General features: G+C 72.1%; 98 protein-coding genes (2 of these 98 only partly in view). 30 read left to right on the forward strand and 68 right to left on the reverse strand.

What is annotated here, in order from left to right; translation table 11 throughout:
- Positions 1–257, forward strand: the final stretch of a protein-coding gene (dapD, locus tag ACBJ32_RS11075; protein WP_375126628.1) for a 2,3,4,5-tetrahydropyridine-2,6-dicarboxylate N-succinyltransferase. It extends 709 nt beyond the left edge of the window; the window shows 257 of its 966 coding nt (coding positions 710–966); its start codon lies off the left edge, out of view; the stop codon is at positions 255–257.
- Between the two features lie 200 nt (positions 258–457).
- On the opposite strand, the gene pyk is transcribed toward dapD, so the two are convergent.
- The 4 genes from pyk to ACBJ32_RS11095 form a co-directional block, all read right to left on the reverse strand.
- Positions 458–1888: a pyruvate kinase gene (pyk, locus tag ACBJ32_RS11080; protein ID WP_253746823.1), complete on the reverse strand. Its 1431-nt coding sequence runs from the start codon at positions 1886–1888 to the stop codon at positions 458–460.
- A gap of 35 nt (positions 1889–1923) precedes the next feature.
- Positions 1924–2274 (reverse strand): DUF2784 domain-containing protein, encoded by a 351-nt coding sequence (locus ACBJ32_RS11085; protein WP_357866119.1) that lies wholly within the window; start codon positions 2272–2274, stop codon positions 1924–1926.
- Positions 2271–3932, reverse strand: a complete 1662-nt coding sequence (locus ACBJ32_RS11090; protein ID WP_375126629.1) for a S8 family serine peptidase — start codon at positions 3930–3932, stop codon at positions 2271–2273. The genes ACBJ32_RS11085 and ACBJ32_RS11090 overlap by 4 nt, the downstream gene beginning before the upstream one ends.
- A gap of 213 nt (positions 3933–4145) precedes the next feature.
- On the reverse strand, positions 4146–5207 hold the full coding sequence (locus tag ACBJ32_RS11095) for an aldo/keto reductase (RefSeq protein ID WP_375126630.1): 1062 nt from the start codon (positions 5205–5207) through the stop codon (positions 4146–4148).
- 151 nt (positions 5208–5358) lie between these two features.
- On the opposite strand from ACBJ32_RS11095, the gene ACBJ32_RS11100 reads away from it, so the two are divergent.
- On the forward strand, positions 5359–6198 hold the full coding sequence (locus tag ACBJ32_RS11100; protein WP_375126631.1) for a helix-turn-helix transcriptional regulator: 840 nt from the start codon (positions 5359–5361) through the stop codon (positions 6196–6198).
- A 196-nt stretch (positions 6199–6394) separates the two neighbouring features.
- Here the strand turns inward: ACBJ32_RS11100 and ACBJ32_RS11105 are convergent, their stop codons facing one another.
- Both ACBJ32_RS11105 and gltB read right to left on the reverse strand, forming a co-directional pair.
- Entirely contained in the window at positions 6395–7873 is a 1479-nt protein-coding gene (locus ACBJ32_RS11105) for a glutamate synthase subunit beta (RefSeq protein WP_375126632.1), read from the reverse strand.
- A 14-nt stretch (positions 7874–7887) separates the two neighbouring features.
- Complete coding sequence (gene gltB / locus ACBJ32_RS11110; RefSeq protein WP_375126633.1) at positions 7888–12393, reverse strand: glutamate synthase large subunit; 4506 nt, start codon at positions 12391–12393, stop codon at positions 7888–7890.
- A gap of 259 nt (positions 12394–12652) precedes the next feature.
- Between gltB and ACBJ32_RS11115 the strand changes: the two genes are divergently transcribed.
- On the forward strand, positions 12653–14323 hold the full coding sequence (locus tag ACBJ32_RS11115) for a bis-aminopropyl spermidine synthase family protein (RefSeq protein ID WP_375126634.1): 1671 nt from the start codon (positions 12653–12655) through the stop codon (positions 14321–14323).
- A 232-nt stretch (positions 14324–14555) separates the two neighbouring features.
- Here ACBJ32_RS11115 and ACBJ32_RS11120 read toward each other — a convergent pair whose 3' ends face one another.
- From ACBJ32_RS11120 to ACBJ32_RS11145, 6 genes are all read right to left on the reverse strand, one after another.
- A complete protein-coding gene (locus ACBJ32_RS11120; protein ID WP_375126635.1) occupies positions 14556–15269 on the reverse strand; it encodes a hypothetical protein in 714 nt (237 codons plus the stop codon).
- A complete protein-coding gene (locus tag ACBJ32_RS11125) occupies positions 15269–16075 on the reverse strand; it encodes a hypothetical protein (protein WP_375126636.1) in 807 nt (268 codons plus the stop codon). The genes ACBJ32_RS11120 and ACBJ32_RS11125 overlap by 1 nt, the downstream gene beginning before the upstream one ends.
- Before the next feature lie 1229 nt (positions 16076–17304).
- Positions 17305–18009: a VIT1/CCC1 transporter family protein gene (locus tag ACBJ32_RS11130; protein WP_357866104.1), complete on the reverse strand. Its 705-nt coding sequence runs from the start codon at positions 18007–18009 to the stop codon at positions 17305–17307.
- A complete protein-coding gene (lgt, locus tag ACBJ32_RS11135; RefSeq protein ID WP_375126637.1) occupies positions 18006–19247 on the reverse strand; it encodes a prolipoprotein diacylglyceryl transferase in 1242 nt (413 codons plus the stop codon). Before lgt ends, ACBJ32_RS11130 begins: the two co-directional genes overlap by 4 nt.
- 26 nt (positions 19248–19273) lie before the next feature.
- Entirely contained in the window at positions 19274–20038 is a 765-nt protein-coding gene (locus ACBJ32_RS11140) for a DsbA family protein (RefSeq protein ID WP_375126638.1), read from the reverse strand.
- Positions 20038–20514, reverse strand: a complete 477-nt coding sequence (locus ACBJ32_RS11145) for a MauE/DoxX family redox-associated membrane protein (RefSeq protein WP_357866100.1) — start codon at positions 20512–20514, stop codon at positions 20038–20040. Before ACBJ32_RS11145 ends, ACBJ32_RS11140 begins: the two co-directional genes overlap by 1 nt.
- A 194-nt stretch (positions 20515–20708) precedes the next feature.
- Here ACBJ32_RS11145 and ACBJ32_RS11150 point away from each other — a divergent pair, with 194 nt between their 5' ends.
- On the forward strand, positions 20709–21314 hold the full coding sequence (locus ACBJ32_RS11150) for a TetR/AcrR family transcriptional regulator (protein WP_357866099.1): 606 nt from the start codon (positions 20709–20711) through the stop codon (positions 21312–21314).
- Positions 21311–21958: a VC0807 family protein gene (locus tag ACBJ32_RS11155; RefSeq protein ID WP_375126639.1), complete on the forward strand. Its 648-nt coding sequence runs from the start codon at positions 21311–21313 to the stop codon at positions 21956–21958. The genes ACBJ32_RS11150 and ACBJ32_RS11155 overlap by 4 nt, the downstream gene beginning before the upstream one ends.
- Here the strand turns inward: ACBJ32_RS11155 and ACBJ32_RS11160 are convergent.
- The 10 genes from ACBJ32_RS11160 to ACBJ32_RS11205 all read right to left on the reverse strand — a co-directional run bounded on the left by ACBJ32_RS11160 (position 21945) and on the right by ACBJ32_RS11205 (position 32372).
- Complete coding sequence (locus tag ACBJ32_RS11160) at positions 21945–25844, reverse strand: endo-alpha-N-acetylgalactosaminidase family protein (RefSeq protein ID WP_375126640.1); 3900 nt, start codon at positions 25842–25844, stop codon at positions 21945–21947. The two genes, ACBJ32_RS11155 and ACBJ32_RS11160, sit on opposite strands and share 14 nt — an antisense overlap.
- Positions 25845–25937: 93 nt before the next feature.
- The gene (trpA, locus tag ACBJ32_RS11165; protein ID WP_375126641.1) at positions 25938–26732 is read right to left on the reverse strand and encodes a tryptophan synthase subunit alpha; all 795 of its coding nucleotides are present in this window, start codon (positions 26730–26732) and stop codon (positions 25938–25940) included.
- 125 nt (positions 26733–26857) lie between these two features.
- Positions 26858–28063, reverse strand: a complete 1206-nt coding sequence (gene trpB, locus ACBJ32_RS11170; RefSeq protein ID WP_357867047.1) for a tryptophan synthase subunit beta — start codon at positions 28061–28063, stop codon at positions 26858–26860.
- A gap of 38 nt (positions 28064–28101) precedes the next feature.
- Positions 28102–28941 carry an indole-3-glycerol phosphate synthase TrpC gene (gene trpC / locus ACBJ32_RS11175; protein WP_357866092.1) on the reverse strand — a complete coding sequence of 280 codons (840 nt, stop codon included), beginning with the start codon at positions 28939–28941 and terminating at the stop codon, positions 28102–28104.
- A gap of 131 nt (positions 28942–29072) precedes the next feature.
- Positions 29073–29504, reverse strand: coding sequence for a DUF2752 domain-containing protein (locus tag ACBJ32_RS11180; protein ID WP_375126642.1), 432 nt, complete (start codon positions 29502–29504; stop codon positions 29073–29075).
- 47 nt (positions 29505–29551) lie between these two features.
- The gene (locus ACBJ32_RS11185; RefSeq protein ID WP_375126643.1) at positions 29552–30127 is read right to left on the reverse strand and encodes a CD225/dispanin family protein; all 576 of its coding nucleotides are present in this window, start codon (positions 30125–30127) and stop codon (positions 29552–29554) included.
- Between the two features lie 152 nt (positions 30128–30279).
- Entirely contained in the window at positions 30280–30933 is a 654-nt protein-coding gene (locus tag ACBJ32_RS11190) for a DUF4190 domain-containing protein (protein WP_375126644.1), read from the reverse strand.
- Between the two features lie 110 nt (positions 30934–31043).
- A complete protein-coding gene (locus tag ACBJ32_RS11195; RefSeq protein ID WP_375126645.1) occupies positions 31044–31631 on the reverse strand; it encodes a Trp biosynthesis-associated membrane protein in 588 nt (195 codons plus the stop codon).
- A gap of 7 nt (positions 31632–31638) precedes the next feature.
- Positions 31639–31986: a phosphoribosyl-AMP cyclohydrolase gene (gene hisI, locus ACBJ32_RS11200; protein ID WP_357866084.1), complete on the reverse strand. Its 348-nt coding sequence runs from the start codon at positions 31984–31986 to the stop codon at positions 31639–31641.
- A gap of 50 nt (positions 31987–32036) precedes the next feature.
- Positions 32037–32372 carry an STAS domain-containing protein gene (locus tag ACBJ32_RS11205; protein WP_357866083.1) on the reverse strand — a complete coding sequence of 112 codons (336 nt, stop codon included), beginning with the start codon at positions 32370–32372 and terminating at the stop codon, positions 32037–32039.
- Positions 32373–32523: 151 nt separating this feature from the next.
- Here ACBJ32_RS11205 and ACBJ32_RS11210 point away from each other — a divergent pair, with 151 nt between their 5' ends.
- Positions 32524–33360 carry an MEDS domain-containing protein gene (locus tag ACBJ32_RS11210; RefSeq protein ID WP_375126646.1) on the forward strand — a complete coding sequence of 279 codons (837 nt, stop codon included), beginning with the start codon at positions 32524–32526 and terminating at the stop codon, positions 33358–33360.
- Positions 33353–33742: an ATP-binding protein gene (locus ACBJ32_RS11215; RefSeq protein ID WP_375126647.1), complete on the forward strand. Its 390-nt coding sequence runs from the start codon at positions 33353–33355 to the stop codon at positions 33740–33742. The genes ACBJ32_RS11210 and ACBJ32_RS11215 overlap by 8 nt, the downstream gene beginning before the upstream one ends.
- 18 nt (positions 33743–33760) lie before the next feature.
- Here ACBJ32_RS11215 and ACBJ32_RS11220 read toward each other — a convergent pair whose 3' ends face one another.
- Together ACBJ32_RS11220 and ACBJ32_RS11225 are read right to left on the reverse strand one after the other, a co-directional pair.
- Positions 33761–35554 (reverse strand): ABC transporter ATP-binding protein, encoded by a 1794-nt coding sequence (locus ACBJ32_RS11220; RefSeq protein ID WP_375126648.1) that lies wholly within the window; start codon positions 35552–35554, stop codon positions 33761–33763.
- Entirely contained in the window at positions 35551–37335 is a 1785-nt protein-coding gene (locus tag ACBJ32_RS11225; RefSeq protein WP_375126952.1) for an ABC transporter ATP-binding protein, read from the reverse strand. Before ACBJ32_RS11225 ends, ACBJ32_RS11220 begins: the two co-directional genes overlap by 4 nt.
- Before the next feature lie 116 nt (positions 37336–37451).
- Here ACBJ32_RS11225 and ACBJ32_RS11230 point away from each other — a divergent pair, with 116 nt between their 5' ends.
- The 3 genes from ACBJ32_RS11230 (at position 37452) to ACBJ32_RS11240 (ending at position 39857) form a co-directional block, all read left to right on the forward strand.
- Positions 37452–38081, forward strand: a complete 630-nt coding sequence (locus ACBJ32_RS11230) for a TIGR03085 family metal-binding protein (protein WP_357866078.1) — start codon at positions 37452–37454, stop codon at positions 38079–38081.
- 191 nt (positions 38082–38272) lie between these two features.
- Positions 38273–38434, forward strand: a complete 162-nt coding sequence (locus tag ACBJ32_RS11235) for a hypothetical protein (protein ID WP_169789240.1) — start codon at positions 38273–38275, stop codon at positions 38432–38434.
- A 61-nt stretch (positions 38435–38495) separates the two neighbouring features.
- On the forward strand, positions 38496–39857 hold the full coding sequence (locus ACBJ32_RS11240) for a glutamine synthetase family protein (protein ID WP_375126649.1): 1362 nt from the start codon (positions 38496–38498) through the stop codon (positions 39855–39857).
- Positions 39858–39896: 39 nt separating this feature from the next.
- Here ACBJ32_RS11240 and hisF read toward each other — a convergent pair whose 3' ends face one another.
- From hisF to hisD, 9 genes are read right to left on the reverse strand one after another with little or no spacing between them, the layout of a single operon-like run.
- The gene (gene hisF, locus ACBJ32_RS11245; protein ID WP_357866074.1) at positions 39897–40658 is read right to left on the reverse strand and encodes an imidazole glycerol phosphate synthase subunit HisF; all 762 of its coding nucleotides are present in this window, start codon (positions 40656–40658) and stop codon (positions 39897–39899) included.
- Entirely contained in the window at positions 40655–41065 is a 411-nt protein-coding gene (locus ACBJ32_RS11250; protein WP_357866072.1) for a Rid family hydrolase, read from the reverse strand. Before ACBJ32_RS11250 ends, hisF begins: the two co-directional genes overlap by 4 nt.
- Before the next feature lie 21 nt (positions 41066–41086).
- Entirely contained in the window at positions 41087–41809 is a 723-nt protein-coding gene (priA, locus tag ACBJ32_RS11255; protein ID WP_357866070.1) for a bifunctional 1-(5-phosphoribosyl)-5-((5-phosphoribosylamino)methylideneamino)imidazole-4-carboxamide isomerase/phosphoribosylanthranilate isomerase PriA, read from the reverse strand.
- The gene (locus ACBJ32_RS11260; RefSeq protein ID WP_357866069.1) at positions 41810–42139 is read right to left on the reverse strand and encodes a hypothetical protein; all 330 of its coding nucleotides are present in this window, start codon (positions 42137–42139) and stop codon (positions 41810–41812) included.
- A gap of 7 nt (positions 42140–42146) precedes the next feature.
- Positions 42147–42785, reverse strand: a complete 639-nt coding sequence (gene hisH, locus ACBJ32_RS11265; RefSeq protein WP_375126650.1) for an imidazole glycerol phosphate synthase subunit HisH — start codon at positions 42783–42785, stop codon at positions 42147–42149.
- Positions 42779–42934 (reverse strand): hypothetical protein, encoded by a 156-nt coding sequence (locus ACBJ32_RS11270; protein ID WP_185106672.1) that lies wholly within the window; start codon positions 42932–42934, stop codon positions 42779–42781. The genes hisH and ACBJ32_RS11270 overlap by 7 nt, the downstream gene beginning before the upstream one ends.
- The gene (gene hisB / locus ACBJ32_RS11275) at positions 42931–43524 is read right to left on the reverse strand and encodes an imidazoleglycerol-phosphate dehydratase HisB (RefSeq protein WP_357866064.1); all 594 of its coding nucleotides are present in this window, start codon (positions 43522–43524) and stop codon (positions 42931–42933) included. Before hisB ends, ACBJ32_RS11270 begins: the two co-directional genes overlap by 4 nt.
- Positions 43521–44591: a histidinol-phosphate transaminase gene (locus tag ACBJ32_RS11280; RefSeq protein ID WP_357866062.1), complete on the reverse strand. Its 1071-nt coding sequence runs from the start codon at positions 44589–44591 to the stop codon at positions 43521–43523. The genes hisB and ACBJ32_RS11280 overlap by 4 nt, the downstream gene beginning before the upstream one ends.
- Positions 44588–45895 (reverse strand): histidinol dehydrogenase, encoded by a 1308-nt coding sequence (gene hisD / locus ACBJ32_RS11285; RefSeq protein WP_375126651.1) that lies wholly within the window; start codon positions 45893–45895, stop codon positions 44588–44590. The genes ACBJ32_RS11280 and hisD overlap by 4 nt, the downstream gene beginning before the upstream one ends.
- A 503-nt stretch (positions 45896–46398) precedes the next feature.
- Here hisD and ACBJ32_RS11290 point away from each other — a divergent pair.
- The 3 genes from ACBJ32_RS11290 (at position 46399) to ACBJ32_RS11300 (ending at position 49425) form a co-directional block, all read left to right on the forward strand.
- The gene (locus tag ACBJ32_RS11290; RefSeq protein ID WP_357866058.1) at positions 46399–46593 is read left to right on the forward strand and encodes a hypothetical protein; all 195 of its coding nucleotides are present in this window, start codon (positions 46399–46401) and stop codon (positions 46591–46593) included.
- Between the two features lie 48 nt (positions 46594–46641).
- The gene (gene ligD, locus ACBJ32_RS11295) at positions 46642–47646 is read left to right on the forward strand and encodes a non-homologous end-joining DNA ligase (protein ID WP_375126652.1); all 1005 of its coding nucleotides are present in this window, start codon (positions 46642–46644) and stop codon (positions 47644–47646) included.
- A 90-nt stretch (positions 47647–47736) separates the two neighbouring features.
- The gene (locus ACBJ32_RS11300; RefSeq protein WP_375126653.1) at positions 47737–49425 is read left to right on the forward strand and encodes a trypsin-like serine peptidase; all 1689 of its coding nucleotides are present in this window, start codon (positions 47737–47739) and stop codon (positions 49423–49425) included.
- A 32-nt stretch (positions 49426–49457) separates the two neighbouring features.
- Here the strand turns inward: ACBJ32_RS11300 and ACBJ32_RS11305 are convergent, their stop codons facing one another.
- Complete coding sequence (locus tag ACBJ32_RS11305; protein WP_375126654.1) at positions 49458–50579, reverse strand: MFS transporter; 1122 nt, start codon at positions 50577–50579, stop codon at positions 49458–49460.
- A 55-nt stretch (positions 50580–50634) separates the two neighbouring features.
- Here ACBJ32_RS11305 and ACBJ32_RS11310 point away from each other — a divergent pair, with 55 nt between their 5' ends.
- The gene (locus ACBJ32_RS11310) at positions 50635–51429 is read left to right on the forward strand and encodes a helix-turn-helix transcriptional regulator (protein WP_375126655.1); all 795 of its coding nucleotides are present in this window, start codon (positions 50635–50637) and stop codon (positions 51427–51429) included.
- 188 nt (positions 51430–51617) lie between these two features.
- Positions 51618–52112: a Cys-tRNA(Pro) deacylase gene (gene ybaK / locus ACBJ32_RS11315; protein WP_375126656.1), complete on the forward strand. Its 495-nt coding sequence runs from the start codon at positions 51618–51620 to the stop codon at positions 52110–52112.
- Between the two features lie 157 nt (positions 52113–52269).
- Here the strand turns inward: ybaK and ACBJ32_RS11320 are convergent, their stop codons facing one another.
- Entirely contained in the window at positions 52270–54567 is a 2298-nt protein-coding gene (locus ACBJ32_RS11320; protein WP_375126657.1) for a transglycosylase domain-containing protein, read from the reverse strand.
- 53 nt (positions 54568–54620) lie between these two features.
- Positions 54621–55931: a UDP-N-acetylglucosamine 1-carboxyvinyltransferase gene (gene murA / locus ACBJ32_RS11325; RefSeq protein WP_357866047.1), complete on the reverse strand. Its 1311-nt coding sequence runs from the start codon at positions 55929–55931 to the stop codon at positions 54621–54623.
- Between the two features lie 63 nt (positions 55932–55994).
- Here murA and ACBJ32_RS11330 point away from each other — a divergent pair, with 63 nt between their 5' ends.
- Positions 55995–56516, forward strand: a complete 522-nt coding sequence (locus ACBJ32_RS11330) for a hypothetical protein (protein WP_375126658.1) — start codon at positions 55995–55997, stop codon at positions 56514–56516.
- Here ACBJ32_RS11330 and ACBJ32_RS11335 read toward each other — a convergent pair.
- A complete protein-coding gene (locus ACBJ32_RS11335) occupies positions 56513–57895 on the reverse strand; it encodes an amidase (RefSeq protein ID WP_375126659.1) in 1383 nt (460 codons plus the stop codon). The two genes, ACBJ32_RS11330 and ACBJ32_RS11335, sit on opposite strands and share 4 nt — an antisense overlap.
- A gap of 43 nt (positions 57896–57938) precedes the next feature.
- Positions 57939–61466 (reverse strand): DNA polymerase III subunit alpha, encoded by a 3528-nt coding sequence (gene dnaE, locus ACBJ32_RS11340; RefSeq protein ID WP_375126660.1) that lies wholly within the window; start codon positions 61464–61466, stop codon positions 57939–57941.
- 167 nt (positions 61467–61633) lie between these two features.
- Here dnaE and ACBJ32_RS11345 point away from each other — a divergent pair, with 167 nt between their 5' ends.
- Together ACBJ32_RS11345 and ACBJ32_RS11350 are read left to right on the forward strand one after the other, a co-directional pair.
- On the forward strand, positions 61634–62974 hold the full coding sequence (locus tag ACBJ32_RS11345; RefSeq protein ID WP_375126661.1) for an amino acid permease: 1341 nt from the start codon (positions 61634–61636) through the stop codon (positions 62972–62974).
- A complete protein-coding gene (locus tag ACBJ32_RS11350) occupies positions 62944–64137 on the forward strand; it encodes an SGNH/GDSL hydrolase family protein (RefSeq protein WP_375126662.1) in 1194 nt (397 codons plus the stop codon). Before ACBJ32_RS11345 ends, ACBJ32_RS11350 begins: the two co-directional genes overlap by 31 nt.
- On the opposite strand, the gene ACBJ32_RS11355 is transcribed toward ACBJ32_RS11350, so the two are convergent.
- Entirely contained in the window at positions 64091–64942 is an 852-nt protein-coding gene (locus tag ACBJ32_RS11355) for a chorismate mutase (protein WP_375126663.1), read from the reverse strand. The genes ACBJ32_RS11350 and ACBJ32_RS11355 overlap by 47 nt on opposite strands.
- Before the next feature lie 285 nt (positions 64943–65227).
- Here ACBJ32_RS11355 and ACBJ32_RS11360 point away from each other — a divergent pair, with 285 nt between their 5' ends.
- The 6 genes from ACBJ32_RS11360 to ACBJ32_RS11385 are packed head-to-tail and all read left to right on the forward strand — an operon-like array spanning position 65228 to position 72164.
- The gene (locus tag ACBJ32_RS11360; RefSeq protein WP_375126664.1) at positions 65228–67120 is read left to right on the forward strand and encodes a protein kinase; all 1893 of its coding nucleotides are present in this window, start codon (positions 65228–65230) and stop codon (positions 67118–67120) included.
- Between the two features lie 13 nt (positions 67121–67133).
- Positions 67134–68993 (forward strand): serine/threonine-protein kinase, encoded by a 1860-nt coding sequence (locus ACBJ32_RS11365; RefSeq protein WP_375126665.1) that lies wholly within the window; start codon positions 67134–67136, stop codon positions 68991–68993.
- Positions 68990–69832 (forward strand): AraC family ligand binding domain-containing protein, encoded by an 843-nt coding sequence (locus tag ACBJ32_RS11370; protein WP_375126666.1) that lies wholly within the window; start codon positions 68990–68992, stop codon positions 69830–69832. The genes ACBJ32_RS11365 and ACBJ32_RS11370 overlap by 4 nt, the downstream gene beginning before the upstream one ends.
- An 11-nt stretch (positions 69833–69843) precedes the next feature.
- Positions 69844–70506, forward strand: coding sequence for an AzlC family ABC transporter permease (locus ACBJ32_RS11375; protein ID WP_357866033.1), 663 nt, complete (start codon positions 69844–69846; stop codon positions 70504–70506).
- A complete protein-coding gene (locus tag ACBJ32_RS11380) occupies positions 70503–70814 on the forward strand; it encodes an AzlD domain-containing protein (RefSeq protein WP_185106693.1) in 312 nt (103 codons plus the stop codon). The genes ACBJ32_RS11375 and ACBJ32_RS11380 overlap by 4 nt, the downstream gene beginning before the upstream one ends.
- A gap of 9 nt (positions 70815–70823) precedes the next feature.
- Positions 70824–72164 carry a serine/threonine-protein kinase gene (locus ACBJ32_RS11385; protein WP_375126667.1) on the forward strand — a complete coding sequence of 447 codons (1341 nt, stop codon included), beginning with the start codon at positions 70824–70826 and terminating at the stop codon, positions 72162–72164.
- A 9-nt stretch (positions 72165–72173) separates the two neighbouring features.
- On the opposite strand, the gene ACBJ32_RS11390 is transcribed toward ACBJ32_RS11385, so the two are convergent.
- From ACBJ32_RS11390 to ACBJ32_RS11400, 3 genes are all read right to left on the reverse strand, one after another.
- Entirely contained in the window at positions 72174–73103 is a 930-nt protein-coding gene (locus ACBJ32_RS11390; RefSeq protein ID WP_357866030.1) for an RluA family pseudouridine synthase, read from the reverse strand.
- Positions 73096–73608, reverse strand: a complete 513-nt coding sequence (lspA, locus tag ACBJ32_RS11395) for a signal peptidase II (protein ID WP_375126668.1) — start codon at positions 73606–73608, stop codon at positions 73096–73098. The genes ACBJ32_RS11390 and lspA overlap by 8 nt, the downstream gene beginning before the upstream one ends.
- A 65-nt stretch (positions 73609–73673) precedes the next feature.
- Positions 73674–74063, reverse strand: coding sequence for a TraR/DksA C4-type zinc finger protein (locus ACBJ32_RS11400; RefSeq protein WP_357866027.1), 390 nt, complete (start codon positions 74061–74063; stop codon positions 73674–73676).
- 459 nt (positions 74064–74522) lie between these two features.
- On the opposite strand from ACBJ32_RS11400, the gene ileS reads away from it, so the two are divergent.
- The gene (gene ileS, locus ACBJ32_RS11405) at positions 74523–77669 is read left to right on the forward strand and encodes an isoleucine--tRNA ligase (protein ID WP_375126669.1); all 3147 of its coding nucleotides are present in this window, start codon (positions 74523–74525) and stop codon (positions 77667–77669) included.
- Positions 77670–77716: 47 nt separating this feature from the next.
- Here ileS and ACBJ32_RS11410 read toward each other — a convergent pair whose 3' ends face one another.
- From ACBJ32_RS11410 to mraZ, 19 genes are all read right to left on the reverse strand, one after another.
- Positions 77717–78964: an MFS transporter gene (locus ACBJ32_RS11410; RefSeq protein WP_375126670.1), complete on the reverse strand. Its 1248-nt coding sequence runs from the start codon at positions 78962–78964 to the stop codon at positions 77717–77719.
- 322 nt (positions 78965–79286) lie between these two features.
- Positions 79287–81554, reverse strand: a complete 2268-nt coding sequence (locus ACBJ32_RS11415) for a hypothetical protein (RefSeq protein ID WP_375126671.1) — start codon at positions 81552–81554, stop codon at positions 79287–79289.
- A gap of 77 nt (positions 81555–81631) precedes the next feature.
- Positions 81632–82510 (reverse strand): DivIVA domain-containing protein, encoded by an 879-nt coding sequence (locus ACBJ32_RS11420; RefSeq protein ID WP_148434854.1) that lies wholly within the window; start codon positions 82508–82510, stop codon positions 81632–81634.
- A gap of 104 nt (positions 82511–82614) precedes the next feature.
- Positions 82615–82902: a YggT family protein gene (locus ACBJ32_RS11425; RefSeq protein WP_080041054.1), complete on the reverse strand. Its 288-nt coding sequence runs from the start codon at positions 82900–82902 to the stop codon at positions 82615–82617.
- Between the two features lie 80 nt (positions 82903–82982).
- The gene (locus ACBJ32_RS11430) at positions 82983–83483 is read right to left on the reverse strand and encodes a cell division protein SepF (protein WP_253746886.1); all 501 of its coding nucleotides are present in this window, start codon (positions 83481–83483) and stop codon (positions 82983–82985) included.
- Positions 83484–83621: 138 nt separating this feature from the next.
- On the reverse strand, positions 83622–84314 hold the full coding sequence (locus ACBJ32_RS11435) for a YggS family pyridoxal phosphate-dependent enzyme (protein WP_375126672.1): 693 nt from the start codon (positions 84312–84314) through the stop codon (positions 83622–83624).
- A gap of 111 nt (positions 84315–84425) precedes the next feature.
- Positions 84426–85931: a cell division protein FtsZ gene (ftsZ, locus tag ACBJ32_RS11440; RefSeq protein WP_375126673.1), complete on the reverse strand. Its 1506-nt coding sequence runs from the start codon at positions 85929–85931 to the stop codon at positions 84426–84428.
- Positions 85932–86267: 336 nt separating this feature from the next.
- Positions 86268–86936, reverse strand: a complete 669-nt coding sequence (locus ACBJ32_RS11445; RefSeq protein WP_375126674.1) for a cell division protein FtsQ/DivIB — start codon at positions 86934–86936, stop codon at positions 86268–86270.
- 178 nt (positions 86937–87114) lie between these two features.
- Positions 87115–88512, reverse strand: a complete 1398-nt coding sequence (murC, locus tag ACBJ32_RS11450; RefSeq protein WP_375126675.1) for a UDP-N-acetylmuramate--L-alanine ligase — start codon at positions 88510–88512, stop codon at positions 87115–87117.
- A complete protein-coding gene (gene murG / locus ACBJ32_RS11455; RefSeq protein WP_375126676.1) occupies positions 88509–89585 on the reverse strand; it encodes an undecaprenyldiphospho-muramoylpentapeptide beta-N-acetylglucosaminyltransferase in 1077 nt (358 codons plus the stop codon). Before murG ends, murC begins: the two co-directional genes overlap by 4 nt.
- 12 nt (positions 89586–89597) lie before the next feature.
- A complete protein-coding gene (gene ftsW / locus ACBJ32_RS11460; protein ID WP_357866015.1) occupies positions 89598–90887 on the reverse strand; it encodes a putative lipid II flippase FtsW in 1290 nt (429 codons plus the stop codon).
- Positions 90871–92247: a UDP-N-acetylmuramoyl-L-alanine--D-glutamate ligase gene (murD, locus tag ACBJ32_RS11465; protein ID WP_375126677.1), complete on the reverse strand. Its 1377-nt coding sequence runs from the start codon at positions 92245–92247 to the stop codon at positions 90871–90873. The genes ftsW and murD overlap by 17 nt, the downstream gene beginning before the upstream one ends.
- A complete protein-coding gene (mraY, locus tag ACBJ32_RS11470; RefSeq protein ID WP_253746894.1) occupies positions 92247–93302 on the reverse strand; it encodes a phospho-N-acetylmuramoyl-pentapeptide-transferase in 1056 nt (351 codons plus the stop codon). Before mraY ends, murD begins: the two co-directional genes overlap by 1 nt.
- Positions 93299–94834, reverse strand: a complete 1536-nt coding sequence (murF, locus tag ACBJ32_RS11475; protein ID WP_375126678.1) for a UDP-N-acetylmuramoyl-tripeptide--D-alanyl-D-alanine ligase — start codon at positions 94832–94834, stop codon at positions 93299–93301. The genes mraY and murF overlap by 4 nt, the downstream gene beginning before the upstream one ends.
- Positions 94834–96363: a UDP-N-acetylmuramoyl-L-alanyl-D-glutamate--2,6-diaminopimelate ligase gene (locus tag ACBJ32_RS11480; RefSeq protein WP_375126679.1), complete on the reverse strand. Its 1530-nt coding sequence runs from the start codon at positions 96361–96363 to the stop codon at positions 94834–94836. The genes murF and ACBJ32_RS11480 overlap by 1 nt, the downstream gene beginning before the upstream one ends.
- A gap of 40 nt (positions 96364–96403) precedes the next feature.
- Complete coding sequence (locus ACBJ32_RS11485) at positions 96404–99010, reverse strand: penicillin-binding transpeptidase domain-containing protein (protein ID WP_375126680.1); 2607 nt, start codon at positions 99008–99010, stop codon at positions 96404–96406.
- The gene (locus tag ACBJ32_RS11490) at positions 99007–99852 is read right to left on the reverse strand and encodes a hypothetical protein (protein WP_375126681.1); all 846 of its coding nucleotides are present in this window, start codon (positions 99850–99852) and stop codon (positions 99007–99009) included. The genes ACBJ32_RS11485 and ACBJ32_RS11490 overlap by 4 nt, the downstream gene beginning before the upstream one ends.
- The gene (rsmH, locus tag ACBJ32_RS11495; RefSeq protein WP_375126682.1) at positions 99842–100807 is read right to left on the reverse strand and encodes a 16S rRNA (cytosine(1402)-N(4))-methyltransferase RsmH; all 966 of its coding nucleotides are present in this window, start codon (positions 100805–100807) and stop codon (positions 99842–99844) included. The genes ACBJ32_RS11490 and rsmH overlap by 11 nt, the downstream gene beginning before the upstream one ends.
- Positions 100808–101029: 222 nt before the next feature.
- A complete protein-coding gene (gene mraZ / locus ACBJ32_RS11500; RefSeq protein ID WP_185106715.1) occupies positions 101030–101461 on the reverse strand; it encodes a division/cell wall cluster transcriptional repressor MraZ in 432 nt (143 codons plus the stop codon).
- 415 nt (positions 101462–101876) lie between these two features.
- On the opposite strand from mraZ, the gene ACBJ32_RS11505 reads away from it, so the two are divergent.
- The 3 genes from ACBJ32_RS11505 to ACBJ32_RS11515 all read left to right on the forward strand — a co-directional run bounded on the left by ACBJ32_RS11505 (position 101877) and on the right by ACBJ32_RS11515 (position 106658).
- Entirely contained in the window at positions 101877–102905 is a 1029-nt protein-coding gene (locus ACBJ32_RS11505; protein WP_375126683.1) for an AAA family ATPase, read from the forward strand.
- Between the two features lie 61 nt (positions 102906–102966).
- Complete coding sequence (locus tag ACBJ32_RS11510) at positions 102967–104229, forward strand: DUF58 domain-containing protein (RefSeq protein WP_357866001.1); 1263 nt, start codon at positions 102967–102969, stop codon at positions 104227–104229.
- A complete protein-coding gene (locus ACBJ32_RS11515; RefSeq protein ID WP_375126684.1) occupies positions 104226–106658 on the forward strand; it encodes a transglutaminaseTgpA domain-containing protein in 2433 nt (810 codons plus the stop codon). Before ACBJ32_RS11510 ends, ACBJ32_RS11515 begins: the two co-directional genes overlap by 4 nt.
- A 346-nt stretch (positions 106659–107004) precedes the next feature.
- Here ACBJ32_RS11515 and ACBJ32_RS11520 read toward each other — a convergent pair whose 3' ends face one another.
- The 7 genes from ACBJ32_RS11520 to ACBJ32_RS11550 form a co-directional block, all read right to left on the reverse strand.
- Positions 107005–107412, reverse strand: coding sequence for a DUF3040 domain-containing protein (locus tag ACBJ32_RS11520; protein ID WP_357865998.1), 408 nt, complete (start codon positions 107410–107412; stop codon positions 107005–107007).
- A gap of 230 nt (positions 107413–107642) precedes the next feature.
- Positions 107643–108884, reverse strand: a complete 1242-nt coding sequence (locus ACBJ32_RS11525) for a DNA polymerase IV (protein WP_375126685.1) — start codon at positions 108882–108884, stop codon at positions 107643–107645.
- A 60-nt stretch (positions 108885–108944) separates the two neighbouring features.
- Positions 108945–109628 carry a methyltransferase domain-containing protein gene (locus ACBJ32_RS11530; RefSeq protein ID WP_375126953.1) on the reverse strand — a complete coding sequence of 228 codons (684 nt, stop codon included), beginning with the start codon at positions 109626–109628 and terminating at the stop codon, positions 108945–108947.
- 710 nt (positions 109629–110338) lie between these two features.
- Positions 110339–110749: a transcription antitermination factor NusB gene (gene nusB, locus ACBJ32_RS11535; RefSeq protein ID WP_357865991.1), complete on the reverse strand. Its 411-nt coding sequence runs from the start codon at positions 110747–110749 to the stop codon at positions 110339–110341.
- Between the two features lies 1 nt (position 110750).
- Complete coding sequence (efp, locus tag ACBJ32_RS11540; protein WP_225273946.1) at positions 110751–111311, reverse strand: elongation factor P; 561 nt, start codon at positions 111309–111311, stop codon at positions 110751–110753.
- A gap of 25 nt (positions 111312–111336) precedes the next feature.
- Positions 111337–112374: a M24 family metallopeptidase gene (locus tag ACBJ32_RS11545; protein WP_375126686.1), complete on the reverse strand. Its 1038-nt coding sequence runs from the start codon at positions 112372–112374 to the stop codon at positions 111337–111339.
- A 65-nt stretch (positions 112375–112439) separates the two neighbouring features.
- Positions 112440–114092, reverse strand: coding sequence for a serine/threonine-protein kinase (locus ACBJ32_RS11550; RefSeq protein WP_375126687.1), 1653 nt, complete (start codon positions 114090–114092; stop codon positions 112440–112442).
- A gap of 154 nt (positions 114093–114246) precedes the next feature.
- On the opposite strand from ACBJ32_RS11550, the gene ACBJ32_RS11555 reads away from it, so the two are divergent.
- Both ACBJ32_RS11555 and ACBJ32_RS11560 read left to right on the forward strand, forming a co-directional pair.
- Positions 114247–114852, forward strand: a complete 606-nt coding sequence (locus ACBJ32_RS11555; protein ID WP_375126688.1) for a DUF2975 domain-containing protein — start codon at positions 114247–114249, stop codon at positions 114850–114852.
- Positions 114852–115032, forward strand: the 5' portion of a protein-coding gene (locus ACBJ32_RS11560; protein WP_357865984.1) for a helix-turn-helix transcriptional regulator. The gene runs 29 nt beyond the window's last position; 181 of the gene's 210 nt are visible here — the first part of the coding sequence; it begins with the start codon at positions 114852–114854; the stop codon falls past the right edge of the window. Before ACBJ32_RS11555 ends, ACBJ32_RS11560 begins: the two co-directional genes overlap by 1 nt.

Consider the following 115032-nt stretch of genomic DNA (forward strand, 5'->3'; position numbering starts at 1 on the left):
TCGGCGAGCGCTGCCTGCTGGGCGCCAACTCGGGCCTGGGCATCTCGCTGGGCGACGACTGCGTGGTGGAGGCTGGCCTGTACGTCACGGCGGGCACGCGGGTCACGCTGCCGGACGGCACGGTCGTCAAGGCGGCCGAGCTGTCGGGCTCCAGCGGCGTCCTGCTCCGGCGCAACTCCCAGTCGGGCGCGGTGGAGGCCCTGCCCCGCAAGGGCGGCGGCATCGAGCTCAACGCCGCCCTCCACGCCAACGACTGACCACCCTGGCAGAACGCCGATGGGGCAGCGCCCGAACGCTGCCCCATCGCTGTTTCCGGCCGCGCCGCGCAGGGCCTCGTCGAGCCACCGCGCCTCAGCGGGCAAGCCTGGAGCCCGGTGAAGGGCCGCAGGCCGTTACCTGGAAGGCCACCCGCCGGCGTACGGCGGGTGGCAGGCCACGGCGTTGCCGTGACACCCGATCAGTGTGCGTGGGACACCGCGGAGCCGATCGTGTGGACGCGCAGGGCGTTGGTGGAGCCGGGGGTGCCGGGAGGCGAGCCGGCCACGATGACGACCTTGTCGCCCTTCTCCAGCCGCCCCAGCGACAGCAGCGAGGCCTCCACCTGCCGCACCATGTCATCGGTGTGGTGCACGAACGGCACGTGGAACGTCTCCACCCCCCACGTCAGCGAGAGCTGCCCGCGCACGTGCGGCGCGGAGGTGAAGGCGAGCAGCGGGATCGGCGAGCGGTAGCGGGCCAGCCGGCGCGCCGTCTCCCCCGACATCGTGAAGGCCACCAGCGCCTTGGCCCCCACGATCGCCCCCACCTCGGCCGCGGCGCGGGCGATGGCGCCGCCGGTGGTCTCCGGCATGCGCTCCAGCGTGTGGGTGGCGTGCAGCGAGGACTTCTCCGCGGCGCAGGCGATGCGGTCCATCGTGGAGACGGCCTCGATCGGGTAGTTGCCGACCGAGGTCTCGCCCGACAGCATGACCGCGTCGGCGCCGTCCATGACCGCGTAGGCCACGTCGGAGGCCTCGGCGCGGGTGGGGCGCGGGGCGTTCATCATCGAGTCGAGCATCTGGGTGGCGACGATGACCGGGCGGGCCTTCTCGCGGCAGAGCTCGATGATCCGCCGCTGCACGATCGGGACCTGCTCCAGCGGCAGCTCGACGCCGAGGTCGCCGCGGGCGACCATGATGCCGTCGAAGGCCTCGACGATGTCGGGGAGGCGGTCGACGGCCTGCGGCTTCTCGATCTTGGCGAGCAGCGGGAGGCGGACGGCCTCCTGCTCCATGATGTTGCGCACCACGTCGGCGTCGGACGGGCGGCGGACGAAGGACAGGGCGATCATGTCGAAGCCGGTGCGCAGCGCCCAGCGCAGGTCGGCCTCGTCCTTGTCGGTGAGGGCCGGGGCGCTGACGTTGACGCCCGGCAGGTTGAGGCCCTTGTTGTCGGAGATCATGCCGCCGATGACGACGCGGGTGATGATGCGCTCGCCGTCGACGCGGGTGGCCTCGAGCACGAGGCGGCCGTCGTCGACGAGGATCGTGTCACCGGGGCGGACGTCCTTGGGCAGCCCCTTGTAGGTGGTGGAGACCTGCTCGCGGTCGCCCGGCACGTCTTCGGTGGTGATGGTGAAGACGTCGCCGAAGCCCAGCCTGACGGGGCCTTCCTCGAACGTGCCGACACGGATCTTGGGGCCCTGCAGGTCGGCGAGCACGCCTACACCGCGGCCGAGGTCGGCCGCCACCTCCTTGACCCGGTCGTAAACCTCTCTGTGCAGGTCATGATTGCCATGGCTGAGGTTGAACCGTGCCACGTCCATGCCCGCGGCGATCAGCTCGCGGAGGCGTTCTTTGGAGGATGTGGCGGGGCCTAGGGTGCAGACGATTTTCGCGCGACGAGTCACGAGTCCTACCTTAATTGGTACAGACCACTTGGCAGTCACTGACGACGGAGAACGTACCCGACGTAGGAGAACAGAACGAGAACGGCGACCCCAAGTCGCGCCAAGTTCGTGTACTCCTCCGGGTAGATCACGCCCTCGATGTAGTGGTCGATGAAGCCGCTGGTGGGTAACCCCTCCTGACCCGCGCTGTGGCGCGCCCAGTCCTCGGCGAGGGTGAGAGGGCACTCGACGCCGGTCACGACCGAGAGCACGCCCCAGGCGGCGACGGCGAGGTGCGCCCAGATCGTACGCCGCCAGCGCCACGCGAGGAACCCGCCCACGGCCATGTAGACGAGAAAGGCGAAGTGCACCACCATCGCGGCGTCCGCGAGGAGGCGATACATCATGGTTCGACGGTAGCCGCCTTCCAGGCGTCCACGATGCCGTGACCGTAGAATCCGTTGTCGGCCTGGGTGCCCTCGCACTCTTGCGTCTCGGTCTGCCCGAAGACCTTGTACACGTACTTGCGGGGCGTGGGGCAGGCCTTCTGCGCGGCGGTCTTGTACAGGAGCTGCTCGACCGTGGCCGGGTCCAGGTCGAGCCCGCCCTTGCCGGGCTTGCCGAAGCGGCTGACGAGGATCGCCGCGACGCCGGCGGCGTGCGGCGAGGCCATGGAGGTGCCTTCCAGGTACTGGTAGTAGGAGCAGGTGCCGCCGGTGCAGTCCTTGACGACGTCGGCGCCCTTGGGCTCGCCCTTGGCGTCGATGCGGCCGGCGGCGCGCAGCACGCGCTCGGGCGCGGCGGCCAGGATCGACCGGGTGGCCTGGGTGCCCTGCCCGTCGAGCACGTCGCCGCCGGGCGCCGACAGGTCCGTCTGCTCGTTGCCGTAGTCGCTGTAGACGGCCTTGCGGCCGGACGGGCCGAGGGCGGAGACGGAGATGACGCCGTTGGACTCGGCGGGCACGTTGATGCAGGAGTTGTCGACCTGCCGCTCCTTCTCGTCGCCCTTCGGGTAGCCGGGGCTCTGCTTGTCGACCTGGGGGCGGCCGAGGTCGGTGGAGCCGTTGCCGAGGGCGGAGACCAGCGTGACGCCGCGCTGGCGGGCGTAGTCGAGGGCGCGCTGCATGCCGGTGATGATGCCCTGCTGTTCGAGCTGCTGCTTCCTGGTGTCGGACTTGTTGCTCGCGCAGTTGAACAGCCAGGGGTCGACGAAGTAGCTCATGTTCACGACGTCCACGCCGATGTCGCCGGCGTAGGTGAGGGCGTCGAGGCTGGGCTTGAGGAAGAAGAAGCCGGAGTCCTGGCCGGCCCTGAGGTTCACGATCTGCACGCCAGGGGCGACGCCGGCGATGCCCAGGCCGTTCAGCGGGGAGGCGATGGTGCTGGCGACGTGGGTGCCGTGGCCGTCGTCGTCCACGTCCACGGCGTCCTTGCAGCCGGACGCCTCGCACGGGCCGTCGAGCGTCTCGCCGTACTCGTCCTTGGGCTTGTCGGTGACGAAGTTGCGGCTGAGCTCGCGGTTGAAGTTGGGGGCGATGTCGGGGTGCTTGCCGTCCACGCCGGTGTCGATGACGCCGACGAGGACCTGCCGGGTGCCGGGCGCCTTGGCGTGGGCGCGGTCGGCGCCGATCATGCGCATGTCCCACTGGCGGCCGGCGAGCGGCTCGCCCTTGGTCTTGGTGAACGCCTTCTCGTCGGGGAACGCGGCCCTGCGGGCGGCGGCGTCCGTGGCGGGGCGGGCGGCGGCCTCCGCGGCTGGGCGGGAGGTGGCGTAGCCGATGCGGCGGTCCGGGGAGACGCCGGCGATGGCCGGGTCCGCGCCCACGGCCTCCTCGAACCCGGAGCCCGAGCCGGCGGCCATGAGGTAGCCGAGCCTGGTGTCGGCGGAGATCGTGGTGCCGCCGGCGCGTTCGACGGCGGCCTCGGCCTGGCGTTGCTTGCCGAAGTCGTAGAAGACGAGGAATTCGGCCTGCGGGGTGGCGGCCTCGCGGGACGCGGCCGGCGTGCAGGCGCCGAGCGCGACCACGGCGGCCAGCGCCGTCAAGCCCGAGGCGACCCGCCGCATTCTTCCCCCATCCGCCGACTTGCCGCAGAACCTGAATCTTCCCGACAGTAATCCCCTGATGCAACTTAGTGGTGAAATTTCGGTCGAATAACGACGAAGCGGACCTCCATCGGAGGTCCGCTCCGTCCCTGGCCAGGGCCGCCGCGCCGGGCCTGCGCCGCTCCTGGCCCGCATCCCGGTCAGGCCCTCGCAGTGGTGCGCCGGCCGCGCCGTTCAGCGGGCCGGATCGAGAGTGACGCCGCCCGAGATGACCCCGCGCGACATCGGCCGCCGCAGGAACTCGTGCGGGAAGCCCAGGTCCACCTCACTGGCCTCGGCGAGCGTGGCGATCTGCGCGCCGGTGAAGCGCACGTCGAGCGCGCCCAGGTTGTCCTCGAGCTGGGCGAGCGTGCGTGCGCCGACGATGGGCGCCGTCACGCCGGGCTCCAGCAGCGTCCAGGCCAGCGCCACCTGCGACGGCGTCGCGCCCAGCTCGTCCGCCACCCGCTTGACCACCTCGGCGATGCCGAGCGAGCGCTCGGTGAGGGAGCCGTTGGCCGCCGCCACGTTCTTGCGGGTGCCCGACGGGTCTGCGGAGATCTCGTGGGACAGATCGGCCCGGGTGTACTTGCCGGTGAGCACGCCGCTGCCCAGCGGCGACCAGGGGATGACCCCGAGGCCCAGCTCGCGGCCCATGGGGATCAGGTCGCGCTCCCCCGTCCGCTCGATCAGGCTGTACTCGATCTGCAGGGCGATCAGCGGCGACCAGCCGCGCAGGTCGGCGATGGCCTGCATGCGCGACACCTGCCAGGCGGGCGTGTCGGAGATGCCGACGTAGAGCACCTTGCCCATCCTGACGAGGTCGTCCATGGCGCGCAGGATCTCCTCCACAGGGGTGGTGAAGTCCCAGGCGTGCAGGTAGAGCAGGTCGAGGTGGTCGGTGCCGAGGCGGCGCAGGCTGGCCTCGACGGACCGGACCATGCTCTTGCGGTGGTTGCCGCCCGAGTTCGGGTCACCCTGGCGCCTGGCCATGCTGTACTTCGTGGCCAGCACGAGCTGCTCGCGCCGCCCGGCCGCGAACTCGCCGACCAGGGTCTCGGCGGTGCCGTCGGTGTACTGGCTGGCGGTGTCGATGAAGTTGCCGCCGCGCTCCACGTAGGCGTCGAAGATGCGGCGGGACTCCTCCTTGTCCGAGCCCCAGCCCCAGTCGGTCCCGAACGTCATCGTGCCCAGCGACAGCGGCGAGACCCGCAGGCCGGAACGGCCCAGCAAGCGGTAGGTGTCAAGAGTCGTCATGCGTCCAAGCGTGCTCGGGGCGCGAGCCATGGGTAAGGGAAGGCTCTTCCTGGGATCGGCCGTCCCAGGCAGCGCCCGCGACGGACGCGCCGGGCACACGGCTCCGGGCAGTGCGCGGCCTGGGCGGGCCCGCGGCCGTAAGATCGAGGCGATGAGCACCGTCGACCAGACCCGCGAGCTCGCGGCCTTCCTGCGGACGCGCCGCGAGCGGCTGAGCCCCGGCGACGTCGAGCTGCCGGCGCGCCGCGCCCACCGCCGCACGCCGGGGCTGCGCAGGGAAGAGGTCGCGGAGCTGGCCGGCGTCAGCGTCGACTACGTGATCCGGCTGGAGCAGGGGCGCGGGTTGCGGCCCTCACCCGAGGTGCTGGAGGCGCTGGCCGCGGCGCTGCGGCTGAGCGAGGACGAGCGGCTCTACCTGTTCGACCTGGCCCGGCAGCGGCCGACCAGCAGGCCCGAGCGCGAGGGCCCGGCCGGCGACGAGGCCGGGCCGCTGTCCCGCCTGGTCCTGGACCTGTCGCCGCTGCCGGCCATGGTGGTCAACCACCGCTTCGACATCATCGCGTGGAACCCGGAGATGGCCGGCCTGATGCTCGACTTCGGCAGCCTGCCGCCGAGGCAGCGCAACAGCCTGTGGTTGTGCATGCTGCACCCGGGCCTGGACCACTTCTTCCGCGACCGGGAGCGCGCGGTGCGCGAGGGCATCGCCGACCTGCGGGCCTCCTGGGCGGCCCATCCCGACGACAAGCGCCTGGCGGACCTGGTCGAGGAGCTGACCTCGGGCAACGAGGAGTTCGCCCGGCTGTGGGCGATGCGCGACGTGCGGGTCAACGCCAGGGGGCAGAAGCGGCTGCGGCACGCCACGGAGGGGCCGCTGACGGTCGAGTACGAGGTGCTGGCCCCGCTGCAGGCGCCCGGGCAGCGGCTGATCATCTACCGGGCCGCCGACCCGGACTCGCAGCGCGTGCTCGACGCCGTCGCGCGGGCCTGCTGACCCCCTCGGCCGGGCCGTGACCACGCGGACGGCCAAGGACGCGCACGTGACGGCGCCCGGCCCCGTGCGGGTTCAGCGGGCGTTTCCCTGGAGGCCCTCGGCCACGTGCGGCGGGTGGGGTGACGTCGGCTTGCCGTAAAGGACGGTGGCCGTGAAACGACAACGGCCCGGCTGTGGAAGCCGGGCCGTGCGGCCGTCAGACGAGCGGACGAGCAGTGGGCAGGATCGGGTACGGGAGGGCCGTGTCGCCGGTCAGGAAGCGGTCGACGCCGGAGGCGGCGGCGCGCCCCTCCGCGATCGCCCACACGATGAGCGACTGACCGCGCCCCATGTCGCCCGCCACGAAGACGCCGTCCACCTTGGACATGTACGTCTTGTCGCGCGCCACGTTCCCCCTGGCGTCGTAGAAGCCGTCGCCGGCGGCCTCGGCCAGGTCCTGCAGCAGCGCGCCCTTCTCCGGCCCGACGAAGCCCATGGACAGCGTGACCAGCTCGGCCGGGATCTCCCGCTCGGTGCCCGGGATCGGCTTGAAGCCGTTCTGCGGCCCCTCGACCTCGACCAGCCGCAGCGCCCGCACGTTGCCGTCGGCGTCGCCGACGAACTCGGTGGTGGAGACGGCGTACACGCGCTGCCCGCCGCCGTCCTCCAGCTCCTCATGGGCGCTCTCCATCTTGAACAGGATGGGGAACGTCGGCCACGGCTGGCTGCCGGGGCGGCTGCGCGGCGGCTGCGGCATGATCTCGAGCTGGGTGACGGACGCGGCCCCCTGCCGGATCGCGGTGCCGATGCAGTCGGCACCGGTGTCGCCGCCGCCGATGACGACGACGTGCTTGCCCTCGGCCGAGATGGGCGAGACCGCGAAGTCGCCCTCCTGGACCTTGTTGGACAGCGGCAGGTACTCCATCGCCTGGTAGATGCCCTTGAGCTCGCGCCCGGCCACCGGCAGGTCGCGCCACTGGGTGGCGCCGCCGGACAGCACCACGGCGTCGAACTGCTCGCGCAGCTCGGCGGCCGTGATGTCGACGCCGACGTTCACGCCGGTGCGGAACTCGGTGCCCTCGGCCCGCATCTGCTCCAGGCGGCGCTCGATGTGCCGCTTCTCCATCTTGAACTCGGGGATGCCGTAGCGCAGCAGCCCGCCGGCGCGGTCGGCCCGCTCGAACACGACCACGTCGTGGCCGGCCCGGGTGAGCTGCTGGGCGGCGGCGAGCCCGGCGGGGCCCGAGCCGACGACCGCGACCTTCTTGCCGGTCTTGACGGCCGGCGGCTGCGGGGTCACCCAGCCCTCGGCGAACGCCCGGTCGATGATCTCGACCTCGACCCGCTTGATCGCCACGGGGTCGGAGTTGATGCCGAGCACGCACGCCGCCTCACACGGAGCCGGGCAGAGCCTGCCGGTGAACTCCGGGAAGTTGTTGGTGGCGTGCAGCCGCTCGATCGCCTCGCGCCAGTCGGTGCGGTAGACCAGGTCGTTCCACTCGGGGATGAGGTTCCCGAGCGGGCAGCCGTTGTGGCAGAACGGGATGCCGCAGTCCATGCAGCGGGCCGCCTGCTTGGTCAGCTTCTCCTGCGAGAAGTCCTGGTAGACCTCGCGCCAGTCGCTGATGCGGACGTCCACGGGGCGGCGCGCCGGCAGCTCCCGGTCGTGCGTGAGAAAACCCTTCGGGTCAGCCATTCGGTACGCCTCCCTTATCCCTTAACCGCGGCCGCCATGACGGCCTCGTCGATGTCCCTGCCTTCGATGCGGGCGGCCTCGGCGGCCTCCAGCACCCTCTTGTAGTCGGTCGGCATGATCTTGCCGAACCTGGCGAGCGCCTCGTCCCAGTCGGCCAGCAGCGCCTTGGCGACCGGCGAGCCGGTCTCCGCGAAGTGCTTCTCGACCGTCTCCTTGAGGAACTCGGTGTCCTGCTCGGTGAGCGCCTCGATGGCGACCATCTCGCGGTTGACCCGCTCGGGCTTGAGGTCCAGCAGGTACGCGATGCCGCCCGACATGCCGGCCGCGAAGTTGCGCCCGGTCTGGCCGAGCACCACGACCTTGCCGCCGGTCATGTACTCGCAGCCGTGGTCGCCCACGCCCTCCACGACCGCCGTGGCGCCGGAGTTGCGCACGCAGAACCGCTCGCCCACGACGCCGCGGACGAACACCTCGCCGGACGTGGCGCCGTACAGGGCGACGTTGCCGGCGATGATGTGGCCGTCGAGCGGGGCCTCGTCGTGCGGCCGGAGGGTGATCCGCCCGCCGGACAGGCCCTTGCCGAGGTAGTCGTTGGCGTCGCCGGCCAGCCGGAGCGTGACCCCGCGCGGCACGAACGCGCCGAACGAGTTGCCCGCCGAGCCGGTGAACGAGATGTCGATCGTGTTGTCGGGCAGCCCCTTGCCGCCGTGCCGCTTGGTGACCTGGTAGCCGAGCATGGTGCCGACCGTGCGGTTCACGTTGCGGATGGGCAGCTCCAGCGTGACCGGGGTGCCGTCGTCGATGGCGCCCTCGGCGAGCTGGATGAGCGTGTTGTCCAGCGCGTGCTGCAGCCCGTGGTCCTGCTCGACCGTGCGGCGCAGCGGGGTGCCCGCGGGCAGCTCCGGCTGGTGCAGGATCGGCGACAGGTCCAGGCCGCTGGCCTTCCAGTGGTCCTCGGCCGCCGTCATGTCGAGCATCTCGGCGTGCCCGATCGCCTCGTCGAGCGAGCGGAAGCCCAGCTCGGCGAGGTACTCGCGGATCTCCTCGGCGATGAACTCGAAGAAGTTCACCACGAACTCGGGCTTGCCGGTGAAGCGCTTGCGCAGCTCGGGGTTCTGCGTGGCCACGCCCACCGGGCAGGTGTCGAGGTGGCAGACGCGCATCATGACGCAGCCGGAGACGACCAGCGGAGCGGTGGCGAAGCCGTACTCCTCGGCGCCCAGCAGCGCGGCGATGACGACGTCGCGGCCGGTCTTGAGCTGGCCGTCCACCTGGACGACGATGCGGTCGCGCAGGTCGTTCAGCAGCAGCGTCTGCTGGGTCTCGGCCAGGCCGAGCTCCCACGGGGCGCCCGCGTGCTTGAGCGACGTCAGCGGCGAGGCGCCGGTGCCGCCGTCGTGCCCGGAGATGAGCACCACGTCGGCGTGCGCCTTCGACACGCCGGCGGCGACCGTGCCGACGCCGACCTCGGCGACCAGCTTCACGTGGACCCTGGCCTCCGGGTTGGAGTTCTTCAGGTCGTGGATGAGCTGTGCCAGGTCCTCGATCGAGTAGATGTCGTGGTGCGGCGGCGGCGAGATGAGGCCGACGCCGGGCGTGGAGTGCCTGGTCTTGGCGATCCACGGGTAGACCTTGTGGCCGGGGAGCTGGCCGCCCTCGCCGGGCTTGGCGCCCTGGGCCATCTTGATCTGCAGGTCGTCGGCGTTGACCAGGTACTCGGAGGTGACGCCGAACCGGCCGGAGGCCACCTGCTTGATCGCCGACCTGCGGGCCGGGTCGTACAGGCGCTCGGGGTCCTCGCCGCCCTCACCGGTGTTGGACTTGCCGCCGAGCTGGTTCATCGCGATGGCGAGCGTCTCGTGCGCCTCCATCGAGATGGAGCCGTACGACATCGCGCCCGTGGAGAACCGCTTGACGATCTCCGAGACGGGCTCGACCTCCTCGATGGGGATCGGGTTGCCCTTGCGCAGCTTGAACAGGCCACGCAGGGTCATCAGCCGCTCCGCCTGGGAGTCGACGAGGTTCGTGTACTCCTTGAAGATCTCGTAGCGGCGGGTCCGGGTGGCGTGCTGCAGCTTGAAGACGGTCTCGGGGTTGAACAGGTGCGGCTCGCCCTCGCGCCGCCACTGGTACTCGCCGCCGACCTGGAGCCTGCGGTGGGCGTTCTCCACGCGCGGGTAGGCGTGGCGGTGGCGCTGCGCGACCTCCTCGGCCAGCACGTCGAAGCCGACGCCGCCGAGGCGGGAGGTGGTGCCGGTGAAGCAGGAGTCGATGACCTCCTGGCTCAGGCCGAGCGCCTCGAAGATCTGCGCGCCGGTGTAGGAGGCGACCGTGGACACGCCCATCTTGGACATGACCTTGATGACGCCCTTGCCATACGCCTTGATCAGGTTGCGGACGGCCTTGTGCTTGTCCATCTGCAGCGCGCCGGCGTCGACCAGGTCCTCGATCGTCTCGATCGCGAGGTACGGGTTGATCGCCGCGGCGCCGTAGCCGATCAGCAGCGCCATGTGGTGGCACTCGCGCGCCTCGCCGGTCTCGATGACCAGGCCGATCTTGGTGCGCGTCTTCTCCTGGATCAGGTGGTGGTGCACCGCGCCCGTCAGCAGCAGCGACGGGATCGGCGCGAGCGCGTCGGAGGAGCCGCGGTCGGACAGCACGATGATGCGCGCGCCGTCGGCGATCGCCTGGGACGCCTCGGCCCTGATCTCCTCCAGCCGCCGCAGCAGCGCCTGGCCGCCGCCGGCGACCTCGTACAGGCCGCTGATGACGTACGGGTGGAAGCCCGGCAGGTCGTGCTCGTCGTTGATGTGGATGATCTTGGCGAGCTCGTCGTTGTCGATCACCGGGTACGGCAGCACGAGCTGGCGGCAGGAGCTCGGCCCCGGGTCCAGCAGGTTGCCCTCGGGCCCGAGGGTGCTGGCCAGGGAGGTGACCAGCTCCTCGCGGATGGCGTCCAGCGGCGGGTTCGTGACCTGCGCGAACAGCTGCGTGAAGTAGTCGAACAGCAGGCGAGGCTTCTCGCTCAGCACGGCGACGGGCGTGTCGGTGCCCATGGAGCCGATCGGCTCGATGCCGGTCTTGGCCATCGGCGACAGGATGATGCGCAGCTCTTCCTCGGTGTAGCCGAAGGTCTGCTGCCGCTTGACGAGCGCCTCGTGGGTGGGGATCTCGCGCTGCCGCGCGGGCAGCTCCTCGAAGCGGACGAGACCGGCGTGCAGCCAGTCGGAGTACGGGAGCTCGGCGGCGAGCTCGGCCTTGATCTCGTCGTCCTCGATGATCTTGCCGCGGGCGGTGTCGATGAGGAACATGCGGCCCGGCTGCAGGCGGCCCTTGCGGACCACGTCCTCGGGCTTGATGTCCAGCACGCCGGCCTCGGAGGCCAGCACGACCAGGCCGTCGGCGGTCACCCAGAAGCGCCCGGGGCGCAGGCCGTTGCGGTCGAGCACGGCGCCGGCCAGGGTGCCGTCGGTGAACGTGATCGAGGCGGGGCCGTCCCAGGCCTCCATCATCGTGGAGTGGAACTCGTAGAAGGCCCGGCGCGCCGGGTCCATCTCGGTGTGGTTCTCCCACGCCTCGGGGATCATCATCAGGACGGCGTGCGGCAGGCTCCGGCCGCCGATGTGCAGCAGCTCCAGGGCCTCGTCGAAGCTGGCGGTGTCGCTGCCATCCGGGTCACAGATGGGGAAAAGTCGCGAAATATCGCCCGGAATGTGGGCGGAGGCCAGCATCGCCTCGCGGGCCCGCATCCAGTTGCGGTTGCCCTTGACCGTGTTGATCTCGCCGTTGTGGGCGATGTACCGGTACGGGTGGGCCAGCGGCCAGCTCGGGAACGTGTTGGTGGAGAAGCGCGAGTGCACCAGCGCGATCGCGGTCTCGTAACGCTCGTCGCTCAGGTCGGGGAAGAACGGCTCGACCTGGTCGGGCGTGAGCATGCCCTTGTAGACGACCGTCCGGGACGACAGCGAGGGGAAGTACACGTCGGCCTCGTGCTCGGCCCGCTTGCGCAGGCAGAACGCGAGCCGGTCCAGCTCCAGCCCCGTGCGCCCCTCGGGGTCGGACACGAAGAGCTGGGCGAAGTGCGGCATGACCGCCCGGGCGCTCGGCCCCGGTAGGTCCCGGTCGACCGGCGTCTCGCGCCAGCCGAGCACGGTCAGGCCCTCCTCGGCGGCGATCTCCTCGATCAGGCGCACGGCCGTGGCCCTGGCCTCGCCGTCGAACGGCAGGAAGGCGATGCCGGTGGCGTACGCACCGGCCTCGGGCAGCGTGAACGGCACGACCGCCCGGTAGAACCCATCGGGGATCTGCGTCAGGATCCCGGCTCCGTCGCCGGTGTCCGGCTCGCTACCCTTGGCCCCCCGATGATCAAGATTGCACAGCGCCGTCAGCGCCTTGACCACGATGCCGTGATCACGGCGCCCGGCGACGTCGGCAACCATGGCGACACCGCAGGCATCGTGCTCGTTGGCGGGGTGGTACAGGCCCTGGGGCTCGGGGAACCCGAGGTGGGCAGCAGGCATTGAATCCCTCCCGTCGTCTTCGTCTGTCTAGAACTGCTTCACAGGCGAGGGACGACGTTGGCCCTGCTGCATATCGTGGGTAGAGGTTACCTCACCCTGCCGGAATGGTGCCCGCCGCGTCCGCATTACGAACTTTCGCGCCCATCTCGACATCCGAACTCCCTATCCCAAACCCTGAGTCTGGCCGCCGAAATTCCCGGCCGATGCGGCGATTTCCGCCAGGGGGAGCGAGTGTCCGCGAGCCGATAGGGTTTGGGTCATGGAGCGTGACGGGGTCGAGCGCCTGCTCACCGAGGCCGGAGCCGACAGCAGGCGGCTGAGGCACGCCCTCGCCCTGGTGTGCGACGGCCGGTGGTGGACCCTGGCCGATCTGGTCAGGGATACGGCCACGTCCCGGCGCACGGTCGAGGCCCTGCTGCGCGAGCTGGTGCTGGAGCGCGACGGCGACCGCTTCCGCGTCCCGCTCGCCGACACACCCGCCTACCAGGATCTCGTCGCCGTCGCCCCGCCCCCCGAGGACCCGGTGGCCCACCTGCTGCCGCACTACGCCCCCGCCCTCGACCGGCTCACCACCCTCATCGCCAAGGCCCCGCGCGCCCGCCACGTGCTCGACCACGTCTCGGCCACGCCGGAGACGGTGCTGCGCCGGGCGCTGCTGCTGGGGGCTCGCTTCTGGCTGCCGGGGGCGCGCCTGCTCTGCGTGGGCGACCACGACCTGACCTCGCTGGCGGTCAAGCTCGTGCATCCCCAGACGGACGTGACCGTGGTCGACGTCGACGAGCGCATCCTGGCCTACATCGACGAGCAGCGGCTGGGCGTCCGCACCCGCTGGGCCGACCTGCGCCTCGGCCTGCCCCCGTCGGCCAGGGACCACGACCTGGCCCTCACCGACCCGCCGTACACGCCGGAGGGCACGGGCCTGTTCGTGGCGCGCGCCGTCGAAGGGCTGAAGGACGGGGGGCGGGTGCTGCTGGCGTACGGGGCCAGCGAGCGCACGCCGCTGCTGGCCTTCAAGGTGCAGCAGGAACTGTCGGAGCTCAACCTCACGTACGAAGCGATCTACCCCGACTTCAACCGATATTTCGGGGCAGAAGCCATCGGCTCCGCCGCCGACCTGTACATCCTCCGCCCCACCACCAAGACCCGCCCGGCCGTCCAGTCCCGCCTGAGCCGCCAGGCCACCGCCATCTACACCCAGGGCCCGCAGGCCGTGGAGAGCGCCGCGAAGCCCCAGCCGGGGGATTCCCGGGGTGAGGCCGCCACGGCGCCGCCTGAGACCGCGAAGGCCCAGGTCAAGGGGGCGGAGGCGGTGTCAGCGTCCTCGGCGGCCCAGGCGCGCGTCACGGACGCAGACGCGGCCCTCTCCGCGCTGGCCGGGTTCGAGGCCGAGCTTCTGGTGGGCGACTGGCCCAAGTCCCTGAACCAGCCTCGGGTCAAGCTCTTGACCTGGCTCGCCAAACCGTACGCCGCCGCGCCCGCCCGGGTGGCCGTGGCCGTCCCGGCCGGCCTGGAGTCCGCACTCCCCCGCCTCCTGCTGGCCTGCCGCGCGGCTCAGGTCCGTGTCGTGGGCCCGGGGCTCGCGCCGCGCCTGCCCGCGGCGCTGTCGCCCGTGTACGCGCTCGACGCGGCCGGCGAGGGCGTACTGGACGTCGTACGCCTGCCGCAGCCCGAGGGCGACGCCGACACGGTGCTGCGCCGGATCATGGACAACGCCCACGCCAAACTGGCCAACACGTGGCGCGAGGCCCTCATCGCGCTGGCCAGGGCGCAGGGCACGACGCTCACCAAGAACGAGGCCCGCGCCCTGATCCGGGAGGCGGCCGACTGGTCCGACGACCTGACCCCGCTGGAGGCCCCCCTCCACCGCCTGTCCGCCCTCCGGGACGCGGTCGCCACCACGGTCAATGCCTTGACCGGCACCACCTCCTGAGGCAGCGCTCCACACCGGCCACCGACGTCACATCACCCCGCCCAGGGATCACCGTGGGCCCAAGAGCATCACGCACCGATGAGGCTCCGTGGCCCTGGAAGGCACAAGAGCACCGCTGAGTCGCGCCACGCAACGCTCCGGTGCGAGAAGTGCACGGCCGGATCACGCCGCACGTACCGCCGGGCCGGGGGCGGGGTCAGACGGCGGCTCAGACGGCGGCTCAGACGGCGGCTCAGACGGCGGCGATGATGCGGCCCTGGACCACGCGGCCGAGGCCGTCGAGGGCGACGAGAGCCGTGACCAGCTCCTGCGCGGGGGCCGTGACCAGGTCCTGTGCGGAAGCCGTGCCGCCGACCCAGCTCACCGTCACGTAGTGCCCCATCGCGCGAGCCTGCGCCCGGCTGCCGGTGGCCTCGAACGCGATGTCCTGCCGTACGAACCCGTCCTTGCGCAGCGCCGCCACCAGCGCGTCGGCGGCGCGCCCGTCGCCGAGGTTGAAGATGACGAACTGGCCCGCCATGGACCCGCCCTGGTACGTGGCCTGGAGCGCCTGCGTGCACCCGGGGGCCGTGGCACCCCAGAGGGCCTCGTCGCAGTCGGTGAACTCGCGGGTGGCGACCAGGCTCATCTTGCCCAGGGTCTTGCCGTCCTGGGTGAAGACCTCCTGGAGGGTCAGCGGGGCGGCGTCGTTCTGGCGGGTGTCGATGGCGGTGTAGAAGGCGGAGGTGGGCTCGGCGTGGAAGGTGGCGGGGCGGGGCTGCTCGCGCCCCAGCCACAACCATCCGCCGACGCCGACGGCCGCTGCGACGACGATGACGGCGGCGATGACGAGGAGCCGGGGCTTGGAGCGGTGGCTGCGCTCCTCTTCCCACGGGTCGCCTGGAGGCGGCTCCGGTACCGAGGCCGGGTCGTCGGAGGGGGTTGGCCCGGTGCTGGTCCGTGCCATCAGGAGGCCGATCCCGTGATCGCGACGACGCGGCGGTAGACGGCCTTCTCCGCCCCGCGCAGGGCCAGGGTGAGGGAGACGAAGTCGTCCTTGGTGGTGGGATCCGCGCCGTCCACCTTGCCGATCCACACCAGCCCGACGTAGTGGCCCAGCGCGTAGCCGCCCGCCTCGGAGTAGCCGCCTGCGGGGAAGGACGCCTTGGAGGAGGTCAGGGGAAGTGCCCAGCCGCCCCGGTAAAGGGTCTTCAACGATTCGACCAGCTCGGCGGCCGACGTGCCGTCCTTGAGGTTGAGTAGCGTGTACTGGCCGACGTACCGGCCGTCGGAGCTGGCGTACAGGCCGCGGGCGGCCTGGGTGCATCCTGCGTCCGAGACCCGTTCGAGGAGGGTGGCGCCCCACAGCGCGGCCGAGCAGTCGGCGTCGAGCTGCTTGGCGACGAGCTTGAGCTTGAGCTTCTTGGTGACGGCGAGCTCGCCCTCGCTGAACACCTCCTTCTCGGTCAGCGCCTTCCCGTCCTTGGCCCGTTCACCGAGGGGTTCGAACAGCTTCGGCGAGCCCCACCCGTGGAAGACCTGGGGCACGGCCGTGTCGGGGCCGAGCACGGTGGCGCTGGCCTGCTGTTCGGGCGAGTACGTGCCCAGGCTGGTGATGGCCACCACCAGGCCCGTCCCGCCTGCCAGCACGGCGACGACCGTGGCGATGATGACCATCAGCCGCTGCTGCTCCGGGCGGAAACCCCAGTCGGTGAGCAGCGGGAACTGCCAGTCCGAGCGAGGGGTACGGCGCCGCTTCCGGGACGTCACCACGGTCGGCTCGGCTCCATCTCCCCTCCCGGCTCCATCGCCCTCTCCGGCCTCATGGCCCCGTCCGGTCTCGTGACCCCGTCCGGTCTCCAGACCCCGCCCAGTCTCCTGGCCGCGTCCGGTCTTCTCACGGCCTCGCCGGGACGCACGGCCCCGTTCGGTCTCATGGCCTTGTGCGGCCTCATCGCCCCACATGGCCGCGTCGGCACCTGCGGCCCCGTCGGCGTCAGCACCTCCGTCGGTGGTCCGGCGACGATCGTTCCCCGAGCGTCCGCCGGTCGGGGCCTTCCTCGCCGGCCGCACGTGGGGCAGGTCTCTCGGCGGCCAGGTGCCGTCAGCCTGGGACCAGGTGCCGTCGGCCTCCCCTGCCGGGGAGACGCCGCCGCCGTTCGTGCCCGTGGCCGGCCAACCGCTGCTGTCCGCGTCAGTGGCCTGCCGGTCGCCGCTGGCCGGCTCCGCGGATCGCGAGCCGCGTGAGCGGGCCGCCCTCCGGCCGCTGCGGGTCCCCGCCGACCGCCTGCCACCCTCCGCGTCGGCTCCGGACCGTCCGCCGTCGGTCGCGTGCCAGCCACCGCCGTCCGTGCCACCCGCGGCATGGCCGCCACTAGGGGCACCCGCCACGGGCCAACCGCCACCATCCGCGCCACCCGCAGCGTGACCGCCGCTGGGAGCACCCGCCACGGGCCAACCGCCACCATCCGCGCCACCCGCAGCGTGACCGCCGCTGGGAGCACCCGCCACGGGCCAACCGCCACCATCCGCGCCACCCGCGGCATGGCCGCCGCTGGGGGCACCGGCCATGGGCCAACCGGTGGCATCGGTGCCGCCCGCTCCCCTGTTACCAGGAGCCACGGGCCAGCCCCCGGCGTCAGTGCCGGACGAACGCCGGCCGTGGCCGTCCGTCTCCGGCGCTGCCCGGCCGCCGCCTGTGGTCTGCCGACCGGATTCCCCGCCTGTGCCCTGCCAGCCGCCGCCGGCCCAACTTCCGCCGGTCCAGCCGCCGCTGTCCGCGCCACCAGCCGCCCAGCCGCCACCGTCCGTGCCGGGGGCTCGCCGGTCGCCGCCGTCGGCGGCAGGCCAGCCGTCGGCAGGCGAGGGCTGGAAGCCATAGCCGTCAGCGCCCGGGGCGTGGGCGTCGGGGGCCGGGGTGGCGCGGGTGCCTCGGGCGCGGCCCGAGCGGTCGCCGTTCGACCGCCCGCCGCCGGAGCCGGACGGGCCTCTGCGACGAGCCATCACAGCCCCGCCGCGCCTATCAGGTTGCCGAGGGCGAACGTGACGCCCGCCGCCACGCCGCCCACCACGAGCTGGCGTAGCCCTGAGTACCACCAGCTCCGCGCCGTCACGGCGGAGACCAGCGCCCCCGCCGCGAACAGCGCCACGCACGAGAGCACCGCCGAGACCTCCAGCCCCTGGACCCCGAACAGGTACGGCATCAGCGGCAGCACCGCCCCCACCGCGAACGACAGGAACGACGAGACCGCGGCCACCATCGGCGACGGCAACTCCCCTGGGACGACGCCCAGCTCGTTGCGCGAGTGGACCTCCAGGGCCCGCTCGGGGTGCGCGGAGATCTGCCTGGCCACCTCGGCGGCCAGGTCGGGGGTCACGCCCTTGTCGACGAAGGTCTGGGCCAGCTCCGCCCGCTCCTCGTCGGGGTGGCGGGCCAGCTCGCGCCGCTCGACGGCGATCTCGGCCTGGGCCAGCTCGCGCTGGCTGGCCACCGAGACGTACTCCCCGCCCGCCATGGACAGCGCCCCGGCGGCCAGCCCGGCGACGCCGCCGAGCGCGATCACTCTGGTGTTGGCGGTGCCACCCGCGACTCCCGCGATGAGCGCGAAGTTCGACACCAGGCCGTCCATCGCGCCGAACACCGAGGGCCGCAACCAGCCTCCGGTGACGTCGCGATGTTGGTGGTGGATCTCCGCGCGACCGTTCATCGCGAGTTCTTCTCCTTCGTCACGGGCTCGGCGTCGGGAAGCTTCGCCCGGTCCTCGTCGTCATCGTCGGTGTCGCCGGCGGCCGCCGAAGGCGTGTCGCCCGCGGTTCCCGCCTTCGCCGGAGTCTCCTCGGCGGTCGCCTCCGCCTTCGGAGCCTCGTCAGCGGACACGCCGGCCTCCGGGGTCGCCGGGGCCTCGTCGGCCCGGGCCTCGTCGGCAGGCGCGGAAGCCTGGCTCTTCGGCTCCTCGGCCTCCCCCTTCTCCGGCGTGCCGGCCGTGGAGGACTCACCCGCCGAGGACTCACCCGCCGAGGACTCACCCGTGGAGGACTCGCCCGTGCCGGGATCCGCCTGGCCGGAGGCGTGGGCCGGGTCGGCGGACTCCGCGCCGGGCTCGTAGTGCGCCGACGGCGGGACGACGATCTCCTCGCCCGTCTTGTTCCTGGTCGCCCAGAAGTACACCACCGCGCCGATGAACAGCACGATCGAGGTCCACTGGTTGATCCGCAGCCCGAGGAACTCCACCGCGTGGTCCACACCGCCGACCGGGTCGATGCGCAGCCCCTCGATCCAGAAGCGGCCGAGCGTGTAACCGGCGACGTACAGGGCGAACAGCCGCCCGTGGTGCAGCGCGAGGCGGCGGCCCAGGTAGATGAGCACGAAGCCGAGCGCGACGTCCCACAGCGACTCGTACAGGAACGTCGGGTGGTAGAGGACGCCGGGCTCGCCGCCGTGGTCGACGTCGATCTCCAGGCCCCACGGCAGCGTGGTCGGCGAGCCGTACAGCTCCTGGTTGAACCAGTTGCCCCAGCGGCCGATGGCCTGCGCGAAGGCGATGCCGGGGGCGATCGTGTCGGCCAGAGCCGTCATGGACAGGCCGCGCCTGCGCGCGGCCCACCAGACTCCGACGCCGCCGAGCGCGATCGCACCCCAGATGCCGAGGCCGCCCTCCCAGATGAACAGGGCCTGGATCGGCTCCTTGATCGCGCGGCTGCCGAAGTAGGTCTGCCAGTCGGTGATGACGTGGTAGAGGCGGCCGCCGATCAGGCCGAAGATGACCGCGGGGACCGCGATGTCGATGATCGTCCCCGCCTGGCCGCCGCGGGCGCGCCAGCGGCGCTCGCTCAGCCAGACGGCGACGATGACGCCGAGCACGATGCATAGCGCATAAGCCCGGATCGGGATGATTCCGAGATACCAGACCCCTTGGGAAGGGCTGGGAATCGAGGCAAGGGGCATGTCAGGTGAGGGTAGCGGAAGCGAGCCTACTTAGCCGCCCCCGTAATCTCATCGCGCAGTTGCGCCGGGCTGAACAGTACCTGATTGTCTATTTCTGTGCCGTTCAATTTCACTGTCGGCGTGTGATCGAGCTTCTGCTCCGTGCTGACCTTCTTGCTGTACGCGAGGTGCGCGTCGGCGTTCTTGTTGGACGTGACGCACTGGTCGAAGTCGGGCGAGGTGACCCCGGCCTCCTTGCCCCACTGCTTGAGCTGGTCGACCTTGAAGCCCTCCTCGCTCTCCGAGGGCTGGTTCTTGAAGAGCAGGTCGTGGAAGGCCAGCCACTGCTTGCCGTCGGCGACGCACCGGGCGGCGTTGGACGCGCGCACGGAGTTGGACTTCATCGGGTCCTGGGAGAAGATCGTGATCGGGTGGAAGACGACCTTGGCCTTGCCCTCGGCGGCGAGGTTCTTGAAGGTCTGGCCGCTGACGCGCTCCAGCTCCTTGCAGGCCGGGCACTGGAAGTCCTCGTAGATGTCGACCACCGGCGCGGTGACGCCGGCCTTCGCCATCACGGCGGTGCCGTCGGCCTGCACGGTGATCGGGGCGAGGGCGCCGGTGGCCTCCTCCGAGCGCGAGATGCTGGCGGCGTACCACCAGCCGAGCCCGACCGCGGCCACCGCGACGACGCCCGCGGTCACGTACGTCACCGTCTTGCGGCGCTTCTCGCGTGCCCGTTGCGCGGCCTGCTGCGCCTTGATCTTGTCGCGCGCCGACTGCGACTTCGTCTTCGTACGCTCGCCCTTGCTCATCAGTCGTCCCCCTCGTCGTCATCATGAGTGTCGCCCCCGAGACCGAGGGCCCCGTCGAGCGCGAAGCGGCCCGGCGGGAAACGCGCGGCCCACGCGCCGAGCAGCACGAGGCCGAAATCGCGCAGGATGTCGAGCAGGTAGGTCGGCTCCTGCCCGGCTCCGAGCTGGCCGCCGCCGCCGAAGCAGCCGCAGTCGATCCGCAGGCCCTTCGCCCACGCCCAGCCGATGCCGAACACGAAAGCGAACATGAGCAGCGCGGCGATCACCGCGGCCACCCTGGTCAGCAGACCGACGACCAGCAGCACGCCGACGACGATCTCCAGGATCGGCAGGGCGTAGCCCACCGCGACGGCGATCGACTCCGGCAGCAACTGGTAGGCCTTGACCGCCACGACGGAGTCGGCCGGATTGCCGATCTTGAGCGCACCCGCCGCGATCAGCACCCCGCCCAGAATCAAACGGGCGACGGTCGTCACCCAGGGTATCGCCCATCTCGCCCAAGGTGACGGTAGTGACGCGGCCACAAGCGTTCTCCTCTGTCTCTGCGCCGGGATGCGCACAGTACCCGGCTTCCATCGCATCACGTCGCGGATAAGCGTCAGCTAAGCGAGTTTTCCGCCGCCGAGCTGGGAGAGTTGCCGTATTTACTCATCTAAGTTAAAAATTACTCATGCAAGTAAAACGGGACGAGTCAGTCACGAGCTCCGCCAGACGGGCGCAGATCGTGGCCGCGACCATCGCCACCATCGCCGAGCTCGGCTACCACCAGGCGTCCTTCGCCCGGATCGCCGAGCGGGCCGGGCTCAGCAGCACGCGGCTGATCTCGTACCACTTCGACGGCAAGGACGAGCTGATCGGCCAGGCCATCGCCACCATCTACGGGGATCTGAGCAGGTTCATGCACGAGCGCGTCAGCGCCCAGCGGACGGCGTCCGGCGCGCTGGAGGCGTACATCCGCTCGCTGGTGGAGTACCTCGGGGGCCACCGCGCCGAGATGCGCGCGGCCACGGAGATCTTCCTCAACTTCCGCCCGGAGGGCGGCACGGCGGCGCAGGACGCTGCCACGGACCTGTCGCAGCTCGCCCACCTGGAGCGCCTGCTGGCGTGGGGGCAGGAGAGCGGCGAGTTCGGGCCGTTCAGCACGCGGGTGATGGCGATGACGGTCCAGCGGTCGCTGGACGGGCTGCCGTTCCTGCTGGAGGCCGACCCCGAGGCCGACCTGGCCGAGTACGCCGACGAGCTGGCCGCGCTGTTCGCCAGGGCGACCCGCGCATGAGCGCCCGGTCGAAGGGGCTCCTCACGCTGGCCGTGGACGTCGGCCTGACCGTGGTGCTCTACTACGTCCTGCGCGCGAGCGGCGTCGAGGCCCACACCGCGTTCGTGATCAGCTCGTTCGTGCCGGGCATCAGCGTCGTCTCCGACCTGGTACGCCGCCGCAGGCCCGACCGGCTGGGCCTCTACATGACGGTCATGATGCTGGCCAGCGCCGCCGTGTCCGTCCTCGTCCAGGACCCCCGGCTCCTGCTGGCCAAGGACGGCTGGTTCACGGCGGCCGGGGGCCTGTGGTTCCTGGTCAGCGCGCGCGGGGAGCGTCCGCTGGCGTTCGTGTTCACCCGGTTCGTCCTGGAGGGCCGGATCGGGCCCAACCGCGAGTCGTGGGACGTGTTGTGGGAGCGGCTGCCCGCCTTCCGCCGCATCTGGCGGGTGGCGAGCGTCCTGTGGGGCGTCGGCCTGCTGCTGGACGCGGTGGTGCGGGTCGTCATCGCCTACGCCCTGCCGGTGGACGCGGTACCGGGGGTCAACACCGCGCAGTACATCGCCTTCCTGCTGCTCATGCAGGTCGCCATGAACGTCTACCTGGTGCCCACCGGCATCTACAACCGCTGGTCCCCGCTGTACGCCGAGCTCAGGAACACCTGAACCGGGCCTCGCCCCAGTCGGCGTGGTCGTTGCCGACGCCGTCTCCCGCGTCGCCGGCCACGAGGTCCACGTACCGGGCGCCGGCCAGGCCGGCACTCAGCTCGTACGCCGGGTCGGCGGCCCGCAGCACCGGGCTGCGCGCCTTGTCCACCCCGTCGGCCACCACGGCGAACTCCACCGACCCCCGCATGGCCTGCACGTCGTCAACACCGACGAAGGCCGTGAAAGCCGTACACCGGCCACCCAGGTAGAAACGCACTTTGGCGGGCGCATGCGTGCCCAGCCCCTTGCCGAACGCCCGCCCGCCGATGACGATCGGCCCGCCGTCGGCCGCGCCGGTGTCGCCGTTGGACCGGTCGCGCTCCACCGGGCCCCAGCCGTTGTCCGCGCTGACCCACTCCAGGTCACTGGCGTACGCGTCGGCCGCGGGCGGCGGCGGCAGGGTGCGCACGGACGCGGAGGCGGTCAGCGTCCGTGCCTGGCCACCGACCGTGTACGAGGCGGTGGCCGCCAGCTCGTACGTGCCGTACGGCGCGCCGGCGGGCGGCGTGACGCGCCAGGTCGTGGCCAGCTTCCCGCCGGGCTCCACCGAGCCGGCGCCGTCGCCCTCCACCGTCCACCCCTCGGGCGCCTCCAGCCGCACGGCCACGTCCTGGACCGCCACCTGTTCGAGGTTCGTGAACGTGGTGGTGACCTCGTTGACGGCTCCCTGCTCGAACGCCGGCGACGCGGGCGTCACCTCCAGCGTCCCGCACGCCTGCGCGTCCGGCGCGGGCCCGAGGTCGGTGACGGCGAAGTCGTCGAGGATGAAGTCGGCCCCCGCCGGCTCCGGCTGCAGCGAGCGCAGCCCCACCCACACGTCGCCGCACCCGGCCACGACCCGCTCGCTGAACCGGGCGGTGGTGCGTCGCTCGGGGATCGGCGTGCGGCGCGTCTCCACGCCGGCGCCGCCCTTGTCGTAGCCGGTGACCCACTGGTAGGTGCCGGCCAGCGCGTTCTGGTAGGCGAAGGACACCTCGTAGGCGCGCCCCGGCTCGAACCGCGCGGTCTGCGGCACCGTACGGTAGATCAGGCCCTGCCGCTCCTCGTGCGCCTTCAGCGACCAGTCGCCGTTCAGCACGTCGTCCACCGTCTTGCCGTTCCAGCCGGCCTGCGTGTACGGCTCGTGCCGCTCCGACAGGTGGGTGCGCGCGTCGAACGACCCGCCCGCGTCCCCCTTCACGAACGGCCCCCATCCGGGCTCCACCGACTCGAACGTCTCCACCGCGCCGGCCGGCTCCCGCTCGAAGACGCGCACGTCGTCCACCCGCACCTGCCCCTCGGCCCCGGCGGCCGTGATCCGCAGCACGGTGGACGGGGCGGACGCGGTGAACGTCACCTTCACCCGCTGGAAGTAGGTGTCGTGCTTCTCGTCGGAGGCGATGTAGTTCCTGGCCGTGGACCGCAGCACGGTCACCGTCTCCCCGCCCGCCTCCAGCGTGGTGGCGCGCGTCCGGCCCGGCTCCACCTCGACGAACGCGGATGCGGTGTAGGTCCGGCCCGGCCGCAGCCCTCTCAGCGGCTGCTCAAGGCGCGCCTGCGCGCCCCCGCCGAGCAGCGCCACCCGGTGGCCCAGCGCGTTGCGCTCCACGCTCACAGGCCCGCTGACGGTCCAGCCGCCGAGCCGGTCGCCGTTGAAGCCCGGATCGCGCAGGCCGCTCCCCTGCCCCCACCGGGGATCGGCCTGCCTGGGCGCCTTTCCCGGGTGGAGCACGTACGGCACGCCCGCCTTCGCCCGCAGCGTGATCTTCCCGCCCGACGGGGTGACGGTGCCGGCGGGGACGCGGCCCTGGTCGGTGAGCTCGTACACGCTCATCGCCCGGTCGGCCTCCCACGTGCTCTCGCCGCCCGCCGGGTTGTAGTGGTAGAGCCTGCCGTGCCAGGGCAGCAGGTACGTGCCGCCGTCGAGCACCTTGCGCCCGCCGGCGAACAGCTCCCGCCTGCCGTCCCGGTACGTGCCGCGCACGCCGCCGGTGAACACGATCTCGTCGGCGTTCCAGTCCATGATCTGCTGCTGCTGGAGGAACTTGACCGGCAGGTTGTGCTCCCAGATGTTGCGGAGGAAGGCGGTGAAGTCGTTCTCCGCCGTCCAGCCCTCGAACTCGACGATGCGGGCGTTGCCCAGGATCGGGTGGGCGTTCCAGACGTCCTTCTCGTGGTTGCGCGCGAACCGGATGATCTGCGAGTTCAGCCCCTTGTTGGTGACGCCGCCGTAGTTGAGGTCGGTGGCCCAGTGCGCCCACAGCGACGCGCGTTCCAGCTTGTCCGACCACTCCGTGGTCACCTGCCACCCCTGCGCGCGCAGCTCGGCCAGCGTGCGGTCGGCGACCCAGCCGAAGGGCCGGAACACGTCCACGTACAGCACCGCCAGGTTCCTGTCCGTCTCCTCCCGTAACCGGGACAGGCGCGCGGCCAGCGTGCCTCTGGTCAGGTCGCCGCGCTGGTCGATCAGGTACGCCTGGTCGAGCCAGTTCCAGCCCTTGGCGTCCTTGTCCACCAGCCGCTCGTCGAAGCTCTTCGCCTCGGGGTAGGCCTCGGTGGCGTTGACGTGCACGCCGAACGTGGCGTTCCACGCCTTGCCCACCCTGGCCAGCGTGTTCAGGTCTGCCAGGCCGCCCGCGCGGCGGTTGTGGTTGCCGCCGTAGTCCGGGTGCGCGGAGTCGTGGCCCTCGGACTGGTAGCCCTTGAGCAGGGCGAGCTGCCCGAGCCCGTCGGTGGCCAGCGAGATGCGCTTGACGTCGTCCAGCGTGCGCAGGAACGGGTGCGTGGCCTGGCTGGAGAAGTTGAACGGGATGTGCGTGACCACCCGGTCCCTGGTCTCCTCCGCGCCGAGCGCCTTGATCGCGATGCTCCTGAACGCGATCGCGCCGTCCTGCCAGTCGAGCGTGCCGTCGCCGTTGGCGTCGGGGGTGAGCACGACCTTGGCCCACGGGCGGGCCTCGGTGAACGGCGAGCCGCTCGCGCGGTGGGTCCACTGGCCGCTCCAGACGCCCACCCGCACCGTGCCGTCCGGGTCCTTCCTGGCCTGGTGCCAGAGCCGGGCCGCGTCCCGGTCGGTCGCGCCGGACGGGCGGTCGTAGGTGGAGTTCGTCTCGACGGCGGCGGCCAGCCGGTCGGTGTGCACGATCGCGTACGTCGCCCCGACCGGCGTCTCCTCGGCCGCCGTGTCCGCGGTGACCCGGGCGAAGACGTCGGCGGTGCGGGTGGAGTTCGGGTCCAGGCGGGTGAACGCGGTGGCCGCGCCCGGCTGCGTGCTCGACACGGACACCAGGTCGTGGCCGGGCAGGTCGATGGTGCCGACCCGGAACGCCTCGGTGTCGATCACCTCGTCGATCGCGAACGTCGTCACCCTGCCCTTGACCCCGATGCTGGCCCGCAGGGCGACCCCGTCCCCGAGGTCCAGCCGGTAGCGGGCGGTCGCGCCGTCGTTGCCGGTCAGCCGCACCTCGGCGGGCCTGGGCTGCCCGTTCAGCACGACGGCGGGAACCCCCGTGCCGCCGCCGAGCGTGGCGCCGCTCGCCCGGTCGGTGTAGCGCAGGACGCGCGGGAAGGCCGGGTCCAGCTCCACGCGCAGGGCCGCCGACGCGATCGCGATCGGCTCGGCCACCTGGGCAGGTGCGGGCGGCAGCCCCTGCACGGTGGGGCCCGGCTGCGGCGTGCCGGCGGGCGGGGCCTCCGGCGACGGCAGCTCGTAGGTGGGGGCGGGTGGCTGCGCGGCCGGGGTCTCCTCCGGCGGCGGAGAGGCCGGCGCGGCGAGCGCGGGCACGCCCGGCGGGGAGATCGGGGCGGCCATGGCCGTGGCCGCGAGGGTGAGGGCTGCTGCGAGTAACACGGGACCTGGACGCATGACCTGTCCTTCCGGGACCGTCTGACATAGACGGTAAAGCGCGGCACCCCGTTGGGGAACCGCGCCAGGTCAGATCACCGTGTCAGGCCGCGCTCAGCGGCGCACGCCCTTGGCCATGTCCCTGGCCAGCACCCCGATGGACTCGCGCCCTGCCGCCTCGTCGGGCGCGTCGAGGATGCGGCGGATGAACGCCGACCCCACGATCACGCCGTCGGCGTAGGACGCCACCTCGGCCGCCTGCGCGCCCGTGCCGACCCCCAGACCGACGCACACCGGCAGGTCCGTGTGCGCCTTGGTCCGCTTGACCAGGCCCTCGGCGGCGACGTTGACGGTCTCCCTGGCGCCGGTGACGCCCATGAGCGAGGCGGCGTACACGAAGCCGGTGCAGCAGTCGACGACGGCCTTGATGCGCGGCTCGGTCGAGCTGGGCGCGACCAGGAACACCGTGTCGATGCCCGCCGCCGCGGACGCCTCCCGCCACGGCTCGGACTCCTCGGGCGTCAGGTCGGGCGTGATGGTGCCCACGCCGCCCGCGTTGGCCAGGTCGCGCGCGAAGCGGTCGGCGCCGTACTTGTCGATCGGGTTCCAGTACGTCATGACGAGCGTGGCGGCGCCGGTGGCGGCCACGCCCTCGACCGTGCGCATCACGTCGGCGATGCGCGTGCCGTTGGTCAGCGACCTGTGCACCGCGTCCTGGATCGTCGGGCCGTCCATGAGCGGGTCGGAGTAGGGCAGGCCGATCTCGATGACGTCGCAGCCGGCTTCCACCAGGGCCGCGGCGGCGGCGACGTCGCCACCCTTGGTGGGGAAGCCCGCGGGCAGGTAGCCGACGAGCGCGGCCCGGTTGTCCGCCTTCGCCTTGGCGAAAACCGTCTGAAGAGTCGTCATGTCTGTCCGTTTCGAAGGTCGAGTCTTCCCATGATGCCCTGCCGCGGGCCCGCCCCAGAATCCCCGCGCCGGTGAGTCGCCGGCCCGGCGCAGGCCGTCGGCGATCGGAGGGACGCCGGGAGATCCTAGAGGTTGAAGTACTTCATCGCCGTGCCCATGTCCTTGTCGCCGCGGCCGGAGAGGTTGACCAGGATGGTCGCCTCGGGGCCGAGCTCGCGGCCCAGCTCCAGCGCGCCCGCCAGGGCGTGGGAGGACTCGATGGCGGGGATGATGCCCTCGGTCCTGGCCAGCAGGGAGAACGCGGCCATCGCCTGGTCGTCGGTGACGCCGTGGTAGGTGGCGCGGCCGGAGTCCTTCAGCCAGGCGTGCTCGGGGCCGACGCCCGGGTAGTCGAGCCCGGCGGAGATCGAGTGGGACTCGATCGTCTGGCCCTCGTCGTCCTGCAGGACGTAGGTGCGCGAGCCGTGCAGCACGCCGACCGAGCCGGCGGTGAGCGTGAGCGCGTGCTCGCCGCTCTCCAGGCCGTGGCCCGCGGCCTCGTAGCCGTGCAGCTTCACGTCCTGGTCGCCGATGAAGGCGTGGAAGATGCCGATCGCGTTGCTGCCGCCGCCGACCGCCGCGCACACCGCGTCGGGCAGCTTGCCGGTCAGCTCCAGCATCTGGCGGCGCGCCTCGACGCCGATGATGCGCGCGAAGTCGCGCACGATCTCGGGGAACGGGTGCGGGCCCGCCACGGTGCCGAACAGGTAGTGGGTGGTGTCGACGTTGGTCACCCAGTCGCGGAAGGCCTCGTTGATGGCGTCCTTCAGCGTCTGCGAGCCGTTGGTGACCGGCACCACGGTGGCGCCGAGCAGCTTCATCCTGGCGACGTTGAGCGCCTGGCGCTCGCAGTCGACCGCGCCCATGTAGATGACGCACTCCAGGCCGAGCAGGGCCGCGGCGGTGGCGGTGGCCACGCCGTGCTGGCCCGCGCCGGTCTCGGCGATCACCCGCTTCTTGCCCAGCCGCTTGGTCAGCAGCGCCTGGCCCAGCACGTTGTTGATCTTGTGGGCGCCGGTGTGGGTGAGGTCCTCGCGCTTGAGGATGATCCGCGCGCCGCCGGCCTGCTCGCTGAAGCGCGGCACCTCGGTCAGCGTGGTCGGGCGGCCCGCGTACGTGCGCAGCAGATGGTCGAACTCGCGCAGGAACTGCGCGTCGTTCTTGGCCTTCTCATAGGTGGCGGCCACCTCGTCGAGCGCCGGGATGAGCGCCTCGGGCACGTAACGGCCGCCGAAGATGCCGAACTTGCCGTGCACGTCGGGGTCGTTGCCGTACGCGCCGTTGCCCGCCAGGTCGGCGGCCGTCAGGATGGTGCCTTCGTTTGCCACTGCTATCCCTCTGCTGAGTGGTCGGGGCGCGTCGACGGATGAGCGCCGGCGGTCACCAACGCCTCCACTGCCTTGCGCGGGTCCTTGCCGGTGACCAGGCTCTCGCCCACCAGGACGGCGTCCGCGCCGCCCCGCGCGTAGGCGAGCAGGTCGTGCGGGCCGCGCACGCCCGACTCGGCAATCTTGATCACATTATCGGGGATCTTCGGCGCGATCTTCGCGAAGACATCGCGGTCGACCTCGAGTGTCTTGAGATTGCGCGCGTTGACCCCGATGACCCGGGCGCCGGCGGCGACCGCCCGCTCCAGCTCCTCCTCGGTGTGCACCTCGACCAGCGGGGTGAGCCCGATCGACTCGGCCCGCTCGATGAGCGACACCAGGGCCTCCTGCTCCAGGCAGACGACCATGAGCAGGGCCAGGTCGGCGCCGTAGGCACGGGCCTCCCAGAGCTGGTAGGAGGTGAGGATGAAGTCCTTGCGCAGGATCGGGATGTCCACCCGGGCGCGGACCGCGGCCAGGTCGTCGAGGCTGCCGCCGAACTTGCGCCGCTCGGTCAGCACGCTGATGACGTGGGCGCCACCCGCTTCGTAGTCGGCCGCCAGCGCCGCGGGGTCGGCGATCGCAGCGAGCGCGCCCTTCGACGGGCTGGAGCGCTTGACTTCGGCGATCACCGAGATCCGGTCGCCTCCCAGCGCGGCCATCGCGTCTCGCGGCGCATGGGCCCGCTCGGCCCGCTGCTTGAGCTCGTCGATCGACACGGCCTGCTGTCGTGCGGCGAGGTCGGCGCGCACCCCGTCGAGGATGTCGTCGAGGACACTCGGCCCTTCCGTCCGCTCACTCACGCGCTTGAGGTCCCTCCGGTCGGCTTCTGGGGGTGGCGGAGAGTTCGCGTCGCGTCCGCTCTCTGCCTTGTCCTGCGATGGTATCGGCCCCTACGGGGTCACCTCACCACCGGTCCCCATGTGTACGCCGCCTATGGGGCTAGGAACGCCCCGAAAGGCAGATTACGGACGACCCAGTAGACCATGACGAGGGCGAGGAACGCCCACAGCCACGCCGGATGGGCCAGCGTGGTGCGCCTGGGCCTGCCCTGCCACGCCCGCACCACCCATCGGCCCCACCAGAACACCAGGAACGGAACCATGGCGACGGCGAGGGGGTTGAGGCCGAGGGCGGCGACCGGGTCGAGGTGGGCCAGCGCGTGGATGGTGCGCAGCGTGCCGCAACCCGGGCAGTACAGGTCGGTGGCCCACAGGAACGGGCAGGTCGGGTAGTGACCCGGCTCGTTCGGGTCGATCACGCCGACGAACGCGAACACCGCTCCGGCGGCGGCCGCAACACCGAGTGGCGCGAGCAGGCCCTTGACGCGCCGTTTCCCGTGCCGCTCGGTTGTTGCGAGGCTCATGTTCCCAGTATCCGCCTTCCGGTGCGTGCCGCTGATCGTGGTGCGGCCTAGTACGAGTACGTCGTGGAGACGCTGGCGGCCAGGATCACGAAGAACAGGACGTACGCGATGATGATCAGGCCGATGCCGATCGCGCCGAAGATCAGGCTGCGCTTCCACCAGGTCTTGGCCTCGTCGGCCGCCTGCTGCGCACCCGCGAAGTCGCCGACCTGCCACTTCTGGTTCACCTGCGACGACTTGACGATCGCCACGATGCCCAGCGGGAGGCAGCAGAACAGGGTGGTGAGGATGGCGGGGACGAGCTGGTTGTCCGGCGGGTTGCCCCCGGGACCGCCGTAACCGCCACCGTAGCCACCGCCCGACGGGGGCTGCTGGCCGTAACCGCCACCGCTCGGGGGCTGCTGGCCGTAGCCACCACCGTAGCCACCGCCACCGCTCGGCGGCTGCTGGCCGTAGCCACCACCGGACGGGGGCTGCTGGCCGTAACCGCCACCGCTCGGGGGCTGCTGACCGTAGCCACCACCGTAGCCACCGCCGCCGCTCGGCGGCTGCTGGCCGTAGCCACCGCCAGGCGGCTGGGCGCCGTAACCGCCGTCGCCCTGGTTACCGTAACTCATGCTCATGACCCCTCATGTCGTCATCTTTGAGTTGCGCGCGGCAGCCTAGCGAGAATGCATCTCCTACGTGGACGAACGTCCATTTTGCGGACAATTCGTAATCGGACCGCAAGCGGCTCGTCACGGTCCGGCTGGACTCCCGACAGGTTACCGGCCGGTCAGTAGTCGTAGGAGGACGAGGCCGCGGCGGACAGGCCCAGCGCCCACAGGAAGAAGCCGCCGAAGAAGAGCCAGCACAGCAACCAGATCACGACCGTGATGTACGACGTGACGAGGCCGCCCACCGCCATGCCCGAGCCGTCCTCGCCCGTCTTCTTGATCCGGTTGAGCGCGATGTGCCCGAGGATCACGCCCGGGATGCTCGTGAGGCCGCAGAAGACCAGGCCGATGATGCCGAGCACGAGCGAGGCCACCGCCATGCCGTTGGTGGAGCGCGGCGGGTGCGGCGGGGGGTAGTAGCCGGGGGGCGGCTGCTGCTGGCCGTAGCCGTAGCCGCCGCTCGGGGGGAGCTGGCCGTAGCCGAGGTTCTGCTGGCTGTTCGGCTGGTCGCCGTACCCGCCGCCGTAGCCCGGCTGCTGCTGGCCGTAACCGCCGCCGTAGCTGGGAGGCTGCTGGCCGTAGCCTCCCCCGCTCGGCGGCTGCTGGCCGTAGCCTCCCCCGCTCGGCGGCTGCTGGCCATAGCCGCCGCCTCCGCTCTGCGGCTGCTGGCCGTAACCGCCGCCGTAGCCGGGGGGCTGCTGGCCGTATCCGCCTCCCCCGCTCGGCGGCTGCTGCCCGTAGCCGCCGTTGGCGCCCTGATCCCCGTAGGTCATGAGCTGGCTCCTCAAATGTTCCGTGGCGAGTTGCAACGGCAGCTTATTGAGGAAACGTTTGCCAAGCAGACAATGGTTCAGAACAGTGGAGGATTCGACAGCGCCTGTTTTCAGCGGGAATCCGTCGGGTCGTCTCCCCTGTCGAGCGCGTCCCAGAGCGCCCTGTCGTCCTTGACCTGCGCCTTCGCCTCCGGTCCCGGGCCCGCGCCGCGGTCGTAGCGGGCGGACATGCCCGCCCACCTGTTGCCGCGGACGGCCGCCACGATCCCGCCCGCCACCATCAGCAGCGCACCGGCCGCCGCCACGCCCGGCCACAGCGGCGCGCTCTCCCAGGGGATGTCGGCGGCGCCGTGCAACACGTTCTGCTCGCGCAGCCAGCCGGTCACGTTGTCGCCGCTCAGCGCCGCCCACGTCGCCGCCGCCGCGCCGGCGCCGCAGAGCGCCAGCAGCGCGCCGACGAGCCGGCGCCCCACGCCCTTGGTGGCCAGCACCGCCACCACCCCGGCCAGCCCGGCCAGCGCCACGGGCGTCAGCGCGGGGCCGAGGTCGCTCCCGGTGGGCGCCGCCGCACCGGCCCCCTGCGACACCCGCGCCCAGGCCTGCCCGGCGGCCACCAGCACGAGCAGGCAGCCGAGCACGGTCGCCACCACCCAGCCCCACAACTCCCGGCGGCCGGCCTCCGGCCTCTCCTTCGTCACGACGCCCTCAGCCGAGCGCGATCTCGAGCCGGTCGGCGTCGAAGCAGGTGCGGTCGCCCGTGTGGCACGCGCCGCCCTCCTGGTCCACCTTCACCAGGATCGTGTCGCCGTCGCAGTCGAGCGCCACGGCCTTGACGTGCTGGACGTGGCCGGAGGTGGCCCCCTTGACCCAGAACTCCTGGCGGCTGCGCGACCAGTAGGTGGCCCTGCCGGTGGTGAGCGTGCGGTGCAGCGCCTCGTCGTTCATCCACGCGAGCATGAGGACCTCGCCGGTGTCGTACTGCTGGGCGATCGCCGGGACCAGCCCGTCAGGGTTGCGCTTCAGCCGGGCGGCGATCTTGGGGTCAAGGGACATGCACCCATTCAACCAGCCCCGCCCCTCGCCCCCCGCAGGCGCGGGTGGCGTCAGGCGAGGGCCTGGGACAGCGTGTCGTAGATGGGGAACAGCGCGGCCAGGTTCGTCCGCCGCAGGCGCCGCAGCACCTGCCCGTCCGGCGCCACCAGGGCCATGGTCCCGTTGCGGTCCCGCAGGGAGGCCAGCATCCGCACCAGCACCCCCAGCCCCGTGGTGTCGATGAAGGTCAGCGCGCTCAGATCCACCACCAGCCGGGGCTCGGCCGTGGCCACCGCCTCGTCCAGGCATTTGCGCACCTGGGAGACGTTGTCCACGTCCATCTCGCCGGCCAGGCTGACCACCACGAGCTCCCCGTGTCGGCGTCGCGACATCTCCAGCACATCCACGCCCATGCTCCTCACGACCCCTCCCGCGGGCGGCCCCGCCGAAAAGGTACACCTGTCTGCATCGCGTCACCGTGGGTTTTGCCGAGAATGCGCTACGTGATGGCAGGGATCAGGGTACTTTCGTCCCGACACGTGCTAGGGGAGGACCATCGTGGTGGACGTCGCGGGCTCCGTCCTCGATCCCGACCTCGGTGATCATGTCTGCCTGCCGTTCGACGGCGAGCGGGAGCGGATGACGGCCACCGGGCTGTTCACGATGAACGGCCTGCGCCGCCGTACCAAGGTCGTGATCATCACGCATGCCGACAGCCCGGAGCGGACGCGCGGGTGGCTGGCGCCGCTCGTGCCCGGGTTCGCCGACGCCGAGTCCGCCGGGCAGATCGAGGTCCTCGACTGCGCCGACACCCACTTCACCGGCGGCCGCCTCGACCCCGAGCGGGTGTACGCCGGGCTGGCCGACGCCTACGCCCGGGCGCGCAAGCACGGCCAGCACGGCGTGTACGCGCTGGTCGACGCCTCCTGGGGGGCGTGCGACGCGCCGGAGCAGGCGGCGTTCGAGGCGGCGACCAACGAGCTGTTCGGGGAGCGGTGGCTGGCGGCCGTGTGCCAGTACGACCGCGGGCTCTTCCCCCGCGACGCCATCGACCGGGCCGCCTCCGTGCACCCGATCGCTCCAGAGCAGGCGCTGCTGCGCTTCGCCAACACCTTCGAGCCGGCGGGCCTGCGGGTGTGGGGGGACATCGACCTCACCAACCGGCCGGCGTTCGCCTCGCTGCTGGCGCGGCTGGAGAAGGAGCCGGGCGAGATCGTGATCGACGCGTCCGGGCTGGACTTCATCGACGCGGGCTCGGCGCAGTTGCTGACCGTCACGGCGACGGCCAGGCCGCGCGGCTCCACCGCGGTCGTGTGCCGCGACTCCATCGCCCGGGTGCTGCGGCTGATCGGCGCGGACGAGTTCGTCGCCGTACGCCGGGTGGGCGATGTGTAGGCAGGTGCTCTGCGCGGCCTTCGCCCGTGGACGCATCACGTTCCTGCGCAGGGCCGTCGCCGAGCACGCCAGGTACGAGGGGCTCACCGGCAGGCGCCTGGAGGACTTCGTGCTGGCGGTCAACGAGATCACCACGAACGCGGTCGTGCACGGCGGCGGGCACGGGCGGCTGCGGTTGTGGTCGCACGGCGAGCGGCTGTGGTGCGAGGTCAGCGACGAGGGGCCGGGGCTGCCCGCCGGGTGGATGGGTGACATGCGGCCGCCCGAGGGGCTCGACTTCCGCGGGCGCGGGCTGTGGCTGACCAGCATGTTGTGCGATCACATCACGATCGTGTCCGGGCCTGCGGGCACGACCGTGACGTTCGCCGCCGTCCGCGGATAGCCGCCCCTTCGTGCCGGGTCAGGAGCGGGCGGCCGAGATCCACGAGGAGTGCAGGTCGGCGTACACGCCGGCCTCCTTGACCAGCTCCGCGTGCGGCCCCCGCTGCACCAGCCGCCCGGCGTCGAAGACCAGGACCTCGTCGGCGTTCTCCGCCGTGGACAGGCGGTGCGCGATCGAGACGGCCGTACGGCCGCGCGTGACGCCTTCGAGCGCGCGTGCCAGCCGCACCTCCGTGGCGGGGTCCACCGCCGAGGTGGCCTCGTCCAGCAGGAGCAGGTCGGGGTCGGCGAGGTAGGCGCGGGCCAGGGCGACGAGCTGGCGCTCGCCGGCCGAGAGGGACTCGCCGCGCTGGCCGACCGGGGTGTCGAGGCCGGCGGGCAGCCCCTCCAGCCAGTCGGTCAGGCCCAGCTCGGTCATCGCCAGCTCGATCTCCTCGTCGGTGGCCGCGGGCTTGCCGTAGCGGATGTTGTCCGCCAGGGTCCCGTCGAACAGGAAGCCGTCCTGCGGGACCATGACGATCCGCTCGCGCAGCGAGGAGAAGCGCACCTCGCGCAGGTCGTAGCCGTCCACGGTGACCCGCCCGGAGCCGGGGTCCATCAGCCTGGTCAGGAGCTTGGCGAACGTGGTCTTGCCTGAGCCGGTCTCCCCCACGACGGCGACACGGGAGCGCGGCGGGATGTCCACGGTGACCTCGCGCAGCACGGGCACGCCGCCGGGGTAGGAGAAGTGCACGTCCTCGAAGGCGACCTGGATGGGGCCGCGGGGCAGCGTCACGCCCGCCTCGCCGGGGTCGGCGACGTCGGGCGGGGTGTCGAGGACGCCGAGGATGCGGCGCCAGCCGGCGACCGCGTTCTGCGCCTCGTTCAGCACCTCGGTGGCGGTCTGCAGCGGCGAGACGAACAGCGTGACGAGGAAGAGGAACGCCACCAGCCGCCCCTGCGAGATGTCGCCCGACAGGCCGAGCCGCACGCCGAGCAGCACGATGCCGGCGATGGCGACGGCGGCCACGATCTCGGTCAGCGGGAAGACGAAGCCGACGATGATCTGCGCCCTGGTCTGGGCCTTCCTGTTGGCGTTGACCGCCTCGTCGATGCGCTCGGCGGTGCGCCGCTCGGAGGCGTAGGCCCGGATGACGGTGGCGCCGACGACGGACTCGCTGACGGCGGCGAGCATGTCGCCGGTGCGCTCGCGGACGACCGTGTACGCGCGCGACAGCAACCGCTGGAAGCGCGGCAGGGCGATCATCAGCGGGATGAAGCAGACCCAGACCAGCAGGGTGAGCTGCCAGGAGTAGACGAACATCAGGACGGTGGCCACGAGGAGCTGGCCGAGCGCCACGATGATCATCAGCCCGCCCCATTGCATGAAGTTGCTGATCTGGTCGATGTCGTTGGTGACCCGGGAGACCAGGGCGCCGCGGCGCTCGGTGTTCTGGGTGAGCACCGACAGGTCGTGGACGTGGCGGAAGCCGCGCACGCGCAGGGTGGCGAGCGAGGACTCGGTGGCCTTGTAGAGGCGGACGTTCATGACGTACCCGGCCAGGGCCGTCAGGACGACCGCCGCCGCGCAGATCACGACGGCAGTGGTGATGTACGAGATGTCGGGCCTGCCGCCCTTGAGGCCGGTGTCGATCGTCTGCTGGACCGCGATGGGCACGATGATCTTGCCGATGGTGGCGATGACGGCCAGCGCCAGCGTGCCCACCAGGCCCTTGCGGAACTCGGGGGTCAGCGAGAGTCCCTGGCGGACCGTGGCCAGCGCCGAACGCTCCGAGTCGCGCCGGATGTTCTGCGCCGTACTCTGCGCCGTCATGCCTGTACCCCTTCGACCGCTTCTTCGACTTCGATGGCCGCGCGCTCGGCCTCCTCGCGCTCGTACGCGGTCACCAGGTTGCGGTAACCGGCGCAGCGCTCGATCAGCTCCTCGTGCGGCCCGCGGTCCACCACGCGGCCCTTGTCCAGGTAGACGACCTCGTCGGCCAGGGCGATCGTGGCCATGCGGTAGGCGACGACCACGACGGTCGAGGCCTCGGCGGCGTCGCGCAGGCCGTACAGGATCTTGGCCTCGACCTGCGGGTCCACGCTGGAGGTCGCGTCGTCGAGGATGAGCAGGCGGGGGCGGCGCACGACGGCGCGGGCCAGGGCGAGGCGCTGGCGCTGGCCTCCCGACAGGGAGGCGCCGCGCTCGCCGACGCGGGTGCCGAGGCCGTCGGCCAGCCGGCTGACGAAGCCGTCCGCCTGGGCCAGGCGCAGGGCGGCCCACACGTCCTCGTCGGAGGTCTCGGCGCCGAGCGCGACGTTGCCGCGCACGGTGTCGTCGAACAGGAACGTCTGCTGCGGCACCAGCGCGACCGACCCGGCCACGCCGCCGTAGGGCAGCTCGCGCAGGTCCACGTCGTCGAGCAGTACCCGGCCCGAGCCGGGGTCGACCAGGCGGGCCAGGAGCTGGACGAGCGTGGACTTGCCCGAGCCGGTGGGCCCGACGAGGGCGACGGTGCGGCCGGCGGGCACCTCGAAGGTGACGTCGTGCAGCACCTCGGCCTCGCCGTAGGCGTAGGAGACGTCCTCGACGGCCAGCTTCGCCGGGGCCGTGGAGGTCGAGGCGGTGGAGCCGTACTCCATGGAGCCGGTCGCCTCCAGCACGGCCTGCACCCGCTGCCAGCCGACGACGCTGCGCGGCAGCTCGGCCAGCACCCAGCCCAGCGCCCTGATGGGGAAGGCGAGCAGCGTGAACAGGTACGCCACCTGCACCAGCCCGCCGGCGTCGATCGCGCCGGTGGACAGCCGGGTCGCGCCCACGGCCAGCACCGCGAGCACGCCGAGCGTGGGCAGCGCCTCCAGCATCGGGTCGAACAGCCCGCGCACCCGCCCGACGGCGATGTTGGCGTCACGCAGCTCGTGGGCGCGCCGCCGGAAGCGCTCGGTCTCCAGGTCCTCCCGGCCGAGCGTCTTGACGACGAGCGCGCCGTCGAAGCTCTCGTGCGCGATCTCGCTCACCTCGGCGCGCAGTTGCTGCGCGCGGGTGGCCAGCGGGCTGAGCCTGCGCTGGTAGACCAGGTTGAGCACGGCGATGGCCGGGAAGATGAGGAAGCCCACCAGGGCGAGCACGAGGTCGGTGAAGACCATCGCGACGGCCGCGGTGACCAGCATGACGATCACGCCCACGGCCATCGGCAGCGGCGCGAGCGGGGCCCAGGCGGCCTCGGCGTCGGCGCTGGCGTTCGACAGGAGCTGGCCGGTCGGGTGCTGGTGGTGCCACGACAGCGGCAGGCGCAGGTACTGCTTGGTGACGTCGCGGCGCGAGCGGGCCTGCATGCGGTACTGCATGACGCCGGCAAGGATGCGGCGCCCGGCCACGCCGAGCGCCTTGAGCAGCGCCGTGCCGAGGATCAGTAACGTGCCGGTCCACAGCGCGCCCGACGTGACGCCGCCCTCGGCGAACGAGGGCAGCACCACGTTCTGCGTCGCCCAGCCGAGCGCCCAGGCTGAGGCGACGGTCATGCCCCCGTATACGGCGCTGGCCAGGACGGCCAGCGCGAACACCGTCTTCTCCGTGCGAATGGCCACCCCAAGGACACGGAGCCCTTGACGCATCACGGCCGAGGTGACCTTGCTCGCCACTCGGTAGGTTTCCTCTCAGATCTGATGTTTCTTCGTATGTCAGTATCACTCCCGATCAGGTGGTTATTCCCAGCGGTAGGGTTGGGCACGTGACTCACGCTCGTGGCGAACGCTCCGCGCTCTGCGACCTGCTCGACCGGCTCGGCCCCGACGCGCCGACCCTCTGCGCGGGCTGGACCACCTATGACCTGGCGGCCCACCTCGCGGTGCGCGAGCGCAGGCCCGACGCCATGGGCGGCATAGCGATCAAGGCCCTGGCCGGTTACACCGCCTCGGTCCAGAACGGCTTCAAGGCCCGCCACCCCTTCCCCGAGCTGGTCGGCGTCATCCGCAAGCCCGGCGGCGTGTACGGCCTGCTGCCCGCGCTCGACGAGGCCGTCAACACGCTGGAGCTGTTCGTGCACCACGAGGACGTGCGCCGCGCCCAGCCGGCGTGGCAGCCGCGCGAGCTGCCCGCCGACCTGGAGGCGCTCATCTGGAAGCGCGTGTCCACCGGCGCCCGGCTGATGCTGCGCAAGTCGCCGGTGGGCGTGGTGCTGCACCGCCTCGGCGGCGGCGTGGCGCTCGGCGGGCCGCGCGGCGGCTCGCGAGTGGAGGTCACCGGCAAGGCGGCGGAGCTGCTGATGTTCTGCTTCGGGCGGCAGGCTCACGCCCGCGTGGAGCTCACCGGAGACCCCGCTTCCGTCGCCCGGCTGCGGGAGGCCGCTCTGGGGGTCTGATCCCTCTCCGAGGTTGCGGTGCTACCGCGGGAAATCCCGATGCGGAAGGCGCTCGCGGGTAATCTCCTGCCCGTACCATGGCATGAGTAAGAAGCCCCCCGGTTAGGATCATGTACATCTTCACAGAAGATGCCTAGGGATCGCCCAGATCCGGGTATATACGGCTGGGAATGGACTGCAGGAGGCCCCCCATGCAGGTCAAGAAGGTGATCACCTACGTGGCTGTCGCGTTCGTGGTCTTCTACCTGTTCACCCGGCCGGCCCAAGCCGCCGCCGCGGTCAACGGTGTGTTCGACGGAATCATTCAGGGAGCTAATCAGTTGGCCGTGTTCTTCTCAAGTGTTCTGACCTGACCGTAGGTTCTGTCTGCGTCAGGTGCTTCCCCGCGCTGCCAGATCGTGTTACGCAGGCAGAATGAGAGATCGCCCCAGCGGCACCAAACCCCATCAGCTCGACCCACAGGCGCGGCGCATCCTCGAGCGAACGGAGCTCGAGGGCATCGAGCTGATCCGTTTCCTGTACGCCGACCACGGTGGCGTCATCCGCGGCAAGGCGGCGTCCCGGTCGCGGTTGGCCGAACGGCTCAGCACGGGCATCGGGCACACGGTGGCCATGATGGCGATGAACATGCTCGACCAGCTCCAGGAGGTCGAGCACCTGGGACCGGTGGGCGAGGTACGCATCGTCCCCGACCCGGCCACGTACGTCCCGTTGCCCCACGCCCCCGGCGCGGCGGCCATGCTGTCGGACCTGTGTCTGCCGGATGGCAGCCCGTGGGGGGCGTGCGCACGGACGTTCCTGAAGGAGGCCATCGCCGAGCTCAGGACGGAGGGGTACGCGCTGGTGGCGGCGTTCGAGCCCGAGTTCACGCTCGGGCGGCGGCTGCCCGACCCGGCGGGCGGCCCCGACCGGCTGGTGCCGCTCGACGACTCGCTCTGCTATGCCGCCACGGGCTTCGACACGGCCCACGACTACACGATCAAGCTGCTGCGCGCCCTGGAGACGCAGGGGCTGCGCGTCGAGCACTACCACCCGGAGCTCGGCCCCGGGCAGCAGGAGCTGTCGATCCGCCACGCGCCCGCGCTGCGTGCCGCCGACAACCACGTGCTCTACCGCGAGACCGTGCGCGGCATGGCCATGCGCATGCAGATGTGGGCCTCGCTGGCCCCGAAGCCGCTGGCCGACCAGGCGGGCAACGGCTGCCACCTGCACCTGTCGCTGTGGAACGACACGCAGAACGTCTTCGCCGAGCAGAGCGAGGTACGCGACGGCTTCATCGGCGGCCTGCTCGCGCACCTGCCCGCCCTGACGGCGCTGACCTGCGGCAGCGTCAACAGCTTCCGCCGCCTGGCGCCCCGCATGTGGGCCGGTGCCTACGCCGTGTACGGTCCCGACAACCGCGAGGCCGCGATCCGGGTGTGCTCCCCGCTGGGCGAGAGCGGCGAGCCGAACCTGGAGCTGAAGCCCTCCGACTCCTCCGCCAACCCCTACCTGTCGCTCGGCGCCGTCATCCACGCCGGGCTCGACGGCATCCGGCGCAAGCTCGACCCCGGCGAGGCGGTGGACGTCGACCCGGACACGCGCCCGGGCCGCTATCCCCGCCTGCCGAAGTCGCTGGACGAGGCGCTCGACGCGCTGGAAGGCGACGAGGTGCTCATGGAGGCGCTCGGGCCGTTGCGGCGCAGCGCGTACCTGGCCGTCAAGCGGTCCGAGGCCGCCGCGTTCGCGGGCAAGGACGTCTCCTACGAGCTCTTCCACCACCTGCGGGTGTTCTGAAGCTCTCTGCCCCGGGCGGTGCGGCCCGGGGCGAGCCGGTCAGCGGACGGGGTGCCCCGCCATCCTGAGCGTGTCCTTGACCTCGGAGATCTTCAGCGTGCCGAAGTGGAACACGCTGGCCGCGAGCACGGCGTCCGCACCCGCCGCCACCGCCGGAGGGAAGTCCTCCAGCCGTCCCGCGCCACCGCTGGCGATCACCGGCACCCGCACGGCCGCCCGGACCGCGCGCAGCATCTCCAGGTCGTAGCCGTCGAGCGTGCCGTCGCCGTCCATCGAGTTGAGCAGGATCTCGCCCACGCCGAGCTCCTCGCCCCGGGCGGCCCACTCCACCGCGTCGATCCCGGTGCCGCGCCGCCCGCCGTGCGTGGTCACCTCGAAGCCGCTCTCGGTGCCGGGGGCCCGGCGCGCGTCGACCGACAGCACGACGCACTGCGCGCCGAACCGCCTGGAGGCCTCCGTGAGCAGTTCGGGCCTGGCGATGGCGGCCGTGTTGAGCGACACCTTGTCGGCGCCGGCCCGCAGCAGCCGGTCCACGTCCTCGACCGAGCGCACTCCCCCGCCGACGGTGAGCGGGATGAACACCTGCTCGGCCGTCCTGCGCACCACGTCGAGCATCGTCTCGCGCTCGCCCGAGGACGCCGTGATGTCGAGGAAGGTCAGCTCGTCGGCGCCCTCCTCGTCATAGCGCCTGGCCAGCTCGACGGGATCGCCCGCGTCACGCAGGTTCTCGAAGTTGACGCCCTTGACCACGCGCCCGGCGTCCACGTCGAGACAGGGGATGACTCTTACCGCTACGGTCATGTTCGCAGTGCCTCGATTTCGATCTCGACCAGCATTCTAGGGTCGACCAGCCCTGCCACCCGCACCCCGGTGCAGGCGGGGCGTACCTTGCAGAAGACCTCGTGGATGGCCTGCCCGACGGGGTCGAAGTGGCGCTGCTCCACCACGTAGTAGCGGACCATGACGACGTCCTCCCTCGTCAGGCCGCCCATCAGGACGGCTTCGAGAGCGATGTCGAGCGCGGTCAGGGCCTGCTTGTACGGGTCTCCGACGTGCCGTACCTCTCCGTCGACCGTGGCCGTGCAGCCGGACACGATCACCCGCTCGCCCGCCACCACGGCCCGGGCGTAGCCGTACTTCTCCTCCCAGATGCCGCCAGAAAACACCCTGTAACCGGTGCTCTCCATGCCGATGCTGCTGACGCTCATCTCGCCCCCTCCCGGCAAGAGTTACACGCGTACCGCGGAAAGCGCGTCTTCCAGCGTGAACGCGTGAGCGTACAGGGCCCTGCCCACGATGGCGCCCTCCACTCCGTCCGGGACGAGAGAAGCCAGTGCGACCAGGTCATCGAGGCTGGAAACGCCCCCGCTGGCGATGACGGGCTTGTCGGTGCGCGCGCAGATCTGGCGGTAGAGGTCGAGGTTGGGGCCCTGCATCATGCCGTCCCTGGTGACGTCGGTGACCACGTAGCGGGGGCAGCCGTCGGACTCCAGCCGCTCGAGCACCTCCCACAGGTCGCCGGCGTCCTCGGTCCAGCCGCGGGCGGCCAGCGTGGTGCCGCGCACGTCGAGCCCGACCGCGATCCTGTCGCCGTACTCGGCGATGATCTTCCGGCACCACTCGGGGTTCACCAGCGCGGCGGTGCCGATGTTGACCCGGCGGCAGCCGGTGGCCAGCGCGGCGGCCAGGGACTCGTCGTCGCGGATGCCGCCGGACAGCTCGACGTTCACGTCCAGCTTGCCGATCACCTCGGCGATCAGCTCGCGGTTGCTGCCGCGGCCGAAGGCGGCGTCGAGGTCGACCATGTGGATCCACTCGGCGCCCGCCTCCTGCCAGGCCAGCGCGGCGGCCTGCGGCGCGCCGTGGACGGTCTCCGTCCCGGCCTCGCCCTGCGTCAGGCGTACGGCCTGGCCGTCCACGATGTCCACGGCGGGCAGCAACACGAGCGACATTCAGATCCTCCGGTCGAAGGCGAGGGTCACGACAACGGGTGCGAGCAGCAGGGAGAGGATGAGGACGCCGAAGCTGAGCGGGAACGAGCCCCAGATCAGCCAGACGATCACCTGGACGAGCAGGAAGCCGAGCGCCACCACCGCGTTCTGGGCGCGGTGGCGGCGGGCCAGCAGGCCGCCCTGGCGGTAGAACCGCACCGGGCGCGGGACCAGGCGGGCCAGCTGGGCGCGGCGGCGCGCCCGGCGGGCCTGCCGCTCCTCGTTGGCCCGGATCGCGCGCGCCCGCTCGGCCTCCCGCTCGGCCCTGCGGCGCGCGCGTTCCTTGCTCATGACGGGCTCATAGCGTGCCGAGCCAGTTCCGCAGGAGGTGGGCTCCGGCGTCGCCGGACTTCTCGGGGTGGAACTGGGTGGCCATGAGCGGGCCGTTCTCCACGGCGGCCACGAACGGCACGCCGTGCTCGGCCCAGGTGACGGCGGGCTCGGCGAAGCCGTCGCCGGTACGCAGCTCCCACTCGCGCACGCCGTAGGAGTGCACGAAGTAGAAGCGGGTGGCCGCGTCGAGCCCGGCGAACAGCACGCTGCCCTCGGGCGGCTTGACGGTGTTCCACCCCATGTGGGGCAGCACCGGCGCCTCCAGCCGCTCGACCGTGCCGGGCCACTCGCCGCAGCCCTCGGTCTCGACGCCGTGCTCGACGCCCCTGGCGAACAGGATCTGCATGCCGACGCAGATGCCCAGCACCGGGCGGCCTCCGGACAGGCGGCGGCCGACGATCTGCTCGCCGCGCACGGCCTTGAGCCCCTTCATGCACGCCTCGAACGCGCCCACGCCCGGCACGACGAGCCCGTCGCACTCCAGCGCCGCCTCGAAGTCGGGCGTGACGGTCACCTCGGCGCCCGCCCTGGCCAGGGCGCGCTCCGCTGAGCGCAGGTTGCCCGAGCCGTAGTCGAGCACCACGACGTTCTTCTTGCTCACCACCACAGCACCCCCGCCGTGATCGCCATCGCCGCGCCGAGCGCGCAGACGGCCGCACCGATCTTGAGCCCTTGCTTGCCCAACGAGAACACGCCACCGATCAGGAACAGCCCGAGGAAGACCATCACGATGGCCAGGACGTTGTCGGTCATAGCACGCCCTTGGTGCTGGGCACCCCCGTGGCCCGGGGGTCGGGCTCGGAGGCCTCGCGCAGCGCCCTGGCCAGCGCCTTGAACTGGGCCTCGACGATGTGGTGGGCGTTGCGGCCGTACGGGACGTGCACGTGCAGGCAGATCGCGGCCTGCGCGACGAACGACTCCAGGATGTGGCGGGTCATCGTCGTGTCGTACTCGGGGCCGATCATCGGCGCCATGCCCTCGGGCTCGTGGTGCACGAGGTAGGGGCGGCCGGACAGGTCGACGGTGACCTGGGCGAGCGACTCGTCCAGGGGGCACGACGCGCTACCGAACCGCCTGATGCCCGACTTGTCGCCCAGCGCCTCGCGGAACGCCGCGCCCAGCGCGAGCGCGGTGTCCTCGATCGTGTGGTGCGAGTCGATGTGCAGGTCGCCCTCGGTCTTGACGGTCAGGTCGAACAGCCCGTGCTTGCCGAGCTGGGCCAGCATGTGGTCGTAGAACCCGACCCCGGTGGCCACCTCGACCTGGCCGGTGCCGTCGAGGTTCACCTCGACCAGGACCGAGGTCTCCTTGGTGACACGCTCGATGCGACCTACGCGGCTCAAAGCACTCCTTCCAGGGCGGCGCGGAAGGCCGCCATCTCCTCGCTGGTGCCGATCGAGACACGCAGCCACTCGGGCGGGCCCACCTCGCGGATGAGCACGCCGCGCTCCAGCATCCCCTCCCACACCGTGCGGCGCTCGGGGAAACGCCCGAACAGCACGAAGTTGGCGTCGGAGTCGGCCACCGCCAGGCCCTTGGACCGCAGCCACGTCACCGTGGCGTCACGCTCGCGCCGCAGCGCGTCGACGCCGCCGAGCAGCTCCTCCCGGTGCCGCAGGGCGACGCGCGCCGCCGTCTGGGTGAGCGTCGACAGGTGGTACGGCAACCGCACCAGCAGCAGCGCCTGCACCACGGCGGGGTGCGCGGCCAGGTAGCCCACGCGGGTGCCCGCCATGGCGAACGCCTTGGACATCGTACGGGTGACGATCATCCTCGGGTGCGCGGGCAGCAGGGTCAGCGCCGACGGCGTGCCCTCGCGGGCGAACTCGGCGTAGGCCTCGTCCACCACGACGACCCCGGGCGCCGCCGAGGCGATGGCCTCGATCGTGTCGAGGGGCTGCGCGGTGCCGGTCGGGTTGTTCGGGGAGGTGATGAAGACGATGTCGGGGCGGTGCTCCTCGACCGCGGCCACGGCCTTGCCGGGGTCGAGCGAGAAGTCCTCCTCGCGGCTGGCCTTGACCCACTCCGTGCTGGTGCCGCTGGTGATGATCGGGTGCATGGAGTAGGACGGCTCGAACCCCATGGCGGTGCGGCCGTGGCCGCCGAACGCCTGCAGGATCTGCTGGAGCACCTCGTTGGAGCCGTTGGCGGCCCACACCTGCTCGGTCGTCAGCCCGTGACCGAGGTAGGCGGCCAGCTCGGCGCGCAGCTCGACGGCGTCCCTGTCGGGGTAGCGGTTGAGCTCGCCCGCCTGCTCACCGATCGCCCTGGCCAGGTCGGCGACCAGCGCGGGCGAGGGCGGGTAGGGATTCTCGTTGGTGTTGAGCCGGACCGGGACGTCGATCTGGGGCGCGCCGTAGGGCGTCTTGCCCCTCAGGTCGTCGCGGATGGGCAGGTCGTCGAGGTTCACTCGGGCACTCGCCAGTCGAATCGGGCGCGGATCGCCGCGCCGTGTGCGGGCAGGTCTTCGGCGTCGGCGAGGACCGACACGTGGGCCGCCGCGCCGGCGAGCGCCTCGCGGCTGTAGTCGACGACGTGGATGCCGCGCAGGAACGACTGCACCGACAGGCCGCTGGAGTGGCAGGCGCAGCCGCCCGTGGGCAGCACGTGGTTGGAGCCGGCGAGGTAGTCGCCGAGCGAGACCGGCGCGTAGGTGCCCACGAAGATCGCCCCCGCGTTGCGCACCCGGGCCGCGACGGCCGCGGCGCCGGCGGTGTGAATCTCCAGGTGCTCGGCGGCGTAGGCGTCGACCACCTTGAGGCCGTCGTCGATCGAGCTCACCAGCACGATGCCCGACTGCTTTCCGCTCAGCGCCTCGGTGATGCGCTCGGAGTGCTTGGTGGCCGAGACCTGGCCCGGCAGCTCCTTCTCGACGGCGTCGGCCAGCTCGGGGCTGGTCGTGACGAGCACGGCGGCGGCGATGGTGTCGTGCTCGGCCTGGCTGATCAGGTCGGCGGCGACGTGGACCGGGTCGGCCGTCTCGTCGGCCAGGATGGCGATCTCGGTCGGGCCCGCCTCGGAGTCGATGCCGATGACGCCCTTGAGCAGCCGCTTGGCCGCCGCCACGTAGATGTTGCCCGGCCCGGTGACCATGGTGACCGGCGCGCACTCCTCGGTGCCGTACGCGAACATGGCCACGGCCTGCGCCCCGCCCACGGAGTAGACCTCGTCGACGCCGAGCAGCGCGCACGCGGCCAGGATCGTGGGGTGCGGCAGCCCGCCGAACTCCTTCTGCGCCGGGCTGGCCACGGCCAGCGAGCCGACGCCCGCCTCCTGCGCGGGCACGACGTTCATCACCACGCTGGAGGGATAGACCGCGCGGCCGCCGGGGACGTAGAGGCCCACCCGATCGACCGGCACCCACCGCTCGGTCACCGTGCCGCCGGGCACGACCTCGGTGGTGACGTCGGCGCGCCGCTGGTCGCGGTGGACCAGCCTGGCCCGCCTGATCGACTCCTCCAGCGCCGCCCTGACCCTGGGGTCGAGCTCGGCGAGCGCCCCCTCCAGGGCCTCGGCGGGCACGCGGGTGGAGGCGATCTCGACACCGTCGAACCTGGCGGTCAGCTCCCGTACGGCTGCCGCCCCGCGATGGCGCACGTCGTCGCAGATGGGCCGCACCTTCTCCAGGGCGGCCTCGACGTCGAGCTCGGCGCGGGGCAGCACGTCGCGCAGGTCCTCGGGCAGAGAACCGCGCATGTCAATACGGGAAATCACCCTGACAGTCTACGGAGTCCGGCCCCTGAATCTGGTTCTGTCCACGATCCGGACATGTCGGCGCAGAGAGTGGGCGTCAAGGGTGAAGGCCGCGGGGCGGGCGCTCGCCGACGCGCGCCCCGCGGCCACCATCACCCCGGACCGGGCCTGCCGGGGCGGGAGCCGTGGCCGTCACGGGGGCACGGCCACGGCAGGGAAGAGCTCAAGGTGTCACCTCTGCCCGGGACGGGTGGCTTCTAACGCTTCAGGCCAAGAAAAACTTGGGGTAATCAAAAAATAACGTTACGTCGCCTTTGCGAGGGGGGCGTGTCGTAGAGGGGCCGTCTCATGCCCCACAGCGGCACCGGCACGGAGGCACCATCCGGGCGGGGGACGCGTTCGTGAAATCGCCCGACGCCGCCGCGTCCGTGCTGCGGCGCGCGTGGCCCCCGGGCCGGGTCCGGCCTTCCCGCGAGGGCGCCTTATTACCTGTCCATTATGTCCGGGCATTTACCCTTACCGGCATGGGACAGTGGCGCGGGCCCGGCGGCATCCTCGTAGAGGCGATCATCCTGGACGATCGCCCGCTGCTGCGTGTCTCCCACCAGGTCAACGGCCGCACCTACCTGCGTGGCTACTGCGCCACGGTCGCCGATCTCGGGCAGCACGGCGTAGACCTGGCCGAACTGGTGGAAGACAGGCCACTTGACCATCTGTAGACCCCCGTCCACCACTGTCGATCAAGCGGACGGGGTACGGCATGCACCATGGTTCGGCTGCCGGCCTACGCCCCGATGCTGGCCCAGCTCGGGACGCTGACCTCCGTCCAGGGTGACGACTGGGCCGTGGAGATGAAGTGGGACGGCGTTCGCGCCCTCGCCTACGTCGAGGACGGCGCCGTCCGCCTGATGTCGCGCAACGCCAAGGACATCACCTCCGCCTACCCCGAGCTGCAGCTCATGGCCGGCGCCACCGGCGGGCACGCGGCCGTCCTCGACGGGGAGGTCGTGGCCTTCGACGAGGCGGGACGGCCCAGCTTCGAGGCGCTGCAGCCCCGGATGCACCAGCGCAACCCGGCGGCCGTGGCGGAGCTGACCAGGGCGGTGCCGGTGACGTACATGGCCTTCGACCTCCTGCACCTCGACGAGGCCAGCACGGTCTCGCGGCCGTACACCGACCGGCGCGAGCTGCTGGAGGGCACGCTGCGGCCCGGCTACCGGTGGCAGGTGCCCGTCTGGTTCGCCGACCACGCCTCGCGGGCCTTCGACTCCTCGCAGCAGCTCGGGCTCGAAGGGGTCGTGTGCAAGCGGATGGGCTCGCCGTACCGGCCAGGCCGGCGCAGCGGCGAGTGGACCAAGGTCAAGAACGTCAGCGCGGTCGAGGTCGTCATCGGCGGGTGGAAGCCGGGCGGCGGGCGGCGCTCCGGGATGATCGGTTCGCTGCTGCTCGGCGCGTACGACCCGCGCGGCCGGCTGCGGTACGTCGGCCACGTCGGCACCGGCTTCACCGAGGCCATGCTGCGCGACCTGCGGGAGCGGCTGGCTCCCCTGGAGCGGGCCGAGCCGCCGTTCGACGAGGTGGTGCCGCGCGAGCATGCCCGCGACGCGCGCTGGGTGGAGCCCCGGGTGGTCGGTGAGGTGCAGTACGCCGAGGTCACCGGGGACGGGCGGCTGCGGCATCCGTCGTGGCGGGGGCTGCGGCCCGACCGCGAGCCGTACGAGGCCACCACGGCCGAGCTGCTGCCCGGGCAGGGCGACGCCGCCGCGGGCTGATTTACCCGACACACACCACCCCGACAACACATCGTCACCTTTTGGCGACTTAAAGTGACCATGAGGTCATCGAGTTGCTCGGGGGACAATGTGCACAGAACTCTGGTCACCACGCTGACCACGCTGGCCGGCGTCACGCTCGCACTGCCCGCGGTGGCCGACCAGCCGCCGGCCGCACCCGCCGTGCAGACGCCGCCCGCGCCCGTTGTGCAGACGCCGCCCGATGCCCGGACCGTGCGGCCCGCCCAGCACGGGCGCTCCTGGGGGGCGGCGGCGTCGCCGGTGATGCGTCCCGGCCGCGCGGTGCGGTACTGGACCGCGGACAAGCAGGCCAAGGCCAAGGCGGCCGACCTGCCGGCGAGCGTGCCGACCACGGGGGCCGTCGCGGTCGCCGAGACGGGGGCACGCACGGCGACGGGCACCGGCGCGGGGACAGGCGCGGGGACGGGGACGGGCGCGGGGACGGGGACGGGCGCGGGGACAGGCGCCGGCACAGGCGCGGGGGCGGCGGCCGGGGCGGGAACGGGCGCGGGCGAGGAGTCCGGCGACGGCGGCGGAGCGGCCGAGCGGCGCCTCAGCGTGCCCTCGGGAAAGCGCATCACCCCCGGCGGCGACGCCAACGGGTACGCCCGCGTCCGGCGCCCGTACACGGCCGCGCCGGCCAGCCGGATCAGCGGCCGACTGTTCTTCGTCAACGCGGCGGGCAACGGCGACTCCTGCAGCGCCTCGGTGGTCCGCTCGGCCTCCCGGCTGCTCGTCGTCACGGCGGCCCACTGCGTGTACGGCGTGCCGGCGGGCTCGACGACCGGCCGCTGGCACACCAGCTTCGCGTTCGTGCCCGCCTACGACGGCCGGGGTGCCACCGTGCGGCAGCGCGAGCCGTACGGGCGATGGGGCGGCCGGCGGGCGTGGAAGCCCGACGGATACACCGGGACGCCCGGCGGCGACTGGAACTCGATCTACGACATCGCCCTCATCGAGGTCGGCCGGCACGACCGCACCCTGCAGGACGCCGTGGGCGCCTTCACCCCGCTGCTCAACCAGGGCGGCAGGCACACGATCGCCACGACCGGCTACCCCGGCCTGCTCGGCAGGAAGCCGTACGACGGCAGGGACCAGCTCTGGTGCCTGGCCAGAACCAGGCAGGCGCTCGGGATCGCCCGCGCGGACACCATGCTCGCCGCCCGCACCGCGGGCGCGGCGTCGAAGGCGGGGCGGCTGGAGACGTTCAACTGCCACCTGTTCAAGGGGCACAGCGGCGGGCCGTGGGTGGTCAAGGGCACCGGCGACCTGGTCGGCGTGCTGTCGGCGGGCAAGGAGGACGGCGAGTCCGAGGGCAACTCGGTCGCCAACGCGATCAACCTCGAGGGTTACGGCGCGATCGTCAAGCGGGCCGACCCGCGCGGGGTGTACGACGCGCTGTCCGTCAGCCTGTCGGGCCCCGGGCGGCCGGTCAGGCGCGGCGGCACCGCCACGGTGACGGCCACCGTCACCATGCGCGGGCTGATGGCCGCCGCCCAGGTGCCCGTCACGCTCACCCTGCCGCCCGGCGCGACCCTGGCCTCGATCAGCGGCGCCACGTGCAAGAGCGGCGGGCGCGAGGCCACCTGCACGATCGGCACCATCCATCCGGGCAGCCCGGTACGGCTGCACGCCCGCGTCCGCGTGGCCGGCGACGCGCCGCGCCGGCTGCCCCTCGAGGCGCGCGTCACCTCCACCCGCCTGGACCCGACGCAGCGCGACAACACCAGCGTCCTGCGACTCCCGACCGCCGGTTAGGCCCGCTCGGACCCGTTCAGGCGAGGGCCTGGTCAGGCCGGGGCCGGGGCGGGCTCTTTGATCGTGCGGGCCATGAGCAGCGCCAGCACGGGGAACACGATCAGGCAGGCCAGCGCCGTACGCAGCGAGGCCGCCTCGGCCACCGCGCCCACCAGCGGGCTGGCCAGGCCACCCACGCTGACCGCCAGCCCCAGGGTGACGCCGCTGGCCGTGCCCACCCGCGTCGGCAGGAAGTCCTGGCCCAGCGTCACGTGCAGGGAGAACGGGGCGTACAGGGCGATGGAGGAGGCGGCGACGAACGCGTACGCGGCGGGGCCCGGCACGAGCACCACGCCGGCGACCGCGGGCACGGCCAGCGCGTACGACAGCCGCATCGTCCGCACCCGGCCCAGGCGCGAGGCCGCCCTGCCGCCCACCACGGTGCCCACCGCCCCGCCCGCGAACAGCACGAACAATGCCACCGCCCCGGCCGCGCCGCCGCCCATGTACAGGGCCACGAAGGCGCTCAGCCCGACGTACACGACCGAGCGGAAGACGATCACCAGCGTGAGCCTGATGAACGACGGCCAGTCGTCCCGCCCGGAGACGGGCCCGGCGGCCCGCGCCGACCGGGCGCCCCCGGCCAGCGCCCTGATCGCCGGCAGCGTCACGATCGCGCCCAGCACGGCGGGCAGCACCAGGAGCGGCGAGGCGCCCAGGCCCCACCCCGCCAGCAGCGGCGTCACCAGCACGGGCGCCGACGCGAAACCCAGCGTCCCGCCCGTGGAGAACCAGCTCATCCGCACGTGACTGCCCTCGCTGGCGATCCTGGCCAGGCGCGCGGACTCCGGATGGTAAGCGGCCACCCCGAGCCCGGACAGGGCCGCGGCCAGCCAGGTCAGCACGTACGAATCGGAGACGCCGCAGACGGCCACCCCCGTTCCCGCCAGGACCATGCTCGCCGGGATCAGCCACGGCATGCGCCACCTGTCCGTCAGCACGCCGAAGATCGGCTGCACGATCGACGACAGCAGCGTCGCGGCCAGCACGATGCCGGAGACGGCGACGTACCCGTAACCGCGTCCTGCCACCAGGAACGGCACGAGGGCGGGCACCGCGCCCTGGTAGAAGTCCACAGTGGCGTGACCGGCGGCGAGCATGGGGATCCTGTTCACGCCTTCGATCCTGTCCCCGGGGACGGTTGGCTCGCTTCCGATAAAATGCCAATCCATGACGGGAATCCGCCATCTGTCCGAAGCGCCCACCGGACGGCGTCCCCTCGCGCCGGGCGCGGGCATCGACGCGCACCGTCACGACACCCACCAGATCGCCTACGCCTGCCGCGGCGTCATCTCCGTCACCACCGACGCCGGCACCTGGGTGGCCCCCGCGAACCGGGCCCTGTGGGTGCCCGCGGGCACCGTCCACGAGCACCGCGCGCACGGGGACACGGACCTGCGCCTGGTCGGCCTCGCGGACAACCCGCTCGGGCTGGACCGGCCGGCGGTGCTGGCGGTCGGCCCGCTGCTCCGCGAGCTGATCATCGCCTACACCGGCGACCATCCCGACGGCCACAGAAACGGCAGCGAGCGGGAGGGCGGCCGGAGGGACGGCGGGGAGCGGGAGCGGCTGCTGGCGGTGCTGCTCGACCAGCTCAGGCACGCCCCCGAGCAGCCGCTCCACCTGCCCACCGCCAGGGACGCCCGCCTGGCCGCGGTCTGCGCCGCCCTGCACCGCGACCCCGCCGACAACAGCACCCTGGCCCGGCTCGCCGCCCAGGCCGGGACCAGCGACCGCACGCTGGCCCGCCTCTTCCGGGCCGAGCTGGGCATGACCTTCCCTCAGTGGCGCACCCAGCTCCGCCTGCACCACGCCCTCCTCCTGCTGGCCGACGGCACCCCGGTGACCGCGGTGGCGCACCGGTGCGGGTGGGCGTCGGCGAGCGCGTTCATCGACGTGTTCAGGAGGGCTTTCGGCTACACGCCCGGCCGCCTGCGACCGGCGGCCGGGACGCGCCAGGTCTAGCGGACGCCCGGCGAGCAAGCCGCTGGAGAAACCTGCCGGACACCCGGCGGACACTCGGGGATGCCCACCTGGAACTGGCCATCACCCACGAGGACGCCGGTGAACGCGCACGATCGTGCGCCGGCGGTCCCGCTCGTCCTCGGCCCGCAGGAGGATGCCCTGCCGGCTCCGCGCTAGGGTCATCAACCATGTCGCGCAAAACCAAGACAGGGGGCACTCCTGCCACCATGGCGCTGGCCAAGGCCAAGGCGGAGTTCACGCTCCACCCGTACGAGCATGATCCCGCCGCCCAGGCCTACGGCGAGGAGGCCGCCGACGCGCTCGGCGTGCCGTACGAGCGGATCTTCAAGACGCTCGTCGCCGAGGTCGAGAGCGGGCTGGCGGTGGCGGTGGTGCCGGTGGCGGGCAAGCTCGATCTGAAGGCCCTGGCGGGAGCGCTCAACAGCAAGCGGGCCGCGATGGCCGACGCCGCCAAGGTCGAACGGGTGACAGGGTACGTCGTGGGCGGGATCAGCCCGCTGGGGCAGCGCAAGCAGCTTCCCACCGTGGTGGACTCGTCGGCGCTCGACTTCGAGACGATCTACTTCTCGGCGGGCAAGCGCGGGCTCCAGATCGAGACGGCCCCCGACAACCTCATCACGCTCACCCGCGCGGTCACGGCCCCCATCGGCAAGGCCGGCTGAGCCCCCTCCGCCCGCCCCTCCTGCCCGCCGCGCTCCGGCCGAGGTCCGCGAGGGGCCGCGCGACGCACCGCCGGCCGAGGTCCGCGAGGGGCCGCGCGACGCACCGCCGGCCGACGCCACGCCGGGACGCGGTACCGCTCAGGCGACGCTCGCCGCCTCAGCGACCGCGCCCATGGCGGCCTCTCTCGGGTGCCCGGCCCGGGTACGGCGGGGCGGCGCGGTGGCGGCGGGGGCGGTCGAGGAGCCGGCCGGGCTCGCGCGGCGGCCACTCCAGGGACGGCCCCGGGCCCTGCCCGAGCAGCCACTCGAACAGCCGCCGGGTCCGCCGGCCGAACGGGTTGTTCCCCCGCTTCTTGCGCTCCTCCTCCGCCAGCGCCTTCTCCAGCCCCGGCGTGTGCCCGCCCCCGAAGCGCGACATGTCGGGCCGGATGAACCCGCGCGGCTCCGTGCGCCGCAGCGCCGCGCTCATCGACTCCACCCAGATCGGCCCCGGCAGCGACGCCCCCTGCACCGACCCGTAGTACCGGTCCCCGATCTGCACCCCCTGCAGCGGGAACCGGTAGGACCCCCGGATGTCCCCCACGCTGACCGCCGCCGCCAGGTGCGGCGTGTAGCCGGCGAACCAGGCCGAGGTGTAGCCGTTGTTGGTGCCCGTCTTCCCCGCGGCGGGCCGCCCGATGCTCTGCCCCTTCATCGTGCCCTTGTCGAACACGCCCTCCAGCACGTGGTTGACGGCGTCCGCGATGGGCCGTTCGAGGACCTGCTCGCACGACGGTGGCACGTGCGTGCGCCGCCCGTCCCTGCCGACGATCTCCACGATGGCCAGCGGCCGGCAGTACTGCCCGCGCGCGGCGAACGCCGCGAAGGACGCCGCGACCGTCACGGGGTCCATCTCGTTGACCCCCAGCGTGAACGTCGGCACCTCCTTCAGCGGCCCCCCGTCGGCCCTGGTCACGCCGAGCGTCCTGGCCATGCGCACGACGTTGCAGAGCCCGACCTTGCGCTCCAGCATCATGTAGAAGATGTTCACCGACTTCCAGGTGCCGGTCTCGATGCTGTGCGGCCCGCCCTCGCCCTCGCCGCTGGCGTTCAGGACGCGGGTGTTCGGGTCGTTGACGGGCTTGCCCGAGCAGTCGCGGTAGCCCTGCCCCGGCACCAGCGAACCCGGCGTCTGGAAGCCGTCGCCGAAGCGCCACCCCTGCTGCAGCGCGGTGGCCAGGGTGAACACCTTGAACGTGGAGCCGGCCTGGAAGCCCTGCCCGCCCCCGTGGGCCACGTCGGCCGGCAGGTTGAAGGTGGTCTTGGGGCCGTTCTTGCGGTTACCGGGGTTGCGGCCGAAGCGCTTGCTGGCGGCCATCGCCCTGATCCGCCCGGTACGCGGCTCCACCATGGCCTCGGCGGCCACCTCGGTGTCCTCCGGCGAGACGTGCTCGCGGATGGCCCGCTCGGCGGCGCGCTGCGCGATCGGGTCGAGGCTGGTCCTGATCGTCAGGCCGCCCCTGGCCATCCTGCGCTGCCGCTCGCGGGCCGTGTTGCCGAAGACGGGGTTCGACAGGAGCTCCTGCTGCACGTACAGGCAGTAGAACGGGTACTCGCTCTGGGCGCAGCCGCCGGGCTCCGGCCGCAGCCGGATGCCGAGCGGCGCGGCCTTGCCGCTCGCCGCCTCCTGCTGGGTGATCTGCTTGAGCCCCGCCATGCGGTCGAGCACGAGGTCGCGGCGCATCTTCAGGCGCTCCCGGTGCGCCTGCCCGAGCGAGGGGTCGGTCGAGTACGGCATGCGCACCGCGCCGGCCAGCGTGGCCGCCTGGGTGAGCGTCAGCCGGGAGGCCGAGGTGGAGAAGAAGCGCCTGGCCGCCGCCTCCACCCCGTGCGCGCCCGCGCCGAAGTAGGCGATGTTCAGGTACCGCTCCAGGATCTCGTCCTTGCGGTACTTCTTCTCCAGCGCCAGCGCCAGCCGCAGCTCGGTGATCTTGCGGGCCAGGTTCGGGGCGCGGGCCTTGTTCCGTTCGGCGTCGCTGCGCGCGCTCTCCACCAGGATGTTCTTGACGAGCTGCTGGGTCAGGGACGAGCCGCCCTGCCGGATGCCGCCTGCCTGGGTGTTGGTGAGCAGCGCCCGGATCGTGCCCCTGACGTCGAGGCCGCCGTGCTCGTAGAAGCGGGCGTCCTCGATCGCCACGATGGCCTTGCGCATCACGGGCGCGACCGCGCCGAGCCGCACGGCCGTCCTGTTGGCCTCGTAGAACTGGGCGAACGGCCGCCCGTCCTTGTCCAGCAGCCTGGTCACCTGGGCGAGCGGCTCCTCGCGCGGGGCGGGCGGCAGGTCCACGAAGGTGTTCGTGACGCTCATCGCCGCGAGGCCGCCCCCGCCCACCAGCGGGGCGGCCAGCGCGGCCGTCAGTACCCCGCCGAGCGCCCCCGCCAGGCCGAGCGCCCCGACGGATCTGAGTACGGTCACGTAAGATGATCTGCGACGTCCCGATCAGCGGCAAACGCCCGCTTCCGGCCTCTTTACCGTTGCCGTGTGATGTTCAGACCGAGCGACACGAACTGCTCGAACGGCCGGTGGTAGCCGCGCTCGATGTGGTGCACGCCGCGCAGCGTGGACGGCCCGTCGGCGACCGCCGCCGCCAGCACCGCCGAGAAGCCGGCCCTGATGTCGGGCAGCGTCACGTCGGCGCCCTTGAGCTTGGACACGCCGCGCACGACGGCCGAGTGACGGGCGTTGGTGTCGTGGTAGCGGCAGGCGGGACCGCCGAGGCACTGGTCGAACACCTCGATCTCGCAGCCCATCTTCTGCAGCGCCGGCACGTACACCAGGCGGTTCTCGAAGACCGTCTCGTGCAGCACCGACATGCCCTGGCTCTGCGTGAACAGCACCATCAGCGGCGTCTGCCAGTCGGTCATGAACCCGGGGTGGGTGTCGGTCTGCACGGCCGCCGAGCGCAGGCCCTCGGGGGGCGCGGTGGCGCACAGGTACTCGTCGTTGATGTCGAACTGGGCGCCCATCCTGGCCAGCGTGGTGATCGCGGTGACCAGGCGGTCCTGGGGGCAGCCGTGCACGCGTACCTCGCCCTGGGTGACCAGGCCCGCCGCCAGGTACGAGAACGCCTCGATGCGGTCGCCGGTCAGCCAGGTCTGGGCGCCGCGCAGCCGTTCGACGCCCTCGATGACGATCCGGCGGTCGGGCGACAGCTCGATCCTGGCCCCCATCCGCTGCAGGAACAGCGCCAGCTCCACCACTTCCGGCTCCGTGGCCGCGTTCTTCAGCACGGTCTTGCCGTCGGCCAGCACCGCCGACATCAGCACCGTCTCGGTGGCGCCCACGCTCGGGTACGGCAGCTCGATCCGGGTGCCGTTGAGGCGCTTGGCCTTGGCGTAGATGCCGGTGTCGCCGACCTGCACCTCGGCGCCCATCGCGCGCAGGGCGTCCACGTGGAAGTTCACCGGCCGCCGCCCGATCGGGTCGCCGCCCACCAGCGGCACGAACGCCTCCCCCGCCAGGTGCAACAGGGGGCCGAGCATGAGGATCGGGATGCGGTTCAGGCCGGTGAACGCGTCGGGGACGCGAGGCTCGATCTCCGCGCCCTTCTCGATCCTGATCTCCGTGCGGGAGATCTCGACGTGGATGCCGAGCGCCCGCAGCATCTCGGCGGTGATGCCCACCTCGCCCACCTCGGGGGCGTTGTGGATGCTGCTCTCGCCGTTGCCCATCATGGCCGCGACCATGTGCTTGGACACGCCGTTCTTCGAACCGCGTACTTCGACGTCACCCCGGAGCGGGCCGGAGGGTTCAATCTGCCAGACCTCTTCTGCAATCACGAAGTGAGCCTAGCCGGGGGATACCATCGAGCTGATTCGGACGTACATGTGAGGGGGAGTGGCGTGACGAGGGAAGTACGCGCTTTTGCGGTAACTGTCCTCACACTCGCCGCTCTCGGGGTCGCCGCCGGACTGCTCTGGTCAGGGCTGACACCGCGGGCGCCGTACCAGGTGACCGATCAGGGCACGGTACTGGCCGATCCGACCACGCAGGCCCTGATCGCGGCCGACGGGTGGTTCGCCGTGATCACGGGCGGGCTCGGGCTGCTGTGCGGCGGGGTCGCCTGGTTCTCGGCGCGGCGGTTGATGCTGCCGGTGCTGCTGGGGCTGTTCGCGGGCGGGGTGGCGGCCGCGTTCCTGACGTTGTGGGCGGGCTCCACGTTCACGCTGGGGGCCGTCATGGTGGAGGCGGCCCCCGCCGCGACCGGGGTGAAGATCGTCCCAGGCGCGCTGAAGCTGACCGCCAAGGGCGTGCTGGTGGCCTGGCCGCTGCTGGCCGTGGGGTTCTTCGGCCTGCTGGAGGGGATGCACGGCTACCGTGAGTCGCCGCTGCGGCAGCCGTACGGCGGGATCGGGCCGACCTAGAGCGGGGGACGGCGCAGGCCGTGGCCGGTGGCCTGCTCGAAGGCGCGCGCCACCCGGAGCACCCTGGCGTCCTCGAACGGCCTGCCCACGATCTGCACGCCCACCGGCAGCCCGTCACCGGTGAACCCGGCGGGCACGGAGGCGGCCGGCGCGTGCAGCACGCTGATCCAGTACGCCGAGCGCATCCACGCCAGGTAGTCGGGCAGTTTCTGGCCGTTGATCTCGCTGACGTGCGGGTGCTCGATCGGGAACGGCGGCACCTGGCTGACGGGCGCGATCAGCACGTCGTAGGTGTCGAAGAAGGCGGCCATGCGCTGGTAGAGGCGGCTGCGCGCCGTCTCGGCCCGGGCCAGGTCGGCCCCGGTGACCTTGCGGCCCTGCTCGACGTTCCAGGCCGTGTTGGGGCCGAGCCCGCTCTTGTCGCCGTGGACGAGCAGGTAGTTCCACGCCCGGTAGGTCCTGAACGCGTCCTCGGCGTCGCTCAGGTCCAGCTCGACCTGCTCCACGCGGGCGCCGAGCCGCTCGAACACCCCGGGCGCGCTCGCGGTGACCGCCGCCGTCCGCGGGTCCACGGGCAGCCCGCCCAGGTCGGGGCTCCACGCCACGCGCAGCCCGGCCACCCCCTGCTCGGGCTCGGGCGCGAACACCTCCTTGATCGAGTACGGCGAGCGCCGGTCGAACCCGGCGACGACGCCGAGCATCAGCGTCACGTCCTCGACCGTCCTGGCCATGGGCCCGGAGACGCTCAGCGTGTACCAGGCGTTGATGTCGGAGATGTCGGGCACCCGGCCGGGCGTGGGGCGCAGGCCGACGACGTTGCAGAACGAGGCGGGGTTGCGCAGGGAGCCGCCCATGTCGGAGCCGTCGGCCAGCGGCACCATCCCGGTCGCCAGCGCGACCGCCGCTCCCCCGCTACTGCCTCCGGCCGACTTGGACAGGTCGTAGGGGTTCCTGGTGGCGCCGAACACCTCGTTGACGGTGTGGGAGCCGGTGCCGAACTCCGGGGTGTTGGTCTTGCCCACGGTGACGGCCCCGGCCGCCCGCAGCCGCTGGACGATCAGGTCGTCCTGCTCGGGCACGTGGTCGGCGAACAGCGGCGAGCCGTAGGTGGTCCTGATCCCCGCGGTGTCGACGAGATCCTTGTGCGCGACCGGCACGCCGTGCAGCGGCCCGGCGGCCCCCTCCGAGGAGAGGGCCGCGTCGGCCGCCTCGGCCGCCCGCATGGCCTGCTCGGCGACGAGGGTGACGATGGCGTTGACGTGCGGGTTGACCTGTTCGATCCGGTCGAGGTGGGCCTGGAGGACCTCCACGGCGCTCACCTGCCTGGTCCTGATCAGTCGGGCCAGCTCGGTCGCGGTCAGGAAATGCAGTTCGCTCACGCCTGCGATCCTGCCCCACGGCCGCCCTGTCGGGGAACGGGGGTCAAGCGCCGAGGCACGCCGGGCCGAGGAGCTGCTTCAGGTCGCCCATCAGCGCCGGCGAGGGCGTGACCCGCAGCCGGTCGTCCACCCGCATCACCGTCGTCTTGGGCCCGTTGTGGACCTGCAGATGCACCTCGGACGTGCCCGGATGGGTGGTGAGGATCTCCTTCAGCCGCCCGACCACCGGCGGCGTGCAGCGGGTCAGCGGCAGGCTCACCAGCAGCGGCCCCCCGGCCTCCACGGTGAGGTCGGGCGCCGTCACCTCCATCGCGATGATCTTGGCGACGTCCTCCCGCTTGTCGATCCGCCCCTTGACGAACACGATCGCGTCCTCGGCCAGCAGCGTCGAGCAGAGCTGGTACGCCGACGGGAAGATCATCACCTCGATGGAGCCCGCGAGGTCCTCCAGCTGGGTCAGCACCCACGTGTCGCCCTTCTTGGTGACCTTGCGCTGCACCCCGCTGAGGATGCCGCCCACGGTCACGACCTGCCCGTCGGTCCGGCTCTCGTCCTGCACGGCCGCGACCGAGCAGTCGGCCCCGGCGGCCAGGATGTGCTCGACGCCGAACAGCGGGTGGTCCGACACGTACAGGCCGAGCATCTCCCGCTCGAACTGCAGCAGCGTGTTCTTGTCCCACTCGCCCACCGGGATCTGCACGTCGAACGTCTGGTCCTCGCCGCCGTCGATCGCGCCGAACAACGAGTCCTGGCCGATGGCCTCGTTCTTCTTGATGTCGATGATCGCGTCGACGGCCTGCTCGTGCACCATGACCAGGCCCTTGCGCACGTGCCCCAGCGAGTCGAACGCGCCCGCCTTGATCAGCGACTCGATCACGCGCTTGTTGCAGACGATGGCCGGCACCTTGCGCAGGAAGTCCTTGAAGTCGCCGAAGCGGCCCTTCTCCTTGCGCGCGGCGATGATGCCGTCGACGACGTTGCCGCCGACGTTGCGGACGGCCGACAGGCCGAAGCGGATGTCGGTGCCGCGCGGGGTGAAGTCGAAGTCGGAGTCGTTGACGTCCGGCGGGAACACCTTGATGCCCATGCGGCGGCACTCGTTGAGGTAGAGGGCCGACTTGTCCTTGTCGTCCTTGACCGACGACAGCAGCGCGGCCATGTACGCGGCCGGGTAGTTGGCCTTGAGGTAGGCGGTCCAGTAAGCGATGAGGCCGTAGGCGGCGGTGTGGGCCTTGTTGAAGGCGTAGTCGGAGAACGGCAGCAGGATGTCCCACAGCGCCTTGATGGCCTCGGCGGGATAGCCGTTGTCCAGCATGCCCTTCTCGAAGCCGGCGTACTGCTTGTCCAGCTCCGCCTTCTTCTTCTTGCCCATCGCGCGGCGCAGCAGGTCGGCGGCGCCGAGGGTGAAGCCGGCCACCTTCTGGGCGATGGCCATGACCTGCTCCTGATAGATGATCAGGCCGTAGGTCGTGTCGAGGATGTCCTTGAGCGGCTCCTCCAGCGCCGGGTGGATCGGCGTGATGTCCTGCTGGCCGTTCTTGCGCAGGGCGTAGTTGGTGTGGGAGTTGGCGCCCATCGGGCCGGGGCGGTAGAGCGCGAGGGCGGCGGAGATGTCCTCGAAGTTGTCGGGGCGCATCAGGCGCAGCAGCGAGCGCATGCCGCCGCCGTCGAGCTGGAACACGCCCAGCGTGTCGCCCTTGGCCAGCAGCTCGTACGACTTGCGGTCGTCGAGCGGCAGCGAGAGCAGATCGACCTTCTCACCCGTGGTCGCCTCGATCATCTTGAGGCAGTCGTCCATGATGGTGAGGTTGCGCAGGCCCAGGAAGTCCATCTTCAGCAGGCCGAGCGTCTCGCAGGTCGGGTAGTCGAACTGCGTGATGATCGCGCCGTCGGAGTCGCGGCGCATGATCGGGATGTGGTCGGTCAGCACCTCGGCGGACATGATCACGCCGGCGGCGTGCACGCCGGTCTGCCTGATCAGGCCCTCCAGGCCCTTGCCGAGGTCCATCGTCGCCTTGACGTCGACGTCTTCCTCGTAGAGCCGGCGCAGCTCGCCCGCCTCGGCGTAGCGCGGGTGGTCCTTGTCGAAGATGCCCGACAGCGGGATGTCCTTGCCCATCACGGCGGGCGGGAACGCCTTGGAGACCCGGTCGCCCAGCGCGTAGGGGTAGCCCAGGACGCGGCCCGCGTCCTTGATGGCGGCCTTGGCCTTGATGGTGCCGAACGTGGCGATCATGGCGACCTTGTCGGCGCCCCACTTCTCGGTCACGTACCGGATCACGTCGCCGCGCCTGCGCTCGTCGAAGTCGATGTCGACGTCGGGCATGGAGACGCGCTCGGGGTTGAGGAACCGCTCGAAGATCAGGCCGTGCGGGAGCGGGTCGAGGTCGGTGATGCCCATCGCGTACGCCACCAGCGAGCCGGCGGCCGAGCCACGGCCGGGGCCGACCGGGATGCCGTTCTCCTTGGCCCACATGATGAAGTCGGCGACCACGAGGAAGTAGCTCGGGAAGCCCATCTGCTCGATGATCCCGATCTCGTACTCGGCCTGCCTGCGGTGCTCCTCGTCGTAGCCCTCGGGCCAGCGCCGGGCCATGCCCTCCCAGACGGTCTGGCGGAAGAACTCGCTCTCCGTCATGCCGTCGGGGATGGGGTAGGTCGGCATGAGGTTCTTGAACTCGAAGAACCCGGTCGCGTCGACCTTCTCGGCCACCAGCAGGGTGTTGCGGCAGCCCTCGGCCCACAGGTCGGAGGAGTCGACCGCGCGCATCTCGTCGGCGCTCTTGATGTAGTAGCCGGAGCCGTCGAAGCGGAAGCGGTCGGGGTCGGACAGCTGCTTGCCGGTCTGGATGCACAGGAGGGCGTCGTGGGAGGCGGCGTCGGCCTCGTAGGTGTAGTGCGAGTCGTTGGTGACCAGCGGCGGGATGCCCAGCTCCTTGCTGATCCTGGTCAGGCCGTCGCGGACGCGGCGCTCGATGTCGAGGCCGTGGTCCATGATCTCCAGGAAGAAGTTTTCCTTGCCGAAGATGTCCTGATATTTCGCGGCGGCCTTGAGCGCCTCGTCGTACTGGCCGAGCCGCAGCCTCGTCTGCACCTCGCCCGACGGGCAGCCCGTGGTGGCGATCAGGCCGTCGGCGTGCTCGGCCAGGATGTCGGCGTCCATGCGCGCCCACTTGCGCACGAAACCCTCGGTGTAGGCGCGCGAGGACAGCCGCATCAGGTTGTGCAGGCCCGTCTTGTTGCGCGCCCAGATCGTCATGTGGGTGTAGTAACCACCCGCCGAGACGTCGTCGCGCTTCTGGTGCGGCTCGCCCCACAGCACCGGCTTCTTGTTGTGGCGCGACTCCGGCGCGACGTACGCCTCGATGCCGATGATCGGCTTGATGCCGGCGCCCGTGGCCTGCTTGTAGAAGTCGTAGGCGCCGTGCATGTTGCCGTGGTCGGTGATCGCGATCGCGGGCATGCCCAGGTCGCCGACCTGCTTGAACATCTGCTTGAGGCGGGCCGCCCCGTCCAGCATGGAGTATTCCGTATGAACATGCAGGTGCACGAACGAGTCGCTGGACGACATGGAGCGGCGCCTCCCGGTCTCGATGGGGTTGTGGCATCTGACTTTAGTGGCCCCGACCGACAACCCGGGGCCCATCCGGCGCCCCCGGGGCCCGGCGCGCCGCGGGCCGCGGCGATCAGCAGCACCGATATCCTCGGATTCACACTGGGTGATCGAGGAGTCACGAGGTGCGCACGCAGACCGAAGAGGGATACACGCACGCGCTGGGCAACCGCCAGGTCCAGATGATCGCCATCGGCGGCGCCATCGGCGTGGGGCTGTTCCTGGGCTCCGGGGGGCGGCTGGCCGCCGCGGGTCCCGCGCTGGTGCTCTCCTACGCCGCCGCCGGGGTGGCGGCGTTCTTCGTCATGCGGGCGCTCGGCGAGCTCGTGCTCTACCGGCCGGTCTCCGGCTCGTTCGTCGAGTACGCCGGCGAGTTCATCGGCCCGTGGGCGGCCTTCGCCAGCGGCTGGATGTACTGGATCAACTGGGCCGCCACCGGCGTCGCTGAGCTGACCGCGATCGCCGCCTACATCCATTACTGGGCCCCGGCCTTCCCCCAGTGGCTCACGGCGCTGATCGCGCTCGGCTTCGTCATGACGGTCAACCTGCTGTCGGTGCGCCTGTTCGGCGAGCTGGAGTTCTGGTTCGCCATGCTCAAGGTCCTGGCCATCACGGTGTTCCTGGTCGTCGGCCTGGTGCTGGTGGTGTTCGCGATCGGCGAGGCCGGGCCGCACAACCTGGTCTCGCACGGCGGGTTCTTCCCGACCGGGTTCCCGCTGGTGCTGATGAGCCTGCAGTCGGTCGTGTTCGCGTACGCCTCGATCGAGCTGGTCGGCATCACGGCGGGCGAGACGGCCAGGCCGCACGAGGTCATGCCGAAGGCCATCAACGGCGTGGTGTGGCGGATCGCGGTCTTCTACGTGGGCTCGGTGGCGCTGCTGGCCATGGTCCTGCCGTGGACCTCCTACCGCGCGGGCACGTCCCCGTTCGTGACGGTCTTCTCCGGGCTCGGGGTCCCGTGGGCGGCCGACGCCATGAACCTCGTCGTGATCACCGCGGCGCTCTCGTCCTGCAACTCCGGCCTGTACGCCACGGGCCGCATCCTGCGCTCGATGGCCATGAAGCAGGAGGCGCCCCGCTTCGCCGGCGCCCTCAGCACCAGGCACGTGCCGATCGGCGGCATCCTGTTCACCGCGGCCATGTTCCTGGCGGGGGTGGCGCTGTTCTACTTCCTGCCGGAGCGGGCCTTCAACATCGCCACCGCCGTGGCCTCCCTGGGCGTGATCACCACGTGGGGGGTGCTGGTGCACTGCCAGACCCGGCTGCGCCGCACGGGCCACCGCTCGGACTTCCCGATGCCCGGCTCGCCCTACACCAACTGGCTCACCATGGCGTTCCTGGCGCTGGTGGTGGCGCTGATGCCGTTCGCCGACCAGGACCAGCGGGTGGCGTTCTACCTGATCCCCCTGCTGGTCGCCGCCATCGCCCTGGGCTGGTGGACCGTCCGGCGCCGCCGCCCGTCCTGAAGGCCGCCGCCACCGGCGGGCCCGCGGCGGCGGGGTCGCTGGGTAGTCTCGATGGCGCAGCAGAGGAGTCGCCGGGCAGGGAGGTCGCACTGGACGCTGCGAGACGGAAGATCGTCCAGACGGCGGCCGCGGCCGCGATCGGCGTCGCGCTGGCCGTGGCGTGCCTGCCCCTGGGCCTCTACCCCAAGCTGGCCTGCGCCGTGCTGGACGCGGGCTGCCCCACCGGCGCCGCGCCGCAGGGCGAGTTACCGCGGGTCACCAGGCTTACGGCCGTCCAGGTGGCCCAGAGCGGCACGTACGTGGCGCTCGGCGACTCCTACTCCTCCGGCGAGGGGGTGTGGGAGCTGAGCCAGGCGCCGGTCAACGACGGGGCCGGCCGCTGCCACCGGTCCGAGGGCTCCTACGTGCCGCTCGTCGCCGAGGCCTACCGGTTCGGCGGCGGCACCGCCTTCTACGCCTGCAGCGGCGCCACCACCCGCGAGCTCCTGTCGGGCCAGCACGGCCAGCCGCCCCAGATCACCCGCGTGAGCGCGGCGGCGAGCCTGGTGACGCTGAGCATCGGGGGCAACGACGCCGGCTTCTCCAAGGTGCTGACGGGCTGCATCGTCAAGATCCCGTGGTCGACGGCCTGCGTCGACCAGGATGCCGCGGTCAACCGGCGCATCGAGGAGCTGCGTACGAGCATGCTCAAGGTGCTCAAGGAGGTGCGCGTGCGCGCGCCGGCCGCGCGCGTCATCGTGCTCGGCTACCCGCGCCCGTTCCCGAAGGAGCCGGTGGAGACCGTCGACAACCTGACCGTGGCCGACCAGCGCTGGCTGAACACCATGACGCGGCGGCTCAACGACACGGTGGGGTCGGTGGTGGCCGAGTTCGACCGCGCCATCGCGGCGTTCGGGGCGCCGGGCAGCGCCGAGTACGTGGACGCCTACGAGGCGTTCACGGGACACGAGGTGGGCCGGCCGCGCCCGTTCCTGAACGGGCTGGCCGTGGACATGGACGAGCTGCGGGTCAACGCGCGCAGCTACCACCCGACGGGCGACGGCTACCGCCGCTTCGCCGAGCTCATCACCGGGCAGATCGCCGCCGGCCCCGGCCGCCCGATGAACAACGTGCTGGTCACCGACCCGAACGCTCCTCGGCGAGGTGCAGCCCCGCCTCGATGACGGCGTTCATGATGGCCGACAGCCGCGACTCGCCCAGCGCGGGCGCCCGCACGGCCATCCTGGCCACCACGTCGCGCTCCCTGCCCAGGTCGCGCCCGGCGAAGCCGCCGACGGGCTTGAGCCGCTGCACGATGCCCGCCAGCTCGGCCCGCCGCTCCAGCAGCGTGGCCAGGGCGGCGTCCACCCGGTCGATCGCCTGCCTGCACTCGGGCAGCGTGCCGGGCGTCTCGTCGCGCAGCAGCGCGCCGACGACGGTCACGGCCTCCTCGGCGACCCGCCGTCCGGCCGCCGGGGTCTGCGCCTGGCCCGTGCCGATGATCAGGCCGTCGGCGCCGGCCGCGACGGCGGCGGCCGACAGGCCGATGTCGGCGGAGACGTCCACCAGTGCGGGACGCCCCGAGGCGGCCCGCGCGGCCCGGACGAGCGCCAGATCGGGACGGCCGCCCCCCTCGCAGAGGATCACCCTCCCGTCGCCCTCGCCCGCGCAGTAGGCGGCCAGCCCCAGCCACTCCTCCATGGAGGCCGACGCCCGCCGCTCCACCACGACCGGCAGCCCGAGCCCTGCCGCCGCGCGCACCAGGGGGATGTCGCGCGTCCACGACGCCCCCACCACGACGGCCGCCGCGTGCTCGGCGATGGCCGGCAGGTCGGCGGCCGTGGCCGGCTCGGCGAGCGTGACGCCCGCGCGCAACGCGGCAGGCGCGTCTGTGCGCAGGCTCACCCGGTCGCCGATCACCACCGCGGGCCCCGCTCCCACGAGGAGGCCGCCCACGGCGACCGCGTGCCGTTCCAACGTCGATGACATCCCGACTCCCCACTGTGGCCGGCCCTCGGAGCCGGCGGAAACCAAAAAGGCAGAGACGGTTGTCTCTGCCTCGTGCCGACTCCAGGTGGTCGCTAGCTGACGACCGGCTCTCCCGGAGCCGGCTCGGTAAACGCGTAGCGACGACAAGTCATATCTGAACCCTACACCCGCGCCTCCACCTGCTGGGCGGCGCTTCTCACATGCCGGACTGGCCTTCGGGCGAGTCGCCGTTGATCCCTGCCCGTGAGAGTATTTCTTGGCCTAGAGGAGGGTTTGAGGCCGTTGATGTCGGATCGCAAGCAGGACGGACGCCGCATCGCCGGCCGCTACCAGCTGCAGGAACCCATCGGCAGGGGCGGGATGGGCATCGTCTGGCGCGCCTACGACGAGCTCCTTGACCGCACGGTCGCGGTCAAGGAGGTCAGGTACGCCGCCGCCCTGGGCGAGGAGGTGCAGCTGCTGAACCGGCGCACGATGCGCGAGGCGAGAGCGGCGGCGAGGTTCGAGCATCCCAACGTGATCGTCGTGCACGACGTGATCGAGGAGGATGAACGTCCCTGGATCGTCATGCAGCTCGTCCAGTCGCGCTCGCTGGGCGCCGTGATCAAGCAGGACGGGCCGCTGCCGCCCAAGCGGGTGGCCGAGATCGGCCTGGCCGTGCTGGACGCGCTGCACCGCGCCCACGAGGCGGGCGTGCTGCACCGTGACGTCAAGCCCGAGAACGTGCTCCTGGCCGACGACGGCCGCGTCGTGCTCACCGACTTCGGCATCGCCACGCTGGAGACCGAGACGCAGCTCACCGTGACGGGCCTGGCGGGCACGCCGGCGTTCATCGCGCCCGAGCGGCTCAAGGGCCTGCCCGCGCGGCGCGAGTCCGACCTGTGGTCGCTGGGCGCCACGCTGTACACGGCGGTGGAGGGCCGCTCCCCGCACGAGCGCGGGATGGCGCTGGCCACCATGCACGCCGTGCTCACCGACGAGCCCGATCCCCTCACGCACGCGGGCCCGCTCACCGACGTGATCAACGGGCTGCTGGTCAAGGAGCCGGTGCAGCGGCTGTCGTACGAGGAGACGCAGCGCATGCTGCGCCGGGCCCTGCGCGACATGAACGCCGCCGAGCCGGACACCGGCTCGACCTCGCCGTCGAACCCGCCGCTCACCAAGCAGTTCCCCGCCGCGCAGGAGCTGCACGTGCCGGCCCCGGCCGAGCCGAAGCGCCCCGCCGCGCCCCCGGCCAGGCCGAAGCGGCCGGGCCCCGCCAAGGCCAGGCGCCCGTACGAGCCCGTCGAGGACGACACCCCGACCGACCCGAACCTCCTGGCCGCCCGCGCCCCCCAGGAGGCCATGCCCGAGACCGGCGCGCGCATCCCGCAGACGCCGACCGTGGAGCCGCCGCGGCCGCCCGCCGGGTCCACGATGGACGCGGCCAGGCCAGACCCGCAGCGCAAGCCCACGATCGTCATCGCGGCGGCCGTGGCGGTGCTGCTGGTGGCGATCGTGGGCGGCTACCTCGGCCTGAACTCGGCCCCCGACGACGAGGCCGGGCGGCAGGCCGGCGCGCGTGCGGCGGCCGTCACGACGAGCCCGTCGCCGAGCGCGCCCGCCTCGCAGTCGCCCTCGTCCTCGGCCTCGCCATCGGCCTCGCCCACGGTCTCGTCCTCGCCGCCGGCGTCCCCGAGCTCCTCGCCCACCTCGGCCCCCGAGGAGACCAAGGAGGCCGAGAAGGACCCGCTGCCGTCCGGGTGGAAGTACTACACGGACAAGAAGCTCGGCTTCAAGATCGGCCTGCCCAAGGGCTGGGACGAGTGGACGCGCACCGGCAGGAGCGTCGAGTTCAAGGGCCCCGGCGGGGCGCCGAACGCGCACGTGCGGGTCGAGGAGATGCCCAAGCTGGGCAAGGACCCGCTGAAGGGCTGGAAGAAGCTGGAGCCGAGCCTCAAGGACCGCTACGGCGGCTACAAGAAGATCGGCATCGACAAGGTCGACTTCCGCGAGGCCGCCGCCGACTGGGACTTCTACTGGCCCACCCACACCGGCAAGAGCCGCATCCGCTACCGGGGGTTCGTCGCGGAGGACGGGAAGTCGTACGCCATCTACTGGCACACGCTGAGCAGCCACTGGAAAAAGGACTACGACTTCTTCGAAGGATTCTGCGCGACGTTCGTTCCCCCCAAGTAGGTAGGCTCGCTGCGTGCACGTCAGCAACCGCTATCGCCTCATCGAGCCGCTCGGCGAGGGTGGGATGGGCGTCGTCTGGCGGGCCCACGACGAGCTGCTCGACCGTACGGTGGCGATCAAGGAGGTCCGCTACACGGGTGTCGGCGACGCCAAGCGGGCCGAGCTCAACCGCAGGACCATCAGGGAGGCCAGGGCGGCCGGGCGCCTCGACCACCCGTCGGTGGTCGTCATCCACGACGTCGTGGAGGAGGACGGCCGGCCGTGGATCGTGATGCAGCTCGTCCGCTCGCGCTCGCTGGCGCAGGTGATCGGCGAGAGCGGGCCGCTGCGGCCGGCGCAGGTCGCGGTGATCGGCGGCCGGCTGCTCGACGCGCTGCGCGCCGCGCACGCCACCGGGGTGCTGCACCGTGACGTCAAGCCCGAGAACGTGCTGCTGGCCGACGACGGCCGCGTCGTGCTCACCGACTTCGGGATCGCCTCGATGGAGACCGAGGCGGGGCTGACGGCCACGGGCGGCCTGGTGGGCACGCCCGCGTACATGCCGCCGGAGCGGCTGAACGGCGACCCCGCGCGCCCCGAGTCCGACCTGTGGTCGCTGGGCGCCACCCTGTACGCGGCGGTCGAGGGCCGGCCGCCGTTCAAGCGCGACTCGTGGGCGGCGACGGTGGCGGCGGTGCTGCGCGACGAGCCGGAGCCGCCGGTGCGGGCCGGCGTGCTGGAGCCGGTCATCATGGGCCTGCTGCGCCGCGACCCCGGCGCGCGGCTGCCCGCCGAGCAGGCCGCCAGGCTCCTGTACGAAGCCGCCGCCCCGCCGACCGGCACACCCGCCGGCCCCGCCCCGCACCCCGGCGGCCTCACATCACACCCCGGCGCCCCCGCCCCGCACCCCGGCGCCCCCGCGCCGCACCCCGGCGGCCTCACACCGCATCCCGGCGGCCTCACACCGCATCCTGGCGGCCTCACACCGCACTCCGGTGCTGGAACGCCGCACCCCGGCGCGCCCGACACGCCGCCGCCGTCCTGGCAGCCGGGTGCGGGCACCGGACCGGGCGGGACCGGCTGGCAGGCGGCCGGCACCGGCCCGGACGCCGGCCCCTCGCACGCGACGATGCCCGACCAGCGGCGCGGGCCCGCCGGCGGGCGCCGCAAGGCGTTGTGGATCGGCCTGCCCGCCGCGCTGGCGACCGTGGCGGTGCTGGGCACGGGCGGCGTGCTGCTGTCCGACCGCTGGACGGCCACGTCCCCCACCACGGGCCCCACCACGGGCCCCACCACGGGCCCCACCACGGGCCCCACCGCGGGCCCCGCCACCGGTCCGACCGGGGCCGGCCCGTCCCCCACGACGGGCGAGCCCACCACCGAGCCCACCACCGAGCCCACCCCGACCGCCACCACGCCACGGCCCACCCGCACCGCGGTCCCGGCGGGCTGGCGCTCCTACAGGAGCGCGATCGGCCGCTTCCAGATCGCCATGCCCGGGCAGTGGCGCCCGGTGAAGAACCCTGACCGGGACAGCATCGCCATCAAGGGCCCCGGCACCCCCGGCACGCTGATCGTGGAGTGGACCGTCCCCGACATCCCGTGGGACGACCCGGAGCAGCACTGGCTCGGCCTGGAGAGGGAGATCCGGGCGAAGGGCGAGTTCCAGCAGTACAAGCGGGTCCGCATCAGGCCGGTCGACTACCTGGGCGTGAAGGCCGCCGACTGGGAGTTCACCCGGGTGCGCAACGGCCAGACGATCCACGTGATCAACCGCGGCTTCCACACCGAGGACGGCCGCCCGTACGCCCTGTACTGGGAGACCCCGCACGCACGCTGGGCCGAGGACCGGCACTACTTCGAGACGTTCGCCAGGACGTTCAGGCCGCTGTGAAGGAGCAGGCCCGGTTCTGGCGGCACCCGGCGGTGCCGGAGACGGACCTGCTCAAGGCCCGCTACGTCACCCACCGCTTCTCCAGGCACGTGCACGACGGCTACGCGATCGGCCTGATCGTCTCGGGCGTCGAGGAGTTCGACTACCGGGGCACGCTGCACCGGGCGGGAGCGGGCGAGCTGGTCCTGGTGAACCCCGACGCGGTGCACACGGGGCAGGCGGGCGTGCCGGGCGGGTGGGCGTACCGCATGCTCTATCCGTCGATCGACGCGCTGAGCGGCGTCGCGGCGGAGCTGGGCGCGCCCCGCGGCACGCCGCACTTCCCGCGGCAGGTGGTGCGCGACGACCAGGTGGCGGCGCTGCTGGCGCGGGCGCACGAGGCGGCCGAGCGGGGTGACGCGCTGGCGGCCTCGACGCTGAGCCGCACGCTGTTCGCCAGGCTGGTGGCCCGCCACGCCGCGCCCAGGCCGGCCACGGTGCTGCCGGCGGAGGGCAGGCGGGCGGTGCGGGCGGCGCTCGATCTGCTGCACGAGAGCCTCGTGGACCCGCCGACGCTGGAGGACCTGGCCGGGGCGGTGGGGGCGCGGCCGTTCGCGCTGCTGCGGGCGTTCAAGGCCGCGACAGGGCTGCCGCCGCACGCGTACCTGACCTCGCTGCGGGTGCGCCGGGCCCGCCACCTGCTGCAGTCCGGCGTGCGGCCGGCACAGGTGGCCGCCGAGGTGGGCTTCACCGACCAGGCCCATCTGAACCGTCACTTCAAGCGCATCGTGGGCGTTCCGCCTGCCGCCTACCAACGCGCTGCAGGAACGTACAAGACGGACGATTCGCCCAACGCCTAGCCTCGGGCGGCATGGAAGAGACAACCTCCCGTTCCGCCGCCGTGCGGGACGGTCTCGGCGTGGGACTGGCCGTGGGGCTGTCCGGGATCGCCTTCGGCGCCGCGGCGGTCACCGCGGGCCTGTCCGTGCCGCAGGCGTGCGTGCTGAGCCTGCTGGCGTTCACGGGCGCCTCGCAGTTCGCGCTGACCGGCGCGGTCGCCGCCGGCGGCGACCTGGCGGCCGCCACGCTCGGCGCGGTGCTGCTCGGCGGCCGCAACACGCTCTACGGCCTGCGCATGGCCGGCCTCCTGCGCGTACGCGGCCCGCGCCGGCTGCTGGCCGCCCACGGCGTCATCGACGAGACCACGGCCGTCACCATGGCCCAGCCGGACCCCGAGGCGGCCCGCACGGGCTTCGTCACCACGTTCGCCAGCCTGTACATCGCCTGGAACCTCAGCACGCTGGCCGGCGCGTACGGTACCTCGTTCCTGGGCGACCCGGGCGTGCTGGGGCTGGACGTGGTGGGCCCGGTGGCGTTCCTGGCCATCCTGTGGCCGCGGCTGGCCGAGAGCGCCGAGCTGCGCTGGCTGGCCGCGGGGGCGGCGGCGATCGCCCTGTGCGCCACCCCGTTCCTGCCCGCCGGCGTGCCGGTGCTGCTGTCGGCCGTCGCGGTGCTGGCGGTGATGCTGCGATGACGCTGTGGTGGGCGATCGCCGCCGTCTGCCTGGGCTGCTACGCGCTGAAGCTGGCGGGCCTGGCCGCGCCCCGGCGGGTGCTGGACCATCCGCGGGTGCGCAGGTTCGCGGAGCTGGTGCCGGTGGCGCTGCTGGCGGCGCTGATCGCGGTGCAGACGTTCACCGCTGAGGGCGGGCTGAGCTTCGATCCGGCCCGGACGGCGGGGCTGGGGGCGGCGGTGGTGGCGCTGCTGCTGCGGGCGCCGTTCCTCGTCGTCCTGGCGTCGGCGGCCGTCGTCACCGCGCTTGCCCGGATGCTTCTTGGGTAGTCGCCGTCCATGTCCGATTCAGCTGGCTTGGTGGTCGGTGGGCGTTACCGGCTGCTCAAAACGATCGGCAAGGGCGGCATGGGCATGGTGTGGCATGCCCACGACGAGGTGCTCGGCCGGGACGTGGCCGTCAAGGAGGTCCTGCCGCCGCCGAACATGAGCGGCCCCGAGCGTGACGAGTTCGCCGTGCGCACCTTCCGTGAGGCCAGGGCCGCGGGCCGGGTGGCGCACCCCGGCGTGGCCACCGTCTACGACGTGCTGGAGGAGCGCGGCCATCCCTGGATCGTCATGCAGCTCGTGCCCTCGCGCACGCTGGGCGCCCTGATCCGCGACGACGGCCCCATGCCGCCCGCCGAGGTCGCCGGCATCGGCGTGCAGCTCCTGGAGGCGCTGCGCGCGGCGCACGCGGCCGGCGTGCTGCACCGCGACGTCAAGCCCGACAACGTGCTGCTGTCGGAGGACGGCCGCGCGGTGCTGACCGACTTCGGCATCGCCACCACGGAGGACGAGGCGCCCGTCACGAGGACGGGCATCCTGGTCGGCACCCCCGCCTTCATGGCGCCGGAACGCGCGGCCGGCGGGCAGGCCAGGCCCGCCTCGGACATGTGGTCGCTGGGCGTGACGCTCTACATGGCCGTCGAGGGCCACTCCCCCTTCCAGCGGGACAACGCCCTGGCCACGCTGGGCGCCGTCATGCACGCCGAGCCCCGGCCGCTGGCCCGTGCGGGCGCGCTCGCCCCCGTGCTGCACGGGCTGCTGCGCAAGGACCCGGCCGAGCGCATGTCGCTGGACGAGGCCGAGCGGCGGCTGGCCGCGATCCTGACGGGCGACGCCCCCGAGCGGACGGGCCCCGTCACCGTGCCGGCCGAGCCGCGGCCGTGGCGGTCCAGGCGGCGCCTGCTGCCGCTGGCCGCGATCGCCGGGGGCGCGCTGCTCGTCGGGCTGGTCACCGGGGGCGCCGCCTGGTGGTCGCAGCGCCCGCGCGAGGCGATCTCCCCCAGCCCCGCGCCCGCCGTGGTGACCACCGAGGCGACGACCGTGTACGAGTCCCCCACACCGGAGCTGAAGACCACCCGCCCGGAGAGCACCCCGACACCGCAGGGCGTCCAGCCGCAGGGGAGCCGGCCACAGGGCACCACGACGCCGCCACCGCCGCGGAGCACCCCGCCGCCGACCCGCGACCAGCCGCGCAGCCCGTCACCCAGCGGGAACAAGAAGAGCCCCACCAAGGAGCCGAAGCCGACCAAGAGCAAGGACGAGGAGAGCCCCGGCCGGGTCGAGGGCTCGGACAACGGTCAGGCGGCCGACAACGACGAGGAGCGGGGGCAGGGGGAGGAGGAGTCCTTCTGAGCGGCGGGCTCAGGACTCCGCGCGGACGATGTCCAGCGCCTTCTGCAGGTCCTGCGGGTAGTCGGTGCTGAACGACATCCACTCCCCCGACGAGGGGTGCTCGAACCCGAGCGCGACCGCGTGCAGCCACTGCCGCGTGATCCCCAGCCGGGCCGCCAGCGTCGGATCGGCGCCGTACAGCAGATCTCCGACGCACGGATGGCGCAGCGCCGACATGTGCACCCTGATCTGGTGGGTGCGGCCGGTCTCCAGCTTGATGTCCAGCAGCGACGCGGCCCTGAACGCCTCCACCGTGTCGTAGTGCGTGACGGACGGCTTGCCCCCCGCCACCACCGCGAACCGGCCGTCGCCCGACGGGTGCCGGTCGATGGGCGCGTCGACCGTGCCCCTGAACGGGTCGGGATGCCCCTGGACCAGCGCGTGGTAGCGCTTGTCGACCGTGCGCTCCTTGAAGGCCCGCTTGAGCCGCGAGTAGGCGTGCTCGCTCTTGGCCACCACCATCGCGCCCGTGGTGTTGGCGTCGAGCCGGTGCACGATGCCCTGGCGCTCGGCCGCGCCGCTGGTCGCGATCGTGTGCCCGGCGCCGAGCAGCCCGCCGATCACGGTGGGGCCCGTCCAGCCGACGGTCGGGTGCGCCGCCACCCCGATGGGCTTGTTGACCACGACGATGTCGTCGTCCTCGTACACGATGGCCATGCCGGGCACCGGCTCGGCCACCGGCATGGGGGTGGTGACCGGCGGCGGCAGCGTCACGTCCAGCCACGCGCCCGCGTGCACCCGGTCCGACTTGGCGGGCTGGCGGCCGTCCACGAGCACCTCGCCGGCCGTGATCAGTTCGGCCGCGCGCGTGCGGGAGAAGCCGAACAGCCGCGAGAGCGCGGCGTCGAGCCGCTCGCCCTCCAGGCCGTCGGGCACGGGCAGGCTGCGCTGCTCAGTCATCCTTCTCCACCTCCCTGGAACCGTCGATCTGCACGTTGCGCCAGGCCAGGAACACGGCCAGGATGCCGCCGCAGACGATCGCCGAGTCGGCGATGTTGAAGACCGGGAAGTAGTCGATGACGGGGAAGTTGCCCGGCAGCACCTCGATGAAGTCGACGACGTGCCCCTGGAGCTGCGAGGAGCGGCCGATCCCCGAGGGGTGGCGCAGCAGCCGGTCGGTGAGGTTGCCGGTCGCGCCGCCCAGCAGGAGGCCGAGCGTGACGGCCCAGGACCGGCTGCCGAGCTTGCGCGCCGTACGCACGATCGCCACGACCACGCCGGCCGCGATGAGGGTGAAGACGAACGTCATCCCCGTGCCGATGCTGAACGCGGCGCCCGAGTTGAAGATCACCCGGAACTGCAGCACGCCCGGGATGACGACCAGCGGCGGCTCACCCTCGAGCGTGCGCAGCACCACCGTCTTGGTGGCGAGGTCGGCCGCGTAGATCACGGCCGCCAGCGTCACGAGGACGGCGAAGAGGCGCCGGCGGGGCCTGCCCGCTGCGCCTCCCGAGCCTGCGGCGGAGCCGGTTACCTGCGCTCCTCCTTCTGCTTGCAGGCCACGCACAGCGTCGCCCTCGGGAACGCCTGGAGGCGTTCCTTGCCGATCGGCTTGTGGCACGATTCGCACACTCCATAGGTCCCTGCGTCGATCCTGGCGATCGCACGTTCGTTCTGCGCGACCAGATCGCGCGCATTCAGGGTAAGGGCGATCTCGCGTTCGCGCTCGTACGTCTTGGCGCCGGCGTCCGCCTGGTCGTCGCCCGCGCCCTGGGTGACGTCTCCAGAGGCTATCTCCGACTCGTGGCGGAGGATGTCCGCCTCGAGCTCCTCGATCTCCTCCTGGAGCCTGCCGCGTACCTCGGCCAGCTCCTCTTCCGACCACATCGAGGGTGTCGCGGTCTGCGTGACTGCCGCCATGGCTGCCTCCATTGCTGATCAAGGCCGTGAATGGTGCGGGCAGCTTAGGATCCATATAACGGAACGGCAAACGACCCGCCGGACGGTTTACCTCCCCCGTACTATCCCGCCTCGCGCATTCAACTCCTCACCGTCGGCGTCCATTCCCACAACTTTGCGCCGTTTACGACTCGCGTACCGGCGCGGGGCCGCCGCCACCAGGAAAACAGGGAAGCCTTCGCCCCCACTCTGCGTTATGGTTTGAGTCTGCAAGGCGTCGATGGGGCCCGACTGTGAGGGATATCACCCCGGAGCCGCCGGAAGAACGGCTCTCGCGAGCTCATTAGAACCGGCAGCAGACCAAATGAAGAGGGCCCCGCCCGAGGCGGGGTCAAGAAGGGTGGTACCGCGGAGCCGCCAGGCTTCGTCCCTTCACGCGTCCAGCCAACCGGCCGATCAAGCGTGGAGGTCCCGCCCGAGATGTCTTCCCCATCATTCCGCTCTCTTCCCGCGCAGGTCGACCTGCCCGCGCTCGAGCGCGAGGTCCTCGACCGCTGGCGGGACGGGAAGATCTTCGAGCGTTCCGTGGAGCAGAACGCGGGCAACCCCGCCTGGGTGTTCTACGAGGGCCCGCCCACCGCCAACGGCCTGCCCGGCGTGCACCACGTCGAGGCCCGCGTGTTCAAGGACCTGTTCCCCCGCTACAAGTCGATGCGCGGCTTCAGCGTGCCGCGCAAGGCGGGCTGGGACTGCCACGGCCTGCCGGTCGAGGTGAGCGTCGAGCGCGAGCTGGGCCTGTCCGGCAAGCGCGACATCGAGACGTACGGCATCGCCGAGTTCAACGACAAGTGCCGCGAGTCCGTGCTGCGGCACGTCGACGCGTTCGAGCAGATGACCGAGCGGATGGGCTACTGGATCGACCTGTCCCAGGCCTACCGCACCATGGACCCGTCCTACGTCGAGTCCGTGTGGTGGTCGCTGAAGGTCATCTTCGACAAGGGGCTGCTGTTCCGCGACTTCCGGATCACCCCCTACTGCCCGCGCTGCGGCACCGGCCTGTCCGACCACGAGCTGGGCCAGCCCGGCGCGTACGAGACCGTCTCCAGCCCGTCGGTCTACGTCCGCATGCCCGCGACCTCCGGCCCGCTGGCCGAGCTGGGCGCCGCGCTGCTGATCTGGACGACCACGCCGTGGACGCTCGTCTCCAACACGGCCGTCGCCGTGCACCCCGACGTCACCTACGTCGCGGCCCGCACCGCCGGCGGCGAGGTGCTGGTCGTGGCCGAGCCCCTGCTGTCGGTGCTCGGCGAGGGCGCGACCGAGGTGGCCCGCTTCACCGGCCGCGAGCTGGAGCACACCAGCTACACCCGCCCGTTCGACCTGGTCGACATCCCGGGCGCGCACTACGTCGTGCTCGGCGACTACGTCACGGTCGAGGACGGCACCGGCCTGGTCCACCAGGCCCCCGCCTTCGGCGCCGACGACATGGCCGTGATCAAGAAGTACGAGATGCCGGTCGTCAACCCGATCGGCCCCGACGGCCGCTTCCTCGACGACGTGCCCATGGTCGGCGGCAGGTTCTTCAAGGACGCCGACGAGGAGCTGACCGAGGACCTGCGGGCGCGCGGCCTGCTCTACCGCGGCGGCCACTTCGAGCACAGCTACCCGCACTGCTGGCGCTGCCACACGGCGCTGCTCTACTACGCCCTGCCCTCCTGGTACATCCGCACCACCGCGGTCAAGGACCAGATGCTGGCGGAGAACGCGAACACCAACTGGTTCCCCGACACGATCAAGTGGGGCCGGTTCGGCGAGTGGCTGCGGGGCAACGTCGACTGGTCGCTGTCGCGCTCCCGGTACTGGGGCACGCCGCTGCCGCTGTGGGTGTGCTCGCAGGACGAGTCGCACGTGACGTGCGTCGGGTCGATGGAGGAGCTGGGCGCGCTGTCCGGCCAGGACGTCTCGGCCCTCGACCCGCACCGCCCGTTCGTCGACGACGTCACCTTCGACTGCCCGTCGTGCGGCGCCCTCGCCACGCGCGTGCCCGACGTCATCGACGCCTGGTACGACTCGGGCTCCATGCCGTTCGCCCAGTGGGGCGAGCGCGGCAAGCCCGAGGGGGTCTACCCGGCGCAGTTCATCTGCGAGGCCACCGACCAGACGCGCGGCTGGTTCTACTCGATGATGGCCGTCGGCACGCTCGTCTTCGGCCAGTCGTCCTACGAGAACGTGCTCTGCCTCGGCCTCATCCTGGCCGAGGACGGCCGCAAGATGAGCAAGCACCTGGGCAACATCCTGGAGCCGATCCCGCTGATGGACCAGCACGGGGCCGACGCGCTGCGCTGGTTCATGGCCTGCGCGGGCTCGCCGTGGGCGGCCCGCCGGGTGGGTCACGGCACGCTGGAGGAGATCGTCCGCAAGGTCCTGCTGACCCTGTGGAACACCTCGTCGTTCTTCACCCTCTACGCCAACGCCGAGTCCTGGTCGCCGGCCATGCTCGCCGAGGCCACCCCGGCCGCGCAGCGCCCGCTGCTCGACCGCTGGGCGCTGGCCGAGCTGCACCGCACGGTGGCCGAGGTCACCGCGGCGCTCGACGAGTACGACACCCAGCGCGCCGGCCGCCGCCTGGCCGACTTCCTCGACGACCTGTCCAACTGGTACGTGCGCCGCTCGCGCCGCCGCTTCTGGCAGGGCTCGCAGGACGCGTTCGCGACGCTGTACGAGTGCCTGGAGACGGTGCTGCGGCTGATGGCGCCCGTCACGCCGTTCGTCACCGACTACCTGTGGGACGTCCTGCGCCCGGCCGACGCGCCCTCCTCGGTCCACCTGGCCTCCTGGCCGGAGGTGCGCGAGGACCTGCTGGACCCGGCGCTGTCGGACCAGATGGCCCTCGTGCGGCGCCTGGTGGAGCTGGGCCGCTCGGCCCGCGCCTCGTCGGGCGTCAAGACCCGCCAGCCGCTGCGGCGGGCCCTGGTGGGCGCGCACGGCTGGCCGTCGCTGCCCGTCGAGCTGCGCGGCCTCGTGGCCGACGAGCTGAACGTCCAGACGCTGGAGGACATGTCCGGCTTCAGCGCCGACCTCGTGTCCTACACGGTCAAGCCCAACTTCCGGGCCCTGGGCAAGCGCTTCGGCTCGCAGACCAAGCTCGTGGCCGCCGCCGTGACCGCCGCCGACGCCACCCGCGTCGCCAGGGCCCTGCGCTCGGGCACCACGGTCCTGGTGGAGGCGGACGAGCTCGGCGAGGTCATGCTGGGCCCCGACGAGGTGATCGTCAACGAGCAGCCCCGCTCGGGCTGGGCGGTCGAGACGGGCGCCATCGGCACCGGCACGGGCGAGACCGTGGCTCTCGACCTGGAGCTGACGGACGAGCTGCGCCGCGCCGGCCTGCTGCGCGAGGTCATCCGCCTGGTGCAGGAGGCCCGCAAGTCGACCGGCCTGTCCATCACCGACCGCATCGACCTGTGGTGGACCGCCACGTCCGACGACCTCGCCGCGGCGCTGCGCGCGGAGGGTCACGTGGTCGGCGAGGAGGTCCTGGCGACCGGCATCACGGAGGGCACCGCCGCGGACCTGCCGTCCCACACGGACGCCGACCTCGGCCTCACCTTCCAGCTCCGCCGCGCCTGACGCGCCCCGCGAGGGGCGGCACCCGGCCCGGGTGCCGCCCCTCGTGCTCAGGGCCCGTGCCAGGGCGGGACGTCCTCGACGTCGCGGATCCCGCGCAGCGCCGCGTACACGGGCAGCGGTGACAGCAGGATGACCACGGCGGCCGTCCAGAGTGCCTGACGCGGCCCGGCCGCCTCCCCGAGCACCCCGCCCACCAGGGCGCCCAGCGGGAACAGGCTCATCATGAGGAAGCGCATGGTGGCGTTGACCCGGCCGAGCAGGTGCTCGGGGCACAGGCGCTGGCGCAGGCTGACGTTCGTGACGGCGTACACGATCTGGCCGAGCTCGCCCGCGGCCGTCCCGGCCACGAGCAGCGCCAGCGCCCAGCCCGGCTGCGCCAGGGGGCTGAGCAGCCCGATGGGGCCCGTGACGGCCAGGGACAGCCAGATGACGCGGGCCGAGCCCGCGCGGCGGGCCAGGCGAGGCGTGAGGGCCGCGCCGGCCAGGGCGGCGAGCGAGCCCGCCGCGAGCACGAGCCCGATCGCGGCAGGCGAGAGGCCGAGCGTGCGGACCATGAAGACGAAGCTCACCGCCGAGGCGATCGCGAACGAGAAGTTGCCGGCGGCGCTGGTGATCGCCACGGCCCGGAGAACCCTGGTCCTGGCCACGAACGCGAGCCCCTCCCTGATCTCCGCGACGAGCCGGCCCGGCAGCGGGCGCGGAGGCGGGGGCGGCTCCGGAGCCCTGATGGCCAGCAGCGACGCGGCCGAGACGGCGAACGTGACGGCCTGGACGAGCACGACGTTCGCGGCGCCGAGCACGGTGACGGCCCAGCCTCCGACGCCCGGCCCGGCCACCTGGCCGCCGGCGCGGAAGGTCTCCATCGCCGAGTTGCCGGCGAGCAGCCCGGCCCGCCCGACGACGGACGGGAGGTAGCTCTGGTAGCCGACGTCGAAGAAGACCCTGGCGGCGCCGGCCAGCAACGAGACGACGACGAGCTGCGCGATGGTCAGCATCCCGAGGAACGCGGCGAGCGGGATCGTGGCCAGCAGCGCCGCGCGGGCCAGATCGGCCGCGACGAGCACGGGGCGGCGCCGCCAGCGGTCGATCCACGCGCCGGCGGGCAGGCCGATCAGCGCGAACGCGACCGTCCCGGAGGCCGTGACGAGGCCGAGCTGCAGGGGTGAGGCGTCCAGGGTCACGACGGCGAGCAGCGGGATCGCCACGCCGCTGACCTGCGTGCCGAGCTGGGTGGTGGTCTGTCCGAACAGGAGCAGCCGGAAGTCGCGCCGCCGGAGCGGCGAACGGCTGGACATCGGGGAGCCTCCAGAGAACGCGGGTGGGTGTCGAACCCCCACCCGCAGCTCCGAAAGCGTCGCTAGGGGTGGGGTACGTTACCGACCCCCACCCCGCACGTCAACCACCCCACCCCCCACGCCAGCGACAGCCCGTATCGCCAGGCTTACCGGACTCAGCGCCCCAGGCACACCCGCAGGGCCGACCGCCCCGCCAAGCCCCTCCGGCTTGTTGGCAGGAAGAGTCCCGCCCGGTCTCGGCCCTCGCACGCCAAAACGGCCTCCAGCATCATGCCGGAGGCCGTGGCCAAGGTTCCCAAGGAGGGTGATCGGTTGGCGGCGCTCAGCCGACCGTCTCGCGGTCGTGCTGGCACACCGAGCAGCTCGTCAGCCCGGCCGCCTCAGCCGCGGCCAGCGTCATCGTCTCCACGCCGGTCTCACCCGCGCCCCGGATCAACGGGCAGGCGGTGCTGTGGTAGCGGCGGGTGCCGACGATGACCTTCACCGTGTCCGGCCGCTCGCCCTTGCCGCTCCCCTCGCCGGGCTCGTCACGCTCGTCACCGCCCTTACCGGCCGCGCCGCCCTTGGAGCCGCTCTCCGCGTTCCGAGGCGGCTCCCCCTTGGCGACCCCGGCCTTGGCCGCGGGCGGACGCTCGGCCGTGGTCTTCCCCGGGACAGCCGCGGGCTTCCCCGGGACGGCCTCGGGCTTGGCGGCCGACGGCCTGGCCGGAGCACCGGTAGGCAGCGGCCCCTTGGGCTTGGCCGTCGACTCGGCCGAGGACGCGGGCCGCTCGTGCAGGACCACGGTCTCTCCGGACGACGGCGGCTCCTCAGCGGAGCCGGACGGACGCCTGGCGGCTCCGCCCGACGGCTCGACGGGCATCCCGGACGCGGTCACACGCGGCTGCGGCGCCGTGTCGGACCCCGACACGTCATCGTCGTCACCCCGCCTGGCCGCCGCACCGGACGTCTTCCCTGGAGCACCGGAGGCCGCTCCAGACGCACCTGAGGCCGGTCCGGAGGCTCCGGAGGCCGACCCGGTGGCACCAGGGGCCGACCCGGTTCTGCCACCCGCCTGCCCGCCCTTGCCACCGGCCGTCGCAGGCTTGCCACCCGACGTCTGGGGCTGGTCGCCGGCCGTCGGAGGCTTCCCGCCGGCGCTCTGCGGCTTGCCCCCGGATGTCTGCGGCTTGGCCTCGGACGTCTGCGGTCCGGCCTCGGGCGTCTGGGTCTTGGCTTCGGAACTCTGCGGCTTGCCGCCCGCCTGCCCCGGCTTGGCCCCGGGCTGCGCGGGCTTGTCAGCGGCCTCGCCAGGCCGTCCGGCACCGGCACCCGGCCTGGCGGGCTGCTCGCCCTGCCCCGGCTTGGCCGCACCGGGCCGCGGTACCGCGGCGCCGGGCTGCCCGGGTCTGCCGCCTTGCTGCTCGGGCGAGGCAGTCGTCCGGCCGGGCCTGCCGCCCGCCTGACCGGCTCCAGCGCCGGCGCCGGGCCGCTCGGAGGTGCCGTTGGCCTGCCCGGGCCTGGCTTCGGGCTTCGCGCCCGGCTGCCCAGGCCTCGCGTCGGATGTCGTCCCGGACTGCCCCGGCCTTGTCTCGGGCTTCGCACCCGGCCGCCCGGTTCCGGGCTTCGTGCCCGGCCCGCCCGGCTGCTCGGGGCCGCCGGTGGTGGCAGGCCGCGGGGGCTTGCCCACCGGTCTGGGGTTGCCCGGTGACGTCTCCGTCTCGTCGGAGGAAGGCTCGTCCGGGCCCGGACGGGGCTCGCCGGAGGAGGGGCCGGCCTGGCGCGCGAAGGGCGGCGGCCGGAAGTAGGAAGTCTGTGAGTCGTCCGCCTGCTCGTCATCCGAGCCGGGCTCGGGGGCGGCGGACGAGGCGGCCTTGGCCTGGCCCGCGGGGGCGGCAGGGGAACGGCCGAACCACCCGGTTGCGCCTTCCTCCTCGTGGGAGGCGGCAGGCTCCGGGCTGGGGGTGGAAGCCTTCGTGTCGGGCTTCGGCGGGGCGACCGGCGGACGTACGTCGCGGGTCTCCGCGGAGTTCTCGGCCCGGCTCGCCGTGGGAACGTCGGCGGCGGGGCCGGGGGTGACGGCGGGCTCGGGGTCGGCGGCAGGCGGTAGCTGCCGTCCGCCGAGCGCTGCGTCCGGCAGGCACGCCGTGCAGGGCGTGAAGCCCTCCTCGCGCGCCTCTTCGTAGGTGAGCTCCTCGTGATCCCGGCCGATCAGCTGCCTGCAGCCGGGCACGTGGTAGCGCTTGCGCCCGGGGATCACCAGCACGATCGCATCCGGCGCGATGCCGCCCGGCGCGGGCCTGCGCGGAGCGTGGCCCGGTGCGGTCGCCGTACGCTGCGGCGGCGCCTGGGGATGCGCCTGCGGAGGCTGCCGCGGCTGCGTGTGCTGCGGGTGAACCATCGGACCGGTCTGGTTGTACGGCGGCGCGGACGGCATGAGCCCCTTCGGGGGGGTGGCCGGCGCAGCGGCCTGCCCACCTCCGGGAAAAAGCTCGTTGCGCCGCAGGAACGCCCCGATCACCAGGAACAGCGCGGACAGCACGCTGACCACGATGGACCACATGATCAGGAACGGCTTCGCCAGTACGAAGCCCGCGATCAGCAGAACCACTGCCGCGAGCACCAAACCAGCACTGATAAGGATCACAGGGGGCTCTTTCGAGTGTCAGGTCCTAGTGACCCGCTACTTTACCGGCGGTCGTTGTGCGGACCGTCACCGCCGGGGAAGGCGCCCTGCGGAGCCTCGCCACCGAACGGGCTCGGACCACCGGGAAGAGGCTGCTGGCCACCCTGAGGCACGGCGTGCGACATGGCGGGAGCCTGACCCTGCGGACCACCGGACATCACCGGGAAACCACCGCTGCCCTCGGCGGAGACGTTGAGCTCGGCGAGCTGGTTCTCCAGGTAGAGCTTGAGGCGGCTGCGGTATTCGCGCTCGAAGCTGCGCAGCTCCTCGACCTTGCGCTCGAGCTCGTCACGGGTCTGCACCAGCGAGCCCATGGCCTGGCGGTGGCGCTCCTGCGCGTCGCGCTCGAGCGTCTCGGCGCGGGCGCGCGCGTCGCCGATGACCTGCTCGGCCTGGCGGCGGGCCTTGGTGAGGATCTCGTCGGCCTCGCGGCGGGCGCGGGTGACCGTCTCGTCCGCCTCGCGGCGGGCGTCGGAGATCGCCTGGTCGGCGGTCTGCTGGGCGAGCGCGAGCACGCGGGCCGCGGTGTCCATGTTGTCCTCGGCGGGAGGCATGCTCATCGCCACGGGGACCGGCGGCTGCTGCTGCATCGGCGGCGGCTCGGGGGCCCGCATGGGCTCCGGCTGCGGCGGCGCCATCATCTCGGGCTTGGGCTGCTCCTGGACCGGGGCGGAGGCCATGGGCATGTTCATGCCGCCCGGCACCTTCCCGCGCAGGCACTCGGCCAGCTTGGCGCGGAGCTCCTCGTTCTCTTGGATCAGGCGGTCGAGCTCAGCTTCCACCTCGTCGAGGAAGGCGTCGACCTCTTCCTCGTCGTAGCCCGGCCGCAGCCGGGTGGTACTGAACTGCTTGTTCCGCACATCAGCGGGCGTCAGCGGCATTTTTTGGTCTCCTTGGCGCGCTTGGAGTCTGTCCGGAGGACGGTAACCCGAATCACCTCAGCGCGGACACGAGTTGGATCACGACCGGCGCCCCACCGGCCCCATCATCGCAGCGTTCCGGCGATCTGGATCAAGATCAGGACCACGATGAACAGGACAGTGAAGCTTAGGTCAAAGGCCACCGTACCCAACCGGAGCGGAGGAATGAAACGGCGGAGGAACTTGAGGGGTGGGTCAGTTGCGGTGTATGTGGCCTCAGCCAGCACCAGCACGACACCGGAAGGCCGCCACTGGCGGGCGAAAGCCTGAACCGTCTCAAAGATCATCCTGCCGATGAGCAGCACCAGATAGAGAGACAGGACAACGACCAAGATCCCACCGATGATCTCCACGGCCCGGCCGCGCCTCCACTTCTGATGTGCCCTCCCGGCCTCGGCGAGACCAGGTTGGGTCCGATAGGCATACAGAGACTCTAACTCTGATTGAAGAACCCGCGTTCCGCGATTCGAGCCTTGTCCTCGGCGGTCACCTCGACATTGGCAGGGGACAACAGGAACACCTTGTTGGTAACACGTTCAATGCTGCCGTGTAGGCCAAAGACCAGACCTGCCGCGAAATCAACGAGCCGCTTGGCGTCACTGTCAACCATCTCGGTCAGGTTCATGATGACCGGGGTGCCGTCGCGGAAGTGCTCGCCGATGGTGCGGGCCTCGTTGTACGTGCGGGGGTGCAGGGTGGTGATGCGGGCCAGATCGGTCGTGCGGCGTTCCAGGATCGTCGTGGTGGGCCTCGGTGCGGGGGCCCCGGCGTCGGGCTCGTCCTCGCGCTCCTGGACCGCCACGGCACGCTCCTCGCCGGGCCGCTGCACCTCGTCGTCGTAGGTGTAGTCGTCGGTGTAGGTCTCGTACCTCTCGTAGCGGTCGTCCTCCACGAGACCGAGGTAGACCGCCATCTTGCGCATCGCGCCGGCCATCGCTACGTCGTCCTCCTGCTCATGGTCGCACTCGCTCGGGCCCGTCGCCGTGTCCGAGGCGGTAGCCGTACCCCCTTGGAGCTCACCGCTGATCGACCTCTACTTGGTCATGGGCCTGAAGACCCACTTGAGGGGACATTACCTGACGAAGGGCTTGCGACGACCGAGCAACGCCGTACCGACCCGCACGTGTGTCGCGCCGTAGGCGATGGCCTCCTTGAGGTCCTCGCTCATCCCGGCCGAGATCATGGTGGCGCGCGGGTGCTGCTCCTGGAGGCGGAGCGCCAGGTCGCGCAGCCGGGCGAACGCCTTGGCCGGCTCCTCGCCCAGCGGCGCGACCGCCATGACCCCGCCCAGCCACACCCCCTCGGCCAGCGCGATCTCGTCGGCGAGCTCCAGCAGGCCGGCTGGGGGCACGCCGCCCCTGGCCGGATCGTCGTCGAGCGAGACCTGCACCAGGCAGCCGACCCTGCGGCCCTGGCGCACGGCCTCCTTGCTGACCGCCTCCACCAGCCTGACGCGGTCGACGGAATGGATCACGTCGGCGTACCCGACCACGGAGCGGACCTTGTTGGTCTGCAGCTGGCCGACGAAGTGCCAGGTGAGCGGGAGTCCGGCGAGCTCGTGCGCCTTGGGGGCGGCCTCCTGGTCGCGGTTCTCGCCGACGTCGCGCACGCCCAGCTCGGACAGGATGCGCACGTCCTCGGCCGGACGCGTCTTGGTGACGGCGATCAGCGTGACCTCGCCCCGGTCGCGCCCCACCGCGTGGCACGCCTCGGCGATGCGCGCGTCGACCTCGGCGAGACCGGCCGCGATCTCGTCCCTTCTCACGTGCCTTCCCCCTCCCCCTCGCTCCAGGTGTCCTCGCCGGCACCCCGTACGCACGACGGCGCCGCTCCCGTGTCCCTGAGGGGAGCGGCGTCAGGCGCGGCTACTTGACGGCTATTTGAGGAAGTCGGGAACGTCGAGTTCCTCTTCCTGCTCCTCGAAGATCACTCGAGGACGTTTGGGGGGCTCCGACATGCGGGAGGTGATGGGCGTGGGCGGGTTGGCGGGCTCGGGCGTGGGCCGAGGGATCGAGACGGGACCGGACGGCTCGTCCGCGGCGGCGTCGCCGGACCCGGTGTCGCGCACGGTGTCGCGCATCGTCTCCCGCGCCGTCTCCCGCACGGCCTCCCTGGGGACCTCCCGCACCGCTTCGCGCACCGGCTCGACCGGGCGCACCGGCTCGGGCCGGGGCGGCTCGGGCCTGAACTCCGTACGCGGCTCCGGCCTGAACTCCGCACGCGGCTCGGGACGGGGCTCGGGGCGCGGCTCGGGCCTGAACTCCACACGCGGCTCCGGGCGGGGCTCAGGGCGCATCTCAGGGCGCGGCGCGGGCGGCTCCGACTTCACGCTCGGGGCGGCCGCGCTCGGCCGCGGAGGCGAGACAGGAGCCGCGGCGGGCGGCGGTGCGGGCGCGCGGCCCACCGGGCGCGGCACCTGCTTCTCGGCCGGCCCCGGCACGTCGTCGAAGCCTGCGGCGATCACGGTCACGCGCACCTCGTCGCCGAGCGCGTCGTCGATGACCGTGCCGAAGATGATGTTCGCGTCGGGCGCGGCGGCCATGGAGACGAGCTGGGCCGCCTCGTTGATCTCGAACAGGCCGAGGTCGGAGCCGCCCGCGATCGACAGCAGCACGCCGTGGGCGCCGTCGATGCTGGCCTCCAGCAGCGGGCTGGAGACGGCCATCTCGGCCGCCGCCACGGAGCGGTCGTCGCCGCGCGCGTGGCCGATGCCCATGAGGGCCGAGCCGGCGCCCGACATGACCGACTTCACGTCGGCGAAGTCGAGGTTGATCAGACCGGGGGTGGTGATCAGGTCGGTGATGCCCTGGACACCCGACAGCAGCACCTGGTCGGCGGCCTTGAACGCGTCGAGCACGCTCACCTGCCGATCCGAGATCGACAGCAGCCGGTCGTTGGGGATCACGATCAGCGTGTCGACCTCGTCGCGCAGCGTCTCGATGCCCGCTTCCGCCTGCGACGCCCTGCGCCGCCCCTCGAAGCTGAACGGCCGGGTCACGACACCGATGGTGAGCGCGCCGAGCGATCTGGCGATGTTGGCCACGACGGGAGCGCCGCCCGTGCCCGTGCCGCCGCCCTCGCCCGCCGTGACGAAGACCATGTCGGCCCCCTTGAGGACCTCCTCGATCTCCTCACGGTGGTCCTCGGCGGCCTTGCGTCCGACGTCGGGGTTGGCGCCCGCGCCCAGTCCGCGCGTGAGCTCGCGGCCCACGTCGAGTTTCACATCGGCGTCACTCATCAGCAGCGCCTGGGCGTCGGTGTTTATCGCGATGAACTCGACGCCCTTGAGTCCCTCCTCGATCATCCGGTTGACGGCGTTGACTCCGCCGCCGCCGATGCCGACGACCTTGATGACCGCGAGGTAGTTCTGCGGTGCTGCCACGACGAGGGGCCTTTCCGCTCGTTGACTTGCCATTTCGGTGCGGATTGTCTCCGCTTTTTGTCAGTTCGGGTAACTCTCAACCTCAGGTTGAGATTTAGATTTATGTCAACCTGAGGATTGATACGGACAGTAGGAGTTACGCTCCAGGCGGGTCAACTAACCGCGCCGCAAGCACGTCCGGCGTGTCGCGGGCTGTCCGGTTCGCTCCGCAGTCGCGCCTGGTGGCGGCCCTCCTTCGCCGAAAGTCCGGCTTACAGGCTCTCACGCCGCGGCCCCCGCCTCGCACAGGCTCGGCGATGCCCTTGCCCCTGAGTTGCCAGACCCTGACGATCACGATCACTTCAGCGTCACCACGTCGGGCGAGCTGACGTCGTACAGGGTGACCGACCTTTCGCGTTTGAGCAGCGAGCTCAGGATGCGGCCCTTCTCCTCGGGCCGGTCCGGGCCGCCCCAGATGACGGTACGGCCGTCCGACAGCACCAGCGTCACGCCTTCGGCCGTGCCCGCGCGTACCTGCCTGACCTTGGCCGCCACCTCGTCGGGCACCGCCTCGATGACCTTGAGCGCGGCCATCATGGTCGGGTCGCCCTGCTGCGGGCGGTCCACCTTGAGCAGCGGCAGCATGGGCGGGGCGGCCGGCTTCAGCTCGATCACCACGCCCTGCCCGTCGACGATCGCCACCTTGTCGCCCACCGGGACGGCGGCGACCGGCCGGCGCTCCACCACCTCGATCTTGAGGGTGCCGGGCCAGACCCGGTCCACCTTGGCCGAGGCGAGCTGTCTGATGCCCAGGACGCGCGTCTGGACGTCGGCGAGGTTCACGGTGGCGAGGGGATGCAGGTCCGCCACGCCGGCCTGCTGCTCGATCCGCTCGCTGGGGACTGTGAGATTTCCCACGATCTCGATCGAACGCACTCCCAGCACGGGCGAGAAGAACACCAGCCACGCGGCCGATCCCACCACCCCTGCCGTCAGCAGCACCAGGAAAGCCGTGCGCGCCTTCATCGCCCTCCCACCAACACGCGGCTCATGTCGGCACCGAACCTACGCCGACGCGCGGCCCGGCACCCGCGCGCCACGCCCAAACGCCCTTCGGGCAAGGGCCTGGCGAGTGGCACCCGGACGGGCGGCGGGCAGGTGCGCGCGGCACGGCACAGCCCGCGGCCGCGCGGGCCGGCCTCCGTCAGGACAGGCGGGCCACGATCTGCGGCCCCAGTTCCGTCACGTCACCGGCCCCCATCGTCAGCACGATGTCACCGGGCCGCGCCCGCTCGGCGACCATCCCCGGCACCGCGGACCGGTCCGGCGCGTACGCCACCCGCTCCGGCGGCAGCGGCACCCGCCCCGCCACCATGGCCCCCGACACCCCGGGCTCCGGATCCTCCCTGGCCCCGTAGACGTCGAGCACGATGGCCTCGTCGGCCAGCCCCAGAGCCATGCCGAACTCGTCGGCGAAGAAGCGGGTCCGCGAGTACAGGTGCGGCTGGAAGATCGCGATCACCCGCCCGGTGCCGGAGTAGGACGCCACGACGTCCCTGGCGGCCCGCAGGTCGGCGGTCAGCTCGGTCGGGTGGTGGGCGTAGCTGTCGAACACGGCGATGCCCCCGGCCTCGCCCTTGGCCTCGAAGCGCCGCTTGGCCCCGGTGAAGGCCCCCAGGCCCTCCCTGATCTCCTCGAACGGGAGCCCCAGCTCGTCGGCCACGGCGATCACCGCGGTGGCGTTGAGCGCGTTGTGAGCCCCGGGAACGGCCAGCCGGACCTCGCCCCTGCCCTCGATGGTGAAGACGGTGCCGAAGCCGTCGGGCCTGACGCCGGACACGCGGTAGTCGTCGCCCTCGGCGCCGTACGTCCGCACGCGCAGCCCCCGTTCCCTGGCCCGCCGCGCCAGCTCCGCCGCGCCGGGGTCGTCGGCGCAGACGATGAGCAGCGAGCCGACCCGCTCGGCGAAGCGGGCGAAGCTGTCGTGCACGGCCCGCGGGTCGCCGTAGTTGTCGAGGTGGTCGGCCTCGACGTTGGTCACCACGGCGATGTCGGGGGCGAGCATGAGGAAGGAGCCGTCGCTCTCGTCGGCCTCGGCCACGAACACCCGCCCCTGCCCGTCGTCGGCGCCGAGCCCGGTGGTGACGAGCTGGCCGCCCACGCAGTAGGACGGGTCGGCGCCGCACTTCTGCAGCGCCACGGTGAGCATCGAGGTGGTGGTGGTCTTGCCGTGGGTGCCGGCGATGGCGACCGCGGTGCGCCCGGCCATGACGGAGGCCAGCGCGGCGGCCCGCGGGATGATCCGCAGCCCCTGCTTGAGCGCCTCGCCCAGCTCGGGGTTGGAGTCGCGGATGGCGGTGGAGACGACCACGGTGTCGACGTCCCTGATGTGGGAGGCGGCGTGCCCGATGTGCACGGTGGCGCCCAGCTCGCGCAGCTCGGTGATCTGCTCGGAGCTGCGCGCGTCGCTGCCCGTCACCCGCACGCCGCGCTTGAGCAGGATGCGGGCGATCCCCGACATCCCGGCGCCGCCGATGCCGATGAAGTGCACCCGCCCCAGCTCTTCGACGGACACGGGATCGACCAGCTTCACGAGACTCATCGGGCTATCTCCAACACTTTCCTGGCAAGCATGATATCGGCGTCCTTCCTCCCCAGTCTGGAGGCGGCCTCCGACATGACGGCGACCCGCTCCGGGTCGTGGAGGATGGGCAGCACGTTGTGGATGATCCATTCGGGTGACAACTCGGCGTCGTCGACCAGGAGGCCGCCGCCGCCCGCGGCGATGCGCTCGGCGTTGATGCGCTGCTCGCCATTGCCGTACGGCAGCGGCACGTACGCGGCGGGCAGCCCCACCGCGGTCAGCTCCGCGCAGGTCAGCGCGCCGCTGCGGCACAGGGCCAGGTCGGCGGCGGCGTAGGCGAGGTCCATGCGGTCGATGTAGGGCAGCAGGACGTACTGCGGGTCGCCGGGCGGCGGCTCGTGCTCGACGGTGTTCTTCGGGCCCAGCACGTGCAGCACCTGCACGCCCGCCCGGCGCAGCACCGGGGCGGCGGCGAGCGCGGCCTCGTTGATCGACCTGGCGCCCTGCGAGCCGCCGAACACCAGCAGCGTCGGCCGGTCGTTCTCCAGCCCGAACCACGAGCGCGCCTTGTCGCCCGTGGACAGCCGGTCGAGCGTGACGATGTCGCGCCGCAGCGGCGTGCCGATGTACTCGGCCTTGGGCAGCGCCGCGTCGGGGAAGCCGCTGAACACGTGGTCGGTCAGCCGCGCGCCCAGCCGGTTGGCCAGGCCGGGGCGCGGGTTGGCCTCGTGCACGACGATCGGCACGCCGCGCCGCTTGGCCGCCAGGTAGGCGGGGGTCGCCACGTAACCGCCGAAACCGACCAGGACGTCGGCCTTGACCCGGTCGAGTATGCCCATGGTGGCGTTGATCGCCCCGGCCAGCCTGCCGGGCACGGTGAGCAGGCTCGGAGTGATCGCCCTGGGCAGCGGCACGGCCGGCACCAGCTCCAGCTCGTAGCCTCTGGCAGGCACGAGCCGCGTCTCCAAGCCGCGCTCCGTGCCCACGCAGGTGATGCCGACGCTCCCGTCAAGATGACGCAGCGCGTCCGCAAGGGCGAGCGCGGGCTCGATGTGCCCGGCTGTCCCCCCACCGGCGAGGACCACCCTCATCTCGGTCACTCCCTAACGTGTCGCTCGGCCTCTGGACGTACCCCCCAGGCCAAGCCAGCTTAGGGCCCGGGCGGCCGGTCCGGGGCCACGAGCCGCCAAGGCCTCACGCGCGCCTGGCTCGCGCTTGGCGAACGACAGCAGCATGCCGAGCGCGGCGAGCGTGGGCAGCAGCGCGGAGCCGCCGTACGAGACCAGAGGGAGGGGGATGCCGGTGATCGGCAGCACGCCGAGCACGGCACCCATGTTGACGGTCGCCTGCCCGACGATCCAGGCCACCATGGCTGCGGCGGAGAGCCTGATAAAGGCGTCGTTGACGCGGACGGCCACGCGCAGCCCCGCGTAACCGAGCAGCCCGAACAGCGCCACCACCATCAGCGTGCCCATCAGCCCGAGCTCCTCGCCGACGATGGCGAAGATGAAGTCGCTCTCGCCGTGCGGCAGCCAGCTCCACTTCTGCCGGCTGCTGCCCAGGCCCAGCCCGAACCAGCTCCCGGAGCCCATCGCGATCTGCCCCTGCACGGCCTGGTAGCCGGCGCCCTGCGCGTCGGCCCACGGGTCGAGGAAGGCGCCGATGCGCGCCATCCGGTACGGCTCCACCTTGATCATGATGACCGCGGCCAGCACCGCCAGCGCCATGATGCCGCCGAACAGCTTGACCGGCGCCCCCACCACCCACAGCAGCGACAGGAAGATCATGAACAGCACCAGCGTGGTGCCCAGGTCGCGGCCGAGCATGACCATGACGGCCAGGATCGCGGTGCCGGGCATGAGCGGGATCAGCATCTGCCGCCACTCGATGCGGCCCTGCCGCGCCCGCCTGGCCAGCAGGTCGGCGCCCCACAGGACGAGCCCCAGCTTGGCCGGCTCGGACGGCTGGATGGTCAGCGGGCCGATGTAGATCCACCGCTGCGCGCCCAGCTCCGAGGAGCCGATGAACAGCACCATGACCAGCGCGATGATCGACAGCGCCATCAGCGGGTAGCCGGCCCAGCGGAAGAACTTGACGGGCAGGCGCGAGCACACGTACATGACGGGCACGCCGATCGCGGCCGACAGCGACTGCTTGATGAACCACGAGAACGGGCTGCCGGTCTTCTGCAGCGCCTCGATGCTGGAGGCCGACAGCACCATCATCAGCCCGAGCGCGAGCAGCAGCGCGCTGCACATGATGATCAGGTAGTAGGTGGTCAGCGGCCGGTCGAGCAGCTCCTTCAGCACGCCGAGCTGCTCGCGCGCCCAGCCCTGCGGGCCCTCACGGGCGGGGGCGGGCGGCCGGACCCGTTCCTCAGCGCTCGTGCTCATGTCGCTGCTTCAGTTCACGTACGGCACGCGCGAAGGCCTCCCCCCGCGCCGGATAGTTCGCGAACATGTCGAGGGAAGCCCCCGCCGGGGAGAGCAGCACGGTGTCCCCGGGGGAGGCCAGCCGCGCGGCTTCGGTGACGACTTTTTCCATCGCACCAGTGTCCCGATCGGGGATGTCCACGAGGGGGACATTCGGCGCGTGTCGCGCAATGGCTTCGGCGATCCTGGCACGATCGGCGCCCAGCAGCACCGCGCCGCGCAGCCTGGGGGCGGCCTGGCGTACCAGGTCGTCGACGTCGGCGCCCTTGAGCAGCCCGCCCGCCACCCACACCACCGACGGGTACGACGCCAGCGCCGCCGCGGCGGCGTGCGGGTTGGTGGCCTTGGAGTCGTCGATGTAGTCGACCTCGCCGATCCGGTCCACGTGGGCCAGCCGGTGCGGGTCGGGCACGAAGTCGCGCAGCCCCTGGCGCACGGCCTCGGACGGCACGCCGAGCGAGCGGGCCAGGGCGGCGGCGGCCAGCGCGTTGGCCACGTTGTGCGGCGCGAAGGGACGGACGTCCTCCAGCGTCGCCAGCTCCTCGGCCGCCTCGACCGGGTCGGCCACGAACGCCCGGTCCACCAGCAGGTCCTCCACCACGCCGATCTCGCCCCGCCTGGGCACGCGCAGCGTGAACCCGACGGCGCCGGGGTACGGCGCGGCCAGCCGGGTGGCCTCGGGGTCGTCGGCGTTGAAGATCACGGTGCCGGCCCGCTCGTAGATGCGGCCCTTGGCGGCGGCGTACGCCTCCATGGACCCGTGCCAGTCGAGGTGATCGGGCGCCACGTTCAGGATGGCCGCCGCGTGCGGGGCCAGCGTGCCGGACCAGTGGAGCTGGAAACTGGACAGCTCGACGGCCAGCACGTCGTACGGCTCGGCGACGGCCTGCACGACGGGCACGCCCACGTTCCCCACGGCCAGCGCCTTGCGGCCGTCGGCCTGCAGGATGGCGGTGAGCATGCGTACCGCGGTGGTCTTGCCGTTGGTGCCGGTGAGCGCCAGCCAGGGCGCGGCCTGCGCGGGCCGCAGCCGCCAGGCCAGCTCCACCTCGCCGACGACCTCGACCCCGGCGCTCAGCGCGGCGGCGATCAGCGGATGGTGCGGCGCCCACCCGGTGGTGACCACCCGCGTCACCCCTTCGGGCAGCGCCATCTCGCCGAACCGGGTCTCCACGCCGAGCCGGGCGAGCTCGGCCGCGGCGGCGAGCTGCCGCTCGCCCTCCGTGGACTCGACGACCACGACCCGCTCGCCGCGCGCGGCCAGCACCCTGGCGACGGCGGTGCCGGACACTCCGAGCCCGGCCACACAGGTGTAACTCATTACTTGGGCATCCACTCCACGTAGAACAGCCCGAGCCCGAGCGCCGCGCACAGGATCGCGATCAGCCAGAAGCGGACCACGATCGTGGTCTCGGCCCAGCCCTTGAGCTCGAAGTGATGCTGCAGGGGGGCCATTCTGAACACGCGTTTGCCGGTCATCTTGAAGGACCCGACCTGGATGATGACCGACAGCGTGATGATCACGCACAGACCGGCGAGGATGATGAGCAGGAGCTGGGTGCGGGTGGCGATGGCCAGCCCGGCCAGCACGCCGCCCAGGGCCAGCGAGCCGGTGTCGCCCATGAAGATGCGGGCGGGCGGCGCGTTCCACCACAGGAACCCGATCAGCGCCCCGAGCACGGCGGCGGCCACCACGGACAGGTCGAGCGGGTCCCGTACCCAGTAGCAGTTGGGGCCGAGCTGGTCGATGCAGTTGTTGCGCAGCTGCCAGTTGCCGATCAGCACGTACGCGGCCAGCACGGCGCCGGTCGCGCCGCTGGCCAGGCCGTCGAGACCGTCGGTGAGGTTCACCGCGTTGGAGAACCCGACGATCATGATGAGCACCCAGATGGTGAACCCGACGATGCCGATCGACGGGCCGATGTCGCGCAGGAACGACACGCGGGTCTCGGCGGGGGTGATGCCGTAGACGTTCGGCTGGCGGGTCACCAGGACGGCGAAGACGGCGCCGACGACGAGCTGGCCGAGCGCCTTGGCGCCGCTGCGCAGGCCGAGGCTGCGCTGCTTGTAGATCTTGATGAAGTCGTCGAGGAAGCCGACCGCGCCCAGCCCGGTCATCAGGAAGAGCACCAGCATGCCCGACACGGTCGGGGGCTCCAGCGTGGCCAGGTGGGAGGCTCCGTAGGCGAGCAGCGCGGCCAGCACGAACACGATGCCGCCCATCGTGGGCGTGCCCTTCTTGCCGAGGTGGGCCTGCACGCCCTCCTCGCGGACGTTCTGGCCGATGCCACGCCTCGAGAACAGCCTGATCGCCAGGGGGGTGCCGAGCATCGACAGGACCAGTCCCACCGCGCCGGCGATGACGATGTTGATCACTGGGTGGCACCTCCGAGCACGAGCTCGGCCGTCCGCTCCAGACCCATCGCCCTCGGTCCCTTGATCAGCACGGCGTCACCGGGCCGCAGCCACGCGGCCAGCTGCGCCGCCGCCGCCTCGGCGTCGGGCACGTGCACGATCCGCACCGGCTGCCCGTGACCGGGCTGCCCGTGGTACGCGGGCGCCCCCGGGGGCGCGCCGTCCGGCGCCTGCCATCCGCCCTGCGCCGCGCCGGGCGGCACCTGCGCGGGCCCGGCGGGCGGCTGCGCGGGCCCCGCGGGCGCCTGCGGAGCGCTCGCCTGGGCGGCGGCGTGGGCGCCCGCCAGGACCGGCTCGGCGTCCGGCCCGGCGACGACGAGCCCCGCGAGCCCCGCCCCACCGGCCAGCCGGCCGAGCTCGGCGTTGAGCGCGGGCCCGTCCTCGCCCAGCTCCCGCAGCGCCGCGATGACCGCGAAGCGCCGCCGTCCCTTCCCCAGCACCTCGAACGCCGAGAAGGCGGCCTTCATGGAGTCGGGGTTGGCGTTGTACGCGTCGTTGACCACGGTGACCCCGTCGCCCCGGTCGGTGACCTCCATCCGCCACCGGCTGCGCGCGGTGGCCTCCGACAGCTCCTCGGCGATCGTGGCCACCGGCAGGCCGAGCTCGTACCCGGCCGCCGCCGCGGCGAGCGCGTTCTCGACCGCGTGCTCCCCGTACAGCTGCAGCGACACGTGCGCGGCCCCGGACGGGGTGCGCAGCGTGAACGAGGCGCGCCCGCGCGCGTCGACCACGACCCCCTCGGCCCTGATCGACGCCGACTCCCCGCGCCCGAAGTAGGTGACCCGCGCCTCGGTGCGCGTGGCCATGCCGCGCACCAGCGGGTCGTCGGCGTTGAGCACCGCCACGCCCGAGCGCGGCAGCGACTCGACCAGCTCCCCCTTGGCCTTGGCGATGGCCTCCTTGCCGCCGAACACGCCGAGGTGCGCGGTGCCGACGTTGAGCACCACGCCGATCTGCGGCGGCGCGATGCGGGTCAGCTCCTTGATGTGGCCGATGTTGCGCGCGGCCAGCTCCAGCACCATGAACCGGGTGTCGAGGTCGGCGCGCAGCACGGTCAGCGGGTGGCCGAGCTCGTTGTTGAAGCTGCCCTGGGGCGCGATGGTGGCGCCGACCCTGGCGGTGAGCCGGGCCAGCAGGTCCTTGGTGCTGGTCTTGCCGGCCGAGCCGGTCACGCCGATGACGGTGACGTCCGACAGCGTACGGACCTGCGCGGCGGCCAGCTCGGCCAGCGCGGCGGCGGCGTCGGGCACGATCACCGCGGGCGCCTCGACCGGCCTGGTGGCCAGCACGGCGACGGCTCCGGCCCGGATGGCGTGCGCGGCGTAGTCGTGACCGTCGACCCGCGCGCCCTTGATGGCGACGAACAGGGATCCCGGTTCTACGGCCCGCGAGTCGATCACGACGGGCCCGCGCACCACCGCGCGGGGATCGGCCATGCCCGACAGGGCGCCCGAGGTTATCTCGGCGATCCTGGCCAGCGGCAACGGGATCATTAGTGCTTCCTGCTTTCCTTGCGTGCGTCGATCGCTCCGGCGACCACTTCGCGGTCGTCGAAGGGGATCACCTCGCCTGAAACGTACTGGCCCTGCTCGTGACCCTTGCCTGCTACGACGATCACGTCGCCGCGCCCGGCCCGGGCGATCGCCAGGCCGATGGCGGCCGCGCGGTCGGGCTCAATGATCACATGAGCGCGGTCGTGCTGCGGAACGCGGAGCGCTCCCTCCATCATCGTCGCGAGGATGGCCAGCGGATCCTCCGAGCGAGGATTGTCGCTCGTGAAAATGGCCACATCCGCCAGCTCGGCGGAGATCTGGCCCATGACGGGCCGTTTGCCCTTGTCGCGGTCGCCGCCGCAGCCGAGCACGATCGTCAGCGTGCCCTCCGTGACCGTACGCAGCGAGCGCAGCACCGACTCCACGGCCCCCGGCTTGTGCGAGTAGTCCACGACGGCCTGGAAGTCGTCCTGGGCGCCCGTGACGCGCTGCATGCGCCCCGGAACCCCGCTCAGCGTGCCGACGCCGTGCACGGCCGTGTGCAGCGGCACCCCGGCCTCGACGAGCGTGACGATGGCGCCGAGCGCGTTGGCCACGTTGAACGGGCCGGGCAGCGCGACGCTCGCGTCGGCCTCGACGCCGCCGGGCCCGACCACCCGGAAGACGCTGCCGTCGGAGCCGAGCCTGGCGTCCACCGCCCGCCACTCGGCCTCCGGGTCGCCCAGCGCCGAGAACGTGGTCATCGGCACCTTCGCCAGGTCGAGCAGCTCGCGTCCGTAGCGGTCGTCGAGGTTGGTCACCCCGGCGCGGCTCAGCTCCGGCTGGAACAGCTTCACCTTGGTCGCGAAGTAGTCCTCGAAGTCCTTGTGGAAGTCGAGGTGGTCCTGCGACAGGTTCGTGAACAGGGCGACGTCGTAGTAGATGCCGTCGACCCTGCCGAGCGCGAGCGCGTGGCTGGAGACCTCCATGGCGGCCGCGGTGACGCCCTCCTCGCGCATCAGCGCGAACAGGCCGTGCAGGTCGCTGGCCTCCGGCGTGGTCAGCGTGGGCTGGAAGCGCAGGTCTCCCGCGTGGATCTCCACGCCGCCCACCAGACCCGCCCGGTGCCCGGCGGCCCGCAGGCCCGCCTCCAGCATGAACGTGGTGGTGGACTTGCCGCTGGTGCCCGTGACGCCGAGGACCTGGATGTCGTGGGCCGGCTGCCCGTACACCCAGGAGGAGATCTGCCCGAGCAGGGCGCGCGGGTCGGGCACGATGAGCACGGGCAGGCCGGTGGCCACGGCCGCGTCGCGGCCCGCCCGGTCGGTGAGCACGGCCACGGCGCCGCCGGCCATCGCGTCGGCGGCGAACGTGGCGCCGTGGACCCGGTTGCCGGGCAGCGCTACGTACAGGTCGCCGCGTCTGACGTTGCGGCTGTCGATGGTGACGCCGGTCAGCGCGGCATGAGGCGACCGCGCAGTGCCCGAATCGGCGTCGAGCATGGTCGCGAGCCCGGTCAGCGGGCGAGGCGGGCTGGTCGTGGGACGCATAGACGACGGGGGACGCACGGCGAGAGCGTACCTTCCCTGGTCACTGTCCGGCGCGCGTACGCACCGTCGGCGCGGCGGAGCCTGTGGCAGGAATCTTCTTGCTCTTGATGGCGAACGTCATCACATCCTTGAACACGGGGGCCGCCAACTGCCCGCCGAAGTGGCCCTTCTTCGGGTTCTGCAGCACCGACAGCACCACCAGCCGCGGCTTGTCGGCCGGGGCGAACCCGACGAACGAGGCGGTGTAACCGTCGTAGCGGCCGAGCTCGGCGTCGTACCGGTTGGCCGTGCCCGTCTTGCCCGCCACCCGGTAGCCGTCGATGGCCGCGAGCTGGCCCGTGCCCTCCTCGCCCACCGCGCTCTCCAGCATGGTCGTGATCTCCTTGGCCGTCGTCTCGCTCACCACTCTGGTCTGCTTACCAGCAGGAGCCGGGACGAACCTGCCCGTGGCGTCCGTCGTGCCCGCCACGATCTGCGGCTCGATCTTCACGCCGCCGTTGGCGATGGTCTGGTAGACGCTCGCCATCTGCAGCGCCGTCACGGAAACGCCCTGCCCGTAGGCGACCGTGCAGCTCTGGCTGCCCGACCACTTGCGGTAGTCGGGCAGCAGGCCCGCCTCCGCGCTGGGCACGCCGCCGCCCGGCGTGGAGCCGAACCCGAACGCCTTCAGCATCTCGTACAGCTTCTGGCTGCCGACCTTGCGCGCCGCCATGACCGTGGCCACGTTACTGGACTGGGCCATCGCCTGGCGGAACGTCAGCGCCTCCACCTTGTGCGCGTGGGCGTCGCGCAGCACCTGGTCGGCACACCTGATCCGGTCGGGCACCTGGTAGACGGTGTCGGGCGTCACCGCCTTGGCCTCCAGCGCGGCGGCGGCGGTGATCACCTTGTTGGTGCTGCCCGGCTCGAACACGTCCGCGGCGGCCTTGTTGACGTATCTGGACTCGGGGGCCTTGCGCCAGTTGTTCAGGTCGAGCTCGGGGGCGTTGGCCATGGCGACGATCTGGGCCGTCTGCACGTCCATGACGATCACGGTGCCGCTGTCGGCCCCGGACTTCTGCACCTGCTCGCCGATCGACTTCTGGGCGGCCCACTGGATGTCGCGGTCGATGGTCAGCCGCACGTCCTGGCCGTCGACGGGCGCGGTGCGCTGGCTGCTGGTCATCGGGATGCGCTGGCCGTCGCGGCCGGTCTCGACGCGCTGCTCGCCGTCACGCCCGGCCAGCAGCGAGTTCCTGGCCTGCTCCATGCCGCCCAGGCCGTTGCCCTCGTCGCCGACGAACCCGATCAGGCTGCCCGCCAGGTCGCCCGCCGGGTACAGCCGCTTGTAGGTCTTCTTCGTCGACAGCGCGGGCACGCGCGCCTGCAGCAGGCGCGTGGCCACGACGGGATCGACGTCCCTGGCCAGGAGCTGGTAGTGGGTGCCGGTCCTGGCCAGCTTGGCGACGATCTCCTGCTCGTCCTTGCCGAGCTGCTGGGCCAGGACCTTGGCGATCTTCGCGCGCACGTCGGCCGGCACCTTGGAGGGGTCGATCGACACCTCGCGGGCCTCGACGGTGACGGCCAGGTCGTGGCCGTTGACGTCGGTGATCGAGCCGCGCTTGGCCGGGATCGTCTCGGTGTGCCGGCGCTGGTCGGCCGCGGCGGCCTCGTACACCTTGGAGTCGAGGCCCTGCATCTGGATCAGCCGACCGGCGAAGATCGACAGGATGAACGTCATGCCGATCAGGCCGAAGTTGATCCGCCTGCGCGGGCTGCCCAGCCGCAGCACCAGCGGCGGGCGCGGCGGCCTGGGCGGCGGCCTGCGCGGGCCCCTGGGCGGCGGCACGTCCCCGCCGCGCCGGGCCACCCGCTCGCGCGCCTCCGGCCGGGAGCTCCCCGGCTGGGCACGGCGCGGCGGCCCTGCCTCACGCCGCGCGCCGGCCCCGCGGGCCGCGGCGCCTCCGGAACCGGCGCCCCCGGACGCCGCGGGCCGGTCGCCGGCCCGCTCGCCCGCGCGACCGCGGGCACGCTCGTCCCGCCCCTGCACGCGGCCCCTGAGCCGCTCGTCGTCCTCAGCGCTCCGGGAGCCGCGCCCCCTGGGCCGGTCGGTGTCCTCGCGCCCCTGGGCGCCGCGCCCGCGCGGGGGGTCGCCCTCGTCGCGCCCTCTCGGGCGCTCACCGTCGCGGGGCCTCCTGCGGGTATCGTCCCCGGCCTCCGGGCGCGAGCGGCCGCGGGCGCCGTCGTCCCGGGTGCGGGGACGTTCGCCGTCGGGCTGCCGCGAGCGGCCGCGGGCGTCGTCCGCGGGCTCCTGGCGGGAGCGGCCGCGCGCCTCCTCGCCGGGGTCACGCCCTGCCCGGCCGCGCGCGTTGTCGCCGGGGTCACGCCCCGGCCGGTCGCGGCCGTCGTCGCGGCCGTCGTCGCGCCCGAACGTGTCACGTCCGAACGGCAGGTCGAGGGGGTCGCGCGGGCGTCGCGGCGGGTTCTCCGGCGACGCCGGACGGCCCGCCCCGTCGGAACGGCCCCCGTCGGAGCGGGAGGCGCCGCCCTGGCGCCCCGCCCGCCCCGGACCTCCCGGCGTACGACGAGCGGCGCCTGGCCCTCCCTGAGAGCCGGCGCCGCCAGCGCCGCGGCCGGGACCCTGCCCCCTGCCGCCTGAATCCCTCACCGCTCCGTGTCCACCCGGTTCGCCTGGTCGCCGGCGCTGCTCCAGCTGTCGACCTCGTCCCAGTTGCGGCCGTAGCCCTGCTTCTCGGCCAGGTCGGCGATGACTCCGGGCTGGGTCTTGCGCTGGTACTCCTGGTCGATCTGCTCGTTCTGCAGCCGCGCCTCGGCGATCTGCTTGCGCAGGGTGGCGTCGGTGATGGCGTCCTGGGCGAGCATGGTGTTGAGCAGCAGCAGGCTCACCAGGCCGCCGCAGAGCAGCCCGACGACGAGCAGCACGAACGGCGCCCGCTGCCGGCGCGCGGGACCGCGCCGCGCCGCGGGACGGCCCGCGGCCGCCTCGGCACGCGAGCGCCCGCCGACCGGCCGCTTGGCGGCGGCCTGGTCACGCACCCGCTCGACGACCGGTGTCGCGCGGCCCGTGCCCCGCGCCCGCTCAGCGGCCGGCGCCTCGCCACCGGCGGCCTCACGCACCCGCTCACCCGTCTCGCGAACGGCGGCACCGCGCACCCGGCCGGCGGCCTCACGCACCCGCCCAGCCGTCTCGCGAACGGTGGCACCGCGCACCCGCCCAGCGGCCTCACGAGCACCGGCGGCGCCGCGCGCGCGGCCGGTGGCGGGCGCCGTGCCGTCAGCCTCGGCCCGCGCGCGCTCGTCGGCCGGCCGCCTGCCGGCGGCCTCGGCGCGGGCCCGTTCGGCGGCCGAGCGCTTGGCCTCCGGCTCGTGCCGCGTGTCGGGACGGGGACGCGGTTTGGGCTGCTGCCCCGTCGCCGAGCGGCGCGTGCCCGTCTTGGGCACGGCGCGGCGGCCGGGCGAACCCTTGCCGGTCTCCTGCTCAGTCGTCAACACGGATCCTCTCTGCCGCCCGTAGCCGGGCCGAGGCCGCCCGCGGGTTGCGGGCGAGCTCTTCGTCGCTTGGGAGCTCCGCTCCCCTCGTCAGCAGGCGGAACCTCGGCTGGTGAGCCGGTAGCGGGACGGGCAGCCCGGGAGGACTGGTGTCCCTGGTTCGCGCCGTGAGGGCCTGCTTGGTGAGCCGGTCCTCGAGTGAGTGGTAGGAGAGCACGACGACTCTCCCGCCGAGCACCAGCGCGTCGAGGGCCGCAGGGAGCGCCGCCTCCAGGGCGGACAGCTCCGCGTTCACCTCGATGCGCAGCGCCTGGAAAGTCCGTTTGGCCGGGTTGCCCCCGGTGCGCCGGGTCGCGGCGGGGATCGCCTCTCGGACGATGTCCGCCAGCCGCTTCGTAGACGTTATTGCCTCTTTGGCCCGTTCCTTGATGATCAGCCCCGCGACACGCGGGGCGAATCTCTCCTCGCCGTAGTCGCGCAGGATGCGCGTCAGCTCCGCGGCGCTGTAGGTGTTGACCACCTGCTCGGCCGTCAGCTCCTGCGAGGTGTCCATGCGCATGTCGAGCGGCGCGTCGTAGGAGTAGGCGAACCCGCGGCCGGCCTCGTCGAGCTGCGGCGAGGAGACGCCCAGGTCGAACAGCGCCCCGTTGATCGCGGTGCGGCCCGTGCGGGCGAGCACGTCCGCCAGGTCCTCGGAGGAGGCGTGGACCAGGGTGATCCTGTCCGCGTACGGGCTGAGCCTGCGCGTGGAGAAGTCGATGGCGAAGGGGTCGCGGTCGATCCCGATCAGATGCAGCCCTGGGTGGGCGGCGAGCAGGGCCTCCGAGTGGCCACCGAGGCCGAGGTTGGCATCGACGACGACCGGATCGGGCACCGAGAGCGCGGGGCCCAGCAGCTCCAGAACGCGCTCGAGCAGCACCGGAACGTGACCGCCCGTGCCGACGTCGTCACTCATCTCCAACCCCCCTCTCGCGTCCTTGCTCGCGGATGACGCGTTCATCGATCGTTCGCCGGTCCTTCCCTGGGTCCCCACCCGGAGCCGCCCGGCCAGGTCCCCATCCGCACCCTCTTCGTGGACGCCCGCCATCTGACACCGGGGAAGGTGCATCAGCTGGCGGACAGTGGTTGCGGGTGGAGACCTCGCCGAACGACATCACCGACGGATCGACCGTGGTCACTACAAGATCCCTGGCAGCACCTCCTCCGACAGCTCGGAAAACGCCTGCTCCTGCGCGCTGAGATAGGTGTCCCAGGCCTGTGCGTCCCAGATCTCCAGCCGGGTGTTGGCCCCGATGACGACGCAGTCACGTTCCAGCCCCGCGTACTGGCGGAGGCTCTGCGGGATCGTGATGCGCCCTTGCTTGTCTGGTTTCTCGTCGGACGCGCTGGCGAAGAAGACGCGGCTGTAGTCACGCACCGCCTTGGCGGTGACCGGGGCGGTGCTGAGAGCCTCGGTTATGCGCTGGAACTCCTCCACGGGAAACACGTAGAGGCATCGCTCCTGGCCTTTGGTGATCACAAGACCCTCCGCCAGCTCCTCACGGTACTTAGCCGGCAGGAACAGCCGTCCCTTGTCGTCCAGACGCGGTTGATGGGTGCCGAGGAACACCGGCCCCACCTCCCGTGCCTCGTGAAGCGCTCAGCGCTGGTGCACCGGGCCCTCCACTGCGCACCACCATACTCCACTTCTCCCCACCGTCAACTGATTCGAACCGTCTTCATCATCAGTTTCCGTTGCGTTACCGCAGGTCAGAGCGATGGAGCGGGGTGGGGGGCGGGGCGCGGGGGGTCAACCCTCATGGGCGTGTCGAGGGTTCGAAAGCCCGTGGAAATAGGACCTGGAGGGACCGGGGAGTCGCCGGGTGGTGGAAAGTGGGGCGCTCCGTGGGCTCCGCTGTGTCACTGGATTGGCACTGCCATGCCACAAGAACAGGAACTTTGCCGGTGTTCGCTGGAATATCCGCAAATGTCGCTCAAGAACCCGCAGCGTCGTAGGGTCGTACAGACAATGGAAAAGGAATGGCATGGCTCCCGCAAAGGCACCGTACCGGGACAGCCGTCGCACTTCTCATGGAGGCCTGGTGGCAGTAACCCATGACGTCCCTCCCCAGCTCGACGAGCTGGTCTCCACAGCCCACCGGATTCGGCAGGCCATCGAATCGGTGATCGAGGGCAAGAGCGATGCCGTCCGCCTCACGCTGACCGTCTTGCTCGCGGAGGGCCACCTCCTGATCGAGGACGTGCCGGGTGTCGGCAAGACGATGCTCGCCAAGGCACTCGCCCGCTCCATCGACTGTCCTGTGCGCCGGGTCCAGTTCACCCCCGACCTGCTGCCCAGCGACATCACCGGGGTGAGCGCCTACAACCAGCAGACCAGAGAGTTCGAGTTCAAGCCGGGGCCCGTCTTCGCCAACATCGTGGTGGGCGACGAGATCAACCGTGCCTCTCCCAAGACGCAGTCGGCGTTGCTGGAGTGCATGGAGGAGCACCAGGTGACGGTGGACGGGCACACGTACCAGCTCGACGCGCCGTTCATGGTGATCGCCACCCAGAACCCGATCGAGATGGAGGGCACCTATCCCCTGCCCGAGGCGCAGCGCGACCGCTTCACCGCGCGCGTCGCGATGGGCTACCCCGAGCCGACCGCCGAGCTGGAGATGCTCGACGTGCACGGGGGCACCTCGCCGCTCGACAAGCTCGAACCGGTGGCGACGACCGCCGAGGTGCGCGCGCTGATCGAGGCCGTACGCGGCGTCTACGTCTCCCAGGCGGTCAAGAAGTACGCCATCGACCTCGTCGTGGCCACCCGTCATTCCCCCGACCTGCGGCTGGGCGCCTCCCCCCGGTCCACGCTGCAGCTCGTACGCGCCGCGCGGGCACACGCGGCGCTGGCCGGACGCGACTACGTCATCCCCGACGACCTGCAGGACCTGGCCATCCCCGTGCTGGCGCACCGCCTGCTGCCCAGCGTCGAGGCCCAGGGGCAGCGCCGCCTGCCGGAGCAGGTGGTGACCGATCTGATCAGGCGCGTTCCGGTGCCGGAGACCCGCTGATGGATCCCCAGCGAAGCGAGGACCTCCAGCGAGGTCCCGGTCCCGGGCCGGGGGAGACACAGTGAGAGCCGGGATGCGGGCGCTGACGTCCAGGGGGCGGTCGTTCCTCGCGTCCGGGATCGCCGCTCTGCTGATGGCGTTCCTGCTGGGCGAGAACGACCTGTTCAGGATCGGCGTCCTGGTGACGGCGCTGCCGCTGCTGGCCGCGATGGTGGTGGCGCGGACCCGCTACCGGCTGAGCTGCGCCAGGCGCCTGGACCCGCCGAGGGCCGAGGTGGGCGGTGAGGCCACCGTGACCCTGCGGCTGGAGAACGTCACCAGGCTGCCCACCGGCCTGCTGCTCATCGAGGACACGGTGCCGTACGCGCTGGGCGTGCGGCCCCGGTTCGTGCTGGACCGGGTGGAGCCGCGCGGCGTGCGGGAGATCGACTACCGGGTCCGCTCCGACCTGCGCGGCCGGTACACGATCGGGCCGCTGTCCATCCGCATCGCCGACCCGTTCGGGCTGGTGGAGCTGACCCGCTCGTTCACGATCAGCGACACGCTGGTGGTGACGCCGCACGTCGCGGCGCTGCCGCACGTACGGCTGTCGGGTGAGTGGACGGGTGGCGGCGACAGCAGGACCAGGAGCGTGGCGGCGGCCGGCGACGACGACGTGGCGCCGCGCGAGTACCGCCAGGGCGACGACCTGCGCCGGGTGCACTGGCGTTCGACGGCCCGCTACGGCGAGCTGATGGTGCGCCGCGAGGAGCAGCAGTGGCAGAGCCGCGGCGCGCTCCTGCTGGACACGCGCAGGCACGCCCACCGCGGCGAGGGCCCGCGCTCGTCGTTCGAGGTGGCGGTCTCGGCCGCGGCCTCGATCGGCGTGCACCTCGCCCACGAGGGCCTCGGCCTGCGGCTGGTCACCGACCAGGGCGCCGAGCACCTGACCGACTCCGGCCTGAGCTACTCGCTGCTCGACACCCTGGCCATGGTGCGGCACAGCCCGGCCCGCTCCCTGGAGATGGGCATCTCGGCGCTGCGCTCGGGCGGCGGCGACGGGCTGATCGTGGCGGTGCTGGGCGCGATGGACGCCGAGGAGGCCAGGGAGCTGGCCAGGCTGCGGCACAGCGGCATCACCGGCGTGGCCGTCCTGCTCGACGTGAGCACGTGGGAGAGCCGCGACCGGGCCGCCGAGGAGAACCACCAGGCCGTGCAGACCGTACTGGCCGGGTACGGCTGGCGCATCGTGAACCTGCCCGCCGGCACCTCGATCGCGTCCGTGTGGCAGGACGCCGCCAACCGCGGCAGGTACGCGCTCAACCCCACGGGAGGGGCGGCATGAGACTGACGATCGCCTCCGGAGTGGCCGCGTTCACCGCGGCGCTCCTGCTCTCCCCGCTCTTCCAGGGCGGCTCCTGGTTCTGGACCTCGCTCGGCGCCGTGCTGGCCGTGGTGGCGGCGGGGCTGCTGAGCAGCCGCCTGTCCCTGCCCGCGTGGGCGGCGCCGCTGGTGGGCGTGGCCGCGACGTGGATCTACCTGACGGCGGCCTTCGCCTCCGAGGAGGCGTGGGCGCTGGTGGTGCCCACCAAGGGATCGGTGGTGGAGCTGGCCAGGCTGCTGGGCGTCGGCTGGGCCGACATCCAGCGCTTCGCGGCCCCCGTGCCGGAGACCGAGGGCATCACGCTGCTGACCGCCGGCGGCGTGGCGCTGATCGCGATCGCCGTGGACCTGCTCGCCGCGCGGGTGCGGCGAGCGGCTCTGTCGGGGCTGCCGCTGCTGGCGCTGGCCACGGTGCCGGCGACGATCCTGACCGAGCCGGTCAGCTGGTGGGCGTTCATCGTGGCCGCGCTCGGCTTCGTCAGCCTGCTGATCGCCGACGGGCGCGAGCGGGTGGGCCACTGGGGCAGGGCGGTGCTGGTACGCCGCACCCGCCAGGCCACGTCCGGCGCACCGGCCGGTGGCGGCGCGCCGGCGGACACCAGCGGCCTGCGGCTGTCGGGCAAGCGCATCGGGTTCGCCGCGATCCTGCTGGCCGTGCTGCTGCCGGCGGCGCTGCCGGCGATGGAGCCGGTGTCCTTCTTCACCTTCGGCGTGGGCGGGCGCGGCTCGGGGCCCGGCAACTCGATCAGCATCCCGAACCCGATCGCCAACCTGAAGGGACAGCTCGACCTGCCGCAGCGGCGGGTGGTCCTGTCCTACACCAGCTCCGACAACAAGCCCCGCTACCTGCGGATCTACGCGCTGGACACCTTCGACGGGCAGCAGTTCGGCATGACGCAGCCCAAGGGCGCGCCGGAGAACAGGACGGAGAACGGGCCGCTGCCCGAGCCGCCGGGGCTCGGCCCCGAGGTGAAGATCAACAACGTCGTCACGAACGTCCAGATCAGCGACGAGATCGCGCGGCTGCAGTTCCTGCCGCTGCCGTACCCGGCGCGGGAGATCAGGGTGGACGGCGACTGGCGGGCGGACGTGGACACGCTCATGGTCTTCTCCACCCGCGAGGAGGCCGCCGGCATCGACTACGACGTGATGACGAGCGAGCCGGAGCCGACCGCGGACCTGCTCGACTCCTTCGACGGCATCAGGCCGGAGGTGGACGAGCGCTTCCTCGCCCTGCCGGACGACCTGCCGCCGGAGATCAGGAAGCTGGCCGAGGACGAGACGGCGGGCGCCAGGACCAGCTACGACGCGGCGCTGAAGCTCCAGGAGTTCTTCACCAGGCCGGGCAACTTCCAGTACGACCTGCGCACGCAGGGGCACAACAGCTCGGCGCTGCGCAACTTCCTGATCAGTGACCGGGTCGGTTACTGCGAGCAGTTCGCCGCGTCGATGGCGGTGCTGGCCAGGATGGTGGGCATCCCGTCGCGGGTGGCGATCGGCTACACGGGTGGCGTGCAGGTCGGCGACCGGTGGGAGGTGGGCACGAACGACTCCCACTCCTGGCCGGAGCTGTACTTCGAGGGCGTGGGCTGGCTGCCGTTCGAGCCGACCCCGTCGGGGGCGGCCGGTCAGGGCAGCGCGCGCGTGCCGGCGTACGCGGAGCCGCGGCCGACGCCGACGCCAGGGGCGAGCAGCACGCCGACGCCGGGGGCGACCAGCTCCTCCGCCGACGAGCCGCAGAGCCCGACGGCCCGGCGCAACATCCGCGAGCTGGACCGCGAGGGCACGGTCGCGACCGGCGCGCTGCCCCCGGACGACTCGATGCCGCTGATCGGCAAGATCGGCATCGGGGCGGCGGCGCTGGTGCTGGTCCTGCTGATCCCGGCCGGCCTGCGGCTGATCACCAGGAACCGGCGGGTGCGCAGCCTCGGCTGGAAGGTGTCGCAGCCCTCGGACGAGCTCACGGCCAGGATGGTGTCGGGCCGCGACCAGGTCACGGTGGCCGCCGCGTGGGCCGAGCTGGACGACGTGCTGTACGACTACGGCATGGCCCGCGAGACCAGCGAGACCCCGCGGGCGCTGGCCCGGCGGCTGACCCAGCAGTACGAGTTCGACGCCGGCTCGGCGGCGGCCATCACGGCCATCGCCTCGGCGGTCGAGCGGGTGCTGTTCGCCCGCGACCCGGGCCGGATCGAGCCCATGAGCAAGGACCTGCGCAAGGTACGGCAGGCCCTGGCGGCCACGGTGTCACGCGGCCGGCGGGTACGGGCGGTGCTGCTGCCCCCGTCGACGCTGCGCCGGCTGCGGCTCCTGGGCGAGCGGCTGCTGGACGGGTTCGACCTGCTGGAGACGATCAGGCTGCGCCGGACGGCGACCCAGAAGGGCGGCTGAGGCACAGGACCCTGGCATGCGAATGGCGGTCGTCCCCCCTGGGGGCGACCGCCATCTGCTGCTGGGGCGCTCATGCGCCGGCAGGCGAGTGGAGCGCGGGGGACGGCCGGTGCGGGCGTGCCGCCGGGGCCCCGTCATTCCCCGGCGGACAGTGCCCGGCCGTCAAGATCTGCAGAGAGCCATGGCGCCGCCGAGGGAGCGGACGGTGCCGTCGGGGGTGGTACGGCCGGCGCGGCGACGCCGGAGCTCGCGAGGGCGCGGCGCGCCGAGCCCCGCCTTCACACCGACCGCACATGCGGCCGTCCCCGTGAGGGGGCGGCCGCACGCCGTCGGTCTGCCGGTCGGGTCAGCGCTCGTCGTGGCGACGGCGCCAGCGCTCTTCCATGCGCTCCATGAAACTGCCCCGGTTCCCCCTGCGGGCCTGCTTGCCCGGAGGAGGCGCCGCGCCTGCGGCGGGGGCGGAGTCACCGAACCCGTTCATCTTTTTCCAACTCGACAGGCCCCACAGACACGCGGCGAGCATGACCACGAAACCGCCGACGCCGAGCGGGATCAGGGCAGCGCCACTCAACACCACGCCGACCATCATGGTCACGACACCGACAGCAAAGCCGATGGAGGCCTTGATGAGGCGACGCTTGTAATGGCTGCGCGGGTCGCTGATCCTTACGGTGTTGGCCCACTTCGGGTCCTCGGCGTAGAGGGCCTGCTCGATCTGGTCGAGCAAGCGCTGCTCGTGCTCAGAGAGCGGCACGGCGCCTCCCAAGGACAGCCCCAGGACGGGGAAGACGGCAACGGACGACACGGGGTGTCCGAACCTCGCGGTCGGTTATCCCCAGAATACGAGGCTGTAGACGTAGGCGAAAGCAAACGTCCAACGCAGACCAAACCGGAGGTGACGTCATGGCTCTATTGTGGACCATCTCGCCCCCCTTCCCCCAAAATCCTGACACGGACGCCCCCAGCATGTCCGCACATCGAACGTCATGTCTCTATTTCATCAAGCTTGCCACGTACAAGCGACGCCGGGAGCACCGCATCGGGTCCGAATCTTCGGATCGCCTTGTCCATGGCCTGCTCTGCCTCGCGCCACCCGGTCTCCTTCTCCCCCAGAGCGAGCTGGCGGGTGGCCTCGTCTGCCGGCCGCAGGTTCTCCATCCGGACCCCCACCAGGCGCAGCCGCACCCGGTCGAGCCCGGCCGCCTCGAACAGCTCGCAGGCGGTGGCGTAAATCACCTGTGCCACGTCAGTCGGCTCACGCAGCGTGCGCGAGCGATTGATCGTGGTGAAATCGGCTCGGCGTAGCTTCACACTTACAGTTCTTCCCACGTGACCGGCCTTACGCATGCGGGCCGCCACCCGCTCCGACAGACGCAGCAGTTCCCGCTTGATCACTTCGGGGTCGTCGATGTCGGCCGCGAACGTCTCCTCGTTGCCGATGCTCTTGTCGGGCACGTGGGCGGTCACGGCCCGCTCGTCACGCCCCCAGGCCAGCGCCGCCAGATGGGCCCCCACGGCCTGCCCCAGCTCCCGCTGGAGCGTGCTGGACGGCACTCTGGCCAGATCTCCGACCGTGCGGATGCCCAGGCGCACGAGGGACTGCTCGGTGCGCTCGCCGACCCCCCACAGGGCCGACACGGGCAGCGGGTGGAGGAAGTCGACGACCTGGCCGGCGGGCACCACCAGCAACCCGTCGGGCTTGCACTGCTTGGAGGCGAGTTTTGCCACGAATTTGCTGCTCGCCACGCCGACGGAGCACGTGATGCCGTAGCGGTCGAGGACCTGCTCCCTGATCATGGCCGCCACGGAGGCGGGCGCGCCGAGCCGCCGCCGCGCGCCGCCGACGTCGAGGAACGCCTCGTCGGACGCGATCGGCTCCACCAGCGGGGTGACCGTATGGAAGATCTCCATCACGCCCTTGGAGACCTCGGAGTACTTGCCGTGGCTGGGCGGGATGATCGTGGCCTGGGGGCAGAGCCGGCGCGCCCTGCTCATCGGCATCGCCGAGTGCACGCCGAAGGCCCTGGCCTCGTAGGTGGCGCTGAGCACGACGCCGCGCCCCGCGGGCGAGCCCACGATCACCGGGCGGCCGCGCAGCTCGGGACGGTCGAGCAGCTCGACGCTGGCGAAGAACGCGTCCATGTCGACATGGAGGATCGGGCAGCCGCTGTCATCGACCCCGGTCCGCGGAGCGGGGCCGATGCCGGTGATCTGCTTGCGAGACACGCCTCCGAGTCTATCCGAACAGGCGTTCTATACCGAGGGGAGCGGGCATGGGAACTTCCTTCAGTTGCGGTGGCCGAGCACGTGGAGCTGCGTGGCGATGTCGCGCAGCACGGGATGGGTCGAGGCGGCCTGCTCCAGCGCCACCAGCGCCTCCGCGGCGCCCGGCTCGCCGTCCACGAGCCTGCTGGGCACCAGGTCGGCGAAGACGCGCACGCCGTGGATCGCGCCGACCGCGAACCCGGTCGCGGTCAGCAGCTCGACGAGCGTGTCGGCGGCGAAGCGCCTGGGCGTGGGGTCACGATCGCCCCAGGTGCCCCTCGGGTCGGCCAGCACGGCGACGGCCTCGTCGAACTGCCCGGACAGCGCCCGGTGGATGGCGCTGCCGACGGGGTTGGCGGCCAGCACGCTGACGGCCCCGCCCCTGCGCAGCAGGGCCGCGACCGCGGTCAGCGCGCTGATCGGGTCCTCGACGTACTCCAGCACGCTGTGGCACAGGACCAGGTCTGCGGCGTCGCGATCGAGCAGCTCGCCCAGGTCTGCGGCGTCGCCCTGCAGGCCGCGCACGGTGACGCCCTTTTCCTTGGCGCGGCGCTCCAGCGCGGCCAGCGAGTCGGGGCTCGGGTCGACGACGGTGACGGCGTGGCCCAGCGCGGCCAGCGGCACGGCGAACCCGCCGGTGCCGCCGCCGGCGTCGACGATGTCGAGCGACTCCCGGCCGGTGGCCGCCGTGCGCTCGGCCAGCATGGAGCGCAACGCGTCCCAGACGACGGCGGTCCGCACCGCCGGGGTCCTCGTGGTGACGCCTTCAGCACGCAACGTCGGCTCGCCTCTCTCCCGCAAAATGTGCACGCCGCGAAGGTGCACGTCGCGAACGGCTTTCTTCGTGGTCGGGCCCAGCCTACGCCGTACGCGGGAGCTCCCGCTCCCCACCGCCGATACTGTTCCGCTCAGCCGTCACCCAGGCAGGCGGCCGGCCGCCCGGGCGCCCGCAACCGCCACGCGTCGGTCAGCAGCTCGCCCATCTCCGCGGGGTCCACCGCCCCGAACCGCACGAGCACGATGGCGTGCCCGTCGTGGTGCGGCGTGCTGCCGAACGTGCCCGGCTGGGCGGCGATCAGCTCGTGCTTGTCCTCGCATGTAGAAGGCGGGGGTGCCGTACATGAGTTTCTCGGAGGTCTCGGGCAGCGCGAGCGCGAGCCTGCGCACGTCGTCCTCGGTCACCATGGGCCCACGCTGGCCGGAGACGGAAAAGGGCGCGTCGCGGCTGGTGACGCGCCACTTTCCGTACGGGCTCGGCCACACGGTCAGGCTCCCGCCCCGGGCTGACGGATGCGAAGCCTGACCGCGGACCAGTACTCGTCCCTCGCCTCGCAAGCCGTGGTGCAGGCCGGCGTGGTCAGAACGTACCCCGAACGGGCGGCCCCGGCCCGCGAACGCGTGACCGAAGGGGGTGTCTAAAGGGTGAGGCTTGGCTTGAGTTGCTTGAAGCGGGCCAGCAGGCCGTTGACGAACTGCGGGGACTCGTCGGTCGACAGCTCCCCCGCCAGGTGCACCCACTCGCTGATGACCACGCCCTCGGGCACGCCCGGCATCCAGAGCAGCTCGTACGTGCCGCCGCGCAGCAGGTTGCGGTCGACCGCGGGCATCCGGTCCAGCGTCCAGCCCTCGGCGTAGGTGGTGATCAGCTCGTCGATGCGCGCGTGGTGCCTGGCGACGCCCTCGACGATGGTCGAGGTGTACTCGTTCACCGGCGGCTCCTGCCGCTCCACGCGCTCGGCGAGGATCTTCAGCGGATTCTCGCTGCGCAGCTCGGCCTCGAACAGGATGTCGAGCGCTCGCCTGCGTGCCTTGCCCCGTGCCGACACCTCAGGCCCGGCCGAGGTATTCGCCGCTACGGGTGTCGACCTTGACCTTCTCGCCGGTGGTGATGAACAGCGGCACCTTGATCTCGGCGCCGGTCTCCAGCGTGGCGGGCTTGGTGCCGCCGGTGGAGCGGTCGCCCTGCAGGCCGGGCTCGGTGTTGGAGATGGTCAGCTCGACGGCGGCGGGCAGGTCGACGTAGAGCGCGGAGCCCTCGTTGAAGGCCACCGTGGCCAGCGTGTTCTCCAGCATGTAGTTGGCGGCGGTGCCGACCGTGGCGCTGGGCACGTTGACCATGTCGTAGGTCTCGGTGTCCATGAACACGAAGTCGTCGCCGTCCTTGTACGAGTACTGCATCTCGCGCTTGTCGACGTTGGCCACCTCGACCTTCACCCCGGCGTTGAAGGTCTTGTCGACGACCTTGCCGGAGAGGACGTTCTTGAGCTTGGTACGCACGAACGCGCCGCCCTTGCCCGGCTTGACGTGCTGGAACTCCACAACGGCCCAGAGCTCACCGCCGTCGAGCTTCAGCACCATGCCGTTCTTGAGGTCGTTGGTCGTCGCCACTCGTTCTCTCCCGCGTGTGGCCGCTCTAAAGGACGAGCAGCTCCTTGGTCGTCTTCGTGAAAAGTTCCGGCCCGCCCTCACGTGTCACGAGGGTGTCCTCGATCCGGACGCCGCCCCGGCCCGGGAGGTAGACCCCAGGCTCGACGGTGATCGGAACTCGATCCTCTAGTCTACCGGTCCGCGAGGGGCCCAGGAACGGCTCCTCGTGGATCTCCAGCCCGACCCCGTGACCGAGACCGTGCCTGAAGTGCCCGCCGTGGCCCGCGCCCTCGATGACGGAGCGGGCGGCGTCGTCCACCTCCCCGGCGAGCGCGCCCGGGGCGAGGGCGTGCCTGCCCGCCCGCTGCGCGGCGGCGACCAGCTCGTACACCTCGCGCTGCCAGCCGGCGGGCGGGCCGAGGCTGACCGTCCTGGTCATGTCGGCGTGGTAGCCCTGGTAGCGGGCGCCGAAGTCGAGGGTCACCAGGTCCCCGGCGCGCAGCTCCCGCGAGGTGGGGGTGTGGTGCGGGATCGCGCCGTTCTCGCCGGATGCCACGATCGTGTCGAACGCGGGCTTGTCGGCGCCCAGCTCGGCCATGCGGCGATCGAGCAGGCCGGCCAGCTCGCGCTCGGTCATCCCGGGGGCGATCCGCGGGGAGACGTCGGCGAAGGCCTGGTCGGTGATGGCGCAGGCGGTGCGGATCAGCTCCAGCTCCGCCTCGTCCTTGACCGCGCGCAGCAGCTCCACCACCGGCCCCAGCGGCACGAGCCCGTCCCCCAGCCGGCGGTAGGCGGCCACGCTCATGCTCGCGGCCTCGATCCCGGTGCCCGGCGCCGCCAGCCTGCCCGCCACGTCCGCCGCCTCGGCCGACGGCACGTCCAGCTTGCGCGCCGCCTCGATGTAGCGGTTGTCGGTGGCCAGCAGCGCCGTGCCGTCCGCCCTGACCAGGACGGCGGCGTTCGAGCTGGCCAGGCCGGTGAGGTAGCGGACGTTGACGGGGGAGGTGACCAGCAGGGCGTGGACGTCGTGGGCGGGCAGCAACTCGGCGAGCCGCCCCCTGCGCGCCGCGTAGTCGAAGGTCATTCGCCCAATGTACGTGTAACGCCCCTCTTGTCACTATTGCCCGTCAAGTCCCAAATGCTGGTCGGCTACCTGGCGGGGAGCCGCCACTCCCCCATGAACGCCGCAGCCGGGCCGTCCGGCGCCATGTCGCCCTTCTCCTGCGCCCTGGCCAGGTCACGGTAGACATCGGCGATCTGGCCGAGCGTGGCGTCGGGCTTGCCCTCGCCGAACTTCCTGGCCGCCCTGCGGAGCTTCTCCCTGGCCTTGCCCGCGACCTGGGGGTTGATGCCGCCCATGCTCTGCTGGGCCATCAGCGCCTCGTCGAACTCCTGCAGCCACTTGGCGTACCCGCCGGGCGGGATCGCCTCCCCGAGCGTGGCCTTGGGGATCGAGGTCTCGCGCAGGTAGTCGGGATCCTCGTCGGGGTCCTCGCCGGGACCGGCGGTGATCCCGAGGTCCGGCGAGGGGTCGGGGGTGGACGGCAAGGTGCTGGGGGTCGCCGGCGGCGTACTGACCTCGGCCGTCGGGGTGCTCTGCGCGACCGGCTGCTCCTCGCGCGCGCCCGCCCACATCACCATGCCGACGGTCACGGCCGCGATGACGACGACGGCGGCGGCCAGCTGGATGATCAGCTTGCGGTTCGGGGCCGAGGGCGGCTCCGGCTCCAGGTCTCCCGCCTGGAAGACCGCGGTGTCGCCGGCCCTCGGCGGCGCCCCGCCCGGCCCGCCCACCGCACCGGCGTGGAAGACCTCCGTCGCCCCTTGCCCCGGACGGCCGAAGCCACCGGTCGGCGCGCCACCCGCGCCCGTACCCATCGCGCCCGCGGCGCCCAGGTTGAGGCCGGGGTCGCGAAGGGAGACGCCGGTCACCGGCGGGCCGGCCAGGCCGGGCTTCGGCCGGGCGATGGCCGCGAGCGCGCGCCTGATGGCCTCGCCGCTGGCGGGCCGCTGCGCAGGGTCCTCGGCGAGCATGGCCAGCACCAGCCGGTCCAGCTCGGGCGGCACCTCATGCCTGATCGCGCTCGGCGGAACGGGCCGTCCCCGGCCGGCGGCACCCTGCCCCGCCGCACCACCCGGCGCACTCCGCTCAGCCGCCTCCTCCCCAGGCGCGGCCTCCTGGCCGGGCGCACCCGCCTCGGACGCCGCACCGTCCCCGAAGGGCGGTCGCCCGCACAGCAGCTCGTAACACACCCACCCCAGCGCGTACACATCCCCGGGAGCCCGCGCCACCTCCCCCGCGGCCCGCTCGGGCGCCACGTACCGGCCCCCGGCGGGCACGGGCGCCCGCTCGTCCATCCCGAACCCGACGACCTTGAGCACCCCGCTGGCGGCCTGCCGGAAGCTGTCGGGACCGACCCGCCCGTGCACCACGCCGGCCCGGTGCGCGGCGTCCAGCCCGGCCGCCGCCTGCCCGACCAGGTCGCACACCTCGACGATCTTCATGGGCCCGCGCGCGGCCAGCTCCTCGCCGAGGCTGAGCCCGGTGAGGTACTCCATGACCAGGAACGGAGCCCCCTCGTGGTCACCGACGTCGAGGACCATGGCCACGTTCGGATGGATCACCCGCGCCACGGCCTGGGCGTGCTGCCTGAGCACCTCCCGGGTGGCGGCACCCGCCGCCCTGGCGCCCAGCACCTTCACGGCCACGACCCAGTCGGCCCGCGTGTCGTACCCGCGCCACACCTCGCCCATCGGCCCGCTGCCGATGCGCTCGTCAAGCCGGTACCGGTCAGCGACCAATGACGGCGCACGCTCCGTCCCGTCGGACATATCCCCGCCAATTACTCGAATATCAGGATTTCCGACCCACCATAGGGCCCTCGCAACCCCGCCCGCCCCACCTTCGCCCCCACCCCTCTCGACATAACGACTTTCGTTATTTACGATTATCGTTATGCCAACTCGCTGGATCATCAGACTGGAAACCCTGCTGAGCACCGGCCTGGCCCTCGGCGTCCTGGGCGCCCTGGCCGGACTCCTCTCCAACGTCGCGATCGCGTTCTTCGGCACCGCGAAGGGCATGGGCATCCCCCTGCAGGTCTTCGACGTGCCGACGGCGGGCATGACCGTCGGCGGCGCCACGGTCGAGGCCATCAGCGCCGAGGTGACGGTCCGCCCGCGCGGCGCCGCACCGCTGGTCGGCCTGCTCTACCTGCTGATGTGGGCGCCGGGCACGGCGACGGCCCTGCTGGCGCTGTTCACGGTCGTACGGGCGCTGCGCAGGGCCAGGTCGGGCGATCGTGCCCTGTTCTCCACGGTCACGGCCGATCACCTGCGCAGGCTCGGCTGGATCCTGATCGTGGGCTCGGTCGTGTCGGCCGTGCTCGGCGCCGTGGCGCAGGCCATGCTCTCCCCCATGCTGCTGGCCGAGACCCACCCCTTCTACCTGCCGTCGGGCGAGCTGATCGGCGCCGTCGTCGCGGGGCTCGCCGCGCTCGGCGTGTCGGAGATCGTCCGCCGGGGCCTGGCCCTGCTCGAAGAGGTCGAGGCCACGATCTGATGGGGGAGCCGATCATCAGGGTGCGGCTGGACGAGGTGCTCAAGGAGCGCGGCATGACGCTCACCGAGCTGTCGCACCGCGTGGAGATCACCGTCGTCAACCTGTCCATCCTGAAGAACGGCCACGCCAAGGCCGTGCGCTTCTCGACGCTGGCGCGCCTGTGCGAGGCGCTGGGCTGCC

The sequence above is a fragment of the Nonomuraea sp. GTA35 genome, from assembly GCF_041950525.1.
In the GTDB taxonomy this organism is placed as follows: Bacteria; Actinomycetota; Actinomycetes; order Streptosporangiales; family Streptosporangiaceae; genus Nonomuraea.

Excerpts from the sequence above, each read along its gene's own strand:
- ACBJ32_RS11085 (WP_357866119.1), bottom strand. The coding sequence starts at position 2,274 with ATGATGTATCGCCTCCTCGCGGACGCCGCGATGGTGGTGCACTTCGCC.
- ACBJ32_RS11090 (WP_375126629.1), bottom strand. The coding sequence starts at position 3,932 with ATGCGGCGGGTCGCCTCGGGCTTGACGGCGCTGGCCGCCGTGGTCGCG.
- ACBJ32_RS11095 (WP_375126630.1), bottom strand. The coding sequence starts at position 5,207 with ATGACGACTCTTGACACCTACCGCTTGCTGGGCCGTTCCGGCCTGCGG.
- ACBJ32_RS11100 (WP_375126631.1), top strand. The coding sequence starts at position 5,359 with ATGAGCACCGTCGACCAGACCCGCGAGCTCGCGGCCTTCCTGCGGACG.
- ACBJ32_RS11105 (WP_375126632.1), bottom strand. The coding sequence starts at position 7,873 with ATGGCTGACCCGAAGGGTTTTCTCACGCACGACCGGGAGCTGCCGGCG.
- gltB (WP_375126633.1), bottom strand. The coding sequence starts at position 12,393 with ATGCCTGCTGCCCACCTCGGGTTCCCCGAGCCCCAGGGCCTGTACCAC.
- ACBJ32_RS11115 (WP_375126634.1), top strand. The coding sequence starts at position 12,653 with ATGGAGCGTGACGGGGTCGAGCGCCTGCTCACCGAGGCCGGAGCCGAC.
- ACBJ32_RS11120 (WP_375126635.1), bottom strand. The coding sequence starts at position 15,269 with ATGGCACGGACCAGCACCGGGCCAACCCCCTCCGACGACCCGGCCTCG.
- ACBJ32_RS11130 (WP_357866104.1), bottom strand. The coding sequence starts at position 18,009 with ATGAACGGTCGCGCGGAGATCCACCACCAACATCGCGACGTCACCGGA.
- lgt (WP_375126637.1), bottom strand. The coding sequence starts at position 19,247 with ATGCCCCTTGCCTCGATTCCCAGCCCTTCCCAAGGGGTCTGGTATCTC.
- ACBJ32_RS11140 (WP_375126638.1), bottom strand. The coding sequence starts at position 20,038 with ATGAGCAAGGGCGAGCGTACGAAGACGAAGTCGCAGTCGGCGCGCGAC.
- ACBJ32_RS11150 (WP_357866099.1), top strand. The coding sequence starts at position 20,709 with ATGCAAGTAAAACGGGACGAGTCAGTCACGAGCTCCGCCAGACGGGCG.
- ACBJ32_RS11155 (WP_375126639.1), top strand. The coding sequence starts at position 21,311 with ATGAGCGCCCGGTCGAAGGGGCTCCTCACGCTGGCCGTGGACGTCGGC.
- ACBJ32_RS11160 (WP_375126640.1), bottom strand. The coding sequence starts at position 25,844 with ATGCGTCCAGGTCCCGTGTTACTCGCAGCAGCCCTCACCCTCGCGGCC.
- trpA (WP_375126641.1), bottom strand. The coding sequence starts at position 26,732 with ATGACGACTCTTCAGACGGTTTTCGCCAAGGCGAAGGCGGACAACCGG.
- ACBJ32_RS11180 (WP_375126642.1), bottom strand. The coding sequence starts at position 29,504 with ATGAGCCTCGCAACAACCGAGCGGCACGGGAAACGGCGCGTCAAGGGC.
- ACBJ32_RS11185 (WP_375126643.1), bottom strand. The coding sequence starts at position 30,127 with ATGAGCATGAGTTACGGTAACCAGGGCGACGGCGGTTACGGCGCCCAG.
- ACBJ32_RS11190 (WP_375126644.1), bottom strand. The coding sequence starts at position 30,933 with ATGACCTACGGGGATCAGGGCGCCAACGGCGGCTACGGGCAGCAGCCG.
- hisI (WP_357866084.1), bottom strand. The coding sequence starts at position 31,986 with ATGTCCCTTGACCCCAAGATCGCCGCCCGGCTGAAGCGCAACCCTGAC.
- ACBJ32_RS11215 (WP_375126647.1), top strand. The coding sequence starts at position 33,353 with ATGTGTAGGCAGGTGCTCTGCGCGGCCTTCGCCCGTGGACGCATCACG.
- ACBJ32_RS11220 (WP_375126648.1), bottom strand. The coding sequence starts at position 35,554 with ATGACGGCGCAGAGTACGGCGCAGAACATCCGGCGCGACTCGGAGCGT.
- ACBJ32_RS11225 (WP_375126952.1), bottom strand. The coding sequence starts at position 37,335 with ATGCGTCAAGGGCTCCGTGTCCTTGGGGTGGCCATTCGCACGGAGAAG.
- ACBJ32_RS11235 (WP_169789240.1), top strand. The coding sequence starts at position 38,273 with ATGCAGGTCAAGAAGGTGATCACCTACGTGGCTGTCGCGTTCGTGGTC.
- ACBJ32_RS11240 (WP_375126649.1), top strand. The coding sequence starts at position 38,496 with ATGAGAGATCGCCCCAGCGGCACCAAACCCCATCAGCTCGACCCACAG.
- hisF (WP_357866074.1), bottom strand. The coding sequence starts at position 40,658 with ATGACCGTAGCGGTAAGAGTCATCCCCTGTCTCGACGTGGACGCCGGG.
- ACBJ32_RS11250 (WP_357866072.1), bottom strand. The coding sequence starts at position 41,065 with ATGAGCGTCAGCAGCATCGGCATGGAGAGCACCGGTTACAGGGTGTTT.
- priA (WP_357866070.1), bottom strand. The coding sequence starts at position 41,809 with ATGTCGCTCGTGTTGCTGCCCGCCGTGGACATCGTGGACGGCCAGGCC.
- ACBJ32_RS11260 (WP_357866069.1), bottom strand. The coding sequence starts at position 42,139 with ATGAGCAAGGAACGCGCGCGCCGCAGGGCCGAGCGGGAGGCCGAGCGG.
- ACBJ32_RS11270 (WP_185106672.1), bottom strand. The coding sequence starts at position 42,934 with ATGACCGACAACGTCCTGGCCATCGTGATGGTCTTCCTCGGGCTGTTC.
- ACBJ32_RS11290 (WP_357866058.1), top strand. The coding sequence starts at position 46,399 with ATGGGACAGTGGCGCGGGCCCGGCGGCATCCTCGTAGAGGCGATCATC.
- ligD (WP_375126652.1), top strand. The coding sequence starts at position 46,642 with ATGGTTCGGCTGCCGGCCTACGCCCCGATGCTGGCCCAGCTCGGGACG.
- ACBJ32_RS11310 (WP_375126655.1), top strand. The coding sequence starts at position 50,635 with ATGACGGGAATCCGCCATCTGTCCGAAGCGCCCACCGGACGGCGTCCC.
- ybaK (WP_375126656.1), top strand. The coding sequence starts at position 51,618 with ATGTCGCGCAAAACCAAGACAGGGGGCACTCCTGCCACCATGGCGCTG.
- dnaE (WP_375126660.1), bottom strand. The coding sequence starts at position 61,466 with ATGTCGTCCAGCGACTCGTTCGTGCACCTGCATGTTCATACGGAATAC.
- ACBJ32_RS11355 (WP_375126663.1), bottom strand. The coding sequence starts at position 64,942 with ATGTCATCGACGTTGGAACGGCACGCGGTCGCCGTGGGCGGCCTCCTC.
- ACBJ32_RS11360 (WP_375126664.1), top strand. The coding sequence starts at position 65,228 with ATGTCGGATCGCAAGCAGGACGGACGCCGCATCGCCGGCCGCTACCAG.
- ACBJ32_RS11375 (WP_357866033.1), top strand. The coding sequence starts at position 69,844 with ATGGAAGAGACAACCTCCCGTTCCGCCGCCGTGCGGGACGGTCTCGGC.
- ACBJ32_RS11380 (WP_185106693.1), top strand. The coding sequence starts at position 70,503 with ATGACGCTGTGGTGGGCGATCGCCGCCGTCTGCCTGGGCTGCTACGCG.
- ACBJ32_RS11385 (WP_375126667.1), top strand. The coding sequence starts at position 70,824 with ATGTCCGATTCAGCTGGCTTGGTGGTCGGTGGGCGTTACCGGCTGCTC.
- ACBJ32_RS11390 (WP_357866030.1), bottom strand. The coding sequence starts at position 73,103 with ATGACTGAGCAGCGCAGCCTGCCCGTGCCCGACGGCCTGGAGGGCGAG.
- ACBJ32_RS11400 (WP_357866027.1), bottom strand. The coding sequence starts at position 74,063 with ATGGCGGCAGTCACGCAGACCGCGACACCCTCGATGTGGTCGGAAGAG.
- ileS (WP_375126669.1), top strand. The coding sequence starts at position 74,523 with ATGTCTTCCCCATCATTCCGCTCTCTTCCCGCGCAGGTCGACCTGCCC.
- ACBJ32_RS11410 (WP_375126670.1), bottom strand. The coding sequence starts at position 78,964 with ATGTCCAGCCGTTCGCCGCTCCGGCGGCGCGACTTCCGGCTGCTCCTG.
- ACBJ32_RS11420 (WP_148434854.1), bottom strand. The coding sequence starts at position 82,510 with ATGCCGCTGACGCCCGCTGATGTGCGGAACAAGCAGTTCAGTACCACC.
- ACBJ32_RS11430 (WP_253746886.1), bottom strand. The coding sequence starts at position 83,483 with ATGGCCGGCGCGATGCGCAAGATGGCGGTCTACCTCGGTCTCGTGGAG.
- ACBJ32_RS11445 (WP_375126674.1), bottom strand. The coding sequence starts at position 86,936 with ATGAAGGCGCGCACGGCTTTCCTGGTGCTGCTGACGGCAGGGGTGGTG.
- murC (WP_375126675.1), bottom strand. The coding sequence starts at position 88,512 with ATGAGTCTCGTGAAGCTGGTCGATCCCGTGTCCGTCGAAGAGCTGGGG.
- murG (WP_375126676.1), bottom strand. The coding sequence starts at position 89,585 with ATGAGGGTGGTCCTCGCCGGTGGGGGGACAGCCGGGCACATCGAGCCC.
- ftsW (WP_357866015.1), bottom strand. The coding sequence starts at position 90,887 with ATGAGCACGAGCGCTGAGGAACGGGTCCGGCCGCCCGCCCCCGCCCGT.
- murD (WP_375126677.1), bottom strand. The coding sequence starts at position 92,247 with ATGAGTTACACCTGTGTGGCCGGGCTCGGAGTGTCCGGCACCGCCGTC.
- murF (WP_375126678.1), bottom strand. The coding sequence starts at position 94,834 with ATGATCCCGTTGCCGCTGGCCAGGATCGCCGAGATAACCTCGGGCGCC.
- ACBJ32_RS11480 (WP_375126679.1), bottom strand. The coding sequence starts at position 96,363 with ATGCGTCCCACGACCAGCCCGCCTCGCCCGCTGACCGGGCTCGCGACC.
- rsmH (WP_375126682.1), bottom strand. The coding sequence starts at position 100,807 with ATGAGTGACGACGTCGGCACGGGCGGTCACGTTCCGGTGCTGCTCGAG.
- ACBJ32_RS11505 (WP_375126683.1), top strand. The coding sequence starts at position 101,877 with ATGGCTCCCGCAAAGGCACCGTACCGGGACAGCCGTCGCACTTCTCAT.
- ACBJ32_RS11515 (WP_375126684.1), top strand. The coding sequence starts at position 104,226 with ATGAGACTGACGATCGCCTCCGGAGTGGCCGCGTTCACCGCGGCGCTC.
- ACBJ32_RS11530 (WP_375126953.1), bottom strand. The coding sequence starts at position 109,628 with ATGCTGGCCGAGCGCACGGCGGCCACCGGCCGGGAGTCGCTCGACATC.
- ACBJ32_RS11545 (WP_375126686.1), bottom strand. The coding sequence starts at position 112,374 with ATGACCTTCGACTACGCGGCGCGCAGGGGGCGGCTCGCCGAGTTGCTG.
- ACBJ32_RS11555 (WP_375126688.1), top strand. The coding sequence starts at position 114,247 with ATGCCAACTCGCTGGATCATCAGACTGGAAACCCTGCTGAGCACCGGC.